Source organism: Streptomyces sp. NPDC096310, from assembly GCF_044763125.1.
GTDB lineage: Bacteria > Actinomycetota > Actinomycetes > Streptomycetales > Streptomycetaceae > Streptomyces.
In genome coordinates this window covers 56,803-169,769 of sequence record NZ_JBIWFO010000002.1, presented here as the reverse complement: position 1 = coordinate 169,769, position 112,967 = coordinate 56,803, and the positions used below count along the sequence as shown (strand labels likewise).

The following is a 112,967-nucleotide window of genomic DNA, read 5'->3' as shown; positions in this document are numbered from 1 at the left end:
GCACCGCCTGATCAGGCACCACGGTGGCGCCGCCCCTCTTCGCGGGGCGGCGCCATCGCCTCTTCCCCCGCCCCCGCCCGTCCCACCCCTGGAGCCCGTCGTGTCCCCCGTGCACCCTCTACGGCGCCCCGGCGCCCTGCCGGCCCTCGCCCTCACCGCCGTCGTCCTCCTGCTGCTCACCGGCTGTTCGTCCACCCCCGACGCCGTGGCGTCCGGCGCGGGCCCCGTGGCGTCCGGCGCCCCCTCGTCCGACAGGGGAAAGCCGGCCGAGGACGGAAAGCCCGCGGGAGGCGGGGAGTCCACCGGCGGTACGGAGGACGCGTCGCCCGCCGCGCCCGTCAAGGTCGACGTCCCCTCGATCGGGATCACCAGCTCCCTGATGGACCTCGGCCTCAACGCGGACGGCACCGTCGAGGTCCCGCCCGCAGAGAAGGGGATGACCGCGGGCTGGTACACCGGTGGCGCCGTACCCGGAGCGGCCGGAGCCGCCGTGATCATCGGTCACAACGACACCCGCTTCGGCAAGGCCGTCTTCCATGACCTGAAGAAGATCGCCAAGGGCGCGGACATCACCGTCACCGACGAGCGGGGCGAGGCGGCGCACTTCACGGTCACCGACACCGAGAGCGTCGGCAAGAACGCGTTCCCCACCGACAAGGTCTACGGCCCGACCGACGAGCGCGCCCTGCGGCTGATCACCTGCGACGGCGCCTTCGACGCGCAGGGACACCCGGTGAACAACCTCATCGTCTACGCGCAACTCGTCTGACGGCGCGCGCCCCCGCCCCGGCGGGAGCGGCGCCACCGTACGACACGTCACGTCACGACACGTCACGGCACGACATGTCACCGCACGACACACGTCGATGCACGACATGTCACCGCACCACACCTCACCGCACCACACCTCACCGCACGGCGCGCTTGAACTCCTCCACGCCGCCGAGCGAGTCGACCCACGCCATGAGCTGCTTCAGCCCGTCCTCCTGGCTGATCACCGGCACGTACCCGAAGTCCCGTTCCGCCCCCGCCGTGTTGTACGTGGTCGAGCGCGTGAGCAGCGCCACCGCGTAGCGGGTGAGCGGCGGTTCGCGGCGGGCGGCGAGTGCGGGCACCCGCCAGGCCAGCTCCACGGCCTCGACGAGGGCGTCGACGACGAGCGGCGGGATCCGGCGGGTCGGCGGCCGCACGCCGAACAGCCCCGCCAGCCGTACCAGAAACTCCCGGAGGTCGGTCCGCTCCCGGTCGGCGACGAAGTACGCCCTGCCGCCAACCCGTTCGGCCGGGGCGCGCGCCGCCAGCAGCGACGCGGCGACCGCGTTGTCGCAGTGGCAGAGCGAGGTCAGCACCGTACGCCCCGCCGCCAGGTCGGGCAGCCGGCCGGCCGCCATCCGCCCGACCATCCGGGGCAGGAACCCGGCGAGGTCGCGCGGCCCCCAGATGCCGCGTGGGCGCAGCGAGACCGTGGTGAAGTCCGGCCGGTTCGCGGAGAGCACCAGACGTTCCGCGGCCGCCTTGGTCTCGGAGTAGAGGTTGTAGTAGCGGCTGGGGTACGGGGTGGACTCGTCGATGTCGAGCCGGTCCCCCTCGCCCACCCGCATCAGCGCGCTGGGGCTGCTGATGAAGACGAAGCGCTCCGCCCCGGCCGTGCGGGCGGCCTCCATCAGCAGCCTGGTGCCGAGGACGTTGGCGCTCCAGAACTGCTCCCGGGTGCCGTGCTCGACGACTCGCGCGGCGCTGTGGTGGACGATGTCCACGCCCTCGGCGGCGCGCGCCAGGGAGGCCGCGTCCGTCAGGTCGCCGTACGCCAGTTCCAGGCCGGGGAGCGAGCGCAGCCGGGTCAGGTCGGCGCCGCGCCGGACGAGGGCCCGTACGTCGTGGCCGGCGTGGAGCGCGGCCTCGGCGAGGTGCCCGCCGAGGAACCCGGAGGCGCCGGTGATCAGGACCTTCATGACATCCCCGGTTTCTCGTCCCGCGCCGGTTCCATGTCCCGCGCCGGGCCTGCCGGGGGCAGGGTGCGCCACCAGGTGGCGCCGTACAGCATGGTCAGGCCGGCGGTCGCCGCGTCGCGGTATCCGGCCGCGCGGCCCCGTTGCAGCGCGGCCGGGATCTGCGCGGCGTGCACGCCGACGCTGAGGAAGGCGTCGGCCCACCACAGGGCGCGCACCACGGGATGGTCAGGGAGGACCGGCCGCGCCAGCAGATAGGCCCAGCCGGCCAGCGGTACGGCGCGCAGCGCCCAGGTGCGTGCGGTGGTGGCGGGGCGGCGGCGCGCCGCGAGCTGCCGGGTGGCCCAGACGCCGAGCTGTTCCCGGCCGATCTTCGCGTTGTGCCGGATGTCCACCGGGAAGGCCGGGTGGCGCAGAAACTCCTCCAGGCCCCGGGTCACCTCGTGCTCGGCCGCCAACGTACGCAATTCCGCAACGAGTTCACGCCATCGCGCGTCGGTGACACCGGGTTCGATCTCCACACAGACCACCGGCTTCTTGGCGCCGGGCTCCCCGACCCCGACCAGGGCGGCGCGGCGTACCTCCGGGTGGGCGTTGAACACGCCTTCGCAGCGCACCGTGTGCAGGTCGCCGCCGGGGGTACGGACCCGCTGGGCGCGCCGGCCGCAGAACCAGAGCCGTCCGGAGGTGTCCAGATAGCCGAGGTCGCCGGTACGGTGCCACAGCCGCGTGGTGCCGTCGGCGGTCTCCTCGGGGATCTTGTACTGGGCGTTGGCGGCGGGGTCGCCGTGGTAGCCCGGGCTGACCGCGTCGCCCGCGAGCACGATCTCCCCGATCTCGCCCTGCGGCAGGGCCAGTTCGGAGCCCCAGCGCGCGACGGGACCGTCGGACACCCGGATGATCCGTACCGCCATGCCCGGCAGCGGGCGGCCCACGCAGGTACCGGCGCCGGTCGCCGACAGCGCGGCCGTCCCGCCGCCCACGCCGGCCGAGTCGCGCACATCCGCCGCGTCACCCGCGTCGGCCGAGCCGAGGGCCTCGGCCGAGCCGAGCACGTCGGCCGATTCGACGGAGGAGATCGGCAGCGCTTCCGTGGCCCCGTACGTCACATGGAACTCCGCCTTCTCGCCGAGTGCCCCGCGTACGGTCGCCACGACATCCGGCGGTACGGGCGCCCCGCCGGCGGCGACGAACCGCAGGTCGGGCAGTTCGGTCCGGTGCTCCTTCAGATGCTGCCCGAGCACCCGCAGCAGCGCCGGCGAGGCGATCATGCTGGTCACCCGGAAGCGGGTCAGGGCATCGGTCAGCAGCTCGGGCCGGGCGTCGGCGACCTTGGCCGGTGACACCGGCGCGAGCACCAGGGTCGAGCCGTGGAGCAGGTCGAGGATGCCGTACGCGGGCAGGGTGATCAGGGAGACGTCGTCGCTGTCGCGCTCGTGGACGGCCTGGAGCAGCCGCAGCATGGGCGCGCTCATCCGGTGGGTGTACTCGACGCCCTTGGCGGGGCCGGTGCTGCCCGTGGTGAAGGCGATCATCTGGAGGTCGTCGGCGGCGGGCCGGGGCAGGGCCTCCCCGCGGGGGCCGACGCGCAGCCGTGCCAGCGTCTCGCCGCCCCAGAACCAGCGGCGGCCCACGGTGACCTTGGCCCGCACGTCGCGGAAGGCGCCGCGCCCGAGGACCCGTACGACATGCGCGACGGGCAGGCCGATGAACGCCTCCGCGCCCACCGCCCGGTAGCAGTGCAGCATCCGCTTGACGCCCATGCCCGGGTCCACCACGACCGGGACGGCGCCGATCCGGATCAGGGCGAAGACGACCGCGAACAGATCGGGGCCCGGCGAGGTCATGAGGATGGTCCGGGTGCCCCGGGTGATGCCGATCCGGTGGAAGCCGGCCGCCAACCGCTCGACCTGGTCGTGGAGTTCGCCGTAGGTCAGCTCGCTGTAGCGGATCGATCCGTCGGCTTCGTGGCCGTCCGGGTGGACGATCGCCGCCTTGGCGGGGAAGGTGCGGGCGTTGCGCTCCAGGATGTCGGCCGGGCCGTCCGCCCGGTCCGCGGGTGTCGGGGCCACCGCGCTCACCGGTCCTGCGGCCGGTAGCGTACGCAGGTCACGCTCGGGCCGGCTCCGGCGGTCACGAACAGCAACTCGTCGTAGCCGCCCGGGAGTCCGTCCCGTACCGCCTGGAGATAGCTGAGCACCGGGGCGGCGGTGTGCGGTTCGCCGGCCGCCGCGTCGGCCACCTCGGGGGCCACGACGGCCGCCGGGTCCACGCCCAGACGCCGGGCCAGCTCCTCGGGGAAGCCGGGCGCGGGCCGGTTGGCGACCAGCAGCGTACGGTCCAGGGCCAGGCCCTCCTCCCGTACGTACCCGGCGACGCTGTCGGCGGCGAGGTCCAACAGCCGCTCCGCCCAGCCCTCTTCGCGGTGCACCGTGATCTGACCGCGTTCCTCGCCCGTCCCGTCGGCCAGGCTCACATAGCCCGTCGTCCCCGCGCTGCCCCTGGCGCTGTACGCGCGGACCGGGCCGAAGCCGCTCGTGCCGTCGGCGCACCTCTCCAGCAGCAGGGCGGCGCCGAGGTCGGCGTACGGATAGCCGGGGTCAAGACGGGAGTTGCCGGCGGGGTGCACGTCGGCGGCTGTGACCAGGACCCGTTCGGTGGAGCCGCTCCCGAGCAGGGCCTGGGCGACCTGGACGGCGTTGAGGACGCCGCAGGCGCCGTTCATCAGGTCGAAGGAGAGGCCGGGCGACCGGTCGATCGTGTAGTCGAGGCTGATGCCCACCTCTTTCTGCACCAGCGCCGCCATGGCCGGTTCGAGGGCGTTGTTCTCGCGGTAGACGCCGACGTTCACCAGAACGCCCACCGCCTGGGGCGCCAGCCCGGCCTCGTTCAGGCACTCCTGGGCGGCCTCGGCCGCCAGCCGGATGTCGGAGGTGCGGACGGCCTGCGGCTCGGTGGCGGAGGCGGCCCTGATGATCGTACCCACGGTCAGACTCCCAGATTGGTGATCGTCACGGACAGGCCCCCGACGATGACGCCCGAAGCGGCGGGCACCAGAAGGAACTTGGCGCCGCGGCGCGCGGTCCCGGCCCGCAGATGCTCGCCGAGCGTGACGAAGTGCGAGGTGCTGGCGGTGTTGCCGAGGTATTCCGTCGTGGACAGCGTCTCGGGCATCGCGGTGCCGAACGCCGACTCCCCGTGCTCCTGCATGAAGTCGATGAACCGGGTGCTGACCTGGTGGTGGATGACGTAGTCGAACTTCTCGTCCGCGAAGTCGCCGCCGTCCTTGGCGAGGAAGTCGCTGTAGAAACCGGACCAGATCCTGCGCCGGCCCTCCGCCTGCTGCGTCTTGGAGTCCGTGTACATGGCGAGGCCGCCCGTACGCTCGCTCGGCATGGCCAGACACAGATGGGAGAACTCGGCGGCGGTCATCAGCTCGACATGGTGGATCCGGTCGGCCTCGTCCTCGGACTCGTCGAGGATCACCGCGGCGCCGGAGTCCCCCACCGTGAGGGAGGCGAACTGGGGATCGCGGGAGGTTTCCATCTCCGCGGCGGCCGTGCGCGCGATCGGGGTGATGCGCTCGCCGCTGACCACCAGGCCGTTACGGACCATGCCCTGCCGGATCATCCGGTCCAGGACATGGACTCCGGTGATCATCCCCGCGCAGGCGTTGGACAGGTCGAAGTGGATCGCCCGGTGTGCGCCCAGCTCCTCGATGAGCATCCGGGCGAACGACGGCTCGAAGTGGTACCGGTCGCCGCCCTTGCTGCGGCTGATCGACGTCGAGATCACCACGTCCAACTCGGCCGCGTCGTAGCGGGAGTTGCGCAGCGCGTCCTGGGCGGCGCGCAGAGCCAGCCCGAAGGAGTCCTCGCCGGCGCTCGCATCGGCGACCCGGCGGGCCGTGACGCCGGTGACACGCTCAAGGGGCACGTTCGGCGCCCCGGTGACCGTGGCGACCAGCTCGGATGTCGGCTGCACCGTGGCGGGCAGACAGGTCCCCAGCGCTTCGAAACGGCTGGCACGCGCAATCGTCGCCATCCCGTCCTTCTTTCTCGATCCGGGTCCCGCGGGCGTCGGCCGCGCGGGACGAGACGGTCTTACGCCCGCCCTGTTGTCGGCGAACGGCCGCGGCCCCCGGCGGCGTTGGGACCACATTCTTCGCGCACACCGTGGGTCGAGGTCACTACGTGGACACGTAGGACCGGCACTACGTATCCACGTAGTGCCGGTCGGAAGGCGGGTCTGCCAGTCTCGGCGGTGACCCGGCGACCACGGAGCGCGGCGAGCGAAGGGGATACGTTGTGACGGCCGACCCGCACATCCCGGGACCGACCGGTCCCCGGCTGGTCAGATCCCTGCTGGAGCTGCGCGGCAACCCGATGAGCGCGTTCCGGCGGGCCCGGCGCGAGTACGGGGACGTCGTCCGCCTCGCCGCGCCCCTGCCCGGCCTGCGGCTCAACATCCATCTGGTGTTCTCCGCCGAGGGCGCCCGGGAGGTGCTGGCCACCCAGGCGGCCAACTTCCGCAAGGACAACGTCATGTACGAGGTGATCCGGGAGTCCTTCGGCAACGGCCTGCTCACCAGCCAGGACGATGAGTACCGGCGCCAACGCCGCCTGATCCAGCCGCTGTTCACCCGCCGGCGGGTCGACGGTTACGCCGACGCCGCCTGCGCCCAGGCGGAGGCGCTGGCCGAACGGTGGCGCGGTGCGCCCGACCGCACCGTGGACCTCACCGAGGAGATGCCGGCCTTCGCCCTCCGCACCCTGTGCCGCATCCTCTTCGGCGCGGACTCCGACAACGCCGTCCAGGTGGTGAGCCGCTGTCTGCCCGTACTCCTGGACTACACACTGGAGCGCGGCAACACACCGCTCACCCTGCCCCGCCACTGGCCGACCCCGCGCAACCGGCGGGCCGCCGCCGCCCAGCGGGGGCTGTACGAGCTGTGCGACGAGATCATCGCCGGGCGCCGGACGGGCCCGGAGGAGGGCGCCGGCGGCGGGACGGGCGACGACCTCCTGGGCCTGCTCACCGGTGCGTCCGGCGCGTCCGGTGCGTCCGGCGGCTCCGGCGTCTCCGGCGAGAACGGTGAGAGCGGCGAGGCGCTCGACCTGGCGGAGATCCGCGACCAGATCCTCATCTTCCTGGTCGCGGGCCACGAGACCACCGCGACCGGGCTGGCCATGGCCCTGTATCTGCTGGCCCGGCACCCGGAGGCACAGGCCCGCGCCCGCGAGGAGGTCGACCGGGTGCTCGCGGGGCGCCGGCCGGGAGCCGCCGACCTGGACGTGCTCCCGTACCTCACGATGGTGCTCAAGGAGGCCATGCGCATCCAGTCGCCGGTCCCCTTCATCTCCCGCCGGGCCGTCGCGGACGCGGTGATCGACGGCCACCGCATTCCGGCCGGGGCCGATGTGATGGTCTGCGGCGCGGTCATCCAGCACGACCCCACACACTGGCCGGATCCGGAGCGCTTCGACCCCGAGCGCTTCACCCCGGACCGCGAGGCGAGCCGCCCGCGCTATGCCTGGTTCCCGTTCGGTGGCGGCAACCGGGCCTGCATCGGACAGCACTTCTCGATGCTGGAGTCGGTCCTCTGCCTCGCCGTCCTGCTCCAGCGGTACGAACTCCGGCCCGCGGGGCCCGAGATCCCGCTCGGCAACACGGTGACGCTCAAGGAGAACGGCCCGATCCGCTGCCACCTCACCGCACGCACCACCACCCCGGCCCCCGCGAAGCGGAACGCCGCCGGATGATTGAGCCAACCTTCCGGAAGGGCTCAACTCTCCCCGAAATACTCAGCAGGCCCCTTCGACGTTCGACGTCCGGTGCCCGGCGAGCTGTCCGACCGGGGAACTCAGCTTATGCGCCAGTTGGACACGCGACCGGACTCCCAACTTCTGGAAGATGCGGCGCAGATGAAAATCGACGGTGTGGGGTGAAATGGAGAGTCGGCCCGCTATCTGATGATTGCTCAGCCCCTCGCGCGCCAGCGTCGCCACGGCCCGTTCCGACTTGGTCATACGGGCCCAGAAGCCATCCGTGACGGAGCGGGCACCCGTCATTGCGGCGGGCGGAATGCCGGCGGGGGAGAGGTCACCGGCAGAGAGGTCGCCGGCAGAGAGGTCGGCGGCCCGTTCGGCTAACTTCCGCAGCCGCCGGACGGCCCGCTCCTCATCGCGGACCGAGCCGATCTTCCGGTAGATCTCTGCCGCTTGGCGCAGCCGGAACTCCGATTCCGCGTACGGCCGCGCCGGGTCCGCCATGAGGAGCATCCCCAGATCCTCGACGGCCGACGCGCGCGCCCACGGGTCCCGGTAACGCTCGATCACCCGCCGCAGCCCCGCCCCGTCCTGGTTCAGCAGACTGCGCGCATGCAGCGAACCGGGCCGCGTCTCAGGCCCGGCCGCCACCACGACCGCCTCCGCCGCGGCCCGGTCGTCGGCCCGTAACAGCACCCGCACCAGCCAGGGCGCGGCCTCCGGCTCCAGCGACAGCATGACCCCGTCCGCCAGCTTTTCCGACTGCTCCGCCATAAACCGCTCAACGGCGCGCCGGGGCCCTATCGAAGCCGCCGCGAACTGGAGTATCAGCCAGTTGTAGCGTGCCAGTTCATCGGGCGGGGCGGAATCCGGGATCGCGTCATGGACGGTTTCGACATGCCGGGCCGCAGCCAGCAGATCCCCTCGCCGTATGGCTGCTGTGGCCAATATGGAAGGAGCGAATTGTCCCTTGTTCATGGCGATGAAAAATTCCCTCGTAGGTCGCGATTCGACTGCAACTGCAAGGCGCCTCAGGTTCCCGGCGGGTTACGTCCGGGTTATCGTTCCGTGTACGCCGCGCAGGTAAATTCGCCGCCGACAGGAAAGCGTATTCATATGTGGAACTTCGGATCGGGTGGAGTCTAGCCCCGATCTTGCACGAGGGACCGTGAGCAGGCGGGACACCCCTTTCGTCCCGCTTGAGCGTGTTGATCGGCCGTCGCGACCATGACGGCCGTGCGGGGGTGCCACACGCAAAGGTGGTGGCCGGGAGCGATCCCGGCCACCACCACTGTCCGTCACCACGTGCGGGCGTCACCAGTTGGTGGCGCTGTCCATCGTCTGCTGCCAGTACGTGACCTTGAGCGAGTCGTCGATGTACACGCCCTTGGCGGGCAGCGAGGGGGTGGCACCCGAGCCGACGCTCTCCGAGCCGGAGCGGCCCTGGAAGTAGACGGTCAGGGACTTCTCCGTGCTGCCGTGGGAACCGCTGCCGTCGGTGGCGGACAGGCTCACCGCGGCGTAGCCGGACTCGCCCGGTCCGAGCGTGACGACGGCCTGCGGCTGGGACTCCTCGATGACCGGCGGCACCGACTGGGCCTCGCCGAAGCGGACGGCCGGGTAGCCGTACAGGAAGCAGGTGTCGCGGCCGGTGTTGGTGACGGTGAGGAGCATGTGGTTCACCGGGCGGGTCAGCGGGGCGGCGACGGTCTTGGTGTTGGAGCCCTCGCAGGTGACCACCTTGCCGGAGGAGGGGGCCTTCGCGGCGGGGCCGTTCGCGTCCGGCTTCGCGGTGGCGGAGGCCTGCCGCGCGTCGTCGGCGGACGAGCCGCCGTCCGAGGAGGAGCCCTTGGCGGAGGATCCCGGGTCGGACTCCTTCGACGCGCCGGTGCCCGCGGAGGGCGCGCCCGGCGTGGCGGCCGTGCCGGTCGCGGCGGAGTTCGCCGACGCACCCTCGTCGACCACGCCCGTTCCGTCGCCGCACGCCGTCAGGGAGAGCGCGGCGAGTGCGACGGCCGCGGCGGCGGTGACAAGGCGGGAGCGGGAGTTCCGGATGCTGGACATGGTGTGGTGCCCCTTAGTCGTTCGGGTGGGGGTGGTGCTTGGATGACTGGAGCTTGCGGGGTGATCTGTCCCAGCCGCCACAAGGAGCGGGGAATTCGGGACGCTGGAATGCGAGAACAGCCTTTGACCAGGGGAAACGCAATGCCTCTGGGATGCGTGGAGGGGACACAGAGGGGATGGGTGAACGAGTGCCGGAGGTGCGAGGGGCCGGGCGGACGGACGAGTTCGCCGCGCTGCTGCGGGAGCTGAAGGACCGTTCGGGGCTGAGCTACGGGGCGTTGGCCAAGCGGCTGCACATGAGTACGTCGACGCTGCACCGCTACTGCAACGGCACCGCCGTTCCCAACGACTACGCCCCGGTGGAGCGCCTCGCCCGGGTGTGCCGGGCCACGCAGCAGGAACTGGTGGAGCTGCACCGGCGCTGGATCCTGGCGGACGCGGCCCGGAGGACCAGACCGGACCAGGGCGGGGCGGCGGGCTCGGCAGCCGGAGCCCGCGAGTCCGGCGCGACGGACGAGCCGGCCGGTACGGCGTCGGTCACGCACCCGGGCGAGGACGGCCACGGCGACGGCGAGGACAGCGACGCCCGGGGCGCCAAGGACGCCAACGACGCCAAGGACAGCAGGGACAGCAACGACGCCAAGGACGCCAACAACGGTGACGACGAAGGCGCCAAGGACGGTGACGGCGGGGTCGTCGTCGCCTTGCCGCACAAGCCCGCGCCGCCACGGCGTCGCCGGAGCGCGCTGATCGCCTCCGTCGCGGCGGCCGCCGTACTGGGGGCCGTGGTGCTCGCCGTCACCGTGCCCTCCGGCGGGCGTGGGAACGACGCCGGGGACGGTTCGGAAGCCGGTGCCGCCGCCGTGACCACGGACACGGCGGACACCCCGGCGCCCTCGACGTCGGACTCCGCTTCCCCTTCCCCCTCCGCTTCTCCCTCCCCTTCTCCGAGCGGGAAGAGTCCCGGCCCGTCCGCCTCCACCTCCGCCGCCGGATCCGGAGGCACCTCGCACGGCGGCGACGGGAAGGGCGGGGCCGGGCCTGCCGACAACAGCACCGCCGCACCGCTGAACGTCGCCGTCCGCCCCTATGTCTACGAGGACCCGTGCAGCCAGCACTTCCTCGTCGACAGCGAACCCGAGCAGGTCGGTCCGCCCGCGGGTGAGGCGGACGCGCCGCGCTGGGCCGCCGCCTACGGCGCGGTCTCCTCGGAGGAGCAGCGGGTCGCCCTGACCCTTCAGGGCACCGGGCGGAACACGGTCGTCCTGGAGGAGTTGCATGTACGGGTCGTCGCCAAGCGCGCGCCGCTCGCCTGGAACGACTACTCGATGGGGGTCGGCTGCGGCGGGGGCGTCGGCACCAAGTCCTTCGACATCGACCTCGACAACGGCAGCCCCACGGTCACCGTCAAGAACGGCCAGCGCGACTTCCCGTACAGGGTCAGCGAGTCCGACCCGGAGGTCTTCTACATCAACGCGCGCGCCACGGCGCACGACGTCCGCTGGGACCTCAGCGTGAAGTGGACCAGCGGCGGCCGCAGCGGCACGGTGCACATCGACAACGACGGCGTCCCGTTCCGTACGAGCGCCGGGGCCGCCCGGCCCGGCTACGACTACCCGCTGGGCGGGGGCGAGTGGGTCGAACGGGACAGCTGACCCGAGCCGCGGGCGCCGGTGAGGTCCACGCCGTGACCGACGAGGACGGACGGCGTGGACAACGCCACCGGGAGGCGGCTCCCCGCGCCTCGGCTCCAGCGGGAAGGTCTTCGGACACCACTGCCGCGCGGGCCCGCCCCTCCGTATCCGCTGCCCCGCCCCTTCCGTATCCGCTACGGCGTGCCCGCGAGCCCGCCCATCACGTCGTACCACTGCTGGCGGCGCGGTTCGACATCGTCGACCCGGACGACCTCGCCGAGCACCAGTGGAACATGTACACCGAGCGCGACCGCGTGGAGCGGTTCCGGCCCGAGTCGCGGACTCAGCAGCCCGCCGTCTGGCGCACGCGGAGCGGGGCGGCCCTGTTTCGTCAGGGCGCGTCGCCGAGGAGGGTTTGCGGCGTCTGCCGGAAGGCGGCCGAGTCGATGTCCTCGCCGATGGCCAGGCGCTGCGAATACCCCGTGGGCATCGCGAGCACCGCCCGCCGCCGCAAGGCCGAGGCCATTTCGGTGGCGCCGTAAGAAAGTTGTTCCGCGACAGCGAAGCCCCGGGCAGCCCGCCTGGGGCTTCGCTGCTGCGCGCAGCGTGCCTTCCACGCGGCCAAGCCCGCCCGCTTTCCACTTGACGACCGACTCCATTGCTGAAAGTGCGGTATTTATCTACGGTTTCCGTGTTTCGCCTGCAATGCCAGAGGAATCGTCTGCCGTTCTACCGAAATAAATTACTCGGAGAGTCGGCCGGTGCTGTCATGGTCGCGAAGACATGCGTAACGGGAACTGGCCGGTCGTTTTCGTGGTAGGGTTTCATTGAATTCACAGGACGCCACGAAAAAAGGGGAATGGCGTGAATACCGAGAAGGTTACGGCTCGACGTCTTGCGGCCGGAGAGGTTTCGGAGTTGGGCCTCCAGGACGGAATCTTCGTCTCGGCAGAGATGAATGGCCTTCCTCTCGACTGCTACGCCCCGGCTTTCCTTACGGAGCCGGGCAAGAACTTCGAGGGCGGTTTCTTCACCGCGAGGACGATCTTCGGTGAGGAAATCCGTGTTCTCCCGGACGATGCCGAAGAGCGCGGTATCTGGGTCGCCGACAAGACGGGGGAGGAGATCGAGGTTCTGCAGAGCGCCGGCGTCCTCCTGAACCTCGCGCTCTTCGTGCCCAACGGGAACAAGGAATCCCTGGAGGCGCTCTACTCCGCTGCGCGGGACGCGTTCGGTGCGGGGATCGTCCAGCGCTGGAACGAGGATGTCGTCGCGGTGCCGGACGTCAAGGTGGACCTGTTCGAGGAGCCGGCCCGGGGACGGAAGAACGCGAGCACCCAGAATCGCGACCGCCGCGCCCTGGACATCTACCCGACCCGAGTGCGCTTCATGGAGCCCAGCGACGGCTGGAAGTTCATTGTCGAACCGCACAAGGAGATTGTCGACGAGACGCCGACAATCTGACCTGAAGGCGGCCCGCCGCCCGAACGGCTGATGTGGGCAGTACGACCAAACGCTCGGCCGGGGTGATCCCGGCCGGGCGTTTTCGTATCGGACCGTATCGGATCGTCGATGTGCGGCCACCAGGGCACGCCGTGCGCGGTCTCCCCGCCGGCGGCGAACCCGGCGGGGCCCACACCTCCGGTGGAGCGGTCCGGGCCGGTTACGCGGCCGGTGTTGTCCCTCTCCGTCTGTCGCGGAAGACCTCTGTTTGTCGCCGACCCCCTGCGGATTCGTCCGCGATCGGTAACAGGGGGATCTTGTGCGGGCGTTCGTGTGTCTTGATAGGTGCACGGCATCGGCGGAGACAGCAAAGGGGCGGGCGGACATGGCGAAGCACAAGGGAAGGGGTTGGTACAGCCGGCTTCTCGCGGCGGCGCTCGGAGTGACAGCGCTGGCCGCCGCCACGTCGGTGTGGACCGCGCAGGCCGACCCCACCGGAGGGCGGAAGCCGCAAGCGTCCATCTCCGCGCCGGACGCCGGGCACGAGGGCCAGGCCGTGACCAAGGTGGCGGCGGACATCGCACATGCCTCGGACCGCGGCGCCAAGGGCGTCAACATCACCATCGACGACGGACCGGACCCGATCTGGACACCGCAGGTGCTGCAACTGCTGAAGGACAGCGACGTGAAGGCCACGTTCTGCATGGTGGGCACACAGGCCGAGACGTACCCGGACCTGGTCAAGGCGGTCGTGGCGGCCGGGCACCGGCTGTGCAACCACACGGTCTCGCACGACACCGCCATGGACAAGAAGTCCGAGGCCTACCAGTCCCAGGAGATCCTGGACGCCGAACGCATGATCACCAAGGCGTCCGGCGGCGTCCGGCCCGAGTACTACCGGGCCCCGGGCGGCGCTTTCACCCCGTACAGCCGCGAGCTCGCCGCGTCCCGGGGAATGCGGCCGCTGGGCTGGAACGTCGACTCCAAGGACTTCGAGCGTCCCGGCGCGGACGTCATGGTCGCCACCGTGAAGAAGGAGATCGCCGACGGTCCGACCGTCCTCTTCCACGACGCGGGAGGGGACCGCTCCCAGACCGTGGCCGCCCTGCGCGAGGTCCTGCCCTGGCTGAGGGAGCAGGGTTACTCCTACGGCTTCCCCGTACGGTGAACGAGGCCCCGCCTACGAATTGATCGAGGGCTGCGGGCAGCGCGTGTGTGAGGTGAGAGGCCCGGCACCCGAAGGATTCTGTTGAAGGGCGGTGGGCGGCCGAAGGGGACTGACAGACCCTCATCGCGGTGCTTATGATGCCGGGGATGAAGAACTACTCCTCGTACGGATCGGGGGAATCGTTCGCGCAAGGTGATTGCTGATGGCACATCACCTCGCGTATGCGATTCCGACCCACCTGTTGATGTGGCAGCGCGTGCGTGAGTACGCCGTGCCACCGTCCATGATCGAAACCGCCACCGCACGGCGTGCGGTTGGTGACTGGGCCGGGGCCTGCGCCGCCGCCCGGGTCGACATCGATCTCGATCTGCGCGCCGCGCGCGACCGCTACGGCACCGATCTCGTCACCCACCTTCGTGCGGATCTGCGCCGTCTGGCTCCGGATCTGCTCCGCTGGCACCTGCCCCGGATCGCCCCCGACGGGCGGCTCCGCACCGGACTCACCATCTCCCTTGCCTGTTACCGGAGTTCCGGTGCCACGCCGCTGCATCTGGTGGTGCGGACACCGCCGGCCCGGGCGGACGCCGGACAGCGGATATCTCTGGCTCTGTGGGAGGAGTCCGGGAACGGCGCTCCAGAGCACCATCCGCATCCGCACCCCGACCGGCGTTTCCGGCTCGACCTGCACCGGCATCTCTGGGACGCGGAGCGGAGCGGCGAACTGGCGGTGCGGTGCGGTGCCGGCGGGGCACCGCCCATGGTGCCGTCCGCCCGGCCCTACGCACTCGCCCGGCCCCACGCATCCGCCCGGCCGGACGTGCCGGACCGGCCAGATCGGCCCGCCGTCCACGATGACTCGTGGGCGCTGGAACGCTGGGCCGCCGAGGCGGAGTTGCTGTTGCGGGCCGAGGGTCGCGCTCGCGGGGCCTTCGCCGTGCGGCTCGGTACGCGGAGCCGCGCCGTGCTCGAACTCATTGCCCCCGACGACAGTCATGCCCCGACGTTCCGGCCGGTGCGGGAGACGCTGCCCCGGCAGGAGGTCGCGGCGCTTCCGATGCTGCCGGAGGCGGCGGCCCGGGTCCTTCCGGATCTGGAGCTGCTGCGGGCCGGGCTGGTCGCGACCGATCGCCTGCATCCACTCGTCGCCACGGCATTGGCGGCGTTCGGCCCGGCGGCATCGTCCGGCTCGGGCCGGGGGTCAGGCCCCGCCCTCCAGCCAGATGACCCGCACCGGGTGGAGTGCCAGGGCGAGGTCCACCGGATAGCGCTACGGGACGGGACACTGTCAGCGATCGATCACGACCCGGCACAACTGCGCCGGGAGGAGCTGCTGGTGGCGCTCGGCGGGCCCGCGTCGGCCTGCCTGCGGGCCATCGACGAGATCCACCGTGACCCGGAGGCACTGCCCGCGGTACGCGAGCGGCTGGGCCATGGCGATGTCGCCGGGGCGTTGGCCGTGGTCGAGGGACTGCTCGGTTCCGGTGCGGTCCTGCGCGACGGGCCGCTGCGGGAGGAACTGGAGTCGGCTGCGGCCCGCCGCATCGACCACGGACTCTTCCGCTCGGGTCTGGTCGCGGTGCACCCCGGTGCGGGTGGGGCGGCGGGCGGAAGGGATGCGGAGCTGAGGCCCGCGGATGCGGGCCACCGCCCCCGACTCGACCGCCGTACCCCTTCCGCCGTGCGCCTCAAGCAGAGCAGCCGGGCCCGGCCCCGTACCGGCCTGAAATTGAGTACCGGCTGACCAGCCGTCCCACCTGAGTCCCGAGCGCGCGCCCCGTGGTGCGCGCGGTACGCGCACGACAGATGTACGCCCACGACATCGGGGACGGGCCGTTCCGTTCCGCTATTCCACCCAAGGTGATGCCCATGACCTCCCGTACCCTCCTGCCCGCCCCGCTCCCGGCTCCTGGCGCTCCCGCGCCCGACCCCGCCGACGCAACCGGAGCCGGCACCCAACTCGCCGTCGCCGACGACCTCCTGGCCCTCCTGCGCACGACCACCACCGAGCCGCGCCCCGACGAGCAACTCGAAGCCCTCACCCTGGCCGTCGCGGCCGACCTGCCCGTGCTGCTCTGGGGCGAGCCGGGCATCGGCAAGACCGCGGCCCTGACCCAGCTCGCCACTTCCCTCAACCTGCCGCTGACGACCGTGATAGCCAGCGTCCACGAGCCGACCGACTTCTCCGGACTGCCCATCGTCGGCGACGACCCGGCGGTGCGGGGGGTGCCGATGGCGCCGCCGCAGTGGGCCGTGGAACTCGTGCGGGCAGGGCGGGGGCTGCTCTTCCTGGACGAACTCTCCACCGCCACACCGGCGGTCCAGGCAGCGCTGCTCCGGGTCGTCCTGGAGCGGAGGGTCGGCGCGCTGCAACTGCCGCCGGATGTAAGGATCGTGGCCGCGGCCAATCCGAGCGCGTCGGCGGCGGACGGGTGGGAGCTGAGCCCGCCGCTGGCCAACCGGTTCGTGCATCTGTACTGGGTGCACGACCGTGAGGTGGTGGTGCGCGGGCTGGGCGGGGTCTGGCCCCGGGCGGAGCTGCCCCGGCTGGTGCCGGAGCGGCTGCCGGAGGCGGTGGCCTTCGCCCGGCGCGCGGTCTGCGGATTCCTGGAAGCCCGGCCGACGCTGATTCACCGGCTGCCCAGCACGGAGACACGGCGCGGCGGTGCCTGGCCCTCGCCCCGGAGCTGGGAGGCCGCGTTGGCTCTGCTGGCCTTCGGCACGGCGGCCTCCGTCTCCCGGGAAGTACTTGCCCTGCTGGTGCGGGGCACGGTGGGCGATGGGCCGGGCCTCGAACTTCTCGCCCATCTGGACCGGATGGACCTGCCGGACCCGGAGTCGCTGCTCGCCGATCCGGCCTCCGCCGAGCTGCCGGTACGGGGCGATCTGCGTCAGGCCGCGCTGGAGGCGGTGGTGTCCGCCGTCGGGGCGCGGCCCGAGCGGGCGCGGTGGGATGCGGGCTGGGCGGTGCTGGTCCGGGCGCTGGAGACCGGCGCCCCGGACCTGCTGGTCGCCCCCGCGACGGTGCTGGCCTCGCTGCGGCGCGACGACTGGGAGGTGCCGGCGGCGGTGGAGCGGCTGGTCGGGGTGATCGGTCTCGCCCGACGGGCGGACCGGTCGGTGGAGCGGGTCGCAGCGGCAGCAGACGCCGGGCGTGCGACGAGGGGACGCCGATGACGGGGCGCGCGAAGCACCCGCTGCCGCGCCCGATGGCCCGGCCCGCGCCGCCGCGCCCGGTGCGGGCCACCGTGCCGACAACTCCGGCCGGCTCCGGCACGCCGTACGGCCCGCCCGGTCCACCGCTGGACATGGCGAAACTGCTGGCCGCGCGGCTGCACGCGGTGAAGGTCCGTCCCTACCTGGCGAGTGCGCTCTTCGCGCTGCACGTGGTGGAGGACCGGGCGGTGCCGACGATGGCGGTGGACGCGCACTGGCGCTGCTACGTCTCCCCCGGCTTTGTCGCGTGCACTCCGGTGGAGGAGCTCGCGGGCGTCTGGGTGCACGAGGTCTCCCATCTGCTCCGGGACCACCACGGGCGGAGCGAGCGGTATGCGCGTACGCACGAGGAGAACGGGCCCGGCGCGCGGCTCCGGCGGAACATCGCCGCCGACTTCGAGATCAACGACGACATCTACGGTGACGGTCTGCCCCTGCCCGCTGGGGCGGTGCTGCCGTCTCTGCTGCGGCTGCCCGACGGACTGCTGATGGAGGAGTATCTGCGGAGGGCGTCGATGTCAGGGCTCACCGGGGACTTGGCGTGGCTGGACTGCGGCAGTGGTGCGGACGGGCAGGGCCGGCCGTGGGAGCTGGGGTCCGACGGGGCACACGGACTGAGCAAGCAGCAGCGGGACGCGGTCCGCTTCCGGGTCGCCGAGGGGATCAGGGGGCGGCCGGGCGAAGCTCCGGAGGGATGGCGCCGATGGGCCGACGAGGCGTTCCACCCACCGCAGCCGTGGCGGCGCTTGCTGGGGGCCGCGATCCGCTCCGCGGCAAGTACGCCGGGCGCGGGCGAGAACCACAGCTACCGGCGCCCTTCCCGGCGCTCCGCCAGTGTCCCCGGAGTGCTGCTGCCGAGCCTGCGCCGTACGCCGCCCCGGGTCTGCGTCGTGATCGACACCTCCGGGTCGGTGAGCGATGCCGAGCTGGGCAGCGCACTGCTGGAGGTGGCGGCGATCTCACGGGCGGTGGGCGGGCGGCGTGACCTGGTCTCGGTGGTCTCCTGCGACGCGGCGGCCGGGGTCGCCGTCCCGCTCTGCCGCGCCGAGAACATCGATCTGATCGGCGGCGGAGGAACGGATCTGCGCTCCGGCTTCGCCAGAGCGCTCCGCTCCCGCCCGGACGTGATCGTCGCCCTGACGGACGGTCAAACACCGTGGCCCGCCACGCGCCCGCCGTGCCGTACGGTTGTCGGTCTCTTCCCCCGTCCCGCCGGCGCTGCGGAAGAAGAGAACCCCGACTACGTCCCGGACACCCCGCCGCACTGGGCGCGTGTCGTCACCATCAGCTGAGAATCGGGCAACGCCCGGCTTGTTCAGCGGATGCCGTAACCCCCGGTGGTACGGCAATCCCGGTCCCGTACGTCTTTGATGCCTTGCACCTCGATCTCGCCCAGCGCGGTGCTCCGTTCGTCCCACCACGCCTTCCGGGCCGGCCCCGGTCTCCGACCGGCCGCGGGTGACGAGAGCCGAACTCGCGCTCCGAGCCTGGGAATCACCCCGGACACCGGCCGGATAATGGCCGCTGACCTGGGGCGATGGTCGTTTGCGGCCGGGAGGTGGTCGGCCTGGTCGGGGAACTGGGCGCTGGTCCACCCGGATGCGCCGGCTCCCCGGAGTGGGACGGGGAGGGCAGGTCCGTCGAGGCCGATGTGCTTTCCCGGGCCCCGGCCGGAAGGGTGGATCAGCGCAGTCCGGCGAAGAGATCGGTCTCGGGCACGGCCGCGTCGGTGGCGTCCTTGACGCGTACGAAGGTCTCCACGCCCATCATCTCGCCGAACCTCTCCTTGCCCATCTTGAGGAAGAAGATGTTCTCGCCCTGACTGGCGTGCGCGGCCAGCGCGTCGAACTTCTGACCGCTGAACGCGGTGGTGTCCACCCACGTGGTGATCTCATCGTCGGGGAGGCCGATCTCGGCCATCGCGGCGGCCTCGGCAGGATCCGGCTCCGGCATGTCCTCATGGAACTCGCGCATGGTCTCCCCGAACCGCTGCATCATCGAGCGGGGCATCGTCGTCCAGTACACCTTCGGTGTCAGCTCGGTCATCTCCAGTGCTGCCATCGTGATGCGGTGGGCCTGGATGTGGTCGGGGTGGCCATAGAAGCCGTTCTCGTCGTAGGTGACGACCACATCGGGCCGGTAGTGCCGCATGAGTTCCGCGAGTCGGGCGGCGCCTTCCTCCACGGGGGTCCCCCAGAAGGATCCGGGGGCGTCGTTGCTCGGCCAGCCGATCATCCCGGAGTCGGCATAGTCCAGCATCTCCAGATCGCTGACCTTCAGGGCGTCACAGCTTGCCTTGAGTTCTTGGCGGCGCATCGAGGCGACGGCCGCCGGATCGTGACCGGGATCGCCCGGCTTGACACCCCCCGGTCCGTCACCGCAACCGCCGTCGGTACACGTCACGAGAACGGTGCGGATGCCTTCCGCCGCGTACCGCGCGAGGATCCCTCCGGTTCCGGTGGCTTCGTCGTCGGGGTGGGCGTGTACGGCCATGAGCGTCAAAGGCTGGTCGGTCATGAAGCAGTCCTCCTGCAGAAATACGTCTTGGTCCTAGTGTGCGGCGGGCGTACCGCGATTCCTGGGCCCGGATCCTGGCGGGGAGGACGACCTTGCGGTACCCGTGTTCCCCCGCCCGTGGGGCGCCGGTCAACGGTTGCAACCGTGCAGACCGGACCGGCTGTTCCCGGCGCGGCCGCTCGGCCTTCCAGACGTTGGTGTTTCAACGCCGACGAGGTACAGGCGCGACCTGTACGTCTCAGCGACCAGCACCAGCCGGGAGACTGCGGCACAACAACACGCCCCGGCAGCGGGCGATCGTGGAGTAGCGCCGCCGCGCGCCGGACGTGGGTCCGCGGCGCCCCTTCGTCCGAGGGCCGGAGGGACATCGTCCGAGGTGGCTGGACAGTCCCTCGTACGATGCCGGTCCTCCACCGTGCACGTACCGCCCCTGGGCCGAGAGCCGATCGACACCGACGGCGTGGGTCCTTTCGTGGGTGTGGTGCATGGCGAAGTGATCGGCTTCGCCGGAAGCCGGGATTGAGTATGGGGGAATACGTGACGTTCGACTCGGAATGGGCGGCACTCCGCGCGGAATCGACGCAACGAGTCAGTATGCGCCTGAACAGTGCGCCCACGGGGCCGGGCGGTTCGAGTGGGTCGGCCTCGGCGGACCTCGCGGTCAATCAGGACAACCTGGGTGCCATCGGGCATGAGGCCTATGGGCCGCGCACGCGGCTGTCGAAGGAAGGGGACCACGCCCGGCCCACCACCTTCGACGCGGCCATCGCGCTCACCAACGGCAACTTCGAGAGCGGTTCGGGGCTCCTCAAGGTCCATGACCGCTGGAACACGCACCTCAAGACGCTGCTGGACGCCCTCGCGCAAGTCTCGAACCACCTGAACTACACGAAGTCCTCACAGCAGAAGGAAGACGTGCAGATCGCCGGCGACCTGATCTCCGTGTCCAAGCTCAACGCCTATATGAAGTAGTCGACCGAAGTCTCGCGTCATCCACGGGGGAAGAGAAAGATGCTGAAATACGAGGACATCATCGACGCGCCTGTCGGCAAACTGAAGACGGCCGCCGACGACTGGGCCGAGATGGTCACCAAGCTGGACAAGCTGGCCGACGACGCCAGGGACGGGATGAAGGTCAAGGCGGACAAGGCCGAGTGGGAAGGCGTCAACGCGGGCGTCACCAAGGCATTCATAGGCAAGACCGCCAAGGAGTTCGAGGACGCAGCCGCCGAGGCCAAGGGCGTCAAGCTCGTCATGGAGGACCCCACAAGGCCATCAAGAAGGCCAAGGACGACCTGGAGAACATCCGTGACGAGGAGGGCCCCGCGGCGGGCATGCACATCGACGCCAAGGGCAAGGTGACGGCCCGTCACCCGCTGGAGCACGACAAAACGGCGCGGCACGACCCGGACTACTCCGATCTGCTGCGTCAGCAGAAGAGCGCGATCGAGGCCTGGCAGAAGAAGATCGACAACATCGTCGACAACTGCAACGACACGGACGTGGCCTTCAAGAACGCCCTGGAGGCCAATGTTACCGAGGGCAAGGACTTCAGCGCTCCGAAGTACAAGAACCTGGACCAGGAGGAGGCGGCCCGGGCCGCCACGCTGGCCGCCAAGGGCCGCGACATCACGCACACGGAGCTTCAGCAGCTCAACGAACTGCTGCGCGACAACGCCAAGTCCACCGAGTTCGCGAAGAATTTCTACGAGAAGCTCGGCCCGGAGAAGTCGCTCGAATTCTTCGGCCAGCTCGCGACCGACACGCACGATTACGGCAAGGTCGACAAGGAACGGCTGAAGGACGTCCAGGATCTGCAGAAGAACCTCGGACTCAACCTGGCCACCGCCTCGCAGGACAAGGCGTTCTCGGACAAGTGGGGCCCGGAGCTGCGCAAGCTCGGCACCGAACAGATTCCGCTGTCCAAGTACGACAACACCGGCGGGGCCTACGGCTACCAGCTGCTGGGCGGCATCATGCGGAACGGGAACTACAACGCGGCGTTCCTCAACCCGATCGCCGAGCACGTGGCGCAGCTGCACCAGAAGGACCCGTACTTCTTCGCCAACAACAAGCAGGTCAACGGTCTCCTGGAGAATCCGTTCAACCCCTCGGGGAAGAACGGCTCCGGCTACGACCCGGCCACGGCCATGCTGGAGGCGCTGGGGCACAGCCCGGAGGCGTCCACGAAATTCTTCACCGACCCGCCGACCGCGTACAACGAGGACGGCACCGTCAACAAGAGTGGTACCGCCGATCTCGGGAAGAGCGACGGCGAACCTGTTATCAGCTACCTCGACTTCTTCGGCAACGAGAAGTGGGAGTCATTCCCAGACAACAACTCGACCGACCCCGACAAGCTCAAGAACACGCCCAACTACATGCCGGACGCGTTGGGGCACGCGCTGGAATCGGCTGCCCTCGGCTACCCCTACGACAGTCCGGACGCGAAGGTCGTGCGGGACGAGGACAACGCCGATGTCATGAAGCAGGTGATGGAGAAGTACGGGTCCGACGCGGGCCTGCTCAAGAAGCAGGAGGCGTTGTCCGACAGTCTGGGCAACATGGGTGCCGCGTATATCGACGACATCAACTGGTCGCTGGAAAAACTTGATTCGGACAGCGTCTTCGCACCCACGAAGAACCCCGACGGACACCTCAGTTTCGACGACACCGAAGACAGCCGTAAAATCGCGCGTGGATTCCTCAGTTCGCTCGGGCAGCACCCGGACGCGTACGCCACCGTCTCCAAAGCCGAGCAGATCTACAGCACCAGCGTGCTGGAGGCCCAGGTCGGTCCCGACGGAAAGATCGACGAGGGAGGCGCGCGCAACGCCGTGCGCGTCGGGGCCGAGGTGCAGGGCATGCTCGACCAGTCGCGCGCCGACCAGGTCGGGGCGGAGTACGAGAAGAAGCACGAGGAGTACGAGAAGGCGGGGGCCGCCCGATCCGGCTGGGTCGAATTCGGAGCCACCGCGGGCATCGCCGCAGGGGTCGCCTTCCTGCCCGCCACCGCGGCCGTGGGTACGGCAGCAGTGCTCATTCCCCTGGCCACCGACACCGCCGCCGGAGGCGTGGAGCAGATCATCGGATCGGTCATCGGTGATGTCTCCGACAACTCGATCGAGGAGCACAAGGACAAGGTCGACGAGCTCAGCAAGGAGGACCGGAGGAAGGTCTGGTCCGGCGGTGAATACATGGCCGAGGCCCCGATGGAGAAGTTCCTCGACCACCACTCGACAGAGGTGGACAAGGAATTCAAGGAAGACCTCAGGCAGGCCATGCTGATCGGATACGGATCCGGTAACGACCGTGCGCAGCAGCAGGGCAACGATCCGGAAACCGGCTGATAGGGGGGGGGGGGGGGGCTCGTGGGGAGCGGCGTGAAGAGGAAGGGTGTGGGAGTGGTGCGGGTGAGGAAGGCGCTTTCCGTGACCGGGGTGGTGCTGGTCATCGGCGCGGTCGCGGTCGCGTGCGGGTTCGGGGAGGAGGACGAGTCGCCCTACGTGGGGGCGGCGGAGGTGTGTGACGGCGTGTTCGCCGGTCCGTTGGAGCAGACGGTCGAGTCTGTCACCGGCGCCACGTCCTTCTACCGACTCCGTGGCGAAGGGCTGGGACGGGTGTCCGAAAACATCAAGGACGGTCATGCATCGGGCCGCAGTTGGACGGTCGGTGAGAAACTCTGCAAAATGGTGCCAAAAGATTCTAATGCGCGTGATGACGCCACCATCGATTTCTCCATCTACGCGCCGCAGGACGTGGGGGACACGAAGCCTCGTGAGGGGGTTCGTTTCTTCGCCCTGGGCAAGGAGTCTGTCGCGTCGGCTCGCGGGGCCAGAATCTACTTCGAGTGTGTAAGCCCCCGGATGAAGGGTTCGGACGAGCGGCCGGCGCGCATCTATGCGGCTTTTTCTGACGCGGAGGACCGTGGGGACGCGCTGGAGAACCTGAAGGAGAATTTGACGGTCGTCAACGCCGCGTCACTCGCCGTGGCCGAGCGGCTCAACTGCGAGAACAACGGCGGCCTGCGGGAGAAGCCCGACCTGCGGCCCCTGCCCTAGCTGTTCTGCCCACGGGGATTGGTGACAGAGTTCACGGTCGGACGCCTACATGAGGACGGCGGCGCAGGTCCGTGAGGTTCACGCGGCTGCCTGAGGCTGTGAGCCAGTTCGTCGAAGGAGTTCTCCCAGACCACACGGACTCACGGCTGACCAGTGAACGCAGTCGGATTCACTGCGCCGCGCTCCGGTCCGGCAAGCTCGGAGAGCGACGCGGGCAGGCGCCGAGCGAACGTGGCACGGCGGAGATCGGAGAGACCGGGCTGTGATCCCCTGGGTCAGTATCCAGGAAGAGGGCGCGATATGCCGCCGCGTTCGGGGGCGCACGACCACGGAAACGATGGCTGAAGACGAAGAAACCCCAGGTCACTGGCCTGGGGCTTTCTCAAAGAGCGGGTGACGAGAATCGAACTCGCGCTCTGAGCTTGGGAATCAACGGCGCGCCGGAGTGCCGCAGCGCTCTGACCAGGGACTACGTGGGTCCGCGAGCTGTACGGGAGCCGGTTGGATTGACCGCTTCTGACCCTGGTGTACCGCCCTGAAGGGCTGGGATGGGGCTGGCCTGCGACTGGGCGGTTACGAAGACGTCTCGGGCTGCCTGGACCGGTACGACGAGGGATATCGGATTCAGGGTTGCAGAGCGGTGTGCTCACGCGAAGGATCGGATCCTTATCTCGCGGCCGTCCGCGAGTCGGGGCGGGGCAATGGGGGTCTTGGCGGTCGTCGTGCGTATCGCGTCTTTGGACTTTCGGGCCTGCTTCGTTTGGGAAGGGCCTTCGCCTCGCGGTGGGCTCAACCAGCACATCCCATGGAGCCGGAAGAGTTCGACCGAAGCGGCCGGACGAGGAAGCAGGGCGCCGACCAGCCGAGCCGTCAGCCCATCGTCCGGCGGGAAGAAGCGCTGCCGGAGTCGATCACCAGCACAGCACTCGTCGCGCACTCGCCTCTATGACGTGAGTCACTGGAACCGGCCTTCATCGTGCGGACAGATGGAAGGTGTGGATACGACTCTGCGGAAACGCATCAGCACGGGGGACCACGACGCTTTCGGTGAGCTCTTCGACGCGTACGCACGTTCCGTCTACAACCACGCTTTCCGGCTTACGGGAAACTGGGCTCAGGCCCAAGATGTCGTGTCGCTGACCTTCCTGGACGCCTGGCGTCTGCGCGAGAGGGTCAATGAGGAAGGCGGTTCGTTGCGGCCCTGGCTGCTCGGGATCGCCACCAACGTCACGCGCAACACGCGCCGGGCGGCGCGAAGACACGCCGCCGCTGTCGCGCGACTGCCCCCTGAGGAGGTCGAGCGAGACTTCGCCGATGAGATAGCCGGGCGCCTCGATGACTCGGTGCAGCTGGCGCTCGTGCGGACGGCGCTGTCCCGGCTGCGCAGGGCCGATCGGGAAGTACTGGCCCTCTGCGTCTGGGCGGGGCTCGACTACGCGGCGGCGGCCGAGGCGCTCGGGGTGCCTGTCGGGACCGTGCGATCGCGACTGTCCCGCGCAAGAACAAAACTCGCAGAACATATGGAACCGTCATCCGGGCGCGGACAGATGAGAGATGGCCGCGCTACGGCGGTCAGGCCCATCAAGGAGGGGAACCGATGACTGAGCTTCCCGAGAAGTGCCTTCCGCCGGGCCGTCACGAACTCCTCAAGGAGCATCTGATGAACGAGATCCGGCAGACCGAGACGCCCGAGCGGGCTTCTGTACGCAAAAAGCGGATGCGGCCCGCGTTCGCAGCGGCGGCCGTCGCCGCCGCTGCCGCCATCACCTTCGTGTTCCTCCCACCGTCCGGCGGGGGCGCGAACGCGCAACCGCCGGCCAAGGAGGCCGTGGCGTTGCTGGAGAACATCGCGTTGGCGGCCGAGCGCGAGAAGGTGCCCGGCGACATCCGCGACGACCAGTTCGTGTACGTCGAGAGCAGGGTGGGCTTCACGACACACGCGGAGGGCAGGACAGCAAAGCTGGATCCTCTCCACAAGCGGGAGGTGTGGCTTTCGGTGGACGGCCTGCACACGGGGCTGGTCCGCGAGGGCAACGGCAAGAGCGAGAACATCCTGGAGCCCGATCTCCCGCTCCATGAAGCCTCCGCCAACTACCGGAACCTGCAGACCCTGCCAACCGACCCCGACAAGATGCTGAAGTGGCTCCACCGGGTCAGCGACGGAGGCGAGAGCGAGGACCAGAACACGTTCGTGCAGGTCGGTGATCTAGCGTTCGAGGGGCTGATGCCGCCCGCCCAGAGTGCGGCTCTTTACCGGGCGGCAGCCAAGATTCCCGGGGTTGTCGTCATTCCGGATGCGGTCGACGCGGCGGGACGACACGGCGTGGCCGTCGCGCGCGTCAACGATGGAGAGCGCCAGGAGCTGATCTTCGGCAAGGAGACGAAGCGATTCCTGGGAGAGCGCAGCGTCGCCGTCGAAGATCTCCCGGACGGGCAGAAGAAGGGCGAGCTCACCGGGTCCAGCGCGATCATCGAGCGAGCTGTCGTCGACAAGCCGGGCCAGCGTCCCTAGAGCGGAAGCCCTCGACCGGGCCGGGCTGGTGGTAACGAAGCCCTCGCAGCACCAGGAGCACGAAGCCCAGTGAAAGCGACTTGATGAACGGCGCCGTTGGGCCCCGCTGGGCAGGGGCCAGTTCTACCTCTCCCCGCATCGCCTGCGCCAGCGAAAGGTGCGCCGTGTAGAGGGCCCGGTTACGGACCATGCCGCCGGGGATGGCGGCAAGGGGTGCGGTGAAGGCAGTACTCGGCCCGCTCGTGTTCCCCGAGCGCCGTCCAGACATACGACGACAAGGCGTCGAACTCGGCTCGACTGTAGAACGCGATCCACTCCGCCGGCTTCTCACCCTGGGCGCGGCCGAACGCCTTCTCCGCCAGGTTCATGGCCCGCAGCGACTCCGTGGGCTGGTGCAGTCTGGCCAGGGCGTTGGCGTGCCGCATGTGGCCCAGTGACGCCTACCGCGGATCACGCCGGGCCACCGATGAGCGCTTCATCACCTCCGCACCGGCCGCGGCCTCGGCGTGGTTCTCCCGCTGGCTGGAGGTGAGCATCAGGTGATCCCAGACCCGGTACATGATCTCGCAGTCGCGTGCGAGACCCGCGAAGGCGGCCAAGCACGTGACGTCGGACGCGAGCCGGTACATCCGACGCTGGATACGGTCGGAGGGCCCGCCCCCTGCGAGCGAGGACTGGATACGCGCCGCGATCTCGCCGGCCTTGTTCTCGATCCCCCACGCTCCACCGACCCGCGAATCATCGCGCAGGAGTTCGGCGTACTCACGGTGAAACCGGTCCGATTCGGATTGTCCCAGCCGTGAGCGTGGCGTCGTGGTGGCAGCGGTGACGGCAGATCCGGGGCAAGGAGGAGGCGGACGAACCTGACATTGCGAGATCCAGCAGGTCTACGCCCTGGCCGAGGCTATCGGACCGCGCTGGCGGATCATGATCTTCCTGGGTGCCTTCGCGTCTCTCCGCCCCGAAGAGCTCGCGGAGCTACGGCGCGGCGACATCGACCTCGACGAGGGCGTCGTGTGGATCAGGTGCGCCGCGCCGGAGTTGAGCAACGGCAAGAAGGACATCGGCGATCCGAAGTCGCGGGCGGGCAAGCGCGCGGTCTTTCTGCCCGACTTCGTGGTGCCCGAGCTGCGCCGCCACCTTCAGTGGTTCGCCGAGAAGGAGCCGGACGGAATGCTCATCGTGGGCGAGCGAGGGGCCGCCCTGCGGCGTTCCTCCTTCGGTCGGAAGTGGCGCAAGGCGCGGATCGCCGCAGGTCTGCCGGACAACTTCCGCTTCTACGACCTGCGCCACACCGGTAACACCCTGGCCGCCGACTCGGGCGCGAAGCTCAAGGACCTGATGGTCCGCGCGGGCCAGTCCAGCTCGAAGGCGCAGTTGATCTACCAGCACTCCAAGAAGAAGCACCAGCGCAAGCTCGCTCAGAGCATCGACGCCGAAGTGCGCCAGCAACGCGCACGGTCAACCGAGGAGTCCCCGGCGGAGGTGCGGAAGCACTCCGGCTGAGGCGGCGGTTGCCACGCCCAGGCGGCGCGGCGGAGGAAGGGTCGGCCGGCAACGGCGATTCTGCCTCCGCCGCACCGTGTTACCTGGTGAGTTCGTGGAAAGCCGTATTGCATCCGCAATTTCACGACGACTCACATCCGTGTGGCCCAGTTCATATGAAACGTGTCTCGCCATGTGAGAAGCCTGGCGTGGCAAGGCTCCGAAGTGTCGCAGGAGGCGGCTGAAGCGGTGCTCTTGTCGGCAGATAGGGCTGATGGAGGGCTGGCTCACCCGGAAATGGTCTAGACAACAAACAAAGCCCAGGTCGCTGACCTGGGCCTTCATGGTGGAGCGGGTGACGAGAATCGAACTCGCGCTCTGAGCTTGGGAAGCTCATGTTCTACCATTAAACTACACCCGCTTGGCGAGCCGGTGATCGGCTTCGCATCGTCGGACACTCTACCCCATCCCCCGCCCCGGGCGCCCCCGCACCGTGCGATCCGTCCGTGTGGGCGGTGGTGCGGGTGTGGCTGAAGGGGGAGTCGGGGGCGGGAGTTGGGGCGTAGGGTCGGGGGCGGAGTGCCGCTTCTTGTGGTGTCCTGATCATCCCCTAGTGTGGGCGTTCGTCCGCGTTTGTTGGGGAAGGGACCTGATGGACTTGATGGAACACACCGTCGTCCGCTGTGCCGAAGGGCACGTGTTCAGCACTGCGACATTCCCGATGCAGCAGCTCGACACGGGCCGGATCGGCCCCGGGCGGCTCATCCGGTGTCCGCGTTGTGCGCGGCTGCGGCATGCCGTGCCCGTGGAGACGGTGAACAGGGTGGATCAGCGCTGACTCTCGGCGGGTGAGGCGCGCGGGGCTGCCCGATTGGGGTGGGCTCGCGCGCCTTGCGTATCCTCGGGGCGTGCTTCTCTCAGACAAGGACATCCGGGCCGAGCTCGACTCCGGCCGCGTACGCCTCGATCCGTACGACACGACGATGGTGCAGCCCTCCAGCATCGATGTACGGCTCGACCGCTACTTCAGGGTGTTCGAGAACCACCGTTATCCACACATCGACCCCGCCGTCGAGCAGGTCGACCTGACGCGGACGGTCGAGCCCGAGGGCGACGAGCCGTTCATTCTGCACCCCGGTGAGTTCGTGCTCGCGTCGACGTACGAGGTCATCTCGCTGCCCGACGACATCGCCTCACGGCTGGAGGGCAAGTCCAGCCTCGGGCGGCTCGGGCTGGTGACGCACTCGACCGCCGGGTTCATCGACCCCGGGTTCTCCGGGCACGTCACCCTCGAACTGTCGAACATGGCGACGATGCCCATCAAGCTCTGGCCCGGGATGAAGATCGGGCAGCTCTGTCTGTTCCGGCTCAGTTCGCCCGCCGAGTTCCCCTACGGGTCCGAGCGGTACGGGTCGCGGTACCAGGGGCAGCGGGGGCCGACCGCCTCGCGGTCGTACGTCAACTTCCATCGGACGCAGGTGTGACGCGCGCATGACCGAGCGCCGGGAGAACCTGTCGTACGAGACGTTCGGCCGCGCCGTGCGCGAGCTGGCGCAGAGCGTCGCGGACGACGGCTACGAGCCGGATGTGGTGCTGAGCATCGCGCGCGGCGGTGTCTTCGTCGCCGGCGGGCTCGCCTATGCCCTGGACTGCAAAAATATTCATCTGGTCAATGTGGAGTTCTACACCGGGGTGGGGACCACGCTCGCGATGCCCGTCATGCTCGCGCCCGTCCCCAATGTCGTCGATTTCTCCCGCAAGAAGGTCCTGATCGCGGACGACGTCGCCGACACCGGCAAGACGCTCAAGCTCGTCCACGACTTCTGCGTCGGCCATGTCGCCGAGGTGCGCAGCGCGGTCATATACGAGAAGTCGCAGTCGCTCGTGAAGTGCGAGTACGTCTGGAAGCGCACCGAGGACTGGATCAACTTTCCCTGGAGCGTCGAGCCGCCCGTCGTCGGAAGGTGAGAAGGAGGGGAAGGGGGCGGCGTCACCGAGCCCCTTCCCCGTTACGGCGTGCTGGTTACAGCGTGCCCAGTTTGAGCAGCGACAGCAGCCCGATGAGCTGGATCGCCGACGCGCCCAGCGCCTTCGGCCACGGCAGGTCGTGCGACTTGCTCACCATCACGGTGAAGAGCGCGCCCGCCGCCACCCATGTCGCCCAGCCGATGATCTGCACCAGCGAGTTCTCGCCGCCCAGGAAGAGCGCGAAGAGCAGGCGCGGGGCGTCCGTGATCGACATGATCAGCATGGAGAGACCCACGGTCGGCTGCCACGCGCCGTCGCCGCCGAGCTGGCGGGCGAGCGAGTGGGTGACCACGCCCAGGAGCAGACCACCGATGACAAAGGCGACCGCCGTCGTGAGGACGTACGGGATGGCCGTGGTCAGCGTCGCGTTGATCGCTTCCTCACGGGCCGTGTCGAAGCCGAACAGCGCCAGCAGCCCGTAGAGGAACGTCACGATCAGGGCCGGGCCCCAGATCGGGTAGTCGCGCATCTGGAGAAACGTCTGCGCGGGCCGCAGGACGATGCCGCTCAGCAACTCCTTCCAGCGCAGCCGCGGGCCGGACGGGACCGGGGCCGCGCCGGCCTGGTAGGCGGCGCCGTCGCCGTAGCGGTCCTCGTCGATGCTGAACGCCTGGGTGTGCCCCGGGTTGTTGGCGTACGGGTCGCCCTGGTGCTGCGGCGCGCCGCCGTACCCCTGCTGCTGCCCGTACGGGTCGCCGAAGTACTCGGGCTCGCCGGCCCGGCCGCCGCCGTGCGGCGCGCCGCCCCCTGGCTGTCCACCGCCCGCGGGGGGCCACTGCTGCCGGCCGTACGACGGCGCGCCCTGCTGACCGCCCCCGTATGCGGGGGGCGGCGCCTGCCGTCCGTACGGCGGTTGCTGCGGTTGCTGTTGCGAGGTGCGGTTGTCCCGGCCGCGTCCGATCCTGAATCCAGCCACGCAATCGAACGTACCCGCTCCCGGCGGGCCCGGTGGCGGAGGGAGGGAACCGGAGGGCCTTTGCGGCCGAGCTGTGACATCCCTTAGGGGAACCCTGGGGGGATGGTCCCCGGGGTGCGGTCCCGGGACATCAGTGCAGGAAGAGCGCCGTGCTGAAGGTGAGCAGGGGGTGCGGGCGGTAGGCCGGCGCCCCGGAAGCGGAGGTTCGGGGAGCGGATGTCCGGGGATCGGGGGCGGAGTTCGTGGGCTCGGGGGCGTAGAGCGCCACCAGGTCCGATGTCTCCGCCCGGTGCGTGCGCGTCGCCAGGTACCCGTCCGTCGCGCGCAGGATCTCCGTGGCCGCCTTTCCGCGCGGTACGCCGGGCAGGCGCGGCGCCGGGGGTTTCCGTACCGCCGTGAAGCCGTACGCGCCGCCTGGCCGCTCCGGGCCGTCCGGGCCGCCCAGCAGCAGCGTTCCGCGCGCGGCGGCCCCGGGCGCGCGGGGGCGGGGCAGGGCGACGAAGTCGTCGTAACCGTCCCCGTTCACATCGCTCTTTGGCTCCGGCGCCGCCAGGACCGGGCCGCCGCCCGGGACCGGCGCGGCGGCGGCGCGCGGGGCGCCGGTCCGGCTGAACGGGCCGCGCAGGAAGCTGACCTGGCCGCCGCTCGCGGTGACCGCGAGATCGACCTCGCCGTCGCCGTCGAAGTCGCCGCAGACCGGATGGTCGGGCCATTCGTCGCCCGCGCGGGCCTTCGCCGGGATCCTGAGGACGACCGCGCGGCCGGTGGGCCCTTCCGGGCCGCCGAAGAGGATCTGGAGCGGGACGGGCGGCGTTCCGATGCCGTTGTACGGCGGGTCCGTGGCGATGATCAGGTCGCCGAAGCCGTCGCCGTCGAGGTCGCACGCCGCCTCGGCGTCGAACGCCGCGGGCAGCACCCCGTCCACCCGGGCGCCCCGCTCACGCGGGTCGAGCGTCTGGCGTACGGCCGGGTCGAAGCGGGGCGCCTTGTCCGCATCACCTGGCCTGGGCGCCGTGCCGTACACGATGCCGATGCCCGCGTCGTCCCCGTACGTGTCACCCGCCGCCTTGACCAGGTCGTTCAGTACGAGGTCGGGGTGGCCGTCCCCGTTGAGGTCGTCCGGGAGGCGGCTGCCCCTGCCGCGCGGGACGGCGCGGCGCGCGGTGGCCGTCGCGCCGGCGCCCGGGGCGGTGTCGCCGTTCTTCGCCTCCGTCGAGCCGTCGGAGGAGGAGCCGGGAGTGGAGCCGGGAGAGGTGTCGGTGCAGGCGGTCAGCGGCAGCAGCAGGGCCGTACAGGCGGAGAGGCTGATCGCAGCCTTCGCCACCGTCCCCGCCTTCGCCGCTGCTGTACGTATCTGTTGTGACCGCCGTATCTGCCGTATCTGCCGTATCTGCCGTACCTGCCGTACCTGCCCTGTCCGCATGACCCACCCGCCCCATCCGTACTCACCGGCCCCCGACACACCGCCTCATTGTGCGCGGGGCGCGGCGTCGTGCCCAGGCCGGGCGGGGCTCAGCGACCGAAGCCGAAACCGAAGCGGCCGACCGTCGTCCCTGTCAGGTCCAGATCCGCCGGGCCGATCAGGCGCGGCCATCCGCCGGGGCCCGAGCCGGTTTCGGACCCGGTGCCGGTCACCCCGTCCGGGCCGCCGCGCAGGACGCGTACCTCCGGGGTCCCGGGGCTCTCCCCGCGCATCGTGCTGACGGCCAGTTCCGCCGCCCCGTCCCCGTCCGTGTCCAGCAGCGCGAGCCGGGGCGCCCCGGTGAGGCCCGCGAGGTGCTGGGCGCCCGTTCCGGTCAGGCCCTTCCCGCCGCCGCGCAGGACGAGGGCCACGGCCGAGCCGTCCTTCGCCGCGGCGGTGAAGGCCACGTCGGCGTAGCCGTCGCCGTTCACGTCGCCCGCCGTGGCCGCGGACCCGAAGCCGCAGCCGGTGGAGACGGGCGCGCCGGGCAGCCCGGGCGTGCGGTCGTCGATCGTCGTCGGCTTCAGGGCGCGACCGCCGCCCGCCCGGGCGCCGTACACGACCGTCAGCCGGCTGCCGTCGTCCGCGAGTTGCTCGTCACCGATGACCTCGCAGGAGCGGCCGACGATCACGTCCGCGGCGCCGTCCTTGTCGACGTCGGCGGTGAGCGTGTCCGCGCCGTAGATGTCCCTGCCCCGCGCGTCCTTGAGGCGGGTGTACGCGGCGGACACGCCCCCGGCGTCCCTGGCGGTCCCGTGGTGGACGGCGGTGGCGCGCGGGACGGGCATCTCGTCCGCGTAGACATGGGTCCAGGTGACGACGAGATCGTCCCGGCCGTCGCCGTTCACATCCCCCGCTGCGGCGAGACGGGCCGTGTAGTACCCCTCGGGAGCGGAGTCGGGCTCCGGGCCGCCGTCCTTCGGTGTGAGGTCCAGCGGCACCGTGGCCGCGGGCACCCCCGCCCGGCTGAACGGGCCGTACGACAGCGTCGCCGTCGACGGCGACTGCCCCGCGGTGACCAGGTCGGCGTACCCGTCCCCGTCGAAGTCGCCGGTCAGCGGCGCGCCGCCGGAGAGCCGGGCTCCGCCCGCGAGGCCCTTTCGGCCGCCCCAGACGACGAAGACGGTGTCGCGGCCCGCCCCGGTGATCAGATCGGCCGTCCCGTCCGCGTCGAGGTCGGCGGAGACGACGGATCCGCCGAACCCGCCGCCCTGACCGGCCTTTCCGAGGTTCAGGCCGTTCTGGGTGATCACCCGGTGGCGGGCCGGGGCCGGGCCGTCCGGCGAGCCGGGCACCACGGCCGCGAGTCCGGCGGAGTAGAGGCCGTCGACCGTCGCGGACGAGTCGGTCAGGACGAGGTCGCTCACCCGGTCGCCGTCGAAGTCGGAGTACGTGGCGGGGGTGGACGGCGCGGGCGGGGGCGAGGGAGAGGGCGAAGGCGGGGGCGAGGGAGAGGGCGAAGGCGAGGGCGAAGGAGGGGCCGATGCGCTGGACGGCGCGCCCGTCGGTGGCCCGGACGACGGCCCGTCGTCCGGTGGTGTGCCCGCGCCCCCGCACGCCGTCGCCAGGCCCGCCAGACAGACGAGGCCGATCAGAGGGGCCACGGGAGCGAGGGCGTGCCTGCCGGCCACCGGAGGTTTCCGCATGGCCGGTTGGACCCGTACCGCCCCCGGATGGTTGTGCCGCCCAGCCCGCCCCGCCCCGGCCGGCCCCCCGTGCCGGTCCCGCACCCGTCCCGTACCCGCCCCGTACCCGGGGCGGGCGACGGCCTACTTCGCCGGTTCGGGCTCCGGGTCCGGCGCGTTCTCGCGCTTCTCGTCCGGATCCGGGTCGGCCGGTGTCCGTACCGAGTCGAGCAGCAACTGCGCCACGTCCACCACCTGGAGGGACTCCTTGGCCTGACCGTCGTTCTTCTTGCCGTTGACGGAGTCCGTCAGCATCACCAGGCAGAACGGGCAGGCCGTCGAGACGATGTCCGGGTTGAGTGAAAGGGCCTCGTCCACACGCTCGTTGTTGACGCGCTTGCCGATCCGCTCCTCCATCCACATCCGCGCGCCGCCGGCGCCGCAGCAGAAGCCGCGCTCCTTGTGACGGTGCATCTCCTGCTGGCGCAGGCCGGGGACGGACGACATGATCTCGCGCGGCGGTGTGTAGACCTTGTTGTGCCGGCCCAGGTAGCAGGGGTCGTGATACGTGATCAGGCCCTCGACCGGGGTCACCGGGACCAGCCTGCCCTCGTCCACGAGGTGCTGGAGCAACTGGGTGTGGTGGATGACCTCGTACTCGCCGCCGAGCTGCGGATACTCGTTGGCGATCGTGTTGAAGCAGTGCGGGCAGGTCGCGACGATCTTCTTCGACGCCTTCGGCTTCTTCGTCGAGGCGTCCGCGTTGCCCTCCTCGTCGAGGGACTCCCCGTACGCCATGTTCAGCATGGCCACGTTCTCCTGGCCGAGCTGCTGGAACAGCGGCTCGTTGCCGAGGCGGCGGGCCGAGTCGCCCGTGCACTTCTCGTCGCCGCCCATGATGGCGAACTTCACGCCCGCGATGTGCAGCAGCTCCGCGAAGGCTTTCGTGGTCTTCTTGGCGCGGTCCTCCAGGGCGCCCGCGCATCCCACCCAGTAGAGGTAGTCGACCTCGGTCAGGTCGTCCACGTCCTTACCGACGACCGGAACCTCGAAGTCGACCTCCTTCGTCCACTCCAGGCGCTGCTTCTTGGCGAGCCCCCAGGGGTTGCCCTTCTTCTCCAGGTTCTTGAGCATCGTCCCGGCCTCGCTGGGGAAGGCGCTCTCGATCATCACCTGGTAGCGGCGCATGTCGACGATGTGGTCGATGTGCTCGATGTCGACCGGGCACTGCTCCACGCACGCGCCGCAGGTGGTGCAGGACCACAGCACGTCGGGGTCGATGACGCCGTTCTCCTCCAGCGTCCCGATCAGCGGGCGCTCGGCCTCCGCGAGGGCCGCCGCGGGCACCCCGGCGAGCTGCTCCTCGGACGCCTGCTCCTCGCCCTCCATGGTCTTGCCGCCGCCCGCCAGCAGATACGGCGCCTTGGCGTGCGCGTGGTCGCGCAGCGACATGATCAGCAGCTTGGGGGAGAGCGGCTTGCCCGTGTTCCAGGCGGGGCACTGCGACTGGCAGCGCCCGCACTCCGTACACGTCGAGAAGTCGAGGATGCCCTTCCAGGAGAAGTGCTCGACCTGGGAGACGCCGAAGGTGTCGTCCTCGCCCGGGTCCTCGAAGTCGATCTCCTTGCCGCCGCTGGTCATCGGCGGCAGTGCGCCGAGTGCCGTGGAGCCGTCCGCCTCGCGCTTGAACCAGATGTTGGGGAAGGCGAGGAAGCGGTGCCAGGCGACGCCCATGTTGGTGTTGAGCCCGACGGTGATCGCCCAGGCCATGGTCGTACCGAGCTTGATCATGGCGGCGAGGTACACGAGGTTCTGGAGGGTGGCGAGGCTCAGTCCGCCGAACGCGGCGACCAGGGGGTACGAGACGAAGTACGCCGCCTCGTAGTGGCCGACACCGTGGATCGCGCCTTCCAGACCGCGCAGCGTGAGGATCGCGAGGCCGATCACCAGGATCACGTACTCGACGAAGTACGCCTGGCCCAGCTTGGAGCCGGTGAAGCGGGACTTGCGGCCCGCGCGCGAGGGCAGGCTCGCCAGCCGGATGCCCATCAGGACGAGGATGCCGACCGTCGTCGCCAGGGCGATGAACTCGGTGTACATCTCGTACGGCAGCCAGCCGCCCAGCACCGGGAGGACGAAGTCCGCCTGGAAGAGCTGGCAGTACGCGGTGATGATCGTCAGCGCGAGCGTGAGGAAGCCGACCGCGACGAACCAGTGGGCGACGCCGACGACCCCCCAGCGGTTCATCCGGGTGTGGCCGACGAACTCCTTGGCCAGGGTGAGGCTGCGCTGCTTGGGGTCGTCCGTGCGGCTCCCCTCGGGCACCGGCCGGCCGAGTCGGACGAAGCGGTAGATCTGCGCGACGGCGCGGCCGATGAGCGCGACGCCGACCACGGTCAGGACCAGCGACACGATGATCGCGGCGAGTTGCATTCGGGGGCTCCTCGGGCCTGCGAGGGTGGGTGAATCAGCACTCATACTGATCGTACTAAGCGGTAACTTAATCAGCTCGTGCTGAGGGTACCCACTTATTCCGTCGCAATGTAGCCGTGGGGCCGGTGATCTGTGTCGCTGAGGTGACCCTGACCGGAGGAATGATGAGCGCGCCGGGCGTCCGGGCGAGGATCGCGAGGTCGAGGCCGATCCAGTGGTGCTCCACATAGTGCTGGTCGAGCAGGGGCGCCTCGTCCCACGGCAGCCTGGAGCGGCGCCGTACCTGCGCGAGCCCGGTCAGCCCGGGCCGTACGAGCCGCCGCCAGGGCGCCGCCGCGCCGGGGGAGCCGAACTCCAGGGGCGCGGGCCCGACCAGTGAGAGGTGGCCGCGTACGACATGGGGCAGCCGGGAGAGCAGGTCGAGGCGGAAGCGGCGGGTGCGCAGGGAACTCAGGAGGAAGGGGTGTCCGTTGAGCCCAGTGCGGTAGTCGCGTACGAGAACGCCGCCGGCCGGGCGGGTGAGCGCGACGGCGAGCGCGGCGGCGGCGAGCACGGGCGAGGCCAGGACCAGCAGGACCGAGCCGAGGGTCAGGTCCAGCAGTCGTTTGGGTTCGAGATGGGCTGCGAGGTGCGCCGCGAGGCGCCGCCCCCGGTGCGGGAAGGGCCGGGGTGAATGCCAGGGTGTATCCGAGGGCGTATGTCGCTTCATGGCCACATCTGACCGTTCTCTGAGCGCTTTATGGCTTTTGTCGGGGAACGATCGCATGCTGGGGCGGTACGGGTCCGGTAGGCGCCCCGGGAAAGCAGCCGGTCCGGGGTCCGCAGGCCGGCCTCCGGCGCCGGCCCGGGGGTCGCGGATCCCCCGGCGCAGGGGTGGGCGCACAATAGTTGAGTCTCTTCGGCTCAGGTCCTTTGACTCCACGGAATCTGTGATGCATCCTTGAGCCTGTTCCACTCAAGTCACCTGGAGGAATCGAAATGGCACGTGCGGTCGGCATCGACCTGGGCACGACTAACTCCGTCGTCAGCGTTCTCGAAGGCGGCGAGCCCACCGTCATCACCAACGCAGAGGGCGCCAGGACCACGCCGTCCGTCGTCGCCTTCGCCAAGAACGGCGAGGTGCTCGTCGGCGAGGTCGCGAAGCGCCAGGCGGTCACGAACGTCGACAGGACCATCCGGTCGGTCAAGCGCCACATGGGCACCGACTGGAAGATCAACCTGGACGGCAAGGACTTCAACCCCCAGCAGATGTCGGCCTTCGTGCTGCAGAAGCTGAAGCGGGACGCCGAGGCGTACCTGGGCGAGAAGGTCACCGACGCGGTGATCACCGTCCCGGCGTACTTCAACGACTCGGAGCGCCAGGCCACCAAGGAGGCCGGCGAGATCGCGGGCCTGAACGTGCTGCGTATCGTCAACGAGCCGACGGCGGCCGCGCTGGCCTACGGGCTCGACAAGGACGACCAGACCATCCTGGTCTTCGACCTCGGTGGCGGTACGTTCGACGTCTCGCTGCTGGAGATCGGTGACGGCGTCGTCGAGGTGAAGGCCACCAACGGTGACAACCACCTCGGTGGTGACGACTGGGACCAGCGCCTGGTCGACTTCCTGGTGAAGCAGTTCGCCAACGGTCACGGTGTGGACCTGGCCAAGGACAAGATGGCTCTCCAGCGTCTCCGCGAGGCCGCGGAGAAGGCGAAGATCGAGCTGTCGTCCTCCACCGAGACCACGATCAACCTCCCGTACATCACGGCGTCCGCCGAGGGCCCGCTGCACCTGGACGAGAAGGTCACCCGCTCCCAGTTCCAGCAGCTCACGGCCGACCTGCTGGACCGGTGCAAGACCCCGTTCCACAACGTCATCAAGGACGCCGGCATCCAGCTCTCCGAGATCGACCACGTGGTGCTCGTCGGTGGTTCGACGCGTATGCCCGCCGTGGCCGAGCTGGTCAAGGAGCTGACCGGTGGCCGCGAGGCCAACAAGGGCGTCAACCCGGACGAGGTCGTCGCCATCGGCGCCGTGCTCCAGGCCGGTGTCCTGAAGGGTGAGGTCAAGGACGTCCTGCTCCTCGACGTCACCCCGCTGTCCCTGGGTATCGAGACCAAGGGCGGCATCATGACCAAGCTCATCGAGCGGAACACGACGATTCCGACGAAGCGCTCGGAGATCTTCACGACGGCCGAGGACAACCAGCCGTCGGTGCAGATCCAGGTCTACCAGGGCGAGCGCGAGATCGCCGCGTACAACAAGAAGCTCGGTATGTTCGAGCTGACCGGTCTGCCGCCCGCGCCGCGCGGTGTGCCGCAGATCGAGGTCGCCTTCGACATCGACGCCAACGGCATCATGCACGTGGCCGCGAAGGACCTCGGCACCGGCAAGGAGCAGAAGATGACCGTCACCGGTGGCTCCTCGCTGCCGAAGGACGAGGTCAACCGGATGCGCGAAGAGGCCGAGCAGTACGCGGACGAGGACCACCGCCGCCGCGAGGCCGCGGAGACGCGCAACCAGGCCGAGCAGCTCGTCTACCAGACGGAGAAGTTCCTCAAGGACAACGAGGAGAAGGTTCCCGGCGAGATCAAGACCGAGGTCGAGGCCTCGATCGCCGATCTCAAGGAGAAGCTGAAGGGCGAGGACACCGCGGAGATCCGTACCGCCACGGAGAAGGTCGCCGCCGTCTCGCAGAAGCTCGGACAGGCGATGTACGCGGACGCCCAGGCGTCCGGCGCCGCCGGTCCCGAGGGTGCGGCCGGCGAAGGCCAGGCCAAGCCCGAGGACGACGTCGTGGACGCCGAGATCGTCGACGACGAGAAGCCCAGGAAGGACGGTGCGGCGTGACCGAGGAGACTCCGGGCTTCGAGGAGAAGCCCGATGTCCCCTCCGGCGCCGACGACGCCACGCCGAAGGCCGCCGAGCCGGACTCCGCTCAGGAGTCCGGGCCGGCGGCCCCCGCCGGGGACATCCAGGACGCGGCTCTGCTGGCCCAGCTCGACCAGGTCCGTACGGCGCTCGGTGAGCGCACGGGGGACCTCCAGCGGCTCCAGGCGGAGTACCAGAACTACCGCAGGCGTGTGGAGCGGGACCGGGTCTCCGTCAAGGAGATCGCGGTCGCGAACCTGCTGACCGAGCTGCTGCCCGTGCTCGACGACATCGGCCGGGCGCGCGACCACGACGAGCTGGTCGGCGGCTTCAAGTCCGTCGCCGAGTCGCTCGAAGCGGTCACGGTCAAGCTGGGTCTCCAGCCGTTCGGTACGGAGGGCGAGCCCTTCGACCCGACGATCCACGAGGCCCTGATGCACTCGTACGCGCCGGACGTCACGGAGACGACGTGCGTCGCGATCCTCCAGCCCGGGTATCGGTTCGGCGAGCGGACGATCAGGCCCGCCAGGGTCGCGGTGGCCGAGCCGCAGCCGGGCGGCAAGACCAAGTCCGCGGAGGAGCAGGCGGATTCGGCCGATGACAGGGAGAACGGTGGCCCCGACGAGGGCTGACGGGAAGAACACACCGGCCGCGGCCGGCGCGCGACGCGCCGGCCGGGCGCCGGACACAGGTGACGCGGTGACCGGCGGTGCCGGTGCGGGCGGAGAGGAGGGACGTCGAGGATGAGCACGAAGGACTTCGTGGAGAAGGACTACTACAAGGTTCTCGGCGTTCCCAAGGACGCCACCGAGGCCGAGATCAAGAAGGCGTACCGGAAGCTCGCCCGCGAGTTCCACCCGGACGCCAACAAGGGCGACGCCAAGGCGGAGGAGCGCTTCAAGGAGATCTCCGAGGCGAACGACATCCTCGGCGACCCCAAGCGGCGCAAGGAGTACGACGAGGCGCGCTCGCTCTTCGGCAACGGCGGGTTCCGGCCGGGGCCCGGCGCGGGCGGCAACGGCTCGTTCAACTTCGACCTGGGCGACCTCTTCGGCGGCGGCCAGGGCGGCACGCAGGGCGGCCCCGCCGGGGCCGGCGGCTTCGGCGGCGGGCTCGGGGACGTCTTCGGCGGACTGTTCAACCGCGGCGGCCCCGGCACTCGTACGCAGCCGCGCCGCGGCCAGGACATCGACACCGAGGTGACGCTCAGCTTCACCGAGGCCGTCGACGGGGCCACGGTCCCGCTGCGGATGTCCAGCCAGGCGCCGTGCAAGGCGTGTTCCGGCACCGGCGACAAGAACGGCTCACCGCGGGTCTGCCCGACCTGTGTCGGCACCGGACAGGTGTCGCGCGGCTCGGGCGGCGGCTTCTCGCTGACCGACCCGTGCGTGGACTGCAAGGGCCGCGGGCTGATCGCCCAGGACCCGTGCGAGGTGTGCAAGGGCAGCGGGCGTGCCAGGTCCTCGCGGACCATGCAGGTCCGGATCCCGGCGGGCGTCAGCGACGGCCAGCGGATCAGGCTGCGCGGCAAGGGCGCTCCCGGTGAGCGCGGCGGACCCGGCGGCGACCTGTACGTCGTCGTCCATGTCGACGCGCACCCCGTCTTCGGCCGCAGGGACGACAACCTCACCGTCACCGTGCCCGTCACCTTCACGGAGGCGGCGCTCGGCGGCGAGGTGCGGGTGCCCACGCTGGGCGGCCCCCCGGTCACGCTGAAACTGCCCGCGGGCACCCCCAACGGCCGTACGATGCGGGCCCGTGGCAAGGGCGCCGTACGCAAGGACGGCAGCCGCGGCGACCTGCTGGTCACCGTCGAGGTGGTCGTGCCCAAGGACCTCGGCGGCGAGGCGCGCGACGCGCTGGAGGCATACCGGAAGGCGACCGCGGACCAGGACCCGCGGGCGGAGCTGTTCCAGGCGGCGAAGGGAGCATGACCCGATGGACAGGGACGGGCGGCGGCGGCCGTCCTCAGCGTTCGGCAGGGCGGCGTACACGCTGACCGAGGAGACGCCGGTGTACGTCATCTCGGTGGCGGCCCAGCTCTCCGGGCTGCACCCGCAGACCCTCAGACAGTACGACCGTCTGGGCCTGGTCTCGCCGGACCGTACGGCGGGCCGTGGGCGCCGCTACTCGGCCCGGGACATCGAACTGCTCCGCCAGGTGCAGCAGCTCTCGCAGGACGAGGGCATCAACCTGGCCGGGATCAAGCGCATCATCGAGTTGGAGAACCAGGTCGCCGCGCTCCAGGCCAGGGTCGCCGAGCTGTCGTCCGCGGTGGACGGCGCGGCGGCGGCGATGCGACAGCGCGAGGCGCAGGTGCACGCCTCGTACCGCCGGGACCTGGTGCCGTATCAGGACGTGCAGCAGACGAGCGCGCTGGTGGTGTGGCGCCCGAAGCCCAAGCGCGCGACGGACTGACCCGGGCGCGCGAGGGACCGCGGTCCCTCGTGGCGCCGCCTCAGCGGGACGCCCGGCCGGGATCTTCCGGCCGGGCGTCCCGCTGTGCGGGGTCCGCGGCTTCGGCCGCCGTACGTACGGGGTACGGGGCGCGGTCAGCCCAGTTTGCGCTCCTCGGCGGCGGCCTCGGAGCCCCACCACACCCCGAGCGAGAACAGCGTGTCCACGCCGACGACCTCGTACAGCTTGTTGAGGTCGGTGTTGACGGTGCGCAGGCTCACGTCCAGCTCGCTGGCGATCTGCTTGAGGGTGCGGCCCTCGCGGAGCTTGTTGAGGATGCGCCGCGAGCGCCCCGTCGTGACGATGCCCTCCCTCGGCCGGAACCGGCCGCCCATCCACGGCTCGGCCCGTTCCCACTGCTGGTCGAAGAGGTGGTGGAGGAAGGCCACCATGCCGGGGTGCGTCACCTTGAACGCGGTCATTCTGTTCGGCTCGTCCCGGTGGTCGGAAATGATGGCGAATCTTCTGTCCACGAGGATCATTCGCTCGAAATCGGAGGCGAGGGTACGTATCTCCGCGCCGTGCGCGCTCATGGTGGTGGCCCACGTCTGTTCCGCGGCACGGGTGCGGGCGGCCTCCGAATAGATCGTGCGGCGGGTGATACCGCGCTCAAGGAGATTGATCTCGCGGGGGACGACCGCGGCGAGCCCTTTCGCGGTGCGGTTCACCGGATGTGCCGTATACATGTGGGATTGCGCGTAATCCGCTGCCTGCATGATGGCCGCATTGACGTGTTCGACCCGGTCGAGGAACTCGATTCCGTTACCGGTGGGCGATTCGTGCGTACGCATGTCACGGTACAGCTCGTCGAGCTGATGCATGCGCTGGAGGTGACGGGCGATGCCGGCGCGCTCCTCGGCCATCGCGCTCTGCTCGGCGTGGTGCAGGTCGGCCACGCCCCACCGGTCGGCGTGCGGGTCGTGCACGGCCAGGCCCAGGGCGATCAGCTCCGTGCAGCCCGGCTCGGCCCGCTCGACCTGCTCGCCCCGTACGAGCCGGCGCAGCAGGTTGTGCGCCCCCGCCGACACAGCGGGCGACGGTTCTCTGTGGGTCACCGCGTCCGGTTGTGTCATATGTCCCTCCTGCGTGGTTCCGCAGTGCTGCACGGTTCCGCAGTGCGCATCAGTGCAGTCGCGTTTCACTTGATCCGGGCAGGCCTGTGTCGGCACTCTACAGAGAGTGACCGAGGCCATCGCCGAGTTCTCGCCGTGCAGGGGCGGTGGTTCGGCGTCCGGTTCAGGGAATTCGAGCTGATTCGGGTCGATTCAGTCGGCGCCTTCCCTCTCTTCGTTCACGGTGGTTTTCGTTTGTGGGCGGTGCGGAGCGAGGTATGTCGAGGTGTTTCGAAATGCCGGGTCAGCGCTCCTGGTCGAGGATTCCCGAGTGCGCGATCAGATAGCCGAGCTGTGCCCTGCTTCCGCTGCCGAGCGTGGTGGCGAGTTTGGCGATGTGGGCGCGGCAGGTCCGTACGTTCATCCCCAGACGCCGCGCTATGGCCTCGTCCACGTACCCCTCGATGAGCAGCTTCGCGATCGACCGCTGGACGCCGGAGACACCGTCGGGCGTCGGCTCGTACGAGACCTGTTCGGTGAGGGGTGTGGCGCGCCGCCAGAGCTGTTCGAAGACCTGGGCCAGGTAGTCGACGAGCGCCGGATGGCGCAGTTCCAGAGCGACCGCCCGGTCGGAGCGCGCCGGGATGTACGCGACGGTGCGGTCGAAGATGATCAGCCGCTCGACCAGCTCCTCCAGCGTCCGGATCTCGACGTTCCCCTCGGCGAGCCGTTCGGCGTAGGCGAGCGTGCCCTGGCCGTGCCGGACGGTGTGCTGGTACAGGGTGCGGATGCTGACCCCGCGGTCCACCACGAGCTGGCCGCGCTCCAGCCCCTGTTCGAGCGCGTCGGCGCTGCGGACACCGCCTGGCTGGACGGTCAGGACCTCCGTCCTGCACGCGGCCGTGGCGAGGTCGATGGCCGCGTTGATACGGCCCTTGCCTTCCAGGACCGTGATCGCGTGGGCGCTCGGCGGCCCCTGCGAGGCGATCGCCATGAACGGCTCGAAAGCGTCGGTGAGGGCCACCGCGAAGTGCCGTCGCTCCTGGATCTCCCGCTCGATGGGGTTGAGGCGCTGGGAGAGCGCGGCGGACGGCGGAACCGGTCGCAGCCAGTCCGGATCGTCCGGGTCCGGATGAAGGAGCGGGAACTCCATGAGGCAGGGGGCGGCCTCGGCCTCGCTCCGGGCGAGGCGTCCGGAGCGCAGCGCGCTGGCGTAAAGCCGCCTGCCGTCTTCACATAGATCAGTGACGGCATGGGGATGTGTCGGTTTTGTGATGCTTTCGGTCAAATCTCCACCCCTCAGGGTCCTGAACATGCAGGAACATGATGCCTCGTCCCGGTGGTGTTGACGTGTCCGAATGAGACATCGTCTAGATGGCGGGGGAGAGGAATCCATCAAGTGAGGACGAAGCCGACTATGTATAAGAGAATGCTTCGCGCGGTGGTTGCCACTGCTTTCTCTGCGGCTCTGGCCTACGGTGTGCTGGGTGTTGCCGGGGAGATCTCCTGGACCAGCGCGCCGGCCGGTTCGGCCGGCCAGACCACCGCGGTGGGGGAGATCTCCTGGACCAGCACTCCGGCCGGAACCGTCGTCCAGGCCGCGGACGGGGAGATGACCACGGAGGAGATTTCGTGGACGTTCGCCCCCAAGGCGGCTTCGGGTGACGCCGGCGACATCGAGTGGGGCAGTACCCCGGCCGGCATCACGGCATGACCGTCCCGCCGGACGATCGGGTCTTCCGGCGTGAGATGGCCACGGCGTACCGATCGGGGTGGCACTTCATCGATCTGGTCACGGCCATCCCCCACCGAGGAGACTCGTTGATGGTCACTCTCTTCGGAGAGCCGATCGTCGTCGTGCGTGAGGAGGACGAGGACGTACGTGCCTACCGCTGCCTCCGCAGGCCGCGCGGGGCTCCACGCCCGGTCCGCTGTGCCATCCGCTACGACATGATCTTCGTCAACCTCGACCAGCGTGACCACCAGCTCGTCGGAGCACCACAGACCACCCTCGCCACCCCCCGCAGTGCCTGAACGATTCCCCCGTCGTTTCAAATCGTTCAGGCGCTTCCCCCACACAACGGCGCCATCGTGGACCTGAAACACGATGGCGCCGTTGTGCTGCCCGGATTCCTCCGGGCCCGGCGGCTTCTCCAGGCCCGGCGCGCGGACACCCGTGCGCCGGGCCTTTGGTGTGTACCAGTGGTGCTCGCGCCGGAACCCGAGAAAAATCAGGGGCCGGGGGCCGATTTTCTGGGCGCCGGCCAGCCTTGAGTGGAATAGACTCAACTTTACGTAGGTTCTTGCTGTCAGGGACGCGGTGGGCCGGATGAGACCGGAGCGGCGTTTTCCCGTACCCGTAAGGGATCACGCAAGGGATCGCGTGAGGATCCCGTGAGGGGTCCCGCAAGAACGCGCGCAGAACTCGTGCGCAGAACTCGTGCAAGGAGGAGAGGGCCCACGTGGACGCCGAGCTGACCAACAAGAGCCGGGATGCGATCAACTCCGCCACCAACCGGGCGGTGGCGGCGGGACATCCCGATCTGACCCCCGCGCATCTGCTGCTCGCGCTGCTGGAGGGCCAGGACAACGAGAACGTCACCGACCTGCTCGCCGCCGTCGAGGCCGACCAGGCGGGCGTACGGGCGGCCACGGAGCGGCTGCTCGCCGCCCAGCCCAGCGTCACCGGATCGACCGTCGCGCCCCCGCAGCCCAACCGTGACCTGCTCGCCGTCATCGCCGACGCGGGCCGCCGGGCGAAGGAGCTGGGCGACGACTACCTCTCCACCGAACACCTGCTCATCGGCATCGCCGCCAAGGGCGGCCCGACGGGGGAGATACTGGCCCGGCAGGGGGCAGCCGCTGACCGGCTCCTGGACGCGTTCGAAAAGGCAAGGGGAGGGCGCCGGGTGACCACACCCGACCCGGAGGGCCAGTACAAGGCCCTGGAGAAGTTCGGCACCGATTTCACCGCGGCCGCCCGCGACGGCAAGCTCGATCCGGTCATCGGCCGGGACCAGGAGATCCGGCGCGTGGTGCAGGTGCTGTCGCGCCGTACGAAGAACAACCCGGTCCTGATCGGCGAACCGGGCGTCGGCAAGACGGCCGTGGTCGAGGGACTGGCACAGCGCATCGTCAAGGGCGATGTGCCCGAGTCGCTGAAGAACAAGCGACTGGTCTCGCTGGACCTCGGCGCGATGGTCGCCGGCGCGAAGTACCGCGGCGAGTTCGAGGAACGCCTCAAGACCGTCCTCTCCGAGATCAAGGAGAGCGAGGGGCAGATCATCACCTTCATCGACGAGCTGCACACCGTCGTCGGCGCGGGCGCCGGCGGTGACTCCTCGATGGACGCGGGCAACATGCTCAAGCCGATGCTGGCCCGAGGCGAGCTGCGCATGGTCGGCGCGACCACCCTCGACGAGTACCGCGAGCGGATCGAGAAGGACGCCGCCCTGGAGCGACGCTTCCAGCAGGTGCTGGTCGCCGAGCCGACCGTCGAGGACACCATCGCGATCCTGCGCGGTCTCAAGGGCCGTTACGAGGCCCACCACAAGGTGCAGATCGCGGACGCGGCCCTGGTGGCCGCCGCCACCCTCTCCGACCGTTACATCACCTCGCGCTTCCTCCCCGACAAGGCCATCGACCTCGTCGACGAGGCCGCGTCCCGGCTCCGTATGGAGATCGACTCCTCGCCGGTCGAGATCGACGAGCTCCAGCGCTCCGTCGACCGCCTCCGTATGGAGGAGCTGGCCCTCAAGAACGAGTCCGACCCCGCCTCCAAGCAGCGCCTGGAGAAGCTGCGCCGCGACCTCGCCGACCGCGAGGAGGAGCTGCGCGGCCTCACCGCCCGCTGGGAGAAGGAGAAGCAGGGCCTGAACCGGGTCGGTGAGCTGAAGGAACGCCTGGACGACCTGCGCGGCCAGGCCGAACGCGCGCAGCGCGACGGCGACTTCGACACCGCCTCCAAGATGCTGTACGGGGAGATCCCCAACCTGGAGCGCGAGCTGGAGGCCGCGGCGGAGGCCGAGCAGGAGGCCGCCAAGGACACGATGGTCAAGGAGGAGGTCGGCCCGGACGACATCGCCGACGTCGTCGGCTCCTGGACCGGCATCCCGGCGGGCCGGCTGCTGGAGGGCGAGACGCAGAAGCTGCTGCGCATGGAGCAGGAGCTGGGCAAGCGGCTGATCGGCCAGAGCGAGGCGGTCCAGGCCGTCTCCGACGCCGTACGCCGCACCCGCGCCGGCATCGCGGACCCGGACCGTCCCACCGGATCGTTCCTCTTCCTCGGCCCGACCGGGGTCGGCAAGACCGAACTGGCCAAGGCGCTCGCGGACTTCCTCTTCGACGACGAGCGGGCCATGGTCCGTATCGACATGAGCGAGTACGGCGAGAAGCACTCCGTTGCCCGCCTGGTCGGCGCGCCCCCCGGCTACGTCGGCTACGAGGAGGGCGGCCAGCTCACCGAGGCGGTACGGCGGCGCCCGTACTCCGTGGTCCTCCTGGACGAGGTCGAGAAGGCCCACCCCGAGGTCTTCGACGTCCTGCTCCAGGTCCTGGACGACGGCCGCCTCACCGACGGCCAGGGGCGGACGGTCGACTTCCGCAACACCATCCTGATCCTGACGTCGAACCTGGGCAGCCAGTACCTGGTCGACCCGACGATCACCCCGGAGCGCAAGAAGGAGCAGGTCCTCCAGACGGTACGGGCCTCCTTCAAGCCGGAATTCCTCAACCGCCTGGACGACCTGGTGGTCTTCTCCGCCCTGTCCCAGGACGAGCTGGCCCACATCGCGGGCCTCCTGATCGGCCGCCTCGCCAAACGCCTCGCGGAACGCCGCCTCACCCTGGAGGTCACCCCGGAGGCCCTGGCCTGGCTGGCGGAAGAGGGCAACGACCCGGCCTACGGCGCCCGCCCCCTGCGCCGCCTGGTCCAGACGGCGATCGGCGACCAGCTCGCGAAGGAGATCCTGGCGGGCGACATCACGGACGGCGACACGGTCCGGGTGGACCGCGTGGGAGACGGCCTGATGGTCGGCCGCGAGGCAGCGGCGCCGGCGAAGACGCTGTAGGAGGCCCTGGGGCTCAGGGGCTTGGCATGCCCGTCACCCGCCCGGGTGGCGGGCCTGTCCACGTTCGTGGGCACCCACTAACATAATAGTGGGCGCACATATCGCGATTCACTTGTTCACAAGGTGCTTTAGGGGGTGACACTTTCCATGTTGCTCAACTTCCGTGTCGCCAACCACGGTTCCCTGCGCGAGCCGCAGGAGCTGAACCTCGCTCCGGTGTACGCGGATGACCGGCCGGCGGTGCCGGTGGCTGCGATCTTCGGGGCCAACGCCTCGGGCAAGTCGACGGTGGTGGACGCGTTCGACTTCTTCAAGACAGCAGTGGAGGAATCACAGGCCCGCTGGCTGCCGAACGCCCCCGTACCGCGCCGTCCCTTCCTCCTCGACCACGCGAGCCGGGCCGAGCCGTCCTTGTATGCCGTCGACCTCCTGGTGGAGGGGGTGCGGTACGTGTACGGCTTCAGCGTCACGGACGCGGAGGTCGTGGAGGAGTGGCTGTACGCCTATCCCAAGGCCCGTAAGCGCGTCCTCTTCGAGCGGGCCGGCATGGCCATGACGTACGGCGCCTCGCTCACCGGTGAGCGCATGGCCGTCGAGCGCACGATGCGGCCGAACAGCCTCTACCTCTCGGCGGGGGCGCAGTCGGCGCATCCGCAGCTCGGGGCGGTGTGGAGAGTCCTGGGCGGGGTTGTACTGGGGGATGGCAGTCGGCAGGCGCTGACTGCGGCCGGCGCGTCGGTGGTCGGTACGTACAAATTGCTCGAAGATATGGGGCTGCCCCTCAGGGCGGATGTGCTGGCGGCGGCCGATCTGGGTGTGCACGACATGCGGGGCGGTGCGACGAGAAGCGAGGTTTTCGCTTCGATCCAAGGAGAGCTGGCCGAGCGGCTACGGGAACTGCCCGAGGACTTCGCGGTTGCCGCAGCCCAGTCGCTTGAGTTCGTTCACCGGGTCGGTGACGAGGAGTTCGTCCTGCCGGTGGAGGCCGAGTCGGCAGGAACGAAGACCTGGCTCTCCATGATCACGATGGCGCTCACCTGTGTCCTCCGAGGATCGGCCATGTGGGTCGACGAGATCGACGTCAGCCTCCACCCCCTGCTCACCGCCAAGCTCCTCACGCTCTTCCAGAACCCGGAGCTGAACCCGCGCGGCGCCCAGCTCATCTTCACCACGCACGACGCGTCGCTCCTCGGCACGATGCTTGGCGATCAGGTGCTCCGCCGTGACCAGGTCTGGTTCGTGGAGAAGAGCGCCGCGACAGGCGCCTCGGAGCTGTATCCGCTCAGCGACTTCAAGCCGCGCAAGGGCGAGAACTTCGAGCGCCGTTATCTGGCGGGCAGCTACGGCGCCGTACCGCTCCTGCCGGAGACGGCCTTCGAGGACATGCTCAAGAAATACTGGGGGACTCATGGCGAAGGCGTTTCCGCGTGAGGGGTCGGGCCGGCGGCGCGGTCCGGTCCGGCGGTCCTCCCGGACGCTGCTGGTCGTCTGCGGCGGCAAGGAGACCGAGCGCCAGTATCTCCAGGGGTTACGTGATCACCTCCGTAACCCCGCGGTCGCCGTCGTCGTGCGGGGCAAGGCGTGCTCCCCGACGCAGCTCGTCGCCTACGCCCGTGGTCAGAGGGATCTGAACCGGGGCGGGTACGACGAGGTGTGGTGCGTCTTCGACGTCGACGAGTACCCCGATGTGGCCGCCGCGGCCGACGCCGCCCGTCGGCACGGCATCAAGGTCGCCGTCTCCAACCCCTGCTTCGAGCTGTGGCTGCTGCTCCATTTCACCGACCACCACGCCTTTGTCGACACGTACCGGAAACTTCTGCCGCTGCCCCAGAAGCACGTCCCCGGTACGACAAGACGCGCGTCGAGTTCGCGAAATACCGTGACGCGGTGGGCCGGGCGGCGGAACGGGCGCGGAAGCTGGACCCCACCGGCGCCGAGCACGCCCGTAACCCCTCCACGGGCGTGTGGCAGCTCACGGACCGCATGACAAATCCATGACCCGTGCGGACGCGGATGGGCTTGCCAGGGACCGCCCGGGATGGGAGAGGATGGCAGGAACCGTACGAAGGGAAATACACGGTGAGCATCGACCCGTCCTCGATTCCGAATTTCGGGGGACAGCCCCAACCGCAGGGTGAAGGACCGGCGGGCCCCGTCGTCCCCGACCAGGATCTGGTCAAGCAGCTCCTGGAACAGATGGAGCTGAAGTACGTCGTCGACGACGAAGGTGACCTCGCGGCTCCCTGGGAGGAGTTCCGTACCTACTTCATGTTCCGTGGCGAGGAGGACCAGCAGGTCTTCTCGGTGCGGACGTTCTACGACCGGCCGCACCCCATCGAGGACAAGTCCAGGATCCTCGACGCGATCGACGACTGGAACCGCCGCACACTGTGGCCCAAGGTCTACAGCCACATCCACGAGGAGGGCGACGGGCCGCCCACCGTGCGGCTCATCGGCGAGGCCCAGATGCTGATCGGCATGGGGGTCAGCCTGGAGCACTTCGTGTCGTCGACGGTGAGCTGGGTGCGCGCCTCGATCGAGTTCGACAAGTGGCTCGTGGAACAGTTCGGCCTGGAGCCCGGGGACGAGAAGCCCGAGGACGTCTGAGACCGCGTCCACGGTTCAGTGCGAAAGCCCGGCCCGGGCAGTGGGCCGGGCTTTTTGCGTGGGAGGGGTAAACCCTCTCTGTGGAAATCAGAGCGTGGTCTGAGTACAGTCTGAGTATGAGTGTCACGCATCTTGCAGCAGAGCAGGAGTCCGTCTCCTTCACCGACCTGTCCCGGAACCCGAAGGGTGTCGCAGCGAGGGCTGCGGTCTTGGGGCAGCTCCGCGTCACGCATCGGGATGCCCCGGACATGGTGCTGACGACAGCCGTGCGGGCGGAGCATGCCGAGGAGAATCTGACCACCGCGTCGCGGCTTTTCCTCGCCCTGATGAAACAGGACGACGGAGCGAAGTCGCTCCTGCTCGCGCTGCCAGAGGTATTCCCCTGGGTGCGGCATCTCGACCCGGAAGAGGTAAGGGCTTTCACCGTCGAGCTCCTTGAATCGCTGTCCGATGCCGCTGAGCTGGGGGCCGGAGAGGCCGTGCACCGCGCCATCGTTTCCTGGCGCGCCACCGCCCGCATCAACGCCGACCCTGAACAGCTCATGGAGTCGCTGCGCCCTCTCGACGGCGACAACCACGGTCAGGTCGAGGTGCGCGGGTGAGCCCGAAGAAGGGGGATCGGGTCAGTGTCCCTCCGCTGAGCGGCTGAAACGTTGTCTTCGGGACGACGGAGGCGGTGACAGGGTGGGAGCAACTCTGTCAAGCGGTGCTGTCGAACGCGCACCGCTGTCTGGACGCGCTGCGTACCGACCCCCGGTCCCGATCCAACTGGAATCGCCAGCATCAGCTCCGAGGGAGGCATGCGACCAAGGAGTGGAAGGGATCCGAGCTGGAGCAGTGGGAGTACGAGATCACCAGCGGTGGCAGGGTGCGCTACCTGGTCAGCCCGGAAACGTCGACGGTGATCCTTGTGTACGCCTCGCCCAGGCATCCGAAGGACACCGAGTGAGCGCGACCGTTGACGAGGCTCGATGACTTGCTCTGGGCCGTACTCCCATGCGCCTCGCGCACGGGTTGCACCGGCGCGGGGCGCGTGCGTGTGCCCTTGAGGGGCAGCCCGCCTGGGTGTACGTCACGAAGTTCGCCCAGGCGCGGGGTACGAGTGCCAGGTGGGAGCCCTCGATGTTCATGGAGTCGCGGATGTGGACCGTGCCGGGGCGGTGGCGATCTCGACGCAGGACTCGCCGTTGGTGCCGCCGCTGTAGCTGCTCTTGAACCACGTCAGTTCGGAGGCCGTCTCGTCAATAGGGCCTCGTTTCCGATGAGTTCATCATCGCGCGCGTGGTCTCGGACTGGACGCCCATGCCGGCGACCCGGACACCGCTCGCCGCCTGTGGACCGTCTCCGAGGAACTGACCGGTGTCGCCTTCCCCACGCGACTGCACGCGACGGCCGCCCAGGCATGAACACGCGGCTATGACCGCGAACTGCGTGGAGGGGGCGTACCGGTCCACGGCGCCGGTCCGGCGGAGTGAACGCGCGGTCGGGGCGAGCTCGCGGACCCGGCCGCACGTACCTCGGTGACCTGTGCCTCGATCCTGGCGCGCGGATCCGTTCCGGTTACGCCGGCTCGTCGCACACGGAGTAGCGATCACCTTGTCCCACCTTCGCGCCGCCCTGCTGACCCGCGCCGAGCAGGCGCTCAAGGGGAAAGGGCCGGGCGAGCTGTCTCTGCGGGAACTGGCCCGGGATCTGGGGGTCAGCCCCGGCGCGCCCAGCCGCCACTTCAGCAGTAAGAAGGCTCTGCTGGACGCGCTGGCTCTGGAAGGGTTCGAGCGCCTGCGGGCGGTGCTGACCGCTGCCCAGGCCGAGGCGGAAGCCTCCTTCGTCGGCCGGCTGACCGCGCTCAGCCGCGCCTACCTGGGCTTCGCCGCCGCCAACCCGGCCCTGCTGGACCTGATGTACTCGGTCAAGTACGACCCCACCGCCTCCCCCGAACTGGCCGCGGCCTCACAGCGGCTTCCTGCCCTGGCCGCCCGGCTCGCGTTCGCTCTGCGCGGCTGCGCGCCGTAGGTGCGCTGACTGGTATCGCGCAGTCGACCGGCCGGCACGCCACCGGATCGGACAGATCTGTCTGATAGTCTCTGGGGCATGAGGACCACCTCCCCGCGGCTCACCGCCCGCGAGCGGATTCTGAACACAGCCTGCGAGCTCTTCTACACCCACGGCATCCGTGCCGTCGGTGTGGACCGGGTGATCGCAGAGTCCGGCGCGGCGAAGTCGACGCTGTATGTCCATTTCCCCGCGAAGGACGATCTGATCGCGGCCTATCTGCGGCGGTGGGACGACAAGTGGCGCGGCCAGTTGCGTGCGGCGGCGCTGCAAGCCGGGGACACGCCCCGGGTGCAGCTCATCGGCGTGTTCGACGCGCTGAATCCATCGCTTGAGGAGCAGTGGTACCGCGGCTGCCCGTTCATCAACGCCGCGGCCGAGTTCGAGCCGGGCACCGTCCCTCACGCCGTGGCCAGAGAGCACAAGCAGGCCGTACGGGCGTGGATTCGGGAACTGGCGCACGCCGCCGGAGCCGACGACCCCGATGGGCTGGCACGTCAGCTCACGCTGGTGATCGACGGTGCGCTCGCCAACGAGCGGGTGGAGCGGTCCTGCGCGGTGGCAGCCGGCGCCAGGGAGGTCGCCCGGCTGCTGATCGAACGGTCCTGCCCGCCTGACTGAGAGTGAGCCGCCTCATGGCGGTTTCACGACCACCTCATAAAACAGACCTGTCTGTTCGATTCGGAGCTTGAGCGAACCCACCTGAGCGCTCATGCGCCGTCCTGGCACCTTCTCGAAACCGCCATTCCTACTGCACAAGGAGCATTTCCCGTGACCCTCAGCACTCCCTCGGCCCGCGCGGCTCAGGCCCTCTCGCGCCCCTTCACCCTGGGCGGAGTGACGCTCGCCAACCGCATCGCCATGGCGCCCATGACCCGGGGGTTCGCTCCCGGCGGCGTGCTCCATCCGGCTGTGGCCGAGTACTACCGCCGCCGGGCGGAAGGCGGCGTCGGCCTGATCATCACTGAGGGCACCTATGTCGACCACGCGTCGGCCGGGCTGAGCGGCCAGGTGCCGTACTTCCACGGCGAAAAGGCGCTTGCCGCCTGGGCCCGGGTGGCCGACGAAGTCCATCAGGCCGGCGGGCGGATCATGCCGCAGCTGTGGCACGTCGGCATGGTCCGGGTGCAGGGGGCCCCGCCCTTCCCGTACGCCCCCGCGATCGGCCCTTCCGGAATCCGCAACGACGGTATACGCGGCGGCCAGGCAATGACCCAGAACGACATCGAAGCCGTGGTCGCGGCCTTCGCCGACGCGGCCGCCACCGCCGAACGTCTCGGCTTCGACGGCATCGAACTCCACGGAGCGCACGGATACATCATCGACGAGTTCCTCTGGAGCGGCACCAACCACCGTACTGATCCCTACGGCGGTGACCCGGCCTCCCGGGCCCGGTTCGCCGCCGAGATCGTGGCCGCCTGCCGCCAGGCCGTCTCCGCAGACTTCCCCATCATCTTCCGCACCTCCCAGTGGAAGATGGGCGACTACGGGGCCAAGATCGCCGACACGCCGCAGGAACTCGAAGCACTGCTCACCCCGCTCGCCGAGGCGGGCGCGGACGCCTTCCACTGCTCTACGCGGCGCTACTGGCTGCCCGAATTCGACGGCTCGGACCTCAACATGGCCGGCTGGGCGAAAAAGGTCACCGGCAAGCCCAGCATCACCGTCGGCTCCGTCGGGCTCGACACCGACGTGTTCGCCACCGACCGAGGCGCACAGGCCGCGGTCACCAGCATCGACCGACTGATCGACCGGCTCGAACGCGACGAATTCGACCTCGTCGCCGTCGGCCGCGCCCTGCTCGCCGACGCGCAATGGGCCCGCAAGGTTCTCACCCAGCGCACCGACACCCTCATCCCCTTCACCCCCGAAGCAGCCAACACCCTCCGCTGACCCTGCCCCGGCCCGTGGTCAGCACGGTGCAGGCCCTGCGCGGGCACGTGCCGTTACGGGGTCAGCCCGCCTGGGTGTACGTCACGAAGTTCGCCCAGGCGCGGGGTGCGAGTGCCAGGTGGGGGCCCTCGATGTCCTTGGAGTCGCGGATGTGGACCGTGCCGGGGGTGGTGGCGATCTCGACGCAGGACTCGCCGTCGTTGCCGCCGCTGTAGCTGCTCTTGAACCACGCCAGCCCGGAGGCGTCCCCGGCAGTGGTCTTGCGGATCATGTTTCTCCCAGCAGTTGCTCGATGAAGGCCAGCGACTCCCCTGGCGAGAGTGCCTGAGCCCGGATGGTGCCATACCGCAGCTCAAGGATGCGCAGGTGTTTGGGTTCGGAGATCGGTCGGCCGTTGAACGCGCCGTCGGAACGCCCCACGGCCGTACCGTCCGCGAACTTCAGCATCTCAATCCTGCCGTCCAGACCGGAGTGCGTGTGGCAGTTCATCGGCATCACCTGAAGCACGACGTTGTGCAATCGGCCCGCTGCCAAGAGGCGTTCGAGCTGTTGACGCCACGCCATTGTGCCCCCAATAGGGCGCCGCAGGACCCCTTCTTCCAGGACGAAGCTGAGCGCTGGAGCCGGGTCGCGTTCGAAGATCGATTGCCGGGCCAGACGAGCCGCCACCATGCGCTCCACATCGTCCGGCGAGTACGGCGGCTGCGCTGCCCCGATCACGGCTCGTGCGTGTTCGGGTGTCTGCAACAGCCCGGCGATGATCTGGCATTCGTACAGACCGATCTCGACCGCCTTGGCCTCCAGTAGGCCCAGCTCCCGCACCCTCTTCGGGTACCGGACCTTTTTCACGTCCTCCCACGTCGCCGCGATGAGCCCGCCCGCCCCCAACACCTCGTCGGCCTTGTCCAGGTAGTCCTCCCGAGGGATCCGCTTGCCGCCCTCGATCTTGTAGACCATGTCCTCGCCGTAGCCGACCGCCTTCCCGAACTCGGCGGCCCGCATCCCCGCCCGCTCCCGCCGCAGCTTCAACTGCCTTCCCACCGTGGTGATGACGGCCACGCCCCACTCGTCGTCCGGGTCCACCTCCCACCCCGGTTCGTCCGCGTCGTCCCTGGGTCGTGCCGCCTCGCCGTCCACCGACATCCGTACTCCTCCGTCATGCCGCGCCGTCCCTCGGCGCCCTCGCCCTACCCGTAGGAACCGCTCGGACAGCCACGACAGCACCGGACAAGCGCCGGACAGTGACCGTACGCAACCGTCCCGTCACCCATCAGAGTAGGCAGGCTCGGCCACTCTGAGTGATGTGAATCAGGAAAAAGCCGAGAACACGGCCCAACTCGACCGCTCCACCCCCGCCTTCAGCGTGCTGCTTTCCTCCACGCCACGGGGCGCCCGGCTCGCTCGTCTGCTCGCGGAGAGTCAACTCCGTGACTGGGGGCTGCCGTCGGATCCGGGCCGCCTGCTCGTGGCCGAACTGGCGGCCAATGCCGCGAGCCATGGCCGGGTGGCCGGGCGGGACTTCCGGCTCACGTTGCGTCTCGCCCGTGACGTTCTCCATATCGAGGTCGCGGACACGCGCCGGGAACGCCTGCCCGTGCTGCAACGGCCGCCCGTGGACGCCGAGTCGGGCCGTGGCCTGGTGCTCGTGGACGCGCTGGCCGATCGGTGGGGGGTGACCGAGGGGCTGTTCCCGCGCAAGACCGTCTGGGCGGAACTGCGCCTCATGCGACCGGAACCCGGTGCGCCGGGTTCCGGTGGTGCCGGTGGTCTTCCCCAAGGAACGTGAGGAGAAAGAAACCCACCAAGCCCCACCCCACCCGCCCGTCGCTCACTCTTGCGCTCAGACTCACTCGGGCGGGTGAACTACCCCGGTTCGGCTGGATTTCGTGTCCCCCGACTGCCTTACGCTCAGCGAGACAACCGCAGACATGCGTCGGCCCCCGGCCGGGACTAGCGATCCCGATCGAGGGCCTGACCACCGAGGAAGTAAGAGGCTTCCCGATGGATACCCGAAACACTAGCGTGCCCTCGCACGCCCCGTCAGCCGTACCCGACGGCCGACGCCCCTTACGGGCGAAGGCGCGTCCCCGTGTTCGCCCCTCGGCTGCGCATCCCTCCGGCGTCGTCCACGACAACGCCCGCCACACCACCCGCTTCACGGTGGTCGGCAACCATCTCGCCCAGCATGACGAGCTGTCGCTGGTCGCGATCGGTCTCGCCGTGCACATCCAGTCGCTGCCCGCCGGAGCCCGCGTCGACATCAAGACCCTGGCCAACCGCTTTCCCGAGAGCCCGGAGCGCATCGCCGGCGGACTGCGCGAACTGGAAGCCCATGGCTATCTGCGCCGACCTCGCGAGCGCACCCCCGCCGGTCGCATCGTCACCCGTACGATCTCCTGCAATCAGCCTGCGACGGCCCGGCACCGTACGACCAACACGCCTACACCCACGCCCACGCGCACCGCCAGGCCCGTCTCCCTGGTTCGCGAGGCGGGCCCGGAGCGCACGGGCCCCGAGAGCACCCGGCCCGAGCGCACGCGGCCCGCGCCGGTCCGGAAGAAGCGGCCCCTGCCCGCCGTACCCCAGCCCTCAGGCTCCTCCCCGGATCTGCTCCGGGCGGCCACGGAGGTCCTGGCCGACGTACGTGCCCTCGACCCCCGGCTGCACCTCTCCGCCTGCGACACGGCGCACCTGGCCCCCGGCGTCGCCGCCTGGCTGGAGCGCGACGTGGAGCCCGCCGCCGTGTGCCACGCCCTGGCCGGTGACCTGCCGCCCGAGGGGCCACGTCGCCCGGCCGCCCTGCTGGCCTACCGCCTGGTCGCCCAGCTGCCACCTCCGCCCCCGTTCCGCGCACCGGCGGCTTCGGAACCCGTCCGGCACCCTCTCCAGAACTGCGACCACTGCGACCGCGCCTTCCGCGCCCCGGAACCAGGCCGCTGTGGAGACTGCCGACCGGCCGGACCAGAGGCGGCCCCGGTCCGCGCCGAGGAGCCGTACCGGACGCCGCGCGCGGACGGCCCCGTCACCCCGGCGGCCGGGGTGGTCGCCACCGGCCGGATCTCATCTCTTCCAGCAAGTCCCGACTCACCACGGTGAAGTGGTGCTCCGTGCCCAGGCTGCGCTCGCGTCCGGCGACGACTTCGGCCATGAGCTCAGCTCCGGCGTCCGCCCGCCCCAGCGCTGTCCGCGTCTGAGCGTGGAGCTGGCGGGCCGCGAGGACGGCCGGGTAGGCAGGTCCCAGCACTCGTCGGTAGTCCTCGACAACCTGGCGGATCTCGTCGTCGGCCACCTGGTAGTGGCCGAGTACGAACTGGGCGCGGGCGTGGTTGTGCCGCGCGCCCAAGGTGACGGCGTGGTCAGGTCCCAGGTGCAGGGCACAGGTCTGCGGCAGCGCCAGGAACGTCTCGTCGGCCGCGGCCTCGGTCGCGATCTCTTCCGCGGTGAGCATCGCCAGCAGGCTGACGCGCGAGCGCAGAGTCGTGGGATGCCAGGGCCCCAGCGTGGTCTGCCGGCCCGCCACGACCGACCTGAGGAGCGTGACGGCTTCTTCACGTCTGCCATGGTTGCCGAGGACGAGTTGCAGTCCTTGGCCCGTGTCCAAGGTGTCGGGGGCGTCGGCTCCGAACAGTCTGGACTGTGTGGAACGGACCCGGCGGAGCAACGGTTCCGCCTCCGCGTACCTTCCCAGCCGGAAGAGCGAGCGGCCCGTCCTGGCGTAGGCGGCGAGTACCAGCCGGTGCTCCTCGCCGAGCGTCCGTGCCGCGAGCGTGGCCGCCGCACTGGCGGTCTCCCAGGCGGACAGATAGTCCCCGGTGCGGTGGAGAGCCGTGGCGAGGCGCGTGGCGACGTCCAGCGCGCCGGCGGCGTCGGACGGTTCAGCGGTCTTCCGCAGGAGAGCGAGGGCATGCGGTGCGAGCAGTCGCAGCCGGGGATCGTACGGTCCGGCCGCAGGGATCGCGGGCACGGCCGCGTCCAGCAACCGGACGGCTGTCGTGTCGAGTACGGGGAGATCCGCCGGAGGCGTCGCGGCGGCGACCGTGTCGAGAAGCACTCCGTGGCTGTGCGCGCACCACAGGCCGCCGAGGTCGACCAGTTGGGTCAGCGAATGATCGACCAGCGCCCGCAGGGCGGTCTCGGTGCGCGCCAAGGGGAGGACCGCGTTGATCTCCGCGCCGTTCAGGACGGAGAGGGGCAACGGCTCGGGTGCCAGTCGGGAGAGCAGCCTCAACAGGGAAACCGGCTGTGGCCGTCCGCGCTCCTCGAACGAATCGAGGGTGAGCTGCCACGTCCGGCCCACCAGATGCCGAGGATCCTCCTCCGTCAGGGCATCCGCGCCCTGGTCGATGAGCTCCACCGCTTCGTCTTCTTCGAGCCGCCGTCCGTAAAGGTCCATGGACCAGGGATCGATGACCTGATGGGCCAGGAACCCGCCCGCGAGCGTCAGTGCCAAGGGCAGCCGTCCCAGCCTCTCCGCGACCTCCGCCGCTTGCTCCATCGTGCCTCTGTGGGGCGCGAGATCGCACAGCACGCGGGCGGCGTCCTCACGGGGAAGCACACCGATGTGCTGCAATTCGGCGCCCGGCCACCAGCGGGCCGCCGCACTGCGGGTGGTGACGAGCACAGTGCCGCGTGGGCTGCCGCGCAGCCAGCTTCCGTCGCGGAGGACCGCAGGGTCGTCGGCGTTGTCGAGTACCAGGAACCAGGGCTCGGGCGATCGGTCCAGGTAGTGCCAGACGAGATCCGCCGCAGGGCGATGTCCCTGGTGGGCGGCGAGCAGTTCGCTGTCACGTGCGCCCCGGTCCGCCGCGGCCGCGAGCATGCCGGCCCGGAGGGCGGCCCGGTCGGCGGCGTTGACCCACAGGCCGACCCGCCCGTACTCCCCGGTGGCGATGTCGAAGAACGCCTGGGCGACCGCGGTCTTGCCGCAGCCTCCCATGCCGTGCAGGACGTACACCTCGGCCCCTCGGCCCGAGGTGAGGCCCTCCCGTAAGCGCGTCAACACCTCGCTGCGGTCACGCAGGGCCACGGGCGTATGTCCGACCGCCGGGCGGCGGACGGAATCGGGTCCGCCCGTGGCGGCGGGACCGTAGCTCCCGTAGTGGTGTTCGGTGATGTGCTGGTCGCCTGTCGTCTGGTACACGCGGCCTTCGCCGTGGGCGCGACCGTCCATGTCACCGCTCATCGTTCGGTGATGTGCTGATCTCGCCCGGCCTGGTAGACACGGGCACGCCCGGAGGCGGTGGCACGTTGCGTGACGGACGTGACTGATGTGTCCGCCGTCGACGCCGGCGGGGAGATCTCGTCCAGCAGCCGCCGTAACTCCGCAGCGGCCTCGGGGTGCCCGACAAGCAAGCGCCGTAGCCTGCCCTGCCATTCGGCACGCACCTCGCTCAGTACCACCTGGTCGTCGGCCACGGTGGCTGCGCGTACCTCCGAGTACCCCGCGTCCAGTTCGGCGGTGACCGCTTCGGCGCGCTCGGGGTGCGCGCGTCGCCACAACTGGACGAATCCCTCGCGGGCTGCCTGCCAGGCGTCGGTCGCCATCAAGGTGACCAGCGTGGCTGCACCGCTCTGAGCGAGTGAACCGATCTCCGGATCCATGCGTCTCCCCCCGAACCAGGCGGCTCGGCGACAACTTTACGTAGGGAACACGCAGGCGTCGACACCACGATTCGGGTTGCTCACGGGTTCCGGCCGACTACGAGTCCATCCGTGTGCCAAGGTTCGAAATGGCCTGTTGCTTTCGAAGCACGTACGAAATTCGATCGAGGTGGTGGCGTGCGGTGCTAGCGTTGCTTCGTTCTGGCTCTGACAGAGGGAGGCGGCTGTGGCGAGACCATGGGAAGCAGATCCGGAGACGGCATTCCTGCGGCGGATCGGCAAGTCACCGCAGGAGTTGGGAGTCACCTCGGACACCCCCGACTGCCCCGACATGTGGGAGCTGGACAACGGTGATGTCGCCGTCATCGGGCGGGACTTGTCGAGTTCTCTCGGTGCGAAACTGCCTGCCGGGGTGTCGATCGGTCCCGATGAGCGACTCGTGGTGATTCCCCGGAGCATGCTCATCGCGGCGAAGCCGGACATTCCCAGTGTTTGATTCATTTCCCCAGGGGATTTCGACACGTCTGGACCGCCCCCACTATCACGAGGAGTACTACCGCGCCCTCAAGAGTGGAATTGGGCACCTCAACAAGCTGGAGCGTGGCCAGAATTTCAAGGAGCGCGGCTTTTCGAGCTGGGAGGCATTCGCGGCCGGACGCTGGGACGAGGCGCTCTCGCTCATCGAGGAGAAGCGCGACGCCTATGTCCGGCAGGTCGGGGAAGTGGGCCGGCTCGGAGTGCTGCAGCGCCGCCTCCGCGTGGTGGAATTCCCGGTGACGCCCTACGTGCAGTGGGAACTGCATGTGCTCCGCCTGCGCGTCGAGGTGGGGGACCGGATCCGTCTGCTCGACGCCAGGACGATCGCGGACATCGAGAAGCACCGCGAGGTCCCCGAGGTGGTGATCCTCGGCGACGTCGCCATGTTCGAGGTGCGGTACGACCACGACGGGAACGCGGCGGGGGCCCGTCACTACACCGACGCGGAGCTGATCGCGGAGACCTCGGCCGGTTTCGACGAGCTCTACGCACGGGGAGAGGGATACGCCGACTTCTTCGACCGCGAGATCGCCCCGCTCCCGCCGCCGATCGTCACTCCCTGAGCCGGGGGCCCGGGACGTTCGTGGCCGGAGCTGCGGGGGCGGCCCTGACCCGGCCGGTAGGCCGGGATCTCCGGTGGAGCCTGGCCGTTCGCCGGGCGATCAGGACGACAGGGCCCGCAGGCGGCTGATGGCCTCTTCGAGGACGGCGGTGCGTTTGCAGAACGCGAAGCGTACGAAGGGCGCGCCTTCCTTCTGGTGGTCGTAGAAGACCGCGTTCGGGACCGCGACTACCCCGCACCGCTCCGGAAGCGCGCGGCAGAAGGCGAAGCCGTCGGTCTCGCCGAGGGGGCGGAGGTCCGTGGTGACGAAGTAGGTGCCCGCCGGGCGGTAGACCTCGAAGCCGGCTGTTTCCAGGCCCGCGCAGAGCAGGTCGCGCTTGGTGCGGAGGTCGGTGCGCAGGTCGTCGAAGTAGCTCTGGGGGAGCCGTAGGGCCTCCGCGATCGCGTACTGGAACGGGCCGGAGCTGACGTACGTCAGGAACTGCTTCGCCGAGCGCACCGCCGTGACCAGGGCGGGCGGGCCCGTCACCCAGCCCACCTTCCAGCCGGTGAACGAGAAGGTCTTGCCGCCGCTGCTGATCGTCAGGGTGCGCTCCCGCATGCCGGGGAGGGTGGCGATCGGCAGGTGTGTGCCGTCGAAGACCAGGTGTTCGTAGACCTCGTCGGTGATGACCAGCAGATCGCGTTCCACGGCGAGCGCGGCGACGGCGGCCAGTTCGGCGGGGCTGAGGACGGTGCCCGTGGGGTTGTGCGGGGTGTTGAGGAGGAGGATGCGGGTGCGGTCGGTGATCGCGTCGCGCAGTTCGTCGAGGTCGAGGTGGTACGCGCCGTCGCGGGGGCGCAGCGTGACCGGGACGCGGGTGGCGCCCGCCATGCCGATGCAGGCGGCGTACGAGTCGTAGTACGGCTCCAGGGCGATCACCTCGTCGCCCGGGCCGGCCAGGGCGAGCAGTGCGGCGGCGATGGCCTCCGTGGCGCCCGCGGTGACCAGGACCTCGGTGTCGGGGTCGTACGTCAGGCCGTACCGCAGGCGCTGGTGGTCGGCGATCGCGGTGCGCAGTTCGGGGATGCCGGGGCCGGGCGGGTACTGGTTGCCGCGGCCGTCGCGCAGTGCCCGTACCGCCGCCTCCCTGACGGCCTCGGGCCCGTCGGTGTCGGGGAAGCCCTGGCCGAGGTTGATCGCTCCGGTGCGGGCGGCCAGGGCCGACATCTCCGCGAAGATCGTGGTGCCGCCGAGCCAGTCTTTGGTCATGGCGGCCATCCTGCGCCGAACCTCTGGACTTGCTCAAGTCGGCTTTGGGCGGCGGACACCGGGGGACAACCTGATGCACGCACGTCAGTGCGAGGTCCGCCGCCCCGGGGTGGTGCGGCCTCGCTTCGGGGGAACGCTCGGGGGACACCCGGGGGACAGTGAGGACGGTGAGGCCCATGCTCGGCGTGGGAGTGGTGGTGGTTCTGGTCGCGGTCGCGTTCGTCGGCGTCGTGTCGAGTGTGCGCAGCGGCACGGACAGGCGACGGCCGGGGACGGCCGGCGGGAAGAAGTCGCGTGGCGCGGCGAACGCCCGGAACGCGGCGCGGAACCGGCGTACGGCGCGGCCCTCGCCCTCGCCGTCGCTGTCGAAGAAGCGGCCCAGGGGCTCGAAGCGTCGTTCCTCCGACGGCAGTTGGTGGGCCGGCGGTGGTGGCGCGGCCGGCGGTTCCGGCGGGTGCGGCTCGGACGCCGGGCACTCGTCGTGCGGCGGCGGTGGACACTCGTCCTGCGGCGGAGGCGGGTCCTCCTGCGGTGGCGGCGGGGGCGGGGGATGCGGCGGAGGCAGCTGACACGGGGCGGCTGGTTTGCCGCTGAGAGGCTGAGAGACAGGTCCCGCGGAGCGTTCGCCTCCGCGGGGCCTTTCCGTTCGGCCCGGCGGGGACGGTGGTGCCGGGATTGGTTGAACAGTTGAACCCCTGGGCCCCCTAGGGGATGGAAACCCCGTCAAGTTGGGTAAAAACACTGTGAGCGTCGCGTACTTCGTGATTCCCTCCCTCTTGAGAGCTTCCAGCCCTCGGACCTGATATGGCGCCGAGCGGGCGATCTCCTCCACGAGTTCCGTAGCTCTCCGTCCGGGACATCCCCGGTCCACCCGTCAAGCGTGTTTGCGGAGCCGACCCATGCTCACCACCCTCAATACCGCCTACACCGACACCCGCGCGGCTGATCTGGCCTGGGAGTTGGGCCGGGAGCCGGTTCCCGCCCTGGCCGTCCTGGATCTCGATCTCGCCGGTGCCGGGCTTCAGTTGAGACTGCTCGGCGCCTCCCACCAGGTGATTCTTGAGGAGCGGGGAGGTGCGTGCTCCGAGACCGTGGCCTGTATGCCGGACAGCAGCACGCCCCTGCCGCTCGGTGTGTCCAAGCGCCTCGGGGAATGGGAGTACGAATTCGCCGCGCGCGTCGAGACGCTGTCGCGCAATTCGTTCGCCGGCCGTGCGCAGGAACTGCTCGCCCTGGTCGCCGACCACCCGAACGGCCTAGCGGGGACGTTCCCCGGGGCCCCGAACGCCTTCACCGCGATGCTCGCGCAGCGCGACGAGAGCCATGTCCGGTGGCTCACCTGGCACGCGTACCCCCAGGAGGGGCGCCTGGTGGTAACCCGGACACGTATCAGGGTCCGTATGCCTGCGGCGCGGGAAATTCAGCCGTGTGGGTGACAAACCGCAATGAATTCGTGACGTAGCGTTACGGGTATGATCCAGCAGCCCGTGTCGTCGCCGCCCCAGGTCGAGACACGGCTGCCCGTGCGCGCGGGTGCGGGGCGGTTCCTGATCCTCTCCGTCGTCTTCGTGTGCGCCGCGTGCGGACTGGTGTACGAGCTGGAGCTGGTCGCGCTCGCCTCGTATCTGATCGGGGACTCCGTCACCCAGGCGTCCGTGGTCCTCTCGGTGATGGTCTTCGCGATGGGCGTCGGCTCGCTGCTCGCGAAGCGGCTGCGCTGCCGGGCGGCCTTCGGCTTCGGGCTGCTGGAGGCGGCGCTGGCGCTGCTGGGCGGCTGTTCGGCGCTCGTGCTGTACATGAGCTTCGTGTGGGTGGGCGAGTCGCGGTACGCGCTGGTGGGCTTCTCGCTGGCCATCGGTGTGCTCATCGGGGCCGAGATCCCGCTGCTCATGACGCTCATCCAGCGGTTCTCCCGGCAGGACGCGGAGGGGACGGTCGCCGACCTGTTCGCCGCGGACTACGTGGGCGCGCTCGTCGGCGGGCTCGCCTTCCCGTTCCTGCTGCTGCCCTGGCTCGGACAGCTCACGGGCGCGCTGGTGACGGGCGCGGTCAACGCGGTGGCGGGCGCCGCGCTCGTGCTGTGGCTCTTCGGGCGCGATCTGACGCGGCGGTCGCGGCGGCTGCTGCTGGCGGTCAATGTGCTGGTGCTCGCGGTGCTGGCCACGGCGGCGGTGGAGGTCGACGACTTCGAACGGGCGGCGCGGCGCGCGCTCTACGGCGACGGGGTGCGGGTCGCCCTGCACACCGACGTCCAGGAAGTGGTGCTCACGGGGGCGGGCGAGGGCGGCGAGCCGCTGGAGCTGTATCTGGACGGCCGGCTGCGGGTCAGCGGGCGCGACGAGTACCGGTACCACGAGGCGCTGGTGCACCCCGCGATGCGCGGGCCCCACACGCGCGTGCTGATCCTCGGCGGGGGCGACGGGCTGGCCGCGCGCGAGGTCCTGCGCTACCGGGACGTCCACACGGTCACCCTGGTCGAGCTGGACCCGGGCGTCGTCCGGCTCGCGCGTACGGACCCGGCGCTGGCGGAGCTGAACGGACACGCGTACGACGACCCGCGGCTGCGGGAGGTGTCGGCGGACGCGTTCAGCTGGCTGCGGGAAGCGGAGCGGGCCGGCGCGGGCGCGTACGACGTGGTCATCTCGGATCTGCCCAACCCCGGCATCACTGCGAGTACGAAGCTCTACTCCGCGGAGTTCTACGGGCTGGCCTCGCGCGTCCTCACCCGGGGCGGGCGGCTGGCGGTCCACGCGGGCTCGCCCGCGACCGACCCGCGTACGTACTGGACGGTGGACGCGACCCTGCGCGCCGCCGGGTTCGGTACGACGCCCTACCGCGCCAGGGGCGGCCCGTCCGGCTTCGCGGCGGGGCCGGACCGGGTGAAGGACGGCAGACCGGAGGCGAGCGACTGGGGGTTCGAGCTGGCGGAGGTGGGCGCGCGGCCCGTGCTCGGACTGGCGCCGGACGCGCCGCGGCTCCGGTCGCCGGCGCGAGCGCTGCTGGCGGCGGGGCGGCGGGGGGTGGAGCGTACGAGGGTGGCGGGGCTGCCGCCGTCGACGCTGGTGCATCCGCGGTACGGCGGGTAGGGGGAGAGGGACGGTGTGAGAGAGGGCGTGAGAGAAGGGGTGGGTGCTGTGGTGTGGGGGTGTTGTGCGTGGTGTGGGGCAAAGGGGCTGCCTCGGCGGCGACCTCTGAGTAGGCTCGGTGTCCATGGAGCATGAGGTGTTCGTTCCGGTTTCGGCAGAGACTCTTCGGCAGACGCTGCGGGACCCCGCCCAGGTCGCCCGGTGCGTGCCAGGGCTCCAGCAGGACGCCGACGCGTCGGCCGGGCCGCTCTCCGGGCGGCTCAAGATCCGTATCGGCGGCCATACGATCACCTACCGCGGCGCGCTGACGCTCGCGGAACGGGACGGGCGGTTCGAGGCGGAGGCAGAGGGCACGGAGGTCCGGGGCTCCGGTTCCGTCAAATTCACGCTGACGATCGGGCTGACGGACGCCCCCGGCGGTACGACGGCCCGGTTCACCGGCGGCGCGCGTGCGGACGGCCGACTGGCCGAGCTGGACGCCGGGACGGTGACGGCGGCGGGGCAGCGGCTGCTGGACCGCTTCGCCGCGCGGCTGGGGGAGGAGTCGGCCCCGGAGGACTCCCCTGGTGCCGAGGCCGAGGCCGAGGCCGGCTCGCCGCCTGCCTCGGACACGGGCGCCGACGACGAGAAGGGCCCCGGCTCGGACAAGGGCCCCGGCTCGGACGCGGACGCTGCCTCGGATGCGGGCTCCGCCGACGACACGGGCGCCGACGCTGACGAGGTCGCCTCCGTCTTCGACGTCGAGGTGCCGCCGTCCCCGCTCGACGGGGCCACCGCCTCCGGCGAGGGCGACTTCAAGATCCCCGACGTCCCCTTCGAGGAGCCGCCGGCCGAGGCCGCGCACGCCAGGCGGACCATGATCGGGCGCAGCGCCGAGGAGGTCGACCACGCTCCGCCGCGCGGCCGGTACGCCCCCGTGCCCGCACCCGACGCCGTCGACGGCGGTGGCGCGCTGCGCTGGATCGCGCCTGCCGCCGCACTCGCGCTCGCCTCCGCCGTGGTGGTCGGCCGCGCGCTGCGGCGGCGCAAGTAGTGTCGGAGTGTGAGTAGCAGCGAAGAGAGCATCCGACTGGCGGCGGGCGACGCCGAGTTGACCATCACTCCGGCGAACGGCTGCCGGATCAGCAGTCTGCGCATCGGTGGGACGGAAGTGCTGCGCCAAGGGGAGCGGTACGGCTGCTTCCCGATGGTGCCGTGGTGCGGCCGGATCGAGCACGGACAGTTCCGTAACGGCGGGGTGCTCCACCAGATGCCCCTGAACTCCCCGCCGCACGCCATCCACGGCACCGGCAGGGACACGGCGTGGCGCACGGTGCGGGCGGGCGGGAGCGAGGCGGCGTTCACATACGACCTGGTCGAGCCCTGGCCGTACAACGGGCTGGTGACGCAGATCGTGGAACTGGCCCCGGACTCGCTGACCCTCCGGCTCGGGGTGGAGACGTACGCCACGTCCTTCCCCGCGCAGGCGGGCTGGCACCCCTGGTTCCTCCGCACCCTCGGGGGCGGCGAGCTGGGCGACGGTACGGCGGAGGGCAGCGGTGTGAAGCTCGACTTCGCCGCCGACTGGCAGGAGGAGCGCGGCTCCGACCACCTTCCCACCGGCCGCCGGGTCCCGCCGCGCCCCGGCCCCTGGGACGACTGCTTCGGGATGCCGGACGGGGTGGCCGCCACGCTGACCTGGCCCGGTCAGCTCGAACTCAAGGTCACCAGCCCCGCCGAGTGGGCCGTGATCTACGACGAGCAGGCCGAGGCGGTCTGTGTCGAGCCGCAGTCCGGCCCGCCGAACGGGCTGAACACCGCGCCCCGGCTGGTCACCCCGCTGGAGCCGCTGGAGATGGTCACCACCTGGCGGTGGCGACGGCTCTGAGGCCGAGGCCTGAGACCCGAGGCCCGGGGGCCCGAGGACCGAGGACCGGTGGGGAGGGACGGCTTAAGCTCATGGGCATGACTGACGTACGGGCTGAGCTGCTCCAACTGATCAAGGACAAGGCCGTGGTCCACGGCAAGGTGACCCTCTCCTCGGGGATCGAGGCCGACTGGTACATCGACCTGCGCCGGATCACGCTGGACGGTCACGCCGCGCCGCTGGTCGGTCAGGTCATGCTGGACGCCACCGCCGAGCTGGACTTCGACTGCGTGGGCGGGCTGACGCTGGGCGCCGACCCGGTGGCGACCTCGATGCTGCACGCCTCCGCCGCGCGCGGGCAGCGGCTCGACGCGTTCGTCGTCCGCAAGGCGCAGAAGGCGCACGGCCTCCAGCGCCGGATCGAGGGCACGGAGGTCAAGGGCCGGCGTTGCCTGGTCGTCGAGGACACCTCGACCACCGGCGGTTCGCCGCTGACGGCCGTCGAGGCGGTACGGGAGGCCGGTGGCGAGGTCGTCGCCGTCGCCGTCATCGTGGAGCGCGGCGCCGCCCCGGCCGTCGAGGCGGCCGGGCTGCCCTACCTGAACGTCTACGCACTGGCCGAGCTGGGGCTCTGACCTGGGGATTCCCGTCGGCTCCGGTGGCCGTCGGCCGTTTCACGTGAAACGGCCGACGGAGGCCCGTGCGGCACTCACCGTGATACTCACCGTGGACCTCACGGGAGAGTCTGGAAAGATGGGGCCGACGACGATGTCGCCCCCAGGTCAGGGACAAGCACCTCACACCCGCACATCACAAGGAGCGGCCCGATGCCCATCGCAACCCCCGAGGTCTACGCCGAGATGCTGGACCGGGCGAAGGCAGGCAAGTTCGCCTACCCGGCCATCAATGTGACCTCGTCCCAGACCCTGCACGCCGCGCTGCGCGGCTTCGCGGAGGCCGAGAGCGACGGCATCATCCAGATGTCGACCGGTGGCGCTGAGTTCCTGGGCGGTCAGTACAACAAGGACATGGTGACCGGTGCGGTCGCGCTCGCCGAGTTCGCGCACATCGTCGCCGCCAAGTACGACATCACCGTCGCGCTGCACACCGACCACTGCCCCAAGGACAAGCTCGACGGGTATGTCCGCCCGCTGCTCGACGTCTCCGCCGAGCGCGTGAAGGCCGGCCGGAACCCGCTCTTCCAGTCGCACATGTGGGATGGCTCCGCCGAGACGCTGGCGGACAACCTGTCCATCGGTGAGGAACTGCTCGCCCAGGCCGCCGCCGCCAAGATCATCCTTGAGGTCGAGATCACCCCGACCGGCGGTGAGGAGGACGGCGTCAGCCACGAGATCAACGACGAGCTGTACACGACCGTCGACGACGCGCTGCGTACGGCCGAGGCGCTGGGCCTGGGCGAGAAGGGCCGCTACCTGCTGGCCGCGTCCTTCGGCAATGTCCACGGTGTCTACAAGCCGGGCAACGTCGTGCTCCGGCCCGAGCTGCTCAAGGACCTCCAGGACGGCGTCGGCGCCAAGTACGGCAAGGCCGCGGGCAGCCAGCCGTTCGACTTCGTCTTCCACGGCGGCTCCGGCTCCACGGCCGAGGAGATCGCCACGGCGCTGGAGAACGGCGTCGTGAAGATGAACCTCGACACCGACACCCAGTACGCCTTCACGCGGCCGGTCGCGGACCACGTGCTGCGCAACTACGACGGCGTGCTGAAGGTCGACGGCGAGGTCGGCTCGAAGAAGACGTACGACCCGCGCACCTGGGGCAAGCTGGCCGAGGCCGGCATGGCGAAGCGCGTCACCGAGGCGTGCGCCGCACTGCGCTCCACGGGCACCAAGATCAAGTAGGTCCAGGCGCGTCGGGCCCGGCACCGTGACCACGACCACGGGCCGGGCCCGACGCACTTGCGGCATCCGCCGGGTCGCTTTCCGGGGGCGCCGCGGGGATGATCCCCGTATGGACATCAGGCTGTCCTCGGCCCGGGGACGCTGGGTCATTCTGACGACGGTGCTCGGTTCGAGCATGGCCCTGCTCGACTCCACCGTCGTCAATGTCGCGCTGCCGCACATCGGGGACTCGCTCAACGCGGATCTCGCGGCGCTCCAGTGGACCGTCAACGCCTACATGGTCACGCTGGCCGGGCTGATCCTGCTCGGCGGGTCGCTCGGCGACCGGTACGGGCGGCGGCGCGTCTTCGTCATCGGCGTGGTGTGGTTCGCGCTCGGGTCGCTGCTGTGCGGGATCGCACCGAACGTGGCCATCCTGATCACCGCCCGCGCCCTCCAGGGGGTGGGCGGCGCGCTGCTCGTCCCCGGCTCCCTCGCGATCATCCAGGCCAGCTTCCACCCGGACGACCGGGCGCGCGCCGTCGGTCTGTGGTCGGGGTTCGGCGGTGTGGGGGCGGCGATCGGGCCGTTCCTCGGCGGCTGGCTGGTGGACGGGCCCGGCTGGCGCTGGGTGTTCCTGATCAATGTGCCGCTGGCCGCCGTCTGCGTACCGGTGGCGCTGCGCCACGTACCGGAGACCCGGGATCCGGCGGCGCACGGGAAGTTCGACGTACTGGGAGCGGTGCTCGGCGCGGCGGCGCTGGCGCTGGTCACCTACGCGCTCATCGCCAGGACGGCCTGGCCGGGGGTGGCGGGGGTGCTGGTCGCGGTGGCCTTCGTACGGCTGGAACGGCGCCGGGCCGAGCCGATGCTGCCGCCGTCGATCTTCCGGTCCCGGCTGTTCACCTCGGTGAACGTGGTGACGCTGTGCGTGTACGCGGCGTTCGGCGGCTTCTTCTTCCTCGCCGCGCTCCAGCTCCAGGTCGTCGCCGGGTACTCGGCGCTGCGCGCGGGCGCGGCCCTGCTGCCGACGACGGTGCTGATGCTGCTGCTCTCCGCGCGCTCCGGCGCGCTGGCGCAGCGGATCGGGCCCCGGCTGCCGCTCACGGTGGGGCCGCTGCTGTGCGCCGTGGGCCTGATGCTGATGGTGCGCGTGGGCCCGCACGCCGACTACCTGGCGGATGTGCTGCCGGCCCTGGTGGTGCTGGGGATGGGCATGGTGACGCTGGTGGCGCCGCTGACGGCGACGGTGCTCGCCTCGGTCGACATCGCGCGGGCCGGGCTGGCCAGCGGTATCAACAACGCGGCGGCCCGCGCGGCGGGCCTGGTCGCGGTGGCGGCGCTGCCGCTGCTGGCGGGCATGGGGCCGGAGGTGTACCGCTCGGCGACCCAGTTCGACGCCGCGTTCCGGCGGGCGATGCCGATGCTCGCGGGGGTGCTGGTGGTGGGCGCGCTGATCGCCTGGGCGACGGTACGGTCGCCGGGGCGCGAGGCGGCCGGGCGGCCGGAGCCCGAGTGCCGGGTCAACTGCGGGCTGACGCCACCGCTGGAGACGGACCGGCCCGGGGGCGGGGAGAGGCGGGCTGAGGGGCCGGGGAGCTGAGGGGCCGGAGGAGCGGGAAGGGGCGGGCTGCGGGGCCCGGTTCCGGTGACCGCGGGCCGGGTGGGGCAAGGCAGACTGTAGGCATGGGTATCCACGAAAACCTTCTGGGGGGACCGCCCCCCACCGAACTGCCCGACGATCCCGAGCCGCGTGAGCTGCTCGCGAACGGTACGGCGCCCACCGATGTCGCCGCGAAGTACCCGACCTCGTCGCTGGCCTGGGCACAGCTCGCCGACAGCGCGTACGAGAACGGCCGCGTCGTCGAGTCGTACGCGTACGCCAGGACCGGCTACCACCGCGGGCTCGACGCCCTGCGGCGCAGTGGCTGGAAGGGGCACGGCCCGGTGCCGTGGGAGCACGAGCCGAACCGTGGCTTCCTGCGCGCCCTGCACGCGCTCGCCCGCGCCGCGCAGGCGATCGGCGAGGAGGCGGAGTACGAGCGCTGCGCGACATTCCTGCGCGACTCCTCGCCGCTCGCGGCGGACACGCTCGGCTGAAAATGTATGGGGTCCGGCCGCTTCTGGAGCGAGTGAGGAGGCTCCTGGACCGAGTCGGACTGAGTCGGAGCAGGTCGCGGCGCGTACATCAGGGTGCCGGTCTCACCTTGATGGTGCCTTTTGAGCCACCTCGTGTCCTGAACCCCACGACACGTGTCCTGTGAAGGAACCCTTCGAAGGCCCCGCCCGTCTCTCAGGGCGTGGCCTTCGCATAGGTGAGCGAATGTCGCACTACCGGTATCGAAGGTGACCGGGTTCGAGCAGGGAGACATTCGTTTTGGGCAAGCGCGCCGCCACCCGTCCTGGACGTCGTGGAACGTCCGTCCTCGGTGGCGGTGACAGCCAGGACACGCGCCGTTACGGCCCCGGGCGCCGCCCGGCCCGCCCCCTGCTGGCGGCGGGGATCGCGCTCGCCGTGCTGATCATCGGTGGCGCCGTCGTCGCCTCCTGGCCCGGCACCCGGGCGGAGGCGGACGCGCAGCAGGACGGCGCCAAGGGCGGCGCCTCGCGCGCGGCCTCCCCGGCGACCGGGACGGAGCCCGAACCACGGACGACGCCGAGCCCCGGGAAACCGGAGACGAAGCCCACCCCCACGCCCACCCCCACGCCCACGCCCACGACATCGGCCGATGTCCCGGTCTCCGGCCCCGGCACCTTCACCACCGCCCGGTCGCAGGGCGACCCCGTCGGCTCGGGCCCGCCGCGCCGCTACAGCGTGCAGGTCGAGAACGGGGTCGACGTCTCCGCCGCCGACGCCGCCGGCGAGATCGAGAAGATCCTCGCCCATCCGCAGGGCTGGGCCGCGCACGGCCGGGGCAGCTTCCAGCTCGTCCCCTCGGGCGCCGACTTCGTCATCCGTATCGCCACCCCGGCCACCGCCGACAAGCTCTGCCTCGCCCACGGGCTGAACACGCGCGGTGAGCTGAACTGCGAGACCGTCGACGGTGTCGTGGTCAATCTGCGCCGCTGGCTGCTGGGCTCGCCGCAGTTCGACGGTCCGCCCGCCGAGTACCGCCACCTCATCATCAACCACGAGGTCGGCCATGAGATCGGCCTCCGGCAGCATCTCGGCTGCGCCGGGGCCGGCAAGCTCGCCCCGGTGATGATGCAGCAGATCAAGGGGCTCGACGGCTGCCGATCCAACGCCTGGCCGTACGACAAGGACGGGACGTACGTCGACGGCCCCGGCCTCTGACCGCGAGGGCCGGGCCCCGGAGAGCGGGGCGGGCGCGGCGGCCGGGACCCGGATTATGATGCCCGCAAGGGGACCGGAGCTCCGTAGCCACAGACGGAAAGGGGCGGACCGCTACCCGGCACATGTCGAGGAGACAGAGATGTCGTACACCCCCGATGTCCCCGGAGCCGGTTCGGACGCCCCGAATCTGGACTTCGCCGGGACGACCCCGTACGAGGACTACGTCCAGGCGGACGTCCTCACCCACTTGCAGCATCCGCGCTCCGACGACCCCGGAGAGATGGTCTTCCTCGTCACCACCCAGGTCATGGAGTTGTGGTTCACCGTCATCGTCCACGAGTGGGAGACGGCCTCCCGCGCGCTGCGCGAGGACCGTACCCAGGTCGCGATCGACGCGCTCCGCCGCTCCGCGCGCGAACTGGAGGCGCTCAACGCCTCCTGGCAGCCGCTCGCCCGGCTGACGCCCGCGCAGTTCAACGCGTACCGCGGGGCGCTCGGCGAGGGCTCCGGCTTCCAGTCCGCGATGTACCGGCGCATGGAGTTCCTGCTGGGCGAGAAGGCCGCGTCGATGCTCGTCCCGCACCGGGGCGCGCCACGCGTCCACGCCGAGCTGGAGAAGGCGCTCCAGGAGCCGAGCCTGTACGACGAGGTGCTGCGGCTGCTGGCCCGGCGCGGACTGCCGGTGCCGGACGCGGTCCTCGGCCGCGATCTGGCGCGGCGGTACGAGGCGGTGCCCGAGGTCGAGGAGGCGTGGACCCGGATCTACGGCGACCCGGACGGAGACGCGGAACTCCTCGCGCTCGGCGAGGCGTTGACCGATGTCGCCGAGCTGGTGTGGCGCTGGCGCAACGACCATCTGGTGGCGACCCGGCGCGCGATGGGCTCCAAGTCCGGTACCGGCGGCTCCGCGGGCGTCGCCTGGCTGGAGAAGCGGGCCGCCAAGAACGTCTTCCCCGAGCTGTGGACGGCGCGCAGCCATGTCTGAGCCCATGCGGATGTCCGACCCGGCCGGGTTGGTCGCGCGGGCCGCCGCGCTCGACGCCGCCGACGAACTCGCCCCGCTGCGCGACCTGTTCGCCCTCAACGAGGGGTCCGTCTATCTCGACGGGAACTCGCTGGGCGCGCTGCCCCGCCATGTCCCCGAGCGCATAAGGGATGTGATGACACGTCAGTGGGGGGAGATGGGTATCCGCTCCTGGACCGAGGGCGGTTGGTGGACCGCGCCCGAGCGTATTGGTGACAGGATCGCCCCGCTCGTCGGCGCCGGACCCGGGCAGATCGTGGTCGGGGACTCGACCAGTGTGAATGTCTTCAAGGCGGTGGTGGCCGCCGTACGCCTCGCCGACCAGGACCGTACGGCAGGTGGGGACCGTACGGCCGGTGGGGATCGTACGGAGGTGCTGGTCGACGCCACGACCTTCCCCACGGACGGCTACATCGCGCGGTCCGCCGCCCGGATGACCGGCAGGCGAATCGTTCCTCTCGCCCCGGCCGAACTGCCCGCCGCGCTGGGCCCCCGTACCGCCGCCGTCCTCGTCAACCACGTCGACTTCCGTACCGGGCGCCTCCACGACCTCCCCGGGATCACCGCCGCCGCGCACGAGGCCGGGGCGCTCGCCGTCTGGGACCTGTGCCACAGCGCGGGCGCGCTGCCGGTCGGCCTGGACGCGCACGGGGTGGACCTCGCGGTGGGCTGCACGTACAAGTACCTGAACGGCGGGCCCGGTTCGCCCGCCTTCCTCTATGTCGCCGAGCGCCACCAGGCGCGCTTCGACTCCCCGCTGCCCGGGTGGAACGCGCACGCCGACCCGTTCGCGATGGCCGACGCCTTCGAGGCGGCGGACGGTGCGGTACGGGGCCGGGTCGGCACCCCCGACATCCTCTCCATGCTCGCGCTGGACGCGGCGCTCGACGTCTGGACAGACGTGCGAATGGCGGACGTACGGGCGAAGAGCCTGGCGCTGACCGACTTCTTCCTGGAGTGTGTGGAGGTGTACGCCCCACCGGGCCGGGTGAGTTCGCTGACCCCCGCCGCACACGCGGAGCGCGGCAGCCAGATCGCCCTGCGGTGTGCGCGGGCGCCCGCGGTGATGGACGAGCTGATCGTCCGCGGGGTGGTCGGTGACCTGCGCAGGCCGGATGTGCTGCGCTTCGGTTTCACCCCGCTGTACGTGGGCTTCGCGGACGCGGAGCGTGCGGCGCGGGTGCTCGGCGAGGTGCTGGCCGGTGTGCCGGGGCAGGTGCCCGCCGGTGTGCCGGGGCAGGTGCCGCCCGGTCGGCGGTGACAGCGACGCCCGTGGGGCTGATAGCGTCCCGGCTGATCAGGTCAATTCGGCCCCAGTACCGAAAGGTTGGAGCAAGATGCCGGACCCCGCCGCGCAGGACGCCGTCGCTCGCGACGCCGCAGAGACCGCCTCGGTCCTCGCCCGTCCGGTCGTCCGGCCCGACGCCACCGCCGCGTACGGCGAACACCCTGATCAGGTGATCGACTTCTACGCCCCCCGGGGCAACCAGGAGCGGGTGCCGCTCGTCGTCGTCCTGCACGGCGGCGCGTGGCGCGCGCCGTACGACCGGGGGCATCTCACCCCGTTCGCGGACTTCCTGGCCCGGCGCGGCTTCGCCGTCGCCAACGTCGAGTACCGGCGCGGGCCGGGCTCTCCCGAGGACGGCGGGGCCCCGGTGGCGGGGCGCTGGCCCGAGACGTTCGACGACGTGGCCGCCGCCCTCGACGCCCTGCCCGCGCTCGCCGCCGCCGCGCTGCCGCAGGCCGACGTACGGCGCACGGTCGTGACGGGGCACTCCGCCGGCGGCCATCTCGCGCTCTGGGCGGCGGCCCGGCATGTGCTGCCCGAGGGCTCGCCCTGGCGGCTGCCGCAGCCGCCGCCGTTGCGCGGGGTCGTCGCGCTGGCCCCGATCGCGGACCTCGTACGCGCCGTCGAACTGTCGGTGTGCGGCGGGGCGGTGCTCCAGCTCCTCGGCGGCGAGACGGAGTTCAAGCGGCGCAGGGAGAGCGCGGACCCGGCCGTGCTGCTGCCGACCGGGATCGCGACGACGGTGGTGCAGGGGCGTACGGACCTCACCGTGCCGTACGAGGTCTCGGAGGCGTATGTGGAGGCGGCGGGCCTGGCCGGTGAGCTGGTCGGACTGACGCTGCTGGAGGACGTCGGGCACTTCCCGCTGGTGGACCCGTCGGCGGACGCGTGCGCGGTGGTCGCGGAGGAGATCGCCCAGCTCGCCTGGTGAGCGCGCGCCACCACCCGCCAACCGGCGTCCGGGGGCCGCCTGGGCGGGGCGGTGGTCACCCTCGTAGTACCTGGGACGGACGGCGAAGGATCCGCTTCGGTGGTGACGCCCGCGCCCGGCCCGCCCCCTACCGTGGAAAAGTGACCGAAACCGAATCCGGGAAGCCCCAGGACAACGAGATCCGCCTGGTCAAGGGCGCCTACGGCAGCCTCCGCCAGGACCTCATCGACAGCGCTCTCGACTACCGCCCGCTGCCGCCCCTGCGGATGGACGGCCGCTTCACCCGCCGGCTGCCCGAGCGGATACGCGAGTTCGCGGGGTGGACGCCGCACGCCGTGATCATCGCCGTGGCGCTGATGATGTTCACCTTTTCCATCGACACCGGCACCGGTGCCGGTGTGCTCGGACTCCTCACGATCGTCCCGCTCCTGCTGACAGTGGTCAGGCCCGTCCTCGCCTGGTGGGCCGCGCTGGCGGTCACCCTCGTCACCAACGTCTTCAGCTATCACGACTGGCCCTGGACGCCCACCTCCTTCGTCGGCTACCTCCTCGTGATCACGCTGGTGGCCATCCGCACCACCCCGCGCACCGCCGCCTGGATGTGGGCGCTGACCGCCGCGTACGCCGCGTTCTCCGAGGTCTTCCTCAACCGCGGGTACAACTACGGCGGCTCCACCTCCGCCCAGATGCTCTTCGTGTCCGCGCTCGTCCTGCTGGTCGTGAGCATGCTCCAGGTCCGTCGTAAGGCGGACCAGGAGGTCGCCGCGCAGCAGAGCGTCACCGCCGTCGAGCGCGGCCGGCGCACGCTGCTGGAGGAGCGCACCACCATCGCCCGCGAGCTGCACGATGTGGTCGCCCACCACATGTCGGTGGTCGCCATCCAGGCCGAGGCCGCACCGTACCGGGTGGAGAACCCGCCGCCCGAGCTGGAGCAGGCGTTCCTCACGATCCGCGAGAACGCCGTCGCCGCCCTGACCGAGCTGCGCCGCATCCTCGGTGTCGTACGGGCGGACGACTACGAGACTCCCGACGCCCCGCAGCCCACGCTCGCCGAACTCGACGGCCTGATCGACAACGTCCGTGACGCCGGCCTCACCGTGGAGAAGACGGTCACCGGCGCGGTGCGCGAGCTGCCGCAGGGCGTGGAGCTGTCGGCGTACCGCATCGTCCAGGAGGCGCTGAGCAACGCGCTGCGCCACGCGCCCGGGTCGACCGCGCGCGTCGAGATCGCGTACGTACTCGGCGGCCTGGGCCTGCGTATCGTCAACACGCCGCCGCGCGGCCTGATCAAGCCGTCGCCCGGGGCGGGGCACGGGGTCACGGGCATGCGGGAGCGTGTCACGATGCTGAACGGGGAGATGACCGCGGACCTCACGGAGGACGGCGGCTACGAGGTCGCGGCCTTCGTTCCGGTGGCTGCCGTGCGGGACGGGGACGCGTCATGACCAGCGGTAACACCATCAGGGTGCTGATCGTCGACGATCAGGTGATGGTCCGCGAGGGCTTCTCGGTGCTGCTGAACGCGATGCCGGACATCGAGGTGGTCGGCGAGGCGGTGAACGGCCGCGAGGCGGTCCGGCAGGTCGCGGTGCTCCGCCCCGACATCGTCCTGATGGACATCCGGATGCCCGAGCTGAACGGCATCGAGGCGACCCGCGAGATCGTCGCGGCCGACGCCGCCGCGAAGGTACTGGTCCTGACCACGTTCGACCTGGACGAGTACGTGTACCAGGCGCTGCGCGCGGGCGCCTCCGGCTTCCTCCTGAAGGACGCCTCGGCGCGGCAGCTCGCGGACGGCGTACGGGTGGTGGCCTCCGGCGAGGCCCTGCTGGCCCCGACCGTCACCCGTCGCCTGATCACGGAGTTCTCCAAGCTCTCGGAGACCCCGCGCGGTCCGGCGATGGCCCGGATCGGGGAGCTCACCGAGCGCGAGACGGAGGTCCTGGTGCTGATCGCGCAGGGCCTGTCGAACGCGGAGATCGCGGGACACCTGGTGGTCGCGGAGTCCACGATCAAGACGCATGTGAGCCGGATCCTGGTGAAGCTGGGGCTGCGCGACCGGACGCAGGCGGCGGTGTTCGCGTACGAGGCGCGGCTGGTGACGCCGGGGTGAGGTGACGCCCGTAGCAGTCCGGTACGCGGTGGCGAGTACTCGTCATTTGATCACTCACGAGGGTGATCGGATCGGGAAGGACCGATTCGGCTGCGCGCGGGCCGGTCATGCTGGTGTCCGCCTGACAGGAGGTGCACCATCCCTGATCTTGCGTGGGCATCCCCGGCTTCAGCCGGGGAGGGAAACGCATCTCAGGACTGCTCCGACCGGTAGTTCAGAGCGGACGTTTTTGCTGCTCGATGTACTGACGGATCGCCGTGAGCGGTGCACCGCCGCACGAGCCTGCGAAGTAGGAACGGGACCAGAACACGGAGCCCATGCCGATCCGGTTGATATGGCCGGTGTACTCCGCCCGTAGGTAGCGGGAGCTGACGCCCTTCAAGCTGTTGATCAGCTTCGACAGGGCCACCTTCGGCGGGTAGTGGATCAGCAGGTGGACGTGGTCCGCCTCGCCGTTGAACTCCCTCAATTCCGCCTCGAACTTGCCGCACACCTCCCGCATGATCTCCGCACACCGTTGCAGCATCGCGTCATCGAAGACGCCGCGCCGGTACTTGGTCACGAACACCAAGTGTGCGTGCAGGTTGTAGGCGACGTGGCGGCCAGTACGGATATCCGGGTTTGGTTCCCAGCGTGGTGACATACACCAAGTGTAGTAGGATCTCCGAAGCTGACCAGGAAGGGGGTGGGCCGGATGATCCGTGCGTACAAGTTCCTCATGCGGCCCACCCTGGGCCAGCAAGGCGCACTCACCGAGATGCTGCGGGACCACTGCTCGCTCTACAACGGCGCGTTACAGGAACGCCGTGACGCCTACCGGCATGTGTCGAAGACGAGCATCAAGTACGCGCAGCAGTCCGCCCAGCTCAAGGAGATCCGGGCGTTCGACCCGGAGCGCCACGGCCGCTGGTCCTTCTCCTCGCAGCAGGCCACGCTTCGACGCCTCGACAAGGCGTTTCAGGCGTTCTTCCGGCGGATCAAGTCCGGGGACACGCCGGGCTATCCGCGCTTCCGTGGGGTGAACTGGTTCGACACGGTGGACTTCCCGAAGGACGGCGACGGCTGCCGCTGGGACTCCACCCCGCACGACCCCGTCACCCGTGTGCGCCTCCAAGGCGTCGGTCACGTCAAGGTCAACCAGCACCGGCCCGTGGTCGGCAACGTGAAGACCGTGTCCGTCAGGCGCGAAGGGCGCCGCTGGTACGTGGTGCTGACCGCCGAGCAGATCCGGCCCGAGCCGCTGCCCGCAACCGGCAGCGTGGTCGGCATCGACATGGGCATAGCCAACTTCCTCGCCGACTCGGGCGGCGGATTCGTTCCCAACCCGCGCCACGGCCGCTGGGCAACCGCGCAGCTCGAAGCCGCACAGCAGGCTCTTTCCCGCTTCCCCCGCGTCCGCCGGGACAGGCGCACCGGTAACCACCGGCGGGCCGTTCAGAAGGTCGCCGACCTGCACCGCAAGGTCCGCCGTCAGCGCCTGGACCACGCGCACAAGACCGCGCTAGACCTCGTGCGGGAACACGATGTCATCGCGCACGAAGACCTCAAGATCCGCAACATGGTCAAGGCCCCCGCGCCGAAGCCGGACCCCGAGCAGTTGGGCACCTTCCTACCCAACGGGGCCCGTGCGAAGACGGGCCTGAACCGTTCGATCTCGGATGCCGGATGGGGGGTGTTTCTGACGGTCCTGCACGCCAAGGCTGAAAGCGCCGGACGAGACGTGATCGCCGTGGACCCCCGCAACACCTCCCGGACCTGCCCCGAATGCGGGCACGTCTCAGCGGAGAACCGGCCCACGCAGGAGAAGTTCCACTGTGCCTCGTGCGGCCACAGCACGCACGCGGACACGGTGGGCGCCCTGAACGTTCTACGGGCCGGGCTGGTCCGTCGCGACGCCGCACTGGCATAGCGAGAAGCCCCCTCGTTCACGAGGGGGAGGAGTCACGACAGTTATGGCAGAGCACGCACGCGGTCCAGATGTCCGTCGAGGAGTTCGAAAGGATTGCCAGGCTCGTCGAGCGGGAGTCCGACACCGTCAGGTTGGAGTTCATCAACGGACGGATCGGAATCAAGGGCATGACGGACGGCGATCACGCCGAGATCATCCGGTGGCTGCAGAAGCGCTGTATTCAAGCCCGGCCGGACCTGTGGCTGTACGCGGGTGGTGAGATCGGGCTTCTGGTCGAGGCATACCGCCAGGGGCGGGCCAAACCGGACGCGGTTCTCGCGCCGGAGAAGACGTTCATGGGGCAGGGGGACTGGGCGGATCCGGCGCGGGTACTGATGGTGGTCAAGGTGACGTCGTACGACTGGGACACCCCCCGGCGGGACCGCAAGGAGAAACCGGCCGCGTACGCGGCCGGGGGGATCCCGATCTACTTGCTGGTCGATCGCGACCACTGCACGGTCACGGTGCACAGCGATCCGGCAGCGGAGGGCTACGGCTACCGCCAGGTGGCGGACTTCGGCAAGAAGATCATGATTCCCGGTCCCGTCTCCGTCGAGCTCGACACCGAGTAGCTGACGGAGTTCGTCCGCTGACGCGCCACGCCGGCACGTGACGCGGGCGGCCCGTTTCATCCCCAGCCTGTGGATGAAACGGGCCGTTCCCCCGTCCGCGCGCTCAGGTCAGCACATCCCGCCGCCGCAGCCCCGCCAGTCCCGCCGTCACCAGCGCCACCGCCAGCCCCGTCAGGACGAGCACCGGCGGCCACGCCATCTCCGGGCCCGGCAGTTTCGGGAGGTGGCCGAAGGGCGACAGGTTCATCAGCGGCTGCGGGAGGCCGAGTGCCGGGCCGAGCCAGCCGAGGGCCAGGGTCAGGCCGCTCGCCGCCCAGGCTGCCGCCGCGGCCCTCGGGACCGCCCCGTACAGCAGCACCGCCACCGCGCCCAGCAGCCAGATCGCGGGCAGTTGGACCAGGCAGGCGCCGAGGATCCCGGGCAGGTCACGGCCGTAGCCCAGGAAGAGGCCCACCCCGCCGAGCAGCATGATCAGTACGGCGCCGCCGAAGGCGATCAGCAGATGGCCGGCGGCCCAGCGCAGGCGGCCGACCGCGCCCGCGAGGACCGGTTCGGCCCGGCCGCCGGTCTCCTCGGCGCCCAGCCGCAGGACGGAGGCGACCGCGTACAGCGCGGCGACCATGCCGAGCAGGCTCACCATCGTGGCGAGGAACGCGTCCGTCAGCCCCTGTTCGCCGCCCATCCGCTGGATGATCTCGCGGGTCCGCTCGTTGCCACCGACCAGTTCGGAGGCGCCGTCCGCGATCCCGCCGAACATGATCCCGCTGAGCAGGAACCCGGCGCCCCAGCCGAACACACTGCCGCGCTGGAGCCGCCACGCCAGCCCCCCCGCCGTGGCGAGCCGCCCCTCCGTGGGGCCGGGCCGCGCAGGCAGGAAGCTCATGCCGATGTCGCGCCGGCCGGCGAGGGCGTACGCCAGGACCGCCTGTACCGCGACGGCGGCCGGCAGCAGGAGCAGCACCCACCACCGCTCGTCCGCGTAGGCCCGTACGTGCTCGGCCCAGCCCAGCGGGGAGAGCCAGGTCAGAGCTGAGGAGCCGTCGGTGGTCGCCGCGTCGCCCGCCGCCTTGAGGACGAACGCGGCGCCGATGACCCCGGCCGTGAGGCCCCTCGCGAGCCGGGCGTTCTCGGTGATCTGCGCGGCGATCGCGGCGGTGCACGCGAAGAGCAGGCCGACCCCGCCCACCGCGAGGCCGAGCGCCGCGGAACCGGCGGTGTCGCCGGTCGCCCCGGCCAGCCCCGCCGTGATCACCAGCGCCAGCGCGGTCTGCGCGATCAGGGCCGTGAGCAGCGCGGCGGTCAGCGGTGCCCGGCGCCCGACCATCGCGGCGGAGAGGAGATCCTGACGGCCGGTCTCCTCTTCCTCCCGGGTGTGCCGTACGACGACGGTCAGGCTCAGCACGGCGGCGAGCGCGGTGCCGAACGCGGTCATCCGTACGGCGGTGAGCCCGCCGATCGAGTCGCTGAAGACCGGGCCGTACAGGGCGCGCAGCGAGCCGCTGGACGCGAAGGAGCGTCCGAGGTCGGCGCGTTCGGCGGCGGTACCGGCGATCGAGGTGAGGGAGCGGGCGACCGACATGAAGGAGCCGCCCAGGACCAGTACCCAGACCGGGAGCAGGATCCGGTCGCGGCGCAGGGCGAGGCGGAGCAGCGGTCCTGTGCCGGCGTACGGGCGGGAGCCGCCGGTCCTGGACACCGGCAGGGCGCGTGCGGTGTCCGGGGCGGTGGCCGTCATGACGCCACCCGCCCGTTGATCGTCCCGCCGGCCCCGTCCGTCGCGTCGGCCCTGTCGGCCCCGCCGGCCCCGCCGGCCCCGTCCGCCGCGTAATGGCGGAGGAAGAGCTCCTCCAGCGTCGGCGGCGTACTGCTCAGCGAGCGGACCCCGGCCCCGGACAGACACCGGAGTACGGCGTCCAGCTTGTCGGTGTCGACCTGGAGCCTTACCCGCGTGCCCTGGACGTCGAGATCGTGCACCCCGGGCAGCCGGTCGAGCCCGGCGGGCGGTCCGGCCAGCTCCGCGCGCACGCTGGTACGGGTGAGGTGGCGCAGCTCGGCCAGCGAGCCGGATTCGACGGTGGCGCCCTTGCGGATGATGGACACCCGGTCGCACAGCGCCTCGACCTCGCTCAGCACATGGCTGGAGAGCAGTACGGTCCTGCCCCGGTCGCGCTCCTCGGCGACACAGCTCTGGAAGACCTCCTCCATCAGCGGGTCGAGCCCGGAGGTCGGCTCGTCGAGGATCAGCAGCTCCACGTCGGAGGCGAACGCGGCGACCAGGGCGACCTTCTGGCGGTTGCCCTTGGAGTACGTACGCCCCTTCTTGGCCGGGTCGAGTTCGAACCGCTCGACCAGCGTGGCCCGCCGCCTCGTGTCCAGGGCGCCGTGCAGCCGTCCGTACAGGTCGATGACCTCGCCGCCGGTGAGGTTGCGCCACAGCGTCACGTCACCGGGTACGTATGCCACGCGCCGGTGCAGCTCGACCGCGTCGTGCCAGGGGTCGCGGCCGAGGAGCCGGGCGGCGCCGGAGTCGGCGCGCAGGAGCCCGAGGAGGACGCGGATGGCGGTGGACTTCCCGGCTCCGTTGGGGCCGAGGAAGCCGTGGACCTCACCGGTCTCGACGGTGAGATCGAGGCCGTCCAGCGCGTGTGTCCGGCCGAACGATTTGTGCAGATCCGCGACGCTGATTGCCTTCGTCATGCTTTGGAACGTACGCTACTTTCACAAAGTTGTGAAGTTAAGGAAGCGTAAAAAGGGCGCGTTAAGATCGGGACGCGGACGCACGGCGAAGCGGACGGAACGGCGGCAGGGGAGATGAGCAGGCGATGAACGACAACAGCCCCTCACGGAACCAGGAGGCGGTGGCCCGCTTCGTGGAGCGGTTCGCGGCCGAGATGACCGAGGCCGGCATGCAGCGGACCGCCTCGCGGGTCTTCGCCGCCCTGCTCTCCTCCGACGACGCGTCCCTGACCTCCGCCGAGCTGAGCGAGCGGCTCGGCATCAGCCCGGCGGCAGTGTCCGGCGCGATCCGCTATCTCGTCCAGGTCAGCCTCATCGGCCGGGAACGCGACCCGGGCTCCCGGCGGGACCGCTACCGGGTGCACAACGAGGTCTGGTACACGACGTTCGCGCAGCGCGACGCGGTGCTCATGCGCTGGGAGAACGCCCTGCGCGACGGCGCCGACTCGCTGGGGCGGGACACCCCGGCGGGGGCGCGGCTGGCGGAGACGGTCGAGTTCTTCGAGTTCCTTCAGGAGGAACTGGTGACCATGATGGACCGCTGGCGGGCGCTCCAGGACGAACGCCGGGCGGAGCGGGCCCAGGGTCTTTAGGAAGTCGCGGTGACGTTCGGCGCGAGCAGTTCCAGATAGGCGCGGACCCCCGGGTCGTTCGGGTTGATCTCCTCGTACGGGTGCCGGGGCCACAGCGCCCGGCCCTCGACCCACGGCACGACGGCCGGGGACGGGTCCAGCCAGCCCCGCAGCTCCGCCACGCCGGTGGTGGCGGGCAGCCCGAGCCAGGGGCGCCGCGCCGTGCCGGGCGGCAGCACCCCGAGCAGCGCCTCCGGCAGGTCGTCGTCGCCACCGTGGGCGGGGAAGAACAGCAGCACGGGCCCCGCGCCGTACGGATCGTCCAGCAGGACGTACCGCTTGGGCACCGGCACCGGGGCGAGAGCCGCCCGGACGAGCGTGCGCACCGTGGGCAGGTCCCGCCGCACCAGCCGGAGCAGCGCCGTCAGCCCCGCCGCCGTACACGCCCCGCCCATCAGCAGCGTCATCCACGGCATCTCGTCACCCGGGATCAGCCACAGCACCCCCACGCCCGCCGCGACACCGAGGCTCTGGAGGACGGCGGTCAGCGAACTCAGCTCACGCAGCGTCCGCACCCGCCACCACGGCACCGCCCGGATGTCGAGGTCGGGGCGGTACCGGCGGCCCGACGACGGCGGGACGGCCCAGCGGCGCGCCTCGGCGGCGAGGGCCGCGTACGTGAAGGCGACCGGCGCCCCGGGGTCCGCGCCGGCCGGGCGGTCGGCGGCCTTGGCGAGGCTGACGGGCGGGCGCGGACGCGGCACCGCGGAGGACAGCGAGGACGGAGGGGACAGAGGGGAAGAAGGGGAAGAAGGGGACGGAGAGGAGAACGAGGCCAGGGTCGTACGGTCGCCGCCCCTGGCGCCTGTGCCGTTCCCGGGCCCCTCCTCCCGCCGCCGCAGCAGCCGTACGCCGCCCCCGGCCAGGCCGGCCAGTACGAGCACCGCCCCGGCCAGGAACACCGCGTCGTTCACCTCGTTGGCGATCGTGCCGCGCCACTCGGTGTCGTACAGCTCGCCCTTCCACGGGCCGTACGAGACCAGCCATCCGGTCTCCCAGTCGTGGAGGAGGGGATCGCGGTCCGGGTCGCAGTGGTAGGTGCCCTGGCGTTCCGTGCCGCTCCATGGCTCGGTCCACCGCACGGTGCAGGCGCCGTCCGAAGCCTCGTCGATCACGGTGAGGTCGATCTGCGGGTCCTTCTCCGCGGCCTCGGAGGACGCGATGCCCACGCCGAGCGCGATCGCGCCGACGAGCAGGACCCAGCGGAAGACGCCTTTACGGCGGAAGGCGGACGGTGCGGACGCGGGCGGTACGGGCGGTACGGGCGGTACGGGCGGTACGGGTGTGGCGGTCAGCGGCTGCTGTGGCTGTGAGTGGTCCTGGTCCTGCGGCTGACGCGGAACCGGCCGTTCCAGCACCCCGCGCTCCACCGCCACCCGTACGTTCCGCCGCCGCGCCCGTTCCCCCCGTACCGCCCGCGTCCAGACCAGCTCCGCCCCGCCCGGCGGCGCGATCACCCCGCCGGTCCGGGGATCGCCGCACCACCACAGCACCCCGCCGGGGCCCGGCTCCACGAGCTGATAGCGCTGCTGTACGGCGATCACGGCCAGTGGCCACAGCTCACCGGTGACCGGGTCGCGCAGAACCACCGTCCCGCCGTGCAGCCCGCGCGGTACGGAGACGGCAGCGCAGGCCGTCCACGGGGCCGCCGTCAGTCGGTTCCTCATCCGGCGGGCGAGCCGCCGGGCGCCCAGGCCGAGCCCGGTCGTGAAGGCGGCGAGCCCGCACAGGGACGGCAGCACCTCCTCGGGCCAGGCCAGTCCGCGCCCCCGGGCGGCCAGCGCGATCACCGCGACGCCGGCCAGCAGCGTCGGCCCGACGCGCGCCCAGGTACCGGCGCGGGCCCGGTAGCGGCTCAGGGCCTCCGCCGTGTCGGGGAGGTCGAGGGCGACGGCCGCGCGCGGCCCGCCACCGGCGTCCCCGCTCTCACCACCGCCCGGCCCGGGTCTCCGGGCCGCCGTGCCGTACGTGCCGTGCATGTGTGCCGTCCCCCCGGGCGTTGATCGGACGCTGAGGGTAACGCGAAGGGTGTCAGCCGCCGGGCCGGCCCCCGTGGGGACCGCCGCCGGGACCCGCGTACGCCCCGGCCACCGCCGGACCGCTCGCCGCGCCGGTGGGCAGGGTCAGCCCCCAGGCCCCCGGCCGCAGCGTCCAGGTCCTCGTACGGACCGGACCGGTGACCCGGGCGTCCGCGCGGTAGCGGAAGTCCGCGCCCGAGACGGTCACGGACAGGGCGCTCGCCCTGACCGGCTCGGCCGCGCCGCGCGTCCGGATCACCACCTCGGCCCGGCCGCCACGCGACCGTACGATCACGGCCTCGACCGGTTCGTCCAGATCGCTCAGCACGACCCCGTCCGCCTCGACCCGCAGCCGGTGCGTGTGGACCGCGAGGGCGTGCGGGACGGGGCGGACGAGCGTACGGACCAGGGAGCGGCAGGTGTGCCAGACCGAGGCGACGGCGGGCGCGACCCCGGCGCCGTCGCCCGGGTCGCGGGCCGCGCCGCCGGCCCCCGGCCGACCGGGGAGCGAGGGGAGGGCCGGGATCCGCAGATCGCCCAGCACCACCCCGTCGCTGTCGTCGACCAGCAGGTCCAGTCTGCGTACCGCGCCGTCCAGCACCGCCCGCGCCGCCGCCACCGCGCCCGTCGGCACGCCCAGCGAGCGCGCCAGCTCCACGGAGGCGCCCACCGGCACCACCGAGAGCGCGCCCGCGGTCAGCTCGCGCTCGCGGTGCAGCAGCGAGACCATCCGCAGCAGCGCCCGGTCGTCGCCCACCAGCACGGGGCGCCGGCTGCCGCGCCGGGCCAGCGCCCGCGCCAGCTCGTCGGGCCCCTCGGGGAAGCAGATCTTCACCGCCGCACCCCCGCTGAGCACGTCTCTCGCGATCCGCACCGATTCGCCGTCGGTCCGGCCGGAGACCGGGTCGATGACCACCAGAAGCTGCTGCGCGCCGTTCTCGGCGGGCTCCGGAGCCGACACCTCGGTCCTTCCTCGGGTAGCATCTTTGTGCAAGAGCCCCTTGCGCTATTGCGCCAGGGGCTTCGTCTATTCCGGGGCATCCGGTTCGACGGTCAGGTCTGTGTCGTACAACGCTGTGCGATGTCGCAGGCACGGATCACGCATGGTTACGGCGTACTCACGCCGTACGAACGGCGTTCGTGCGCTCCCTGACCTTGGACATGCCCCGCCCGGAAGGGGTGTACGCCTGTGCCCGCACTTGTGCTGCTCGGTGCTCAGTGGGGTGACGAAGGCAAGGGAAAGGCCACCGACCTGCTCGGTGGTTCCGTGGACTATGTCGTGCGCTACCAGGGCGGCAACAACGCCGGCCACACGGTCGTCGTGGGCGACCAGAAGTACGCACTGCATCTCCTCCCTTCCGGAATCCTCTCCCCGGGGTGCACCCCGGTGATCGGTAACGGCGTGGTGGTCGACCCGGCTGTCCTGTTCTCCGAGCTGAACGGTCTTGGCGAGCGCGGTGTCGACACGTCGAAGCTGCTGATCAGTGGCAACGCGCACCTGATCACGCCGTACAACGTCACGGTCGACAAGGTGACGGAACGGTTCCTCGGCAAGCGGAAGATCGGCACGACCGGGCGCGGTATCGGCCCGACGTACGCGGACAAGATCAACCGCACCGGTATCCGGGTCCAGGACCTCTACGACGAGTCGATCCTGGAGCAGAAGGTCGACGCGGCGCTGGAGTCCAAGAACCAGCTCCTCGCCAAGGTCTTCAACCGGCGGGCCATAGAGTCCGGCAAGATCGTCGAGGAGCTGCTGACCTTCGCGGACCGGCTCAAGCCGTACGTGGCCGACACGACGCTGATCCTGAACAACGCGATCGACGAGGGCAAGGTCGTCCTCTTCGAGGGCGGCCAGGGCACCCTGCTCGACGTCGACCACGGCACGTACCCCTTCGTCACCTCGTCCAACCCGACGGCGGGCGGCGCCTGCACCGGCTCGGGTGTCGGGCCGACGAAGATCAACCGTGTCATCGGCATCCTCAAGGCCTATACGACGCGCGTCGGCGCCGGACCGTTCCCCACGGAACTCTTCGACGACGACGGCGAGGCCCTGCGCCGCATCGGCGGCGAGCGGGGTGTCACCACGGGCCGCGACCGCCGCTGCGGCTGGTTCGACGCGGTGATCGCGCGCTACGCGACCCGGGTCAACGGCCTGACGGACTTCTTCCTCACCAAGCTGGACGTGCTGACCGGCTGGGAGCAGATCCCGGTGTGTGTGGCGTACGAGATCGACGGCAGGCGCGTCGAGGAACTTCCTTACAGCCAGACGGACTTCCACCACGCCAAGCCGGTGTACGAGTACCTGCCCGGCTGGTCGGAGGACATCACGAAGGCGAAGACGTTCGCCGACCTGCCGAAGAACGCGCAGGCGTACGTGAAGGCGCTGGAGGAGATGTCGGGAGCCCCGATCTCGGCGATCGGCGTGGGCCCGGGCCGCACCGAGACGATCGAGATCAACTCGTTCCTGTAGTTCACCGGGACGCTCCACCGCACTGGTCCGACGGCTCGACCCACACCGCCCCGGCGCCCGAAACGGCCGCCGGGGCGGTGCTGTTGTCCCGAGGGCCGGCCGGATTGTCAGTGGTGGGCAGTACGGTCCTGTCATGGCGGCACGCATCGATCTGACCCTGGACTGTACGGACGCGCGACTCCTCGCCGAGTTCTGGAAGGCGGCGCTCGGCTATGTCGACGAGCCGCCGCCCGCGCCTTTCGCCACCCGCGTGGAGTGGCTGGCGAGTCTCGATCTGGAGGAGGATCTCTCCGCCGAGGACGGGGCGTGGCTGTGCGATCCGGACGGGACAGGCCCGCGGTTGTCGATCCTCAAGGTCCCCGAGCCGCGTACGGCGAAGAACCGTCTCCATATGGACATCCGGCTGCCCGTGCGCGGCGGCGCCGAGGAGCGGTGGGCGCGGATCAGGGCAGAGGCCGAGCGGCTGGTGGCGGCGGGCGGGACGGTCGTGGCGGAGGCCGAGGAGCATCACATCGTGATGGCCGATCCGGAGGGCAACGTCTTCTGCGTCGCGGCAGGGGCCCCGGCGGCGGGGGCGGACCCGGCGGGGGCAGCGGACCCGGCGGGGGCAGCGGACCCGGCCTCGGGCCTGACCTCGGGCCTGACCTCGGGCCCGGCCTCGGGCCCGGCCTCGGGCCCAGCCTCGGGTCCGGCTTCCTGAGCGCCACGAACGGGCGTCGCACCGGGGGTGCGGCGCCCGTTGTCCTCGGGTGGGGGACGGGGGCGAGCCGGGGTGGGGCCGGGCTCAGGAGATGGTCACGTCACTGCACATGAAGAACGTCTGGTCCATGTGCGAGGCCTGCCAGATCGTGTAGACGACGTGCCGGCCGGTGTACCCCGACGTGGTGACGTCGATGGGGTAGTACTCGGCCGGGGCGTAGGCGGCGGTCCGTTTGACCAACTGCATGTCGCTCCAGGTCAGCGGCTGGGTCGTGGGGTCGAGACCCTGCCTGCTGACATAGACGAGGATGTAGTCGGCGCCGTGCCGGGCCTGGTCGTACAGGTTGATCTTGAAGTTGCTGTTGATGCTGGTCGTCTTCCACGGGCCGGGGACGTCCAGCGAGTTGTAGCGTCCGCCCTCGGTGCGGCCCGCGCTGCAGAGCTGGCCGTCCGGGACGACGGCCTGGAAGTCACCGGCGGCGCCGTTGCGGTAGAGGCCGTTCCAGTTCCACATGGCGTTGGTGTTGTCCTGCCACGCCTGCCAGCACATGGGGTCCTGCGTGGCCATCGCCGGGTTCTGGAAGTCGCTGCCCCAGCGCAGCCAGCAGCCGTAGTTGCGGGAGGCGGGGTCGATGACCGACCCGTGGGCGGAGGCGGTGCCGACCGTACCGATCAGGCAGAGCATGACGGTGGAGAGCAGCCCCAGGACGCGCAGGAGCCAGCGCTTGGTGTGCCGGGGGCGGGTGGCGCGGTTGGGCCTTAAGTGCTCATGACAATCCATGATGCGGTCTCCATCTTCCGGGTTGGGGGGGTGTGGGGGATCCGGTTATGGGAGCGCTCCCAACGTACTGCGGGACGGCGTGCCGTCATAGAGCTGAAACAAATGGAATTACGGGCGCCCGTCTTGATCTTCCCGGCTCGTCCCGGCCCGGGGGTGTCACTCCGATGGGTGAACTCCGGGTGGTGCGGCGGGGGTTCGGGGGCGTCGGCCAAACGATTCTGCGGTAACGGATCTCCGCAGGTCAGGGTCGATCTGACGGGCGATCCGCAGCGAATCGAACGCCAGCCCCGGTCGGCACTGTTGACACTTGCGCTCGTCACAGTGCGTGGCGTTACAGTCACGGCAAGCCCGCGGATCCGCGATCGGATCCGGGCTTCGGGCAGGAAAATACCCCCGCGGTGACCCAATCACCCGGGGGCTCGACACCAGGAGACAAACCTCCGGATGCGCATTCACCGTACAACGCCGACTCGTTCGTTCTCCACCTTCACCAACGCGCTGCTGCGCGATCGCAGCATCTCGTGGTGCGCGGCAGGCGTACTGATGTACTTACTCAGCCTGCCGTCCGGCGCCCGCGTCTCGATCCGGTCGCTCGCCGAGCTGCGCAAGGAAGGCCGTGGCCGGATCGCCGAAGCTCTGCATGAGCTGGAGGAATCCCGCTATCTGCGCCGGCCGGTCGTGAAGAACCGCGAGTCGGGTCAACTCTCCACGGTGTACGAGGTGTTCGATCACCCTCACACGAACGAGGGATCGGACGTCGCCGGTGACGGTGGTGCCGAAGACAACGAAAGTGGCCGAAACCTGGCCTCCGGTGACCAGGAAGGCGGCGTGTCGGGCTCGCTCCCTACGGGAGAAAAGACTGGGGAACAAGAACCTCCCTCCCCCGTGCGCGAGCGGCCGCGGCCGGTGGGTCAGGCGCGGCGGGCGCGGCAGCCCAAGGTCACCGTTCCCGAACAGCTCAGGTCCGCCACGGAGTTGCTGCTCTCCCTCGGGCGCGGGGAGCCCCGGCTGACCCTCGGTCCCTTCGAAGCGGTGCGGCTGGCACCGCTGGTGGAGGAGTGGCGGGGCTGTGGTGCGAGCGATGCGCAGGTGAGGCAGGCGCTGACGGCTGGGCTGCCGACGCCGGTGCTCTCCGCGCCGGGCCTGATCGCGGACCGGCTGCGCCGCAAGATGCCCGTACCGCTGCCGCCACGGGACCCTGCGGCGGCGACATCCGCGCCCCCGCCGCGCGCCGAATGCGAGGAGTGCCGCGCCCCGCTCCCACCCTCGGGCGCCGCCTGCCGCGCCTGTGCCCCGCCACCCCTGAACGCGGCGGCGCGCGGCTTCGTGGACGCCGCGAAGAGGGGCGGAGCCCTGGTCCGCGCGGCCCTGGTGGCCCCCGTGGTGTCCGGCGGCGAACCCGGTCTCGCCTGACGGGCGCCGGCCGCAAGCTCCCGGCCCCCATTCGGCGGGTCGGTTCCCTCGAACGAAATGGAGTGCCATGTCCGTCACCCTCGAACGGCCCTCCGGCGGTATACCGAAGGTATACTGTCGCTGTGGCCGACACGACGATCAAGGTTGACCCCGCCGTCCGCGACCGGCTGCAGGAGCTGGCCAGGGATCGTGGCATCACTATGCGCGACCTGCTGGCCGAGCTGGCCGACGCGACCCCCACGAAGGAGGAGCTGGCGCAGCGGTACGAGGAGACCAAGGCGTACGTCGAGGAGCACTTCCTCGGCAGGCCGTACACCGAGGAGGACGAGAAGGCCGGCGAGGCCCTCTGGACCGGCATCGTGTCCGGACGCCTCGGGGAGGTCCAGGAGTGAAGGAGGACATGTACCCGCCGGCGCGCGCGGTCGTACTCGACGACACGGCTGCCCTCGCGCTCGGCGCGGGAAACCGGATGGCGTCCCGCCTGGTGGTCGAGGCGGAGAAGGATCCGGCGTTACGGATCTACCTTCCGGCGCTGTGCCTCGCGGTCGCCGAAGGTGATCGAGCCGGTGTCGCGGAGCATGTCGGGGCCCTGCCGTCCGTCGACATCACTGAGCTGGACTTCGCGGGCGCGGCAGCGGTCGGAAAGGTCCTTCGCGAGCAGAAGACGACCGAGGCCGACTGGAGCGGCGCGCACGTCCTGCATCTCGCCCGCCCCTCGGTGGAGTGGCCGAGGGGACGGCCGGTCTTCACCGTTGACCCCGTGCGGTACCGGGGCACGGGGGTGCGTGTGATCCGTATTGAGGAGTAGGGGAGTAGGAAGTAGCTGACGGTCTGTCCCCTCGGCGGCCGTCATCCGTGCAGGGAGGCGGACCAGAGCGGCGAGAAGGGGGACGCCCAACTCGGCAGTCGCTGCCCGAGGTTCGAGATGTCGGAGGCGGCTTCGACGTAGTCGGGTGGGGTGTCGCCGAGACCGGGGACATCCACGACGTAGAACTCCGCGCTCTCCCCGGCGAGCCGCAGCCCTGCCCGGGGATAGAAGGACAGCGTCATCCCGAAGGAACCGGCGGCCCGCGAAGGCTCGCTCCCCACCACGTTCCACGCGGTCAGCGGTGATTGCGCGGGGCTCGCGTCCCAGGCGCACTCCCGCGCACCCCGCACCATCAGTACCGCCGCCGTCCCCACATCGAACTGCATCGCCGTGCGCAGTTCGAAGAGCAGCCCCAGCGTCGACGAGAGCGCGTGCCACCGGAGGTCGAGGAGCTGGGCTTCCTGCAACGCGTCGGTCTCGCGCAGCGGATTCGTCCCGGCCCCGGTCCCCGCCTCCGTGGCCGGCGGCACCGTGGGGGCCCACAGGAGATCGCCGAGGACCGCCGTCATGGAATGCTCAGGTGGTTGTAAGGATCTGCCTTGCTCAATGTCTGCCCTGTCGCTGGATTGACCGACTGCCCTGCTTTGTTCATGTAGACCACGTAGCCCTTGGGGTACTGGTACTTCCCCGTGGTCACAGGGTCCATGACGCGGACCTGGGTCACGCGCGGATCAAGGCCCTTGGTGCCCGGGGGAATGTCGTAGGCCATGCCCTTTCCAGAGGCTACCGGAGTTCCCTTGGCGCCCTTGGGAAGCGCGAACGTCTCCCCGTTCGGGCCGGGGACCGAACCGATGGTGCAGTCCTTGTTGTGGACCAGGGCCGAGCCGCCGCCGACACCGACGTAGTACGTGTGGACCCCGGCGATCGTGAGGTCGTGCGTGCTCCTGCGGTGGGTGGAGCGGGTGACGACGGTGACCTCCGCCGTGGTGCCGTCCGATGTACGGAGCCGGGTGCCGCGGTCGATGTCGCCCGCGTCGAGCCAGTCGCCCCGGTCCGCCGACCAGAACGGGTGCGTGTCGGTCGCCGTGATCACGGCGGGGCCCGAGGCGGTGGCGACGGTCAGCCGGGTGAAGTGTGTGTCGTCGTGCGTCGTGATCGTGCGCTCGACAGGGCGGGCGGCCGTCAGGCCCGTCTCCGGGTCCGTCGCCACGACCCTGTCGCCGACCTCGACGGTCTCGATGGGGACGCGGCCGCCGCCGGCCAGCAGGACCGGGGTGCCGGGCGGGAAGCTGTGGGACACCGCGCAGGTGACCGGCTTCTTCTTGCGCTGGGGCAGCCTGCCCTTCAGGTCCGCCAGCTTGGCCTTGAGCCGGTCGGCCTTCTTCTTGGCCTTCCACATGCCCTTGGTGCCGGAGTACAGGTCCTTGCCGTGTCCGACGATGTCCTTGCCGAGCTTGGCGGCCTTCTTCCACTTGGAGGGGCTCAGCCCGTACTTCTTCACGATCTTGGCGGGGATGCCGCCGATGAACTGCATCGCCACGGTGAGGGCTGTCTCGCCGCACGCGGCCAGGTCGCCTTCCTGGAAGCACTTCAGGGCGTCCGTGATGCCCAGCTCGTCCGCCGCGATCTGCCCGAGCGCGGCGGCGGCGTCCAGCAGGACCTTCTTGGCCCGGGCGTATTCCGCGTTCGCGTCGTCCAACTCGCGCTGGGCCGCCTCGTAGTCCAGCTCCGCCTGGGTCTTGGGCGCGTCGGCGGCGAGTTCGACGGGGTCGCCGGGGTCGCCACCACCGCCCGTGGTGCCACCCGTCGTGGTGGCCGCGGCCGGATCGTCGCCCGTTCCGCCCGTTCCGCCCGTTCCGCCCGTCCCGCACTCCGCGCCGCCGCCGATCGAGCAGACCTGCGCGCCGATCTTCTCCGTCAGCCCCGTGCCGATGCCGGTGGCCAGGAGAGCGCCGACGATCGCCACGACGACCAGTACCAGGCCCAGATACTCCGGTCCGGACTGGCCGCCGTCACCCCGGCCGGTGGTCCGGACGGCCCACCGGAACCGCCTCTGCTCCCTGCGTGTCGGCATGACGTGCCCTCTTCCCCCGTTGAGCGACGATGCGTCGAGCGATTCGTTACGTGAGCCTGGCCAACTGCGCCGCTGTCACCGCGGGCGCGATGTCCACGCTCGCCGGGTCGAACGGATTCATCGCGTAGAAGAGCGCCATCGTGTCCCCCGCGCGTACCAGCGCGTACTTCAGCGGGATCTTCTCCCCGTCGAGCGAACCGGTCAGTTCGAAGGCCAGCGACTCGTCCAGCCCCACCGGACCGTCCTCCGCCTCGACCCCCGAGTAGACGTCCGCTCCGTCCTCGCCGTCCGCCGCGGTCGTCGTGAAGCCGCCACCGCAGGCGGACACGGCCTTGCCGAGATCGGCCAGGGCCCGGGCGGCTCCGCCTCGCGGATAGGAGGAGAGACCCACCAGCACGCCCGACGCAGTCATGTCTTCCGGCTCCGAGGCCGCGACCAACTGCCGGTAGACGGTGTCCGAAGGAGAGCCCGCGGCCACGGTTCCCACCAGGTCCGCGATCGGCTGGCAGGCCGCCTTCGACGCCGTTACGGCATCGGTGGCGCGCACCTGCGCCGCGGTCGCCCCGGTCACCTCGAATCCCTTGACCTCGGCGACGATCAGCTTCTCCAGGCTGTCCTCACCGGCGGCGGGTGACCCGGCGGACGCCTCCTTGCCGTCAGTGTTCTTCGTCTCCCCGCAGGCCGCCGCGGAGCCCAGCATCAGGACGACGGCAACGGCACCCAGCGCACGCCGGGCCCGGGCAGAGGTGAGGAGCATGAGATGGGCCTCCCGGGCTCCGGTGACACTCCGTGCGCGGTCGCGTACGGAACTGCCGAGGCTACCGCCGGCCCACGGGCCGGTATTGGGCCCGGGGACCCAACTCCGGGCCCAGAAACCGGGACACAGGGGTACGGTTCCGTACCCGCCGGGCGGGTTCGGTCAGCCCGCCTTCGTGTACGTGAGGGCCTCACCGGCCGTCGTCACGCGGCGCAGGCTCCCGTCGGGGAGGATCGTCAACTCGGTGGCGGGGCCAGGAGAGCAGGAGGTCATCGGCTCCGCGGCGGTCACCTCCGACGGCCCGATCCGCAGTGGGCCGCCGTTCGGGGCGGGGGCGGTCAGCGGGGCTTCGAAGACGCAGTGGTATCCGCCGGAGCCGTCTTTCGGGCCGTCCGCCGTCAGGGTCAGGACGGTGTCGCCGGTCTCACCCTGCCGGATGACCAGCGTCCGCGTGCTGCGCCCCGAGCCGCCGTCCACGGCGGCGTTCCAGGTGCCGAGATACGAGGCAGGGACGTCGCCGGGGCCGGGCGCCGGGTCGGAGCCCGAGGGCTGCGGGCCGGTACCCGAGGGGTTCCCGGACGGATCCGGGGACGCGTCGCCCGCCGCGTCGTCCGTGCGCGGCCCGCCGCCGTGCATGACGGCGTACACCGAGCCGCCCGCTCCGATGGCGACGACCACCGCGACGGCGATCAGGGCCACCGTGCCGCGGACGCTGCGCGCCGCCGGTTGTGGCGCCGGTGGCGGGGCCGGGGTGTACGGGGGAGTGGGGCCGAAGGGCGTGACCGGGCCGCCGTACCCCGGCTGCGGATAGCCGTAGCCGGGGTACGGCGGGGAGTGCGGTGGCAGCGTGGATGAGGGCGCGGGCGCGGGTGTGGGTGCGGGTGTGGGTGTGGGTGGTGTCGGGTCGTTCACCACCCGCGTTCCGTACGGGCCCGGGGACCCCGCTGCCGAAGGGCCGGTGCCGGTGCCTGTGCCGGGCGCCGCCTCCGGCGGCCGTACCGTCCCCGTCGGGTCCTCGTGCTCCAGCAACCGCACCGCGTGCTGCCCCAGTTGCGCCAGCAGCCCGCCCGGCAGCCACGGTTCCCCGCCGGGGCCCGCCCCCGAGTCCTCCGCCTCGCCCACCCGGGCCAGGATGTCCCGCGTGGTCGGCCGCTGCGCCGGATCCTTGCGCAGACAGTCGCGTACCAGCTCCAGCAGGCCCTCGGGCAGCCCCGACAGGTCCGGTTCCTCCTGCGCGATACGGAACATCAGGGCATGCACCCCGGTGCCGGTACCGCCGAACGGCAGCCGTCCCGTCGTCGCGTACGCCAGGACCGAGCCGAGGCAGAAGACGTCGCACGCCGCCGTCACCCGGTCCCCGCGCACCTGCTCGGGCGCCATGAAGCAGGGCGAGCCCACCAGCGCGCCGGTACGGGTCAGGCTCTCGTCCCCCACGCTCTCCAGCGCGCGGGCTATCCCGAAGTCGATGACGCGCGGGCCCTCGATCGTCACCAGCACGTTGGACGGCTTGAGGTCACGGTGGATCAGTCCCGCCGCGTGGATGTCCTGGAGCGCGTGGGCGAGGCCGGACGCGAGGATACGGACGGAACGCTCCGGCAGCGGTCCGTGCCGCCCCGACACCACCGTCTGGAGCGAGGGCCCCGCGACATAGCCCGTGGCCAGCCACGGCACGTCCGCCTCCGTGTCGGCGTCGAGGACCGGCGCCGTCCATATCCCGCCGACGCGCCGCGCCGCCGCCACCTCCTGCCGGAACCGGCCGCGGAACTGCTCCTGCTCGGCCAGCTCGGGCCGGACGAGCTTGACCGCGACCGTGCGGCCCCGGTCGGAACGCGCCAGATAGACCTGGCCCATCCCGCCCGCGCCGAGGCGGGCCAGCAGCCGGTAGGCACCGATGTGCGTGGGATCTCCTGCTACCAGTCCGTCCATGGCCGCGCGGCCCCTCCCGTACGCTGTACGTCGTACCCCGTTGACACCCCATTGTGGTGTCGCGCCCGGATCATCTCCTACCGAGGGGGAGCGGATCGAGGGGAGCACACCGATCGGCGGACGTCCGGTGCGGCCGGGGGAGCGGACCCGACAGAGTGCCGACCGGCGCCGCCCGGCCCATACATACTGGCCATATCCGCCCCATCCCGGACCTCCCTACGCTGGTCCCATGACCGCACACGCCGCCCCGCACCCCACCCCGTACGAAGACCCGCACGCCGCCGCCCCGCACATCGGTGCCGCGGTGAAGGCCGCCGACCGCGCGCACGTGTTCCACTCCTGGTCCGCGCAGGACCTGATCGATCCGCTCGCCGTCGCCGGCGCCGAGGGCTCCTACTTCTGGGACTACGACGGCAACCGCTACCTCGACTTCACCAGCGGTCTCGTCTTCACCAACATCGGCTACCAGCACCCCACCGTCGTCGCCGCGATCCAGGAACAGGCCGGCCGCCTCACCACCTTCGCGCCCGCCTTCGCCGTGGACGTGCGCTCCGAGGCCGCGCGGCTCATCGCCGAACGCACCCCTGGCGACCTCGACAAGATCTTCTTCACCAACGGTGGCGCCGAGGCCGTCGAGAACGCCATCCGGATGGCCCGCCTCCACACCGGCCGCCCCAAGGTGCTCTCCGCGTACCGCTCCTACCACGGATCCACCTCCACGGCGATCAACCTGACCGGCGACCCGCGCCGCTGGGCCTCCGACAGCGGCACCGCCGGCGTCGTCCACTTCCACGGTCCCTTCCTCTACCGCTCCGCCTTCTACTCCTCCGACGAGGCCGAGGAGTGCGCCCGCGCGCTGGAGCACCTGGAGGCGACCATCGCCTTCGAGGGCCCGGCGACGATCGCCGCGATCATCCTGGAGACGATCCCGGGCACGGCGGGCGTCATGACGCCGCCGCCCGGCTATCTCGCGGGCGTACGGGAGATCTGCGACCGGCACGGGATCGTGTTCGTGCTGGACGAGGTGATGGCGGGATTCGGCCGTACGGGAAAGTGGTTCGCCGCCGAGCACCACGACGTCGTCCCCGATCTGCTGACCTTCGCCAAGGGCGTCAACTCGGGGTACGTACCGCTCGGCGGCGTCGCCATCTCCGCCGCCGTCGCCGAGACCTTCGCCACCCGCCCCTACCCGGGCGGACTCACCTACTCCGGCCACCCGCTGGCCTGCGCCGCCGCCGTCGCGACGATCCAGGTGATGGCGGAGGAGAGGATCGTGGAGCACGCGGCGCACATCGGCGAGACGATCCTCGGCCCCGGCCTGCGCGAACTGGCGGCGCGTCACCCCTCGGTGGGCGAGGTGCGGGGTACGGGGGTCTTCTGGGCGCTCGATCTCGTACGGGACCGGGAGACGCGCGAGCCGCTGGTGCCGTACAACGCGTCGGGCGCGGCGAACGCGCCGATGGCCGCCTTCGCCGCGGCGTGCAAGAAGGGCGGCCTGTGGCCCTTCGTGAACATGAACCGTACGCACGCGGTGCCGCCCTGCAATGTCTCCGAGGCAGAGGCGAAGGAGGGGCTGGCCATTCTGGACGCGGCGCTGTCCGTGGCGGACGAGCACACGGCGGCGTAGCGCGGGACCTGCGGGTTGTACGGGACCCGCGCGCTCGTGGGCTCGTGGGCTCGCGGAGTCGCGGAGTCGCGGAATCCGGACAGGGGCCGGGGCCGAATCCGGCCGCGGGCCTGGTCAGGCCCGCCCCCGCGACGCCGCCCCCCGATTGCCGGTCGGTCTAAGGTGTCGGAAGCCGGATGAGGGGACGGAAAACCATGCCCGCCAGCGGAGCTGTCACCCGCAATACTTTGCGGCAGCAGATCGCGGACGCGCTGCGTGACGAGGTGCTTGCGGGCCGTTTACTGCCGGGGCAGGAATTCACGGTCAAGCAGATCGCCGAGCAGTACGGGGTCTCGGCGACGCCCGTCAGGGAGGCGCTGGTCGACCTCTCGGCGCAGGATCTGCTCGACTCCGACCAGCACCGGGGCTTCCGGGTCCACCAGTTCTCCGTGACGGACTTCCGGGGCATGGCCGAAGCGCGCGCCCTGGTCGTCGACGCAGTCTTCCGCGACTTGGGCGGTGAACAGCTCGCCGTCAGGGCGCAGGGCACCGCGCTGGTCTCCGTACGGCGCCGGGCCGAGGAGGCGGCGCGCGCGGCCAGGGCCGGGGAGCTGAACATCCTCATCGGCTACGACCTGCGGTTCTGGCGCGAGCTGGGCACCCTGGTCGCCAACCGTTACGTCGCGGAGTTCCTGCACCGGCTGCGCGTGCAGGCGTGGGTGTTCTCCGTACCGTTCCTGCGGGCGGAAGGCGGGGCGACAGCCTGTGCCACCTGGCTCTGGAACGGCTACGAGCCGCTGGTCGACGCACTGACCCTCGGCGACGCGGCGGCCGTACGGACCGTCATCGGTGACTACGACGACCACTCCCTGAGGTGGGCGGACCGCTTGGAGCGCCCGCGGACATGACGACGGAAGAGACCCACGGCGCGGACACGGGCGCCGGTACGGATCCGACGGATACGGATACCAGCGCGGGTGCGGAGGTGGCTGCGCACATCGGCGGCCTCGTCGACCTGACCGTCGTCGTGCCCGCGTACAACGAGGAACGCCGGCTGCGCCCCACCCTCGACGCCATCCGCGACCATCTGCGCGCGGACCCCGACCGCTGGGGCGAGTGGGAGCTGATCGTCGTCGACGACGGCTCCACCGACCGTACGGCCGAGGTCGCCGCCGAGGCCGCCGCCGGTGAGCCGCGCATCCAGCTCGTCAGGAGCGACGGCAACCACGGCAAGGGGCACGCCCTGCGGCAGGGTGTGCTCGCCTCGTACGGCCGGCGCGTCCTGGTGACCGACGCGGACCTCGCCACCCCGATCGACGAACTCGACCGGCTCGACGAGCGGCTCTCGGCGGACGGCGGCGGTGGCGTGGCGATCGGCTCGCGCGCCCATCCCGACGCGCGGATAGAGGTACGGCAGCTCGCGGTGCGCGAGTGGCTGGGACGGCTCGGCAACCGGCTGATACAGCGCGTCGCGGTCGACGGCATCAGCGACACCCAGTGCGGCTTCAAGCTCTTCGACGGCGAGCGGGCACGGGCCGCGTTCGCCGACTCGCGGCTGGACGGCTGGGGCATAGACGTCGAGATACTGCGCTTCTTCCGGCGCTCCGGATGGCCGGTGACGGAGGTGCCGGTGCGCTGGTCGCACCAGCCGGGCTCGAAGGTACGGCCACTGGACTACGGCAGGGTGCTGCTGGAGCTGGCCCGGCTGCGGGTCTCCCGCGGCGGGCCGTCCCGGGAGGGCGGCGAACAGGGCGGTAGCCAGGGCGGCATCCAGGGGGCGGTGCGCCGCTGGGGGCGCCGGCACCGTACGGACCTGGCCGTCGCCGGAGTCTTCGTCCTCGCCTCCTTCTTCCTCTACAAGGGGCTGTGGGCGGACCTCGACCGTGCCTACCTCGCGGACGCGGGGTCGGACCAGAACCAGTGGGAGTGGTTCTTCGCGGTCACCGCGGACAACGTCACGCATCTGCGCAATCCGCTCTTCACCACGATCCAGAACTTCCCCGACGGCGTGAACCTGATGGCGAACACCGTCATGCTCGGGCTCTCCATCCCGCTCACGCCCGTCACCCTCGCGTTCGGCCCGGTCGTCACCTGGGCGCTCGTCCTGACGCTCGGGCTGGCCGCCACTGCGTTCACCTGGTACTGGCTCTTCGCGCGCCGGCTGACCGCGAACCGCCGGGCGGCGGCGCTCGGCGGGGCGCTGGCGGCCTTCGGGCCGCCGATGATCTCGCACGCCAACGCGCACCCGAACTTTCTCGTGCTGTTCATGATTCCGGTGATCATCGACCGGGCGCTGCGCCTGTGCGAACCGGCCGGGAAGGACAGGAGCGGAAAGGAAGGGGCCGGGAAGGACGGCAAACCGAGGACCGTGCGGGACGGGGTCCTGCTGGGCCTCTTCGCGACGTACCAGATCTTCCTGGGCGAGGAACCGCTGCTGCTCGCCGTGATGGGCACGCTGCTCTTCGCGCTCTCGTACGCCGTCGTACGCCGCGATGTCGCGCGGGCGGCGCTGCGCCCCCTGCTGCGCGGGGTCGGGGTGGCGCTGCTGGTCTGTCTGCCGCTGGTGGCGTTCCCGCTGTACTGGCAGTTCCTCGGCCCGCAGAGCTACCACAGCGTGCTGCACGGTGACAGCGCGGGGAACAGCCCGCTCTCCTTCCTGGAGTTCTCCGGGCGGGCGCTCCTCGGCGACGAGGCGACGGCCGACGCCCTGGCGATGAACCGCACCGAGCAGAACGCCTTCTACGGCTGGCCGCTGATCTCCCTCGCGCTGGGGATCGTGGTGTGGCTGTGGCGGCTCGCGGTGGTCAGGGCGCTGGCGTTCACGGCGGTGGCGGCGGCGCTGCTGTCGCTGGGGCAGCGGATCCGTCTCCCCTACACCGAGGTGGTGCTGCCGGGCCCGTGGCGGGCGCTGGCGCACCAGCCGCTCTTCGAGTCGGTCATCGAGTCGCGGGTGGCGATGATCTGCGCGCCGGCGCTGGGCGCGCTGGTGGCGCTCGCGGTGGCGAGCCTGGTGGACGCCCGCGACGTACGGGCCGCGAGCGCGGTACGGGACGCGGAAGGCGCACCGGCCGCGTGGCGGGAGCGGGTTCCGCGCCGGCACCGCCTCATCGGCTTGGGGGTGGTGGCGGTGGCCCTGCTGCCGATCGTGCCGACGCCCCTGCCGGTACGGGAGCGGCCCGAGGTGCCGCGGTTCTTCACCGAGAAGATGTACCGCGCGTATGTCACCGAGGGCGAGTCCGTGGTCCCCGTACCGCTGCCCGACCCGGGCAGTGCCGAGGCGCTGCACTGGCAGTCCTCGACGAAGTTCGGATTCTCCGTGCCGGGGGGCTACTTCAACGGGCCCTGGGGCGAGAACCGTATGGGCATCTACGGTGCGCCCGCCCGCTACACCTCCTCCATGCTGCGTGATGTCCGCTACAGCGGCCAGGCCCCGGCGATCGACGACCGGTGGCGCGCGCAGGCCCGCTTCGACCTGGACTTCTGGAAGGGCGGCGTGGTGGTGCTGGTGCCGCAGCCCAACGACGCGGCGCTCTACGAGACGCTGGAGAAGCTGTTCCAGCGGCCGGGGAAGCGGACCGGCGGGGTCTGGATCTGGGACCTTCCGGCCAGAAGGTGACCGGCTCCGGTTCCTGGGTATCGATCGATAGCGGACGATCGTTGCCGGACGATCGAAACCGGGTGATCGGTGCCGGGTGATCGGTGCCCGACGCCCGGTGCCGGATGGGTGATCGATGCCGGATGATGGGGACGCGATGATGCGGGGCCGACGGGCCCCTTCGCCCCACGTGCCTGCCGCATTACGCTGTCCCGACCATCGCGCGCACGCGTACGAACCCGTTGGAGAGCGAGCCTCCCTTGGCCTGTGACCTGTGGTTGGTCCCCCTCGTCGATGTGCTGTGCCACAGCCCCGACAACCCCTTCGCCGAAGAGATCGCCGTCTACGACAAGGCGCTCGGCGAGGCCGGGCTGCCGTCCGTCCCCGTCTTCGCCTACATGCCGGGCCTCGCGGGCGATGTCGCCCCGGTCGCCGGCTTCGACTACGACGCGCTGCACTTCCTGCGGCGCGTGTATCTGCTTCAGCTCTGCGGCCTTGCGGTGACGCCGGTCGGCGAACTGGGCGGTGACTACGAGCAGTTGCTGGAGATGTTCGAGTCGACGGCTCAGCAGTCGCATCTCGTCTGGCACTACGACCACGCGGGCGCGTACGTCCCCGTGGACTTCGACCTCCCTCTCTCGAACGAGGAACTCCTCGCGGGCGGCGGCCCGTTGGGCTCGACGCAGGGTCTGCTGCGCGAGCTGGAGATCGTCGGCCCGGCGATCGGTATCGACCCGGCCAACCCCCCGTCGGCCCCGACCCCGCCGGACCGCCCCACGTCGCTGGAGGAACCGGCGGCCTCGATCCCCTACGACGACAGCCCGTTCGCCCGGGAGCGCCATGTGTGGCTGGGGCTGCACGCGGCGGCCACCAGGAGCCTGGGACAAGGTTCCATGATCATCTTTAGCTGACCGGCCGGCGGACCGACGGGCGGACCGGCGGACCGACGGATCGGATTCAGGGGCCGGCGAGCCGGCCGGCCCCTGAACCGTCGGCCTTGGCGAGTTCTCGACACACGGCGGCCAGAAGGCGCACGAGCGCCCGCGCGGGGGCATGCTCACCAGATGGAGCGCAAAGAAAAAGGCACGTCGGCCGCGGCCGACGCGACGGTCCAGGTCAAGCGGGTGTACGAGGAGTGGGCCCCCGAGGACGGCACCCGCGTGCTGGTGGACCGGCTCTGGCCGCGCGGCCTCAGCAAGGAGGACGCACGGCTCGACGAATGGGCCAAGTCGGCCACCCCGTCGCCCGAGCTGCGGGCCTGGTACCACGAGCGGATGGACGAGCGGTACGAGGAGTTCTGCGACCGTTACGAGGCCGAACTGGCCGAGCCCGAGCCCGCGCAGGCCCTGCGGCGCCTGCGGGAGCTGGCCCGCTCCGGCTCCCCGCTCACCCTCCTGACGGCGGCGAAGCACCTGGGCCGTACGCACGCGGACCTGCTGGCCCGCCTGGTGGCGGCCCCGTAACCCCGCAGCGCCCCCGTGACCCGGGGCCCCGTGACCCGGTGGGGCGGGAGCCGTGCTCCGAGGCCCGGTAGGACGGGAGCCGCCCGCCCTACCGGGCCTCCGGCGGGCGCTGCCTGGGCATGTTAGGGCGGGCGCCCGGCGGCAGCGGGAAGCGGCCCAGCGGCGGGACGGGGCCCTCGCCGCGGGCTCCGCCCATCGGCATCGACTGCATCACCAGCGGCGCGGGACCCGAGCGGAACTCGACCATCCAGTCCGCGGTCTCCGCCCGTACCAGCTCCGTCACGTCCTCCGTGAACCGCCGCAGCACCCCGAGGCACCGCTCCGCGGCCTCGCTCGCCGTGCCCTCGGTCGGGCCCAGCACCTCCCGTACGCACTCCGAGGCCCAGTCGAACTGGAGGGTCTGGAGTCTGCGCTGCACCGCCTGCGCCGTGGCCACCGCCCGCATCCACCCGGACGTCAGCCCGAAGTACCGGTCGCACCCCACGCACGCCGCGCCCAGCAGCAGCGAGAAGTACCCCCAGCCCGCCGCCCCCGCCAGCGCCCCCGTCAGATCCACCAGCGGCAGCGTCGCGCCCGCCGTCACCCCGAGCGCGGTGGCGGCGCGCAGGACGCGGGCGAAGCGGCGCTTGCGCACCCGGTCGGCGAGATACCAGTCGACCGTGCGCAGCGCGCCCGTCTCGACCCAGCGGTACAGCTCGTCGAGACGTTCGGCCGGCTCGCCCCAGTCACCCTGCGGAAAGGGCCCGCTGGTCAGGTCACCGTACGGTGCGCCGCCGGTGTCGCCGTCACCGAGGGAGTCCGCGGGGCCGGGACCCGTACCCCCGCCCACGGCCGCGCCCGTACTCGCGTCCACGCCGGGTGAGGCGCCCTCCTCCCGGGCGGGGCCTCCGGGCTGCATCTCCGGCTGGCTCACCGAGGCACTCCTCTACGGTCTGCTGTGGCACTGAGTGACGTGCACCATCCACAGCGACGGACCGCACTCGTACCGCCTCGAACGCGCGTGCGAGACGAAGGTGAGACGAATACGAGCCGAATACGAGATGAACGGGATGATCCACGCATGATGATGTGCTCGCAATTCCTACCGCCAAATGGTGGGCCGCGCGGCCGAAATCCCGGCTTTTTCACCCCCGTCAGGGGTGTGAACAGGTAGAGGAGCCGTCGGGCACTCACCCGAAAGAGTTGGTCCCGGCGGGGTGGGGCGCGGTACGCGGGGAACACGTAGGCTCGCCTTACAGGTACATCGTCGTCGAAATGCCAGGAGTGACCGTGATTCCCGGTGGTGGTCAGCCCAACATGCAAGAGCTGCTCCAGCAGGCCCAGAAGATGCAGCAGGACCTCGCGCGTGCGCAGGAGGAGCTGGCGGACGCCCTGGTCGACGGCCAGGCGGGCGGAGGCCTCGTGAAGGCCACCGTCAACGGCTCCGGTGAGCTGCGCGGCCTCGTCATCGACCCGAAGGCCGTGGACCCCGAGGACACCGAGACACTGGCGGACCTGGTCGTCGCGGCCGTCCACGCGGCGAACGAGAACGCGCAGCAGCTCCAGCAGGAGAAGCTGGGCCCGCTGGCCCAGGGCCTCGGCGGTATGCCGGGCATGCCCTTCTAAGACTCGCCGGTACCAACTAGCGTACGTACACACGTGGACACGTACGCGTTCGTGGCAGGAAAGGCAATCCGTTGTACGAAGGCGTGGTTCAGGAGCTCATCGACGAACTGGGCAGGCTGCCGGGCGTCGGTCCCAAGAGCGCGCAGCGGATCGCCTTCCATGTCCTCCAGGCCGAACCGACCGATGTCCGCCGCCTCGCGCACGCGCTCCTGGAGGTCAAGGACAAGGTGCGGTTCTGCGCGGTCTGCGGCAACGTCGCCCAGGAGGAGCACTGCGGGATCTGCCGCGACGTCCGCCGCGACCTGACGGTGATCTGCGTGGTGGAGGAGCCCAAGGACGTCGTCGCGATCGAGCGCACCCGGGAGTTCCGCGGGAAGTACCACGTGCTCGGCGGCGCGATCAGCCCCATCGAGGGCGTCGGCCCCGACGACCTGCGCATCCGTGAACTGCTGACCCGCCTAGCCGACGGTACGGTCACCGAGCTGATCCTGGCGACCGACCCCAACCTGGAGGGTGAGGCCACGGCCACGTACCTCGCCCGCATGATCAAGCCGATGGGCCTCAGGGTCACACGTCTGGCCAGCGGTCTGCCCGTCGGGGGCGACCTGGAATATGCCGACGAGGTCACGCTCGGGCGTGCCTTCGAGGGGAGACGACTTCTCGATGTCTGACGCAACGCTGCACGCCGTCGACCAGGATCCGGACGACTTCGCGGTCCAGATCGCCGACCAGATCGAGAGCTTCATCGTCGCCGTCACGGAAGTGGCGAAGGGCGATGAGCCGGACAGCGCCGTACCCTTCCTGCTGCTGGAGTTCTCGCAGCTCATGCTGGCCGGCGGCCGGCTGGGCGCGCACGAGGACATCCTTCCCGACGAACGGTACGAACCGGACCTGGGCCCCGAGCCGGACGTCGACGACCTGCGCGAGCGCTTCGCGGTGATCCTGGAGCCGATCGACGTCTACTCCGAGGTCTTCGACCCGTACGAGCCCCGCAAGGCGCCGGTGGCGCACCGTATCTCCGACGACATCGCCGACGTGGTCACGGACCTGCGCCACGGGCTGGCCCATTACCGCGCGGGGCGCACGACCGAGGCGCTCTGGTGGTGGCAGTTCTCGTACTTCTCCAACTGGGGCTCCACCGCCTCGGCCGCCCTGCGGGCCCTCCAGTCCCTGGTCGCCCACGTCCGGCTGGACCAGCCCCTCCCGGCCCTGGACGGCCTCGACACGGACCAGGAGCTCACGGAAGCCGCGGAGGAAGCCCTCGCGGAGGAGGCGGGCCGCGTCATGGCCGAGGAGATCGCGGGCCCGCTGGGACTCCGTACGGTGCGGACGGCCAGGTGACGTGATCCGGGTCATCCCGGCGGCTTGAGGTCCAGCTCGAACCACACGAATTTGCCGAACGGTCGCTCACCGACGCCCCACCGCGACGCGATCGCCTCCACCAGCAGCAGACCGCGCCCGGACTGATCGTCGGCGGCGGGGTGCCGTACGCGCGGGCGGTGCCGGTCGGCGTCATGGCATTCGACGCGTACGCGCGCCTCGTCGGCGTCGATCTTCAGCAGGAACGCCCCGCCGGGGGGCACGCCGTGCCGCACCGCGTTGGTCGCGACCTCCGAGACGCAGACGAGCATGTCGTCCAGCGAACAGGCGCCCCGCGCGCACGCGTCGCGCAGCATCCCTCGGACGAAGGCACGCGCGGCGGGAACGGACGCGGCCGAGCGCGCGAACCGCATCAGGACGACCGACGCGGGCGGGGGCACCCGGACGGGGTCGATTGCATCGTTCATGGTCACAGAGTGATGTGGCGTGGTTACGCTCGGAAGGTACGGAGGGGATACACGAGCGCTGTATCAGGAGGCGTGAACGGTGCTGTTCCAGAACGCGGGGAGCGGAGCCCACGAACAGGCCCCCGTCGTGTGGCGGTACGTGGGTGATCAGATCAAGCGGTGGCGCCTGAGGGCCGGGCTGAGTCGCGAGGAACTGGCCGTCGTCGCCAACTACTCCCCGGACACGATCAAATCCATGGAGCAGGGCGCGCGGATGCCAACGCCGAAGCTGCTGGACGCGGCGGATGACCTGTTCCACGCGGAAGGGCTGCTGAGCGCGGGGAAGCAGTATCTGCGGAAGGACCGTTTTCCGTTGCGTGCGCAGGAGGCCATAGATGCGGAGGCAGAGGCGGTGAGCATCTGGTCGTACGAAGTGGCCCTGGTGCCGGGGCTGTTGCAGACGGCCCGCCATGCGAAGGCGATGTTCATGGGTAACTGCCCCGTGGTGTCCGAGGAGGTGGCGGAGGAGCGTCTGCGGGGACGTCTGGAGAGGCAGGCAATTCTCACCCGGACGCCACCGGTGGAATTCAGTTTCGTCGTGTACGAAGCGGTGCTGCGCTGCCCGATGGGTGGACGGGACGTGCACAGGGGCCAGTTGAAGCACCTTGTGGACGTAGCGCAGTTGCACAATGTCTCCTTGCAGGTACTGCCGTTCGAGCGGGTCGTGTCCTCGGCACTCAGCGGCCCGATTGTGGTGATGCGGAACGCCGCGCACGAGAGTTCGGGTTATACATCGGCTCAATCGCTCAGTGAGTTCATGCCCGTACCTGAGCAAGTCAGCAAGTTGGTGGAGCGCTATGGCAGGATCCGCATGGAGGCGCTCAGCGCCCAGGAATCGATGAACTTCATTACCCGGGTGGCGGATGAACTATGAAGAATGCCCGCAGCGACAGCGCCCTTTGCTGGCGCAGGTCCTCGTACAGCGACGAGGAAGGTGACCTGTGCGTCGAGGTGGCGACCTGCCCCTCCGCCGTCCACGTCCGTGACTCCAAACTCACCGGCAGCCCCGAACTCGCCGTTCTCCCCGCGGCCTGGGGCGCGTTCGTCGCGTATGCGAGCCGCCGCGGCTGAGCCCGGCCATGCCTGAGTCAGCCCAGCACCGCGGCGAAAGTTCATCACCGGTGGAGTTCGCCACGATCTCGGCGAGGCGGCCGAAGGGTCGTTCTCTCCATCGGGGTGCGGGGATGCGAGTCGGGGGATGGCGAGGGAATCGCCGCAGGTCGCCCCGGAGCTTGAGCCCCGGGTTCCGGGCCCCGGGCTTCGAGCCCTTTCCCTGGGGTTGGGCGGTTGAGGGAAACCCAACCTCCCTCCCCAACCCTCCACTGACGAGCGAATATGACTATCTGTGTTCGGGTTGCGCCGGAGAGTGTCGAGCGTTTAGGTTCACCACGTAAAGCGGCTCCGGCGGTGCGCCAACACCATTCCGGAGCCTGACCAGCGAATCGAATGAAGGTCGATCGTGGCTTACGCCAACTCTAGTGCTGCCCTGCCCGCGCCCGCGCACCCCTTCGCCAATCCCGGTTACGGCAAGCGCTCCGCGCCCGACCAACGCCCGCGCGGCGAAGCCGACTTCGCACATCTGCGCACGAGGGAAGCGGCGATTGCCGCATACATCGATCGTCTGCCCGAGGGTTCATCCATCGGCTACAAGGCGCTCGCCGCGAACGTCGCCGACTACGGCCAGCAGGCGTGCGGCAAGGCGCTGCGCTTCCTCTCGGAAGCCGGTCATCTGCGCCGGGTCAAGGAGCACTTGGCGCTGGAGGACAACAGCTTCCGCTGGGTGACGCACACGTACTTCTCCCGTACGGCCAGGGATGACGAGTGGTGGAAGGCGTACGTCGCCGGCCTGCGCGGGATCGACCTGACCGAGCTGGAGCGGCGGTTGCGGGACGTGGCGGGGGCCGATCGTGTGCCGGTGGTGTGCCAGGAGTCCCGTACGACGGAGGAATCGGTACGCGACGACAAGGAACCGGCCCCTGCCCCTGCTCCGGCTGCCCCTGGCCCGGCCCCTGCCGCCGCGCCCGCGTCCGTCGCGTACCGCACCCTCGCCCGCCTCGGCCGTACCGAGCCCCGTATGACGCTGTCCGCCGCCGACTGCTCCGCCCTCGAAGCGCTCGCCGCCGAGTGGCTGGCGCGCGGCGCCACGCCGGACCACATCACCCGATCCCTGACCGCCGGGTTGCCGCAGCCCCTGCACAGCCCGGTCGCGATCGCCCGTACCCGACTGGAGAGCAAGATGCCGCCTGAGCCGAGCAGCGGGAGCGCACCGGCCTACATCACCCGTGCGCTGATGACCTGCATCACCTGCGAGAACGACGAGTCGATGACGCTGCTGGTCGGGGGCGTCTGCGTCGAGTGCCGGGAGGAGATGACGGCGTACGACGCGGCCGAGGAGACCGGCCTGGTCATCGACGCGATCCCCGACACGTTCCGCGCGATCCCCGCTCAGGTGGATGTGGCCCGCCGCGCCGACGAACTGCGTGCGGCGGCCGGCCTGAAGGCCCGGCCGATTCCCGAGCCGGTCCACAGCGAACATGTCCGTGCCCAGGCCACGGTGCCCGGCAGCGGCGGCGGTACGCCGGCTCGGGCGGGCGCATGAACCTGCGGCGACGCACCACGACACGACACGACGGGTCACTTCATCACTGGAGAGTTTCGTATCGCCCTCCCTGATCGGACCGCTACCACCCGGGACAGAGAAGTCACAGGCCGAGTGCATTGTCCCTCTGGCGAGGTCCCTGGCGAGAACTTGTTCGAAGGTCTGCGTAGTCCGCAGTCTCCGGACTGCGCCATGAACCGACTGGCTCACGAGGGCTGCGACATGAGATTCTCGAACCATACGCATCGAAGGGGGCACCGAATGACTAAAGCAGGACTTGAAACCCAACCCAGCGGGGCCACATACGAGCTGGACGATCTCCTGCAAGAAGCATGGTCGGGTCAGATTCGAGTACCTCATTTCCAACGCGACTTCCGTTGGAACTCTCGTGATGTCACCCATCTGTTCGACAGTATTCTCCGCGGGTACCCCATCGGCAGCCTTCTTCTGTGGGTCCGTCATTCTCCGGCAGAATTGATCACTCTTGGATCGCTCGAAATCGAGGCCAAAGAGTCGGATAGGACGCTGTGGGTTGTCGACGGTCAGCAGCGCATTATCAGTCTGGCGAATTCTCTTCATCCGGAAGGAAACCGACACTCGCCCTTCAACGTCTACTACAATCTGGCCAAGGGGGAGTTCCTGGCCGCACCGAAAATCGTGGAGTCGCATCTCGTGCCGCTTCATGTTCTGTTCGACCTTGAGGCGTTGCTTGGTTGGTTCGCGGACGCCGGAAAGGGGGCTTCTGAGTATTTGGCGGAGGCGAGCAGGGTTTCCAAACGCTTGCGGCAGTACAAGATTCCTGCCTATCTGGTGAAGCAGGACGACGAAGCTGTACTCAGGGACATTTTCGACCGGGTGAACAACTTTGGGAAGCGACTGAGCAGAGCGGAGATTTTTTCAGCCCTCTTTCCCGGTGCCGACAGTGCGTCTGATGAGCGTCTTTCCATTAATAAAATTGCCCAACGAGTCGCATCGCGAACCGGATTTGGCACTCTGGACGAGGATACGGTGCTGCGTTCGATTCTCGCCCGTCGAGGTCCAGATATCACGCGTGAGTTCCACCATGAATTCGACGGTGTGCGCCGTAAGCATCCAGAATTTTCGGACGAAGGTCAAGAGGTCGCATTCAACGAGACCGAGGCCGCTCTTGTCCGCGCCATCGAATTCTTTCAGAATGCGGCCGGAGTTCCGCACCTCACATTGCTCTCGTACCGTGCGCTGATGATTGTATTCACGCGCTTCTTCGCTCACTTCCCGAACCCGGAAGCTCGTAATATTCAGCTCCTTCGTCGCTTGTATTGGAGGGTGTCGGTATCCGGCCCTGCAGTATTCAAGGGAAGCTTCACTCAAATGAGTAAGGCTTTGACGATGAAAATTCACCCCGGTGACGAGAACGGCTCGGTCAAGCGGCTCATGGCCTCCATGAGCGAAGCAATTCAGACCGTTCCTAACCCTGGTCGGTTCCGGACCAATGAGGCCACCGGGAAGATCGTACTGTGTTCCTGGTGGGCTCTTCGTCCGCGTTCCCCCATCACCGGTCTTCCCTACGACATCCAAGACCTTGCCGATATCCTTGCCGATGAGACGACAGCAGCCCTCGCTGTGCAACGAATTTTTCGGAGCGGAATTTCTTCCGGTCAGCAACTCATGGCAGCCAACCGGCTTTTCGTCCCGCGGGCCGACGAGCCTCTGGACGATATTCAAACTCTCCTTGTCCGACGCCCTCTGAAATTTAACGAAAATGAATGGAGTGCTGTATTGGCATCTCACTGCATGTCGTTCGAGAGTGTCGAATTCATTTCTTCCGGTGATAGAGATTCCTTTCTTTCTCTGCGGCAGAATCGCGTAACCGAGGAACTTGGGTCATTTTTGGCGCGCATGGCTGAATGGGAATACGAAGACACTCCCGCGCTGGATACTCTTGACCTGGATGACGAGTCAGGAGAAACGGGAGGTCTCTCGGATGGCATTGACTGAGACGTTTTATGCGGTTCTTCTTCATGGGTGGAGAATTGGTACGCTGTGCCACAAAGGCGACCATACTCGATTTCTTTTCAATGAGAGCTACCTCGATGATCCGCGTCGCTCTGTGCTCGGCCTCCGTTTCGAGGAAGCCCTTGCGCAGCCCTATGCTTCGGCTCTGCGGCTTCCGAAGTGGTTCTCCAACTTGTTGCCGGAGGGGCCGCTGCGAACCTGGATTGCCGAGGATCGGCACGTATCGACCGAGCGCGAGATGGAGCTTCTTGCACAGGTAGGACACGATTTGCCGGGCGCGGTTCAGGTGCTGCCCGCCGACGGTCCGGATGGGAACTGGGAGTGGTCGGGAAGTGTCGCCAGCATTCCCGAAGGCAGCGAAACCGGTGGTGTTCTTGCCTCTTCTCCATGGAGATTCTCCCTTGCCGGTGTCGCGTTGAAGTTTTCCATGCTGGCAAAAGGTGATCGGCTTACCGTGCCTGCCGCAGGAGAGCATGGCGACTGGCTGGTCAAGTTTCCTGACTATCGATTCCCGAATGTTCCGCACAATGAGTTCACCATGATGAACTTGGCGCGGGAGGTCGGGATCGACGTACCTGAAGTTCGCTTGATTCACCGAGATGAACTTCCAGGTATTCCTTCTCGGATGTGGCCCAACGTTGAAGAATGGGCATACGCCGTTCGCAGATTTGACAGAGTTCAAGACGGAAGGAGAAGTTCTGTTCATATCGAGGACTTCGCCCAGGTTCGCGATAAATACCCGCACGAGAAATACCAGGGCACCTTCGAGACGGTAGCGGCTATTTCCTATCGCGGTCAAGATGTGCCGGCTCTCCAAGAGTTCGCTCGGCGCCTTGCTTTCTTTGTTGTCATCGGAAACGGTGATGCGCATCTGAAAAACTGGTCCCTCATCTATCCCGATGCCCGGGTGCCGACCCTCTCGCCAGCATATGATCTCGTCTCCACCGCCCTGTACCGGGAACAGGGGGATGGTCCTGAAGATCTGGGGCTGAAATTCTCTGGGACGAGGAGCTTCGAGAGAATTGGCATCTCGTCCTTCACCTCCTTGGAATCCCGGCTTGACCGACGCTTCGGGCCCAGTGACGCGCACTTGGCGGACATCGCTGCTCGGACTGTCCGGAGCGTGGTGGAGAAATGGCCTGAGTGGCAAGGAGACCTCGCGGCGGCCCATCCTGTTCTGGCCGACAGCGTCACAGGGTGGATCACCGGCCACTCTGCCTCGCTCCTTGGTCGCGTCGCGTGAGGGTGGAGCGGCCCGCGCAGAACCGCGCATACGCGTGACGTGGGCCACGTTCTGCGTGCCTCGGCCGATCGCGGGCATGTTTCCTCATCGAGCGGCCGTGGACGCCCGGGGTGATCACGGAGTGAGCGGGACATCTCACGATGTGATATAGACGGGTCCTCCGGCGGCCGCTCGTTAAACTGAGCCGACAGCTGTGCTGTGCCGCGACGCGTGGCGCAGCAGCGATGGACTGAGCGAGGAGCGCACGTGGGCCTTGTCGTGCAGAAGTACGGAGGCTCCTCCGTAGCCGATGCCGAGGGCATCAAGCGGGTCGCCAAGAGGGTCGTCGACGCCAAGAAGAACGGCCACCAGGTGGTCGTCGTGGTGTCGGCGATGGGTGACACGACGGACGAGTTGATCGATCTCGCCGGGCAGGTGTCCCCGATCCCTGCCGGGCGTGAGTTCGACATGCTGCTGACCGCGGGAGAGCGGATCTCCATGGCCCTGCTGGCGATGGCGATCAAAAACCTGGGCCACGAGGCCCAGTCGTTCACCGGCAGCCAGGCAGGCGTCATCACCGACTCG

Annotated in this window: 104 protein-coding genes, 1 tRNA gene and 3 pseudogenes (1 of these 108 running past the window's edge); 72 read left to right on the top strand and 36 right to left on the bottom strand. The window is 70.1% G+C overall.

The annotated features are described in order from the left end of the window. Window positions 1-100 precede the first annotated feature (100 nt). Window positions 101-769, top strand: coding sequence for a class F sortase (locus tag ACIQ7D_RS06105; protein ID WP_403934094.1), 669 nt, complete (start codon window positions 101-103; stop codon window positions 767-769). Between the two features lie 139 nt (window positions 770-908). Here ACIQ7D_RS06105 and ACIQ7D_RS06100 read toward each other — a convergent pair whose 3' ends face one another. The 4 genes from ACIQ7D_RS06100 to ACIQ7D_RS06085 are packed head-to-tail and all read right to left on the bottom strand — an operon-like array spanning window position 909 to window position 5,993. Further along, window positions 909-1,952 carry an NAD-dependent epimerase/dehydratase family protein gene (locus ACIQ7D_RS06100; RefSeq protein WP_403934092.1) on the bottom strand — a complete coding sequence of 348 codons (1,044 nt, stop codon included), beginning with the start codon at window positions 1,950-1,952 and terminating at the stop codon, window positions 909-911. Beyond that, window positions 1,949-4,021 (bottom strand): fatty acid CoA ligase family protein, encoded by a 2,073-nt coding sequence (locus ACIQ7D_RS06095; RefSeq protein WP_403934091.1) that lies wholly within the window; start codon window positions 4,019-4,021, stop codon window positions 1,949-1,951. Before ACIQ7D_RS06095 ends, ACIQ7D_RS06100 begins: the two co-directional genes overlap by 4 nt. A gap of 5 nt (window positions 4,022-4,026) precedes the next feature. Further along, window positions 4,027-4,935 (bottom strand): hypothetical protein, encoded by a 909-nt coding sequence (locus ACIQ7D_RS06090; protein WP_403934089.1) that lies wholly within the window; start codon window positions 4,933-4,935, stop codon window positions 4,027-4,029. A 2-nt stretch (window positions 4,936-4,937) separates the two neighbouring features. Next, complete coding sequence (locus tag ACIQ7D_RS06085; RefSeq protein ID WP_403934088.1) at window positions 4,938-5,993, bottom strand: 3-oxoacyl-ACP synthase III family protein; 1,056 nt, start codon at window positions 5,991-5,993, stop codon at window positions 4,938-4,940. Between the two features lie 263 nt (window positions 5,994-6,256). Here ACIQ7D_RS06085 and ACIQ7D_RS06080 point away from each other — a divergent pair, with 263 nt between their 5' ends. Next, window positions 6,257-7,711 (top strand): cytochrome P450, encoded by a 1,455-nt coding sequence (locus ACIQ7D_RS06080; protein WP_403934086.1) that lies wholly within the window; start codon window positions 6,257-6,259, stop codon window positions 7,709-7,711. A gap of 42 nt (window positions 7,712-7,753) precedes the next feature. Here the strand turns inward: ACIQ7D_RS06080 and ACIQ7D_RS06075 are convergent, their stop codons facing one another. Then, on the bottom strand, window positions 7,754-8,695 hold the full coding sequence (locus ACIQ7D_RS06075) for a LuxR C-terminal-related transcriptional regulator (protein WP_403934084.1): 942 nt from the start codon (window positions 8,693-8,695) through the stop codon (window positions 7,754-7,756). A gap of 336 nt (window positions 8,696-9,031) precedes the next feature. Next, window positions 9,032-9,781 carry a DUF4232 domain-containing protein gene (locus tag ACIQ7D_RS06070; RefSeq protein ID WP_403934082.1) on the bottom strand — a complete coding sequence of 250 codons (750 nt, stop codon included), beginning with the start codon at window positions 9,779-9,781 and terminating at the stop codon, window positions 9,032-9,034. A 176-nt stretch (window positions 9,782-9,957) separates the two neighbouring features. On the opposite strand from ACIQ7D_RS06070, the gene ACIQ7D_RS06065 reads away from it, so the two are divergent. Continuing rightward, the gene (locus tag ACIQ7D_RS06065) at window positions 9,958-11,436 is read left to right on the top strand and encodes a helix-turn-helix domain-containing protein (protein WP_403934080.1); all 1,479 of its coding nucleotides are present in this window, start codon (window positions 9,958-9,960) and stop codon (window positions 11,434-11,436) included. A 370-nt stretch (window positions 11,437-11,806) separates the two neighbouring features. Here ACIQ7D_RS06065 and ACIQ7D_RS06060 read toward each other — a convergent pair whose 3' ends face one another. Beyond that, the gene (locus ACIQ7D_RS06060; protein WP_403934078.1) at window positions 11,807-12,040 is read right to left on the bottom strand and encodes a hypothetical protein; all 234 of its coding nucleotides are present in this window, start codon (window positions 12,038-12,040) and stop codon (window positions 11,807-11,809) included. A gap of 239 nt (window positions 12,041-12,279) precedes the next feature. On the opposite strand from ACIQ7D_RS06060, the gene ACIQ7D_RS06055 reads away from it, so the two are divergent. From ACIQ7D_RS06055 to ACIQ7D_RS06035, 5 genes are all read left to right on the top strand, one after another. After that, window positions 12,280-12,879, top strand: coding sequence for a hypothetical protein (locus ACIQ7D_RS06055; protein ID WP_403934076.1), 600 nt, complete (start codon window positions 12,280-12,282; stop codon window positions 12,877-12,879). A gap of 364 nt (window positions 12,880-13,243) precedes the next feature. Further along, the gene (locus ACIQ7D_RS06050) at window positions 13,244-14,026 is read left to right on the top strand and encodes a polysaccharide deacetylase family protein (RefSeq protein WP_403934075.1); all 783 of its coding nucleotides are present in this window, start codon (window positions 13,244-13,246) and stop codon (window positions 14,024-14,026) included. 202 nt (window positions 14,027-14,228) lie between these two features. Then, entirely contained in the window at window positions 14,229-15,767 is a 1,539-nt protein-coding gene (locus tag ACIQ7D_RS06045; RefSeq protein ID WP_403934074.1) for a hypothetical protein, read from the top strand. Window positions 15,768-15,892: 125 nt separating this feature from the next. Then, window positions 15,893-17,200: an AAA family ATPase gene (locus ACIQ7D_RS06040; RefSeq protein WP_403934072.1), complete on the top strand. Its 1,308-nt coding sequence runs from the start codon at window positions 15,893-15,895 to the stop codon at window positions 17,198-17,200. Between the two features lie 131 nt (window positions 17,201-17,331). After that, a complete protein-coding gene (locus ACIQ7D_RS06035; RefSeq protein ID WP_403935008.1) occupies window positions 17,332-18,531 on the top strand; it encodes a VWA-like domain-containing protein in 1,200 nt (399 codons plus the stop codon). A 391-nt stretch (window positions 18,532-18,922) separates the two neighbouring features. Here ACIQ7D_RS06035 and ACIQ7D_RS06030 read toward each other — a convergent pair whose 3' ends face one another. Next, window positions 18,923-19,756 carry a PIG-L family deacetylase gene (locus ACIQ7D_RS06030; protein WP_403934070.1) on the bottom strand — a complete coding sequence of 278 codons (834 nt, stop codon included), beginning with the start codon at window positions 19,754-19,756 and terminating at the stop codon, window positions 18,923-18,925. Window positions 19,757-20,293: 537 nt separating this feature from the next. Between ACIQ7D_RS06030 and ACIQ7D_RS06025 the strand changes: the two genes are divergently transcribed. The 5 genes and pseudogenes from ACIQ7D_RS06025 to ACIQ7D_RS06005 all read left to right on the top strand — a co-directional run bounded on the left by ACIQ7D_RS06025 (window position 20,294) and on the right by ACIQ7D_RS06005 (window position 26,329). Continuing rightward, window positions 20,294-20,728 (top strand): hypothetical protein, encoded by a 435-nt coding sequence (locus ACIQ7D_RS06025; protein ID WP_403934069.1) that lies wholly within the window; start codon window positions 20,294-20,296, stop codon window positions 20,726-20,728. A 39-nt stretch (window positions 20,729-20,767) separates the two neighbouring features. Beyond that, window positions 20,768-23,106: pseudogene (locus tag ACIQ7D_RS06020) on the top strand (hypothetical protein). An 81-nt stretch (window positions 23,107-23,187) separates the two neighbouring features. Next, window positions 23,188-23,817: a hypothetical protein gene (locus ACIQ7D_RS06015; protein ID WP_403934067.1), complete on the top strand. Its 630-nt coding sequence runs from the start codon at window positions 23,188-23,190 to the stop codon at window positions 23,815-23,817. Window positions 23,818-24,812: 995 nt separating this feature from the next. Further along, complete coding sequence (locus ACIQ7D_RS06010; protein WP_403934065.1) at window positions 24,813-25,418, top strand: RNA polymerase sigma factor; 606 nt, start codon at window positions 24,813-24,815, stop codon at window positions 25,416-25,418. Beyond that, window positions 25,415-26,329, top strand: a complete 915-nt coding sequence (locus ACIQ7D_RS06005) for a CU044_5270 family protein (RefSeq protein ID WP_403934063.1) — start codon at window positions 25,415-25,417, stop codon at window positions 26,327-26,329. Before ACIQ7D_RS06010 ends, ACIQ7D_RS06005 begins: the two co-directional genes overlap by 4 nt. 179 nt (window positions 26,330-26,508) lie before the next feature. On the opposite strand, the gene ACIQ7D_RS06000 is transcribed toward ACIQ7D_RS06005, so the two are convergent. Further along, a complete protein-coding gene (locus tag ACIQ7D_RS06000; RefSeq protein WP_403934061.1) occupies window positions 26,509-26,754 on the bottom strand; it encodes a hypothetical protein in 246 nt (81 codons plus the stop codon). Between the two features lie 15 nt (window positions 26,755-26,769). After that, entirely contained in the window at window positions 26,770-26,958 is a 189-nt protein-coding gene (locus ACIQ7D_RS05995; protein ID WP_403934060.1) for a hypothetical protein, read from the bottom strand. Between the two features lie 298 nt (window positions 26,959-27,256). On the opposite strand from ACIQ7D_RS05995, the gene ACIQ7D_RS05990 reads away from it, so the two are divergent. Next, window positions 27,257-27,835 carry a tyrosine-type recombinase/integrase gene (locus ACIQ7D_RS05990; RefSeq protein ID WP_403934059.1) on the top strand — a complete coding sequence of 193 codons (579 nt, stop codon included), beginning with the start codon at window positions 27,257-27,259 and terminating at the stop codon, window positions 27,833-27,835. 326 nt (window positions 27,836-28,161) lie between these two features. Here ACIQ7D_RS05990 and ACIQ7D_RS05985 read toward each other — a convergent pair. Next, a tRNA-Gly gene (locus ACIQ7D_RS05985) sits at window positions 28,162-28,235 on the bottom strand. A gap of 231 nt (window positions 28,236-28,466) precedes the next feature. Between ACIQ7D_RS05985 and ACIQ7D_RS05980 the strand changes: the two genes are divergently transcribed. The 3 genes from ACIQ7D_RS05980 to ACIQ7D_RS05970 all read left to right on the top strand — a co-directional run bounded on the left by ACIQ7D_RS05980 (window position 28,467) and on the right by ACIQ7D_RS05970 (window position 29,782). Then, window positions 28,467-28,652: a hypothetical protein gene (locus tag ACIQ7D_RS05980; protein ID WP_403934057.1), complete on the top strand. Its 186-nt coding sequence runs from the start codon at window positions 28,467-28,469 to the stop codon at window positions 28,650-28,652. Window positions 28,653-28,722: 70 nt separating this feature from the next. Further along, on the top strand, window positions 28,723-29,298 hold the full coding sequence (gene dcd / locus ACIQ7D_RS05975; protein ID WP_403934055.1) for a dCTP deaminase: 576 nt from the start codon (window positions 28,723-28,725) through the stop codon (window positions 29,296-29,298). Between the two features lie 7 nt (window positions 29,299-29,305). After that, window positions 29,306-29,782 (top strand): phosphoribosyltransferase, encoded by a 477-nt coding sequence (locus tag ACIQ7D_RS05970; RefSeq protein ID WP_403934053.1) that lies wholly within the window; start codon window positions 29,306-29,308, stop codon window positions 29,780-29,782. Window positions 29,783-29,837: 55 nt separating this feature from the next. Here ACIQ7D_RS05970 and ACIQ7D_RS05965 read toward each other — a convergent pair whose 3' ends face one another. From ACIQ7D_RS05965 to ACIQ7D_RS05945, 5 genes are all read right to left on the bottom strand, one after another. Beyond that, complete coding sequence (locus ACIQ7D_RS05965) at window positions 29,838-30,758, bottom strand: Yip1 family protein (protein ID WP_403934051.1); 921 nt, start codon at window positions 30,756-30,758, stop codon at window positions 29,838-29,840. A 130-nt stretch (window positions 30,759-30,888) separates the two neighbouring features. Continuing rightward, the gene (locus ACIQ7D_RS05960; RefSeq protein ID WP_403934049.1) at window positions 30,889-32,082 is read right to left on the bottom strand and encodes an FG-GAP repeat domain-containing protein; all 1,194 of its coding nucleotides are present in this window, start codon (window positions 32,080-32,082) and stop codon (window positions 30,889-30,891) included. Window positions 32,083-32,270: 188 nt separating this feature from the next. Then, on the bottom strand, window positions 32,271-33,587 hold the full coding sequence (locus ACIQ7D_RS05955) for an FG-GAP repeat domain-containing protein (RefSeq protein ID WP_403934047.1): 1,317 nt from the start codon (window positions 33,585-33,587) through the stop codon (window positions 32,271-32,273). A 402-nt stretch (window positions 33,588-33,989) separates the two neighbouring features. Beyond that, window positions 33,990-36,278 carry a (Fe-S)-binding protein gene (locus ACIQ7D_RS05950; RefSeq protein WP_403934045.1) on the bottom strand — a complete coding sequence of 763 codons (2,289 nt, stop codon included), beginning with the start codon at window positions 36,276-36,278 and terminating at the stop codon, window positions 33,990-33,992. 67 nt (window positions 36,279-36,345) lie between these two features. Then, window positions 36,346-36,987, bottom strand: coding sequence for a sugar transferase (locus ACIQ7D_RS05945; protein ID WP_403934043.1), 642 nt, complete (start codon window positions 36,985-36,987; stop codon window positions 36,346-36,348). A gap of 269 nt (window positions 36,988-37,256) precedes the next feature. Between ACIQ7D_RS05945 and dnaK the strand changes: the two genes are divergently transcribed. The 4 genes from dnaK to ACIQ7D_RS05925 all read left to right on the top strand — a co-directional run bounded on the left by dnaK (window position 37,257) and on the right by ACIQ7D_RS05925 (window position 41,549). Then, window positions 37,257-39,110, top strand: a complete 1,854-nt coding sequence (gene dnaK, locus ACIQ7D_RS05940) for a molecular chaperone DnaK (protein WP_329824214.1) — start codon at window positions 37,257-37,259, stop codon at window positions 39,108-39,110. Continuing rightward, window positions 39,107-39,763, top strand: coding sequence for a nucleotide exchange factor GrpE (gene grpE, locus ACIQ7D_RS05935; RefSeq protein WP_403934041.1), 657 nt, complete (start codon window positions 39,107-39,109; stop codon window positions 39,761-39,763). Before dnaK ends, grpE begins: the two co-directional genes overlap by 4 nt. A gap of 111 nt (window positions 39,764-39,874) precedes the next feature. Then, the gene (gene dnaJ, locus ACIQ7D_RS05930) at window positions 39,875-41,065 is read left to right on the top strand and encodes a molecular chaperone DnaJ (protein ID WP_403934039.1); all 1,191 of its coding nucleotides are present in this window, start codon (window positions 39,875-39,877) and stop codon (window positions 41,063-41,065) included. Window positions 41,066-41,069: 4 nt separating this feature from the next. Further along, window positions 41,070-41,549, top strand: a complete 480-nt coding sequence (locus ACIQ7D_RS05925) for a heat shock protein transcriptional repressor HspR (RefSeq protein ID WP_385007280.1) — start codon at window positions 41,070-41,072, stop codon at window positions 41,547-41,549. Window positions 41,550-41,683: 134 nt separating this feature from the next. Here the strand turns inward: ACIQ7D_RS05925 and ACIQ7D_RS05920 are convergent, their stop codons facing one another. Both ACIQ7D_RS05920 and ACIQ7D_RS05915 read right to left on the bottom strand, forming a co-directional pair. After that, entirely contained in the window at window positions 41,684-42,661 is a 978-nt protein-coding gene (locus ACIQ7D_RS05920) for a LuxR C-terminal-related transcriptional regulator (RefSeq protein WP_403934037.1), read from the bottom strand. A 283-nt stretch (window positions 42,662-42,944) separates the two neighbouring features. Further along, entirely contained in the window at window positions 42,945-43,955 is a 1,011-nt protein-coding gene (locus ACIQ7D_RS05915; RefSeq protein WP_385007284.1) for a helix-turn-helix transcriptional regulator, read from the bottom strand. 126 nt (window positions 43,956-44,081) lie between these two features. On the opposite strand from ACIQ7D_RS05915, the gene ACIQ7D_RS05910 reads away from it, so the two are divergent. From ACIQ7D_RS05910 to ACIQ7D_RS05875, 8 genes are all read left to right on the top strand, one after another. Then, on the top strand, window positions 44,082-44,354 hold the full coding sequence (locus tag ACIQ7D_RS05910; protein ID WP_403934035.1) for a 5'-nucleotidase: 273 nt from the start codon (window positions 44,082-44,084) through the stop codon (window positions 44,352-44,354). Then, a complete protein-coding gene (locus ACIQ7D_RS05905; RefSeq protein ID WP_365817249.1) occupies window positions 44,351-44,674 on the top strand; it encodes a (2Fe-2S)-binding protein in 324 nt (107 codons plus the stop codon). Before ACIQ7D_RS05910 ends, ACIQ7D_RS05905 begins: the two co-directional genes overlap by 4 nt. 428 nt (window positions 44,675-45,102) lie before the next feature. Further along, the gene (gene clpB, locus ACIQ7D_RS05900) at window positions 45,103-47,709 is read left to right on the top strand and encodes an ATP-dependent chaperone ClpB (protein WP_403934034.1); all 2,607 of its coding nucleotides are present in this window, start codon (window positions 45,103-45,105) and stop codon (window positions 47,707-47,709) included. A gap of 135 nt (window positions 47,710-47,844) precedes the next feature. Next, window positions 47,845-49,140 (top strand): ATP/GTP-binding protein, encoded by a 1,296-nt coding sequence (locus ACIQ7D_RS05895; RefSeq protein WP_403934032.1) that lies wholly within the window; start codon window positions 47,845-47,847, stop codon window positions 49,138-49,140. Next, complete coding sequence (locus ACIQ7D_RS05890; RefSeq protein WP_403934030.1) at window positions 49,118-49,696, top strand: RloB family protein; 579 nt, start codon at window positions 49,118-49,120, stop codon at window positions 49,694-49,696. The genes ACIQ7D_RS05895 and ACIQ7D_RS05890 overlap by 23 nt, the downstream gene beginning before the upstream one ends. A 92-nt stretch (window positions 49,697-49,788) precedes the next feature. Then, window positions 49,789-50,316: a YbjN domain-containing protein gene (locus ACIQ7D_RS05885; RefSeq protein ID WP_403934028.1), complete on the top strand. Its 528-nt coding sequence runs from the start codon at window positions 49,789-49,791 to the stop codon at window positions 50,314-50,316. A 116-nt stretch (window positions 50,317-50,432) separates the two neighbouring features. Then, a complete protein-coding gene (locus ACIQ7D_RS05880; RefSeq protein ID WP_403934026.1) occupies window positions 50,433-50,918 on the top strand; it encodes a prevent-host-death family protein in 486 nt (161 codons plus the stop codon). Between the two features lie 104 nt (window positions 50,919-51,022). Then, the gene (locus ACIQ7D_RS05875; RefSeq protein ID WP_403934024.1) at window positions 51,023-51,265 is read left to right on the top strand and encodes a hypothetical protein; all 243 of its coding nucleotides are present in this window, start codon (window positions 51,023-51,025) and stop codon (window positions 51,263-51,265) included. A gap of 118 nt (window positions 51,266-51,383) precedes the next feature. On the opposite strand, the pseudogene ACIQ7D_RS05870 reads toward ACIQ7D_RS05875, so the two are convergent. Continuing rightward, a pseudogene (locus ACIQ7D_RS05870) lies at window positions 51,384-51,562 on the bottom strand (DUF397 domain-containing protein); the annotation flags it as partial. A 350-nt stretch (window positions 51,563-51,912) separates the two neighbouring features. Here ACIQ7D_RS05870 and ACIQ7D_RS05865 point away from each other — a divergent pair. The 3 genes from ACIQ7D_RS05865 to ACIQ7D_RS05855 all read left to right on the top strand — a co-directional run bounded on the left by ACIQ7D_RS05865 (window position 51,913) and on the right by ACIQ7D_RS05855 (window position 54,261). Continuing rightward, on the top strand, window positions 51,913-52,329 hold the full coding sequence (locus ACIQ7D_RS05865) for a TetR/AcrR family transcriptional regulator (RefSeq protein WP_403934023.1): 417 nt from the start codon (window positions 51,913-51,915) through the stop codon (window positions 52,327-52,329). A gap of 78 nt (window positions 52,330-52,407) precedes the next feature. Further along, window positions 52,408-52,989, top strand: a complete 582-nt coding sequence (locus ACIQ7D_RS05860) for a TetR/AcrR family transcriptional regulator (protein WP_403934021.1) — start codon at window positions 52,408-52,410, stop codon at window positions 52,987-52,989. A 150-nt stretch (window positions 52,990-53,139) separates the two neighbouring features. Continuing rightward, a complete protein-coding gene (locus ACIQ7D_RS05855) occupies window positions 53,140-54,261 on the top strand; it encodes an NADH:flavin oxidoreductase (RefSeq protein WP_403934019.1) in 1,122 nt (373 codons plus the stop codon). 61 nt (window positions 54,262-54,322) lie between these two features. On the opposite strand, the gene ACIQ7D_RS05850 is transcribed toward ACIQ7D_RS05855, so the two are convergent. Beyond that, window positions 54,323-54,532: a DUF397 domain-containing protein gene (locus ACIQ7D_RS05850; protein WP_403934017.1), complete on the bottom strand. Its 210-nt coding sequence runs from the start codon at window positions 54,530-54,532 to the stop codon at window positions 54,323-54,325. Beyond that, window positions 54,529-55,404, bottom strand: a complete 876-nt coding sequence (locus tag ACIQ7D_RS05845; RefSeq protein WP_403934015.1) for a helix-turn-helix transcriptional regulator — start codon at window positions 55,402-55,404, stop codon at window positions 54,529-54,531. Before ACIQ7D_RS05845 ends, ACIQ7D_RS05850 begins: the two co-directional genes overlap by 4 nt. A gap of 160 nt (window positions 55,405-55,564) precedes the next feature. On the opposite strand from ACIQ7D_RS05845, the gene ACIQ7D_RS05840 reads away from it, so the two are divergent. Together ACIQ7D_RS05840 and ACIQ7D_RS05835 are read left to right on the top strand one after the other, a co-directional pair. Continuing rightward, entirely contained in the window at window positions 55,565-56,047 is a 483-nt protein-coding gene (locus ACIQ7D_RS05840; protein ID WP_403934013.1) for an ATP-binding protein, read from the top strand. Window positions 56,048-56,262: 215 nt separating this feature from the next. Then, complete coding sequence (locus tag ACIQ7D_RS05835) at window positions 56,263-57,357, top strand: helix-turn-helix domain-containing protein (RefSeq protein WP_403934011.1); 1,095 nt, start codon at window positions 56,263-56,265, stop codon at window positions 57,355-57,357. Here the strand turns inward: ACIQ7D_RS05835 and ACIQ7D_RS05830 are convergent. Further along, complete coding sequence (locus ACIQ7D_RS05830; RefSeq protein ID WP_403934009.1) at window positions 57,284-59,431, bottom strand: tetratricopeptide repeat protein; 2,148 nt, start codon at window positions 59,429-59,431, stop codon at window positions 57,284-57,286. The genes ACIQ7D_RS05835 and ACIQ7D_RS05830 overlap by 74 nt on opposite strands. 8 nt (window positions 59,432-59,439) lie before the next feature. After that, window positions 59,440-59,862, bottom strand: coding sequence for a hypothetical protein (locus tag ACIQ7D_RS05825; RefSeq protein ID WP_403934007.1), 423 nt, complete (start codon window positions 59,860-59,862; stop codon window positions 59,440-59,442). A gap of 226 nt (window positions 59,863-60,088) precedes the next feature. On the opposite strand from ACIQ7D_RS05825, the gene ACIQ7D_RS05820 reads away from it, so the two are divergent. Together ACIQ7D_RS05820 and ACIQ7D_RS05815 are read left to right on the top strand one after the other, a co-directional pair. Then, a complete protein-coding gene (locus tag ACIQ7D_RS05820; RefSeq protein WP_403934005.1) occupies window positions 60,089-60,358 on the top strand; it encodes a hypothetical protein in 270 nt (89 codons plus the stop codon). Continuing rightward, complete coding sequence (locus tag ACIQ7D_RS05815) at window positions 60,351-60,962, top strand: DUF6879 family protein (protein WP_403934003.1); 612 nt, start codon at window positions 60,351-60,353, stop codon at window positions 60,960-60,962. Before ACIQ7D_RS05820 ends, ACIQ7D_RS05815 begins: the two co-directional genes overlap by 8 nt. Window positions 60,963-61,061: 99 nt before the next feature. Here ACIQ7D_RS05815 and ACIQ7D_RS05810 read toward each other — a convergent pair whose 3' ends face one another. Continuing rightward, the gene (locus ACIQ7D_RS05810) at window positions 61,062-62,213 is read right to left on the bottom strand and encodes a pyridoxal phosphate-dependent aminotransferase (protein ID WP_403934001.1); all 1,152 of its coding nucleotides are present in this window, start codon (window positions 62,211-62,213) and stop codon (window positions 61,062-61,064) included. 899 nt (window positions 62,214-63,112) lie between these two features. Here ACIQ7D_RS05810 and ACIQ7D_RS05805 point away from each other — a divergent pair. The 14 genes from ACIQ7D_RS05805 to ACIQ7D_RS05740 all read left to right on the top strand — a co-directional run bounded on the left by ACIQ7D_RS05805 (window position 63,113) and on the right by ACIQ7D_RS05740 (window position 77,634). Next, window positions 63,113-63,649, top strand: coding sequence for a DUF2617 family protein (locus ACIQ7D_RS05805; RefSeq protein ID WP_403933999.1), 537 nt, complete (start codon window positions 63,113-63,115; stop codon window positions 63,647-63,649). 36 nt (window positions 63,650-63,685) lie between these two features. Next, window positions 63,686-65,299: a polyamine aminopropyltransferase gene (locus tag ACIQ7D_RS05800; protein ID WP_403933997.1), complete on the top strand. Its 1,614-nt coding sequence runs from the start codon at window positions 63,686-63,688 to the stop codon at window positions 65,297-65,299. Between the two features lie 124 nt (window positions 65,300-65,423). Further along, on the top strand, window positions 65,424-66,332 hold the full coding sequence (locus tag ACIQ7D_RS05795; protein ID WP_403933995.1) for an SRPBCC family protein: 909 nt from the start codon (window positions 65,424-65,426) through the stop codon (window positions 66,330-66,332). 9 nt (window positions 66,333-66,341) lie between these two features. Then, window positions 66,342-67,166 carry an aldose 1-epimerase gene (locus ACIQ7D_RS05790; RefSeq protein ID WP_403933993.1) on the top strand — a complete coding sequence of 275 codons (825 nt, stop codon included), beginning with the start codon at window positions 66,342-66,344 and terminating at the stop codon, window positions 67,164-67,166. Between the two features lie 77 nt (window positions 67,167-67,243). Continuing rightward, entirely contained in the window at window positions 67,244-67,780 is a 537-nt protein-coding gene (gene pyrE / locus ACIQ7D_RS05785; RefSeq protein ID WP_403933991.1) for an orotate phosphoribosyltransferase, read from the top strand. Window positions 67,781-67,972: 192 nt separating this feature from the next. Next, window positions 67,973-69,004: a class II fructose-bisphosphate aldolase gene (gene fbaA / locus ACIQ7D_RS05780; protein WP_403933989.1), complete on the top strand. Its 1,032-nt coding sequence runs from the start codon at window positions 67,973-67,975 to the stop codon at window positions 69,002-69,004. A 109-nt stretch (window positions 69,005-69,113) separates the two neighbouring features. Next, window positions 69,114-70,586 carry an MFS transporter gene (locus ACIQ7D_RS05775; protein ID WP_403933987.1) on the top strand — a complete coding sequence of 491 codons (1,473 nt, stop codon included), beginning with the start codon at window positions 69,114-69,116 and terminating at the stop codon, window positions 70,584-70,586. Window positions 70,587-70,669: 83 nt separating this feature from the next. Further along, complete coding sequence (locus tag ACIQ7D_RS05770; RefSeq protein WP_403933985.1) at window positions 70,670-71,083, top strand: DUF3151 domain-containing protein; 414 nt, start codon at window positions 70,670-70,672, stop codon at window positions 71,081-71,083. A gap of 277 nt (window positions 71,084-71,360) precedes the next feature. Continuing rightward, the gene (locus ACIQ7D_RS05765; RefSeq protein ID WP_403933983.1) at window positions 71,361-72,278 is read left to right on the top strand and encodes a DUF3152 domain-containing protein; all 918 of its coding nucleotides are present in this window, start codon (window positions 71,361-71,363) and stop codon (window positions 72,276-72,278) included. 139 nt (window positions 72,279-72,417) lie between these two features. Next, the gene (locus tag ACIQ7D_RS05760; RefSeq protein WP_403933981.1) at window positions 72,418-73,263 is read left to right on the top strand and encodes a tryptophan 2,3-dioxygenase family protein; all 846 of its coding nucleotides are present in this window, start codon (window positions 72,418-72,420) and stop codon (window positions 73,261-73,263) included. After that, entirely contained in the window at window positions 73,256-74,563 is a 1,308-nt protein-coding gene (gene kynU / locus ACIQ7D_RS05755) for a kynureninase (protein WP_403933979.1), read from the top strand. The genes ACIQ7D_RS05760 and kynU overlap by 8 nt, the downstream gene beginning before the upstream one ends. A 76-nt stretch (window positions 74,564-74,639) precedes the next feature. After that, window positions 74,640-75,521, top strand: coding sequence for an alpha/beta hydrolase (locus tag ACIQ7D_RS05750; protein ID WP_403933977.1), 882 nt, complete (start codon window positions 74,640-74,642; stop codon window positions 75,519-75,521). Between the two features lie 140 nt (window positions 75,522-75,661). Continuing rightward, complete coding sequence (locus ACIQ7D_RS05745) at window positions 75,662-76,966, top strand: sensor histidine kinase (RefSeq protein WP_403933975.1); 1,305 nt, start codon at window positions 75,662-75,664, stop codon at window positions 76,964-76,966. Beyond that, window positions 76,963-77,634, top strand: a complete 672-nt coding sequence (locus ACIQ7D_RS05740; protein WP_403933973.1) for a response regulator — start codon at window positions 76,963-76,965, stop codon at window positions 77,632-77,634. Before ACIQ7D_RS05745 ends, ACIQ7D_RS05740 begins: the two co-directional genes overlap by 4 nt. Window positions 77,635-77,848: 214 nt before the next feature. Here the strand turns inward: ACIQ7D_RS05740 and tnpA are convergent, their stop codons facing one another. Next, window positions 77,849-78,277, bottom strand: a complete 429-nt coding sequence (gene tnpA / locus ACIQ7D_RS05735; RefSeq protein WP_403933971.1) for an IS200/IS605 family transposase — start codon at window positions 78,275-78,277, stop codon at window positions 77,849-77,851. A 51-nt stretch (window positions 78,278-78,328) separates the two neighbouring features. Between tnpA and ACIQ7D_RS05730 the strand changes: the two genes are divergently transcribed. Both ACIQ7D_RS05730 and ACIQ7D_RS05725 read left to right on the top strand, forming a co-directional pair. Then, on the top strand, window positions 78,329-79,543 hold the full coding sequence (locus ACIQ7D_RS05730) for an RNA-guided endonuclease InsQ/TnpB family protein (protein ID WP_403933969.1): 1,215 nt from the start codon (window positions 78,329-78,331) through the stop codon (window positions 79,541-79,543). Between the two features lie 68 nt (window positions 79,544-79,611). After that, window positions 79,612-80,154 (top strand): Uma2 family endonuclease, encoded by a 543-nt coding sequence (locus tag ACIQ7D_RS05725; RefSeq protein ID WP_403933967.1) that lies wholly within the window; start codon window positions 79,612-79,614, stop codon window positions 80,152-80,154. A gap of 103 nt (window positions 80,155-80,257) precedes the next feature. Here ACIQ7D_RS05725 and ACIQ7D_RS05720 read toward each other — a convergent pair whose 3' ends face one another. Beyond that, complete coding sequence (locus ACIQ7D_RS05720; protein WP_403933966.1) at window positions 80,258-81,889, bottom strand: ABC transporter permease; 1,632 nt, start codon at window positions 81,887-81,889, stop codon at window positions 80,258-80,260. Then, window positions 81,886-82,851, bottom strand: coding sequence for an ATP-binding cassette domain-containing protein (locus ACIQ7D_RS05715; protein WP_403933964.1), 966 nt, complete (start codon window positions 82,849-82,851; stop codon window positions 81,886-81,888). Before ACIQ7D_RS05715 ends, ACIQ7D_RS05720 begins: the two co-directional genes overlap by 4 nt. A gap of 125 nt (window positions 82,852-82,976) precedes the next feature. Here ACIQ7D_RS05715 and ACIQ7D_RS05710 point away from each other — a divergent pair, with 125 nt between their 5' ends. Further along, window positions 82,977-83,483: a GbsR/MarR family transcriptional regulator gene (locus tag ACIQ7D_RS05710; RefSeq protein ID WP_403933961.1), complete on the top strand. Its 507-nt coding sequence runs from the start codon at window positions 82,977-82,979 to the stop codon at window positions 83,481-83,483. Here the strand turns inward: ACIQ7D_RS05710 and ACIQ7D_RS05705 are convergent. Both ACIQ7D_RS05705 and ACIQ7D_RS05700 read right to left on the bottom strand, forming a co-directional pair. After that, on the bottom strand, window positions 83,480-85,501 hold the full coding sequence (locus ACIQ7D_RS05705) for a hypothetical protein (protein ID WP_403933959.1): 2,022 nt from the start codon (window positions 85,499-85,501) through the stop codon (window positions 83,480-83,482). The genes ACIQ7D_RS05710 and ACIQ7D_RS05705 overlap by 4 nt on opposite strands. 52 nt (window positions 85,502-85,553) lie before the next feature. Next, complete coding sequence (locus ACIQ7D_RS05700) at window positions 85,554-86,501, bottom strand: diacylglycerol kinase family protein (RefSeq protein WP_403933957.1); 948 nt, start codon at window positions 86,499-86,501, stop codon at window positions 85,554-85,556. A 228-nt stretch (window positions 86,502-86,729) separates the two neighbouring features. On the opposite strand from ACIQ7D_RS05700, the gene ACIQ7D_RS05695 reads away from it, so the two are divergent. Further along, window positions 86,730-88,013, top strand: a complete 1,284-nt coding sequence (locus ACIQ7D_RS05695; RefSeq protein ID WP_403933955.1) for an adenylosuccinate synthase — start codon at window positions 86,730-86,732, stop codon at window positions 88,011-88,013. A 133-nt stretch (window positions 88,014-88,146) separates the two neighbouring features. Beyond that, window positions 88,147-88,572: pseudogene (locus ACIQ7D_RS05690) on the top strand (VOC family protein); the annotation flags it as partial. Window positions 88,573-88,797: 225 nt separating this feature from the next. Here the strand turns inward: ACIQ7D_RS05690 and ACIQ7D_RS05685 are convergent. Beyond that, window positions 88,798-89,493 carry a lytic polysaccharide monooxygenase gene (locus tag ACIQ7D_RS05685; RefSeq protein ID WP_403933954.1) on the bottom strand — a complete coding sequence of 232 codons (696 nt, stop codon included), beginning with the start codon at window positions 89,491-89,493 and terminating at the stop codon, window positions 88,798-88,800. A 444-nt stretch (window positions 89,494-89,937) separates the two neighbouring features. Between ACIQ7D_RS05685 and ACIQ7D_RS05680 the strand changes: the two genes are divergently transcribed. The 3 genes from ACIQ7D_RS05680 (at window position 89,938) to ACIQ7D_RS05670 (ending at window position 91,714) form a co-directional block, all read left to right on the top strand. Beyond that, the gene (locus ACIQ7D_RS05680) at window positions 89,938-90,906 is read left to right on the top strand and encodes a hypothetical protein (RefSeq protein WP_403933952.1); all 969 of its coding nucleotides are present in this window, start codon (window positions 89,938-89,940) and stop codon (window positions 90,904-90,906) included. 122 nt (window positions 90,907-91,028) lie between these two features. Next, window positions 91,029-91,298, top strand: a complete 270-nt coding sequence (locus ACIQ7D_RS05675) for a hypothetical protein (protein ID WP_403933950.1) — start codon at window positions 91,029-91,031, stop codon at window positions 91,296-91,298. Further along, window positions 91,295-91,714 carry a hypothetical protein gene (locus ACIQ7D_RS05670; RefSeq protein ID WP_403933948.1) on the top strand — a complete coding sequence of 140 codons (420 nt, stop codon included), beginning with the start codon at window positions 91,295-91,297 and terminating at the stop codon, window positions 91,712-91,714. Before ACIQ7D_RS05675 ends, ACIQ7D_RS05670 begins: the two co-directional genes overlap by 4 nt. A gap of 41 nt (window positions 91,715-91,755) precedes the next feature. Here the strand turns inward: ACIQ7D_RS05670 and ACIQ7D_RS05665 are convergent, their stop codons facing one another. The 4 genes from ACIQ7D_RS05665 to ACIQ7D_RS05650 form a co-directional block, all read right to left on the bottom strand. After that, window positions 91,756-92,283 (bottom strand): hypothetical protein, encoded by a 528-nt coding sequence (locus ACIQ7D_RS05665; protein WP_403933946.1) that lies wholly within the window; start codon window positions 92,281-92,283, stop codon window positions 91,756-91,758. Next, window positions 92,280-93,788 (bottom strand): polymorphic toxin-type HINT domain-containing protein, encoded by a 1,509-nt coding sequence (locus ACIQ7D_RS05660; RefSeq protein ID WP_403933944.1) that lies wholly within the window; start codon window positions 93,786-93,788, stop codon window positions 92,280-92,282. Before ACIQ7D_RS05660 ends, ACIQ7D_RS05665 begins: the two co-directional genes overlap by 4 nt. A gap of 46 nt (window positions 93,789-93,834) precedes the next feature. Continuing rightward, window positions 93,835-94,545 carry a hypothetical protein gene (locus ACIQ7D_RS05655; protein WP_403933942.1) on the bottom strand — a complete coding sequence of 237 codons (711 nt, stop codon included), beginning with the start codon at window positions 94,543-94,545 and terminating at the stop codon, window positions 93,835-93,837. Window positions 94,546-94,707: 162 nt separating this feature from the next. Next, entirely contained in the window at window positions 94,708-96,471 is a 1,764-nt protein-coding gene (locus ACIQ7D_RS05650) for a protein kinase (protein WP_403933941.1), read from the bottom strand. Window positions 96,472-96,700: 229 nt separating this feature from the next. Here ACIQ7D_RS05650 and ACIQ7D_RS05645 point away from each other — a divergent pair, with 229 nt between their 5' ends. The 5 genes from ACIQ7D_RS05645 (at window position 96,701) to ACIQ7D_RS05625 (ending at window position 103,135) form a co-directional block, all read left to right on the top strand. Beyond that, the gene (locus tag ACIQ7D_RS05645; protein WP_403933939.1) at window positions 96,701-98,098 is read left to right on the top strand and encodes an aspartate aminotransferase family protein; all 1,398 of its coding nucleotides are present in this window, start codon (window positions 96,701-96,703) and stop codon (window positions 98,096-98,098) included. Between the two features lie 194 nt (window positions 98,099-98,292). After that, complete coding sequence (locus ACIQ7D_RS05640) at window positions 98,293-98,985, top strand: GntR family transcriptional regulator (RefSeq protein WP_403933937.1); 693 nt, start codon at window positions 98,293-98,295, stop codon at window positions 98,983-98,985. Then, window positions 98,982-101,693, top strand: a complete 2,712-nt coding sequence (locus ACIQ7D_RS05635; RefSeq protein ID WP_403933935.1) for a glycosyltransferase — start codon at window positions 98,982-98,984, stop codon at window positions 101,691-101,693. The genes ACIQ7D_RS05640 and ACIQ7D_RS05635 overlap by 4 nt, the downstream gene beginning before the upstream one ends. A gap of 239 nt (window positions 101,694-101,932) precedes the next feature. Next, the gene (locus ACIQ7D_RS05630) at window positions 101,933-102,583 is read left to right on the top strand and encodes a hypothetical protein (RefSeq protein WP_384915734.1); all 651 of its coding nucleotides are present in this window, start codon (window positions 101,933-101,935) and stop codon (window positions 102,581-102,583) included. Between the two features lie 153 nt (window positions 102,584-102,736). Further along, window positions 102,737-103,135, top strand: a complete 399-nt coding sequence (locus ACIQ7D_RS05625; protein WP_403933933.1) for a DUF488 domain-containing protein — start codon at window positions 102,737-102,739, stop codon at window positions 103,133-103,135. 88 nt (window positions 103,136-103,223) lie between these two features. Here ACIQ7D_RS05625 and ACIQ7D_RS05620 read toward each other — a convergent pair whose 3' ends face one another. Beyond that, window positions 103,224-104,048, bottom strand: a complete 825-nt coding sequence (locus ACIQ7D_RS05620) for an SLATT domain-containing protein (RefSeq protein ID WP_403933931.1) — start codon at window positions 104,046-104,048, stop codon at window positions 103,224-103,226. Window positions 104,049-104,404: 356 nt separating this feature from the next. Between ACIQ7D_RS05620 and ACIQ7D_RS05615 the strand changes: the two genes are divergently transcribed. The 3 genes from ACIQ7D_RS05615 to ACIQ7D_RS05605 all read left to right on the top strand — a co-directional run bounded on the left by ACIQ7D_RS05615 (window position 104,405) and on the right by ACIQ7D_RS05605 (window position 106,081). Then, window positions 104,405-104,740: a YbaB/EbfC family nucleoid-associated protein gene (locus ACIQ7D_RS05615; RefSeq protein ID WP_403935005.1), complete on the top strand. Its 336-nt coding sequence runs from the start codon at window positions 104,405-104,407 to the stop codon at window positions 104,738-104,740. A gap of 71 nt (window positions 104,741-104,811) precedes the next feature. Further along, the gene (recR, locus tag ACIQ7D_RS05610; protein WP_384993377.1) at window positions 104,812-105,411 is read left to right on the top strand and encodes a recombination mediator RecR; all 600 of its coding nucleotides are present in this window, start codon (window positions 104,812-104,814) and stop codon (window positions 105,409-105,411) included. After that, window positions 105,404-106,081 (top strand): DUF5063 domain-containing protein, encoded by a 678-nt coding sequence (locus ACIQ7D_RS05605; protein WP_403933929.1) that lies wholly within the window; start codon window positions 105,404-105,406, stop codon window positions 106,079-106,081. The genes recR and ACIQ7D_RS05605 overlap by 8 nt, the downstream gene beginning before the upstream one ends. Window positions 106,082-106,092: 11 nt before the next feature. On the opposite strand, the gene ACIQ7D_RS05600 is transcribed toward ACIQ7D_RS05605, so the two are convergent. Then, window positions 106,093-106,527: an ATP-binding protein gene (locus ACIQ7D_RS05600; protein ID WP_403933928.1), complete on the bottom strand. Its 435-nt coding sequence runs from the start codon at window positions 106,525-106,527 to the stop codon at window positions 106,093-106,095. A 79-nt stretch (window positions 106,528-106,606) separates the two neighbouring features. Between ACIQ7D_RS05600 and ACIQ7D_RS05595 the strand changes: the two genes are divergently transcribed. From ACIQ7D_RS05595 to ACIQ7D_RS05570, 6 genes are all read left to right on the top strand, one after another. After that, a complete protein-coding gene (locus ACIQ7D_RS05595) occupies window positions 106,607-107,440 on the top strand; it encodes a helix-turn-helix domain-containing protein (protein WP_403933926.1) in 834 nt (277 codons plus the stop codon). Then, window positions 107,437-107,637 (top strand): DUF397 domain-containing protein, encoded by a 201-nt coding sequence (locus ACIQ7D_RS05590; protein ID WP_403933925.1) that lies wholly within the window; start codon window positions 107,437-107,439, stop codon window positions 107,635-107,637. The genes ACIQ7D_RS05595 and ACIQ7D_RS05590 overlap by 4 nt, the downstream gene beginning before the upstream one ends. A gap of 388 nt (window positions 107,638-108,025) precedes the next feature. Next, window positions 108,026-109,165 (top strand): hypothetical protein, encoded by a 1,140-nt coding sequence (locus ACIQ7D_RS05585; RefSeq protein ID WP_403933923.1) that lies wholly within the window; start codon window positions 108,026-108,028, stop codon window positions 109,163-109,165. Window positions 109,166-109,426: 261 nt separating this feature from the next. Next, the gene (locus tag ACIQ7D_RS05580) at window positions 109,427-111,142 is read left to right on the top strand and encodes a DUF262 domain-containing protein (protein WP_403933921.1); all 1,716 of its coding nucleotides are present in this window, start codon (window positions 109,427-109,429) and stop codon (window positions 111,140-111,142) included. Then, the gene (locus ACIQ7D_RS05575; RefSeq protein WP_403933919.1) at window positions 111,129-112,403 is read left to right on the top strand and encodes a type II toxin-antitoxin system HipA family toxin; all 1,275 of its coding nucleotides are present in this window, start codon (window positions 111,129-111,131) and stop codon (window positions 112,401-112,403) included. Before ACIQ7D_RS05580 ends, ACIQ7D_RS05575 begins: the two co-directional genes overlap by 14 nt. A gap of 246 nt (window positions 112,404-112,649) precedes the next feature. Further along, window positions 112,650-112,967, top strand: partial view of an aspartate kinase gene (locus ACIQ7D_RS05570; RefSeq protein WP_403933917.1) — the beginning only. The gene runs 954 nt beyond the window's last position; 318 of the gene's 1,272 nt are visible here — the first part of the coding sequence; it begins with the start codon at window positions 112,650-112,652; the stop codon falls past the right edge of the window.

Bases quoted from the DNA above. Each gene is read 5' to 3' on its own strand.
- ACIQ7D_RS06100 (WP_403934092.1), bottom strand. From the start codon at position 1,952: ATGAAGGTCCTGATCACCGGCGCCTCCGGGTTCCTCGGCGGGCACCTC.
- ACIQ7D_RS06085 (WP_403934088.1), bottom strand. From the start codon at position 5,993: ATGGCGACGATTGCGCGTGCCAGCCGTTTCGAAGCGCTGGGGACCTGT.
- ACIQ7D_RS06075 (WP_403934084.1), bottom strand. From the start codon at position 8,695: ATGAACAAGGGACAATTCGCTCCTTCCATATTGGCCACAGCAGCCATA.
- ACIQ7D_RS06070 (WP_403934082.1), bottom strand. From the start codon at position 9,781: ATGTCCAGCATCCGGAACTCCCGCTCCCGCCTTGTCACCGCCGCCGCG.
- ACIQ7D_RS06065 (WP_403934080.1), top strand. From the start codon at position 9,958: ATGGGTGAACGAGTGCCGGAGGTGCGAGGGGCCGGGCGGACGGACGAG.
- ACIQ7D_RS06050 (WP_403934075.1), top strand. From the start codon at position 13,244: ATGGCGAAGCACAAGGGAAGGGGTTGGTACAGCCGGCTTCTCGCGGCG.
- ACIQ7D_RS06045 (WP_403934074.1), top strand. From the start codon at position 14,229: ATGGCACATCACCTCGCGTATGCGATTCCGACCCACCTGTTGATGTGG.
- ACIQ7D_RS06040 (WP_403934072.1), top strand. From the start codon at position 15,893: ATGACCTCCCGTACCCTCCTGCCCGCCCCGCTCCCGGCTCCTGGCGCT.
- ACIQ7D_RS06035 (WP_403935008.1), top strand. From the start codon at position 17,332: ATGGCGAAACTGCTGGCCGCGCGGCTGCACGCGGTGAAGGTCCGTCCC.
- ACIQ7D_RS06030 (WP_403934070.1), bottom strand. From the start codon at position 19,756: ATGACCGACCAGCCTTTGACGCTCATGGCCGTACACGCCCACCCCGAC.
- ACIQ7D_RS06005 (WP_403934063.1), top strand. From the start codon at position 25,415: ATGACTGAGCTTCCCGAGAAGTGCCTTCCGCCGGGCCGTCACGAACTC.
- ACIQ7D_RS06000 (WP_403934061.1), bottom strand. From the start codon at position 26,754: ATGCGGCACGCCAACGCCCTGGCCAGACTGCACCAGCCCACGGAGTCG.
- ACIQ7D_RS05995 (WP_403934060.1), bottom strand. From the start codon at position 26,958: ATGTACCGGCTCGCGTCCGACGTCACGTGCTTGGCCGCCTTCGCGGGT.
- ACIQ7D_RS05990 (WP_403934059.1), top strand. From the start codon at position 27,257: ATGATCTTCCTGGGTGCCTTCGCGTCTCTCCGCCCCGAAGAGCTCGCG.
- ACIQ7D_RS05980 (WP_403934057.1), top strand. From the start codon at position 28,467: ATGGACTTGATGGAACACACCGTCGTCCGCTGTGCCGAAGGGCACGTG.
- ACIQ7D_RS05970 (WP_403934053.1), top strand. From the start codon at position 29,306: ATGACCGAGCGCCGGGAGAACCTGTCGTACGAGACGTTCGGCCGCGCC.
- ACIQ7D_RS05950 (WP_403934045.1), bottom strand. From the start codon at position 36,278: ATGCAACTCGCCGCGATCATCGTGTCGCTGGTCCTGACCGTGGTCGGC.
- ACIQ7D_RS05945 (WP_403934043.1), bottom strand. From the start codon at position 36,987: ATGAAGCGACATACGCCCTCGGATACACCCTGGCATTCACCCCGGCCC.
- dnaK (WP_329824214.1), top strand. From the start codon at position 37,257: ATGGCACGTGCGGTCGGCATCGACCTGGGCACGACTAACTCCGTCGTC.
- dnaJ (WP_403934039.1), top strand. From the start codon at position 39,875: ATGAGCACGAAGGACTTCGTGGAGAAGGACTACTACAAGGTTCTCGGC.
- ACIQ7D_RS05925 (WP_385007280.1), top strand. From the start codon at position 41,070: ATGGACAGGGACGGGCGGCGGCGGCCGTCCTCAGCGTTCGGCAGGGCG.
- ACIQ7D_RS05920 (WP_403934037.1), bottom strand. From the start codon at position 42,661: ATGACACAACCGGACGCGGTGACCCACAGAGAACCGTCGCCCGCTGTG.
- ACIQ7D_RS05915 (WP_385007284.1), bottom strand. From the start codon at position 43,955: ATGTTCAGGACCCTGAGGGGTGGAGATTTGACCGAAAGCATCACAAAA.
- ACIQ7D_RS05905 (WP_365817249.1), top strand. From the start codon at position 44,351: ATGACCGTCCCGCCGGACGATCGGGTCTTCCGGCGTGAGATGGCCACG.
- ACIQ7D_RS05890 (WP_403934030.1), top strand. From the start codon at position 49,118: ATGGCGAAGGCGTTTCCGCGTGAGGGGTCGGGCCGGCGGCGCGGTCCG.
- ACIQ7D_RS05880 (WP_403934026.1), top strand. From the start codon at position 50,433: ATGAGTGTCACGCATCTTGCAGCAGAGCAGGAGTCCGTCTCCTTCACC.
- ACIQ7D_RS05860 (WP_403934021.1), top strand. From the start codon at position 52,408: ATGAGGACCACCTCCCCGCGGCTCACCGCCCGCGAGCGGATTCTGAAC.
- ACIQ7D_RS05850 (WP_403934017.1), bottom strand. From the start codon at position 54,532: ATGATCCGCAAGACCACTGCCGGGGACGCCTCCGGGCTGGCGTGGTTC.
- ACIQ7D_RS05845 (WP_403934015.1), bottom strand. From the start codon at position 55,404: ATGTCGGTGGACGGCGAGGCGGCACGACCCAGGGACGACGCGGACGAA.
- ACIQ7D_RS05835 (WP_403934011.1), top strand. From the start codon at position 56,263: ATGGATACCCGAAACACTAGCGTGCCCTCGCACGCCCCGTCAGCCGTA.
- ACIQ7D_RS05830 (WP_403934009.1), bottom strand. From the start codon at position 59,431: ATGGACGGTCGCGCCCACGGCGAAGGCCGCGTGTACCAGACGACAGGC.
- ACIQ7D_RS05825 (WP_403934007.1), bottom strand. From the start codon at position 59,862: ATGGATCCGGAGATCGGTTCACTCGCTCAGAGCGGTGCAGCCACGCTG.
- ACIQ7D_RS05810 (WP_403934001.1), bottom strand. From the start codon at position 62,213: ATGACCAAAGACTGGCTCGGCGGCACCACGATCTTCGCGGAGATGTCG.
- ACIQ7D_RS05805 (WP_403933999.1), top strand. From the start codon at position 63,113: ATGCTCACCACCCTCAATACCGCCTACACCGACACCCGCGCGGCTGAT.
- ACIQ7D_RS05800 (WP_403933997.1), top strand. From the start codon at position 63,686: ATGATCCAGCAGCCCGTGTCGTCGCCGCCCCAGGTCGAGACACGGCTG.
- ACIQ7D_RS05795 (WP_403933995.1), top strand. From the start codon at position 65,424: ATGGAGCATGAGGTGTTCGTTCCGGTTTCGGCAGAGACTCTTCGGCAG.
- pyrE (WP_403933991.1), top strand. From the start codon at position 67,244: ATGACTGACGTACGGGCTGAGCTGCTCCAACTGATCAAGGACAAGGCC.
- fbaA (WP_403933989.1), top strand. From the start codon at position 67,973: ATGCCCATCGCAACCCCCGAGGTCTACGCCGAGATGCTGGACCGGGCG.
- ACIQ7D_RS05775 (WP_403933987.1), top strand. From the start codon at position 69,114: ATGGACATCAGGCTGTCCTCGGCCCGGGGACGCTGGGTCATTCTGACG.
- ACIQ7D_RS05770 (WP_403933985.1), top strand. From the start codon at position 70,670: ATGGGTATCCACGAAAACCTTCTGGGGGGACCGCCCCCCACCGAACTG.
- ACIQ7D_RS05760 (WP_403933981.1), top strand. From the start codon at position 72,418: ATGTCGTACACCCCCGATGTCCCCGGAGCCGGTTCGGACGCCCCGAAT.
- kynU (WP_403933979.1), top strand. From the start codon at position 73,256: ATGTCTGAGCCCATGCGGATGTCCGACCCGGCCGGGTTGGTCGCGCGG.
- ACIQ7D_RS05750 (WP_403933977.1), top strand. From the start codon at position 74,640: ATGCCGGACCCCGCCGCGCAGGACGCCGTCGCTCGCGACGCCGCAGAG.
- ACIQ7D_RS05740 (WP_403933973.1), top strand. From the start codon at position 76,963: ATGACCAGCGGTAACACCATCAGGGTGCTGATCGTCGACGATCAGGTG.
- tnpA (WP_403933971.1), bottom strand. From the start codon at position 78,277: ATGTCACCACGCTGGGAACCAAACCCGGATATCCGTACTGGCCGCCAC.
- ACIQ7D_RS05730 (WP_403933969.1), top strand. From the start codon at position 78,329: ATGATCCGTGCGTACAAGTTCCTCATGCGGCCCACCCTGGGCCAGCAA.
- ACIQ7D_RS05725 (WP_403933967.1), top strand. From the start codon at position 79,612: ATGTCCGTCGAGGAGTTCGAAAGGATTGCCAGGCTCGTCGAGCGGGAG.
- ACIQ7D_RS05720 (WP_403933966.1), bottom strand. From the start codon at position 81,889: ATGACGGCCACCGCCCCGGACACCGCACGCGCCCTGCCGGTGTCCAGG.
- ACIQ7D_RS05715 (WP_403933964.1), bottom strand. From the start codon at position 82,851: ATGACGAAGGCAATCAGCGTCGCGGATCTGCACAAATCGTTCGGCCGG.
- ACIQ7D_RS05710 (WP_403933961.1), top strand. From the start codon at position 82,977: ATGAACGACAACAGCCCCTCACGGAACCAGGAGGCGGTGGCCCGCTTC.
- ACIQ7D_RS05705 (WP_403933959.1), bottom strand. From the start codon at position 85,501: ATGCACGGCACGTACGGCACGGCGGCCCGGAGACCCGGGCCGGGCGGT.
- ACIQ7D_RS05685 (WP_403933954.1), bottom strand. From the start codon at position 89,493: ATGGATTGTCATGAGCACTTAAGGCCCAACCGCGCCACCCGCCCCCGG.
- ACIQ7D_RS05680 (WP_403933952.1), top strand. From the start codon at position 89,938: ATGCGCATTCACCGTACAACGCCGACTCGTTCGTTCTCCACCTTCACC.
- ACIQ7D_RS05665 (WP_403933946.1), bottom strand. From the start codon at position 92,283: ATGACGGCGGTCCTCGGCGATCTCCTGTGGGCCCCCACGGTGCCGCCG.
- ACIQ7D_RS05660 (WP_403933944.1), bottom strand. From the start codon at position 93,788: ATGCCGACACGCAGGGAGCAGAGGCGGTTCCGGTGGGCCGTCCGGACC.
- ACIQ7D_RS05655 (WP_403933942.1), bottom strand. From the start codon at position 94,545: ATGCTCCTCACCTCTGCCCGGGCCCGGCGTGCGCTGGGTGCCGTTGCC.
- ACIQ7D_RS05650 (WP_403933941.1), bottom strand. From the start codon at position 96,471: ATGGACGGACTGGTAGCAGGAGATCCCACGCACATCGGTGCCTACCGG.
- ACIQ7D_RS05645 (WP_403933939.1), top strand. From the start codon at position 96,701: ATGACCGCACACGCCGCCCCGCACCCCACCCCGTACGAAGACCCGCAC.
- ACIQ7D_RS05640 (WP_403933937.1), top strand. From the start codon at position 98,293: ATGCCCGCCAGCGGAGCTGTCACCCGCAATACTTTGCGGCAGCAGATC.
- ACIQ7D_RS05635 (WP_403933935.1), top strand. From the start codon at position 98,982: ATGACGACGGAAGAGACCCACGGCGCGGACACGGGCGCCGGTACGGAT.
- ACIQ7D_RS05625 (WP_403933933.1), top strand. From the start codon at position 102,737: ATGGAGCGCAAAGAAAAAGGCACGTCGGCCGCGGCCGACGCGACGGTC.
- ACIQ7D_RS05605 (WP_403933929.1), top strand. From the start codon at position 105,404: ATGTCTGACGCAACGCTGCACGCCGTCGACCAGGATCCGGACGACTTC.
- ACIQ7D_RS05600 (WP_403933928.1), bottom strand. From the start codon at position 106,527: ATGAACGATGCAATCGACCCCGTCCGGGTGCCCCCGCCCGCGTCGGTC.
- ACIQ7D_RS05590 (WP_403933925.1), top strand. From the start codon at position 107,437: ATGAAGAATGCCCGCAGCGACAGCGCCCTTTGCTGGCGCAGGTCCTCG.
- ACIQ7D_RS05580 (WP_403933921.1), top strand. From the start codon at position 109,427: ATGACTAAAGCAGGACTTGAAACCCAACCCAGCGGGGCCACATACGAG.
- ACIQ7D_RS05575 (WP_403933919.1), top strand. From the start codon at position 111,129: ATGGCATTGACTGAGACGTTTTATGCGGTTCTTCTTCATGGGTGGAGA.